115 protein-coding genes and 14 pseudogenes (1 of these 129 only partly in view) are annotated in these 112,902 nt (G+C 64.1%); 41 read left to right on the top strand and 88 right to left on the bottom strand.

Annotation, left to right across the window (positions count from 1 at the left end; all coding sequences use genetic code 11):
* The 10 genes and pseudogenes from KZO24_RS13360 to KZO24_RS13405 form a co-directional block, all read right to left on the bottom strand.
* Window positions 1-585 carry the 5' portion of an LbetaH domain-containing protein gene (locus tag KZO24_RS13360; RefSeq protein ID WP_486486370.1) on the bottom strand. Its footprint begins 18 nt before the window's first position, so the window shows 585 of its 603 coding nt (coding positions 1-585); it begins with the start codon at window positions 583-585; the stop codon falls past the left edge of the window.
* A gap of 14 nt (window positions 586-599) precedes the next feature.
* Window positions 600-2,039: a lipopolysaccharide biosynthesis protein gene (locus tag KZO24_RS13365; protein ID WP_486486371.1), complete on the bottom strand. Its 1,440-nt coding sequence runs from the start codon at window positions 2,037-2,039 to the stop codon at window positions 600-602.
* A gap of 124 nt (window positions 2,040-2,163) precedes the next feature.
* Window positions 2,164-3,267, bottom strand: coding sequence for a DUF1972 domain-containing protein (locus KZO24_RS13370; RefSeq protein ID WP_486486372.1), 1,104 nt, complete (start codon window positions 3,265-3,267; stop codon window positions 2,164-2,166).
* A 67-nt stretch (window positions 3,268-3,334) separates the two neighbouring features.
* Window positions 3,335-4,402: a dTDP-glucose 4,6-dehydratase gene (gene rfbB / locus KZO24_RS13375; protein WP_486486373.1), complete on the bottom strand. Its 1,068-nt coding sequence runs from the start codon at window positions 4,400-4,402 to the stop codon at window positions 3,335-3,337.
* Window positions 4,395-5,251: pseudogene (gene rfbD / locus KZO24_RS13380) on the bottom strand (dTDP-4-dehydrorhamnose reductase). Before rfbD ends, rfbB begins: the two are co-directional and overlap by 8 nt.
* Window positions 5,248-5,793, bottom strand: coding sequence for a dTDP-4-dehydrorhamnose 3,5-epimerase (rfbC, locus tag KZO24_RS13385; RefSeq protein ID WP_486486374.1), 546 nt, complete (start codon window positions 5,791-5,793; stop codon window positions 5,248-5,250). Before rfbC ends, rfbD begins: the two are co-directional and overlap by 4 nt.
* Window positions 5,790-6,688 (bottom strand): annotated as a pseudogene (gene rfbA, locus KZO24_RS13390) (glucose-1-phosphate thymidylyltransferase RfbA). The gene rfbC and the pseudogene rfbA overlap by 4 nt, the downstream one beginning before the upstream one ends.
* 646 nt (window positions 6,689-7,334) lie before the next feature.
* A complete protein-coding gene (locus KZO24_RS13395; RefSeq protein ID WP_486486375.1) occupies window positions 7,335-8,414 on the bottom strand; it encodes an IS630 family transposase in 1,080 nt (359 codons plus the stop codon).
* A 69-nt stretch (window positions 8,415-8,483) separates the two neighbouring features.
* Complete coding sequence (locus KZO24_RS13400; RefSeq protein ID WP_486486376.1) at window positions 8,484-8,774, bottom strand: transposase; 291 nt, start codon at window positions 8,772-8,774, stop codon at window positions 8,484-8,486.
* Window positions 8,775-8,862: 88 nt separating this feature from the next.
* Complete coding sequence (locus KZO24_RS13405; protein ID WP_486486377.1) at window positions 8,863-9,165, bottom strand: transposase; 303 nt, start codon at window positions 9,163-9,165, stop codon at window positions 8,863-8,865.
* Between the two features lie 33 nt (window positions 9,166-9,198).
* Between KZO24_RS13405 and KZO24_RS13410 the strand changes: the two genes are divergently transcribed.
* Window positions 9,199-9,357: a hypothetical protein gene (locus KZO24_RS13410; RefSeq protein WP_486486378.1), complete on the top strand. Its 159-nt coding sequence runs from the start codon at window positions 9,199-9,201 to the stop codon at window positions 9,355-9,357.
* 64 nt (window positions 9,358-9,421) lie between these two features.
* A complete protein-coding gene (locus KZO24_RS13415; RefSeq protein ID WP_486486379.1) occupies window positions 9,422-9,556 on the top strand; it encodes a hypothetical protein in 135 nt (44 codons plus the stop codon).
* Window positions 9,557-9,573: 17 nt separating this feature from the next.
* Here KZO24_RS13415 and KZO24_RS13420 read toward each other — a convergent pair whose 3' ends face one another.
* The 3 genes from KZO24_RS13420 to KZO24_RS13430 form a co-directional block, all read right to left on the bottom strand.
* Window positions 9,574-10,452 (bottom strand): acyltransferase family protein, encoded by an 879-nt coding sequence (locus KZO24_RS13420; RefSeq protein ID WP_486487175.1) that lies wholly within the window; start codon window positions 10,450-10,452, stop codon window positions 9,574-9,576.
* Window positions 10,453-10,674: 222 nt separating this feature from the next.
* A complete protein-coding gene (locus KZO24_RS13425) occupies window positions 10,675-11,436 on the bottom strand; it encodes an SGNH/GDSL hydrolase family protein (protein ID WP_486486380.1) in 762 nt (253 codons plus the stop codon).
* 20 nt (window positions 11,437-11,456) lie between these two features.
* A complete protein-coding gene (locus KZO24_RS13430) occupies window positions 11,457-11,726 on the bottom strand; it encodes a hypothetical protein (RefSeq protein ID WP_486486381.1) in 270 nt (89 codons plus the stop codon).
* Between the two features lie 207 nt (window positions 11,727-11,933).
* Here KZO24_RS13430 and KZO24_RS13435 point away from each other — a divergent pair.
* Window positions 11,934-12,695 (top strand): annotated as a pseudogene (locus KZO24_RS13435) (IS110 family RNA-guided transposase); the annotation flags it as partial.
* Window positions 12,696-12,855: 160 nt separating this feature from the next.
* Here the strand turns inward: KZO24_RS13435 and KZO24_RS13440 are convergent.
* Both KZO24_RS13440 and KZO24_RS13445 read right to left on the bottom strand, forming a co-directional pair.
* Window positions 12,856-13,002 (bottom strand): hypothetical protein, encoded by a 147-nt coding sequence (locus tag KZO24_RS13440; protein ID WP_486486382.1) that lies wholly within the window; start codon window positions 13,000-13,002, stop codon window positions 12,856-12,858.
* Window positions 12,999-13,451, bottom strand: coding sequence for an IS4/Tn5 family transposase DNA-binding protein (locus KZO24_RS13445; protein ID WP_486486383.1), 453 nt, complete (start codon window positions 13,449-13,451; stop codon window positions 12,999-13,001). The genes KZO24_RS13440 and KZO24_RS13445 overlap by 4 nt, the downstream gene beginning before the upstream one ends.
* A gap of 118 nt (window positions 13,452-13,569) precedes the next feature.
* Between KZO24_RS13445 and KZO24_RS13450 the strand changes: the two genes are divergently transcribed.
* Entirely contained in the window at window positions 13,570-13,839 is a 270-nt protein-coding gene (locus tag KZO24_RS13450) for a DUF6429 family protein (RefSeq protein WP_486486384.1), read from the top strand.
* A gap of 4 nt (window positions 13,840-13,843) precedes the next feature.
* On the opposite strand, the gene tnpC is transcribed toward KZO24_RS13450, so the two are convergent.
* The 10 genes and pseudogenes from tnpC to KZO24_RS13500 form a co-directional block, all read right to left on the bottom strand.
* Window positions 13,844-15,544, bottom strand: coding sequence for an IS66 family transposase (gene tnpC / locus KZO24_RS13455; protein WP_486486385.1), 1,701 nt, complete (start codon window positions 15,542-15,544; stop codon window positions 13,844-13,846).
* A gap of 120 nt (window positions 15,545-15,664) precedes the next feature.
* Window positions 15,665-15,931, bottom strand: a complete 267-nt coding sequence (tnpB, locus tag KZO24_RS13460) for an IS66 family insertion sequence element accessory protein TnpB (RefSeq protein ID WP_486486386.1) — start codon at window positions 15,929-15,931, stop codon at window positions 15,665-15,667.
* A gap of 152 nt (window positions 15,932-16,083) precedes the next feature.
* Window positions 16,084-17,418 (bottom strand): IS5 family transposase, encoded by a 1,335-nt coding sequence (locus tag KZO24_RS13465; protein ID WP_486486113.1) that lies wholly within the window; start codon window positions 17,416-17,418, stop codon window positions 16,084-16,086.
* Between the two features lie 210 nt (window positions 17,419-17,628).
* On the bottom strand, window positions 17,629-18,000 hold the full coding sequence (gene tnpA, locus KZO24_RS13470) for an IS66-like element accessory protein TnpA (RefSeq protein ID WP_486486387.1): 372 nt from the start codon (window positions 17,998-18,000) through the stop codon (window positions 17,629-17,631).
* 217 nt (window positions 18,001-18,217) lie between these two features.
* A pseudogene (locus KZO24_RS13475) lies at window positions 18,218-18,539 on the bottom strand (transposase); the annotation flags it as partial.
* A gap of 117 nt (window positions 18,540-18,656) precedes the next feature.
* Entirely contained in the window at window positions 18,657-19,787 is a 1,131-nt protein-coding gene (locus tag KZO24_RS13480) for a hypothetical protein (protein WP_486486388.1), read from the bottom strand.
* A 27-nt stretch (window positions 19,788-19,814) separates the two neighbouring features.
* Window positions 19,815-22,001: a GumC family protein gene (locus KZO24_RS13485; RefSeq protein ID WP_486486389.1), complete on the bottom strand. Its 2,187-nt coding sequence runs from the start codon at window positions 21,999-22,001 to the stop codon at window positions 19,815-19,817.
* Window positions 22,002-22,081: 80 nt separating this feature from the next.
* Window positions 22,082-23,020 (bottom strand): O-antigen ligase family protein, encoded by a 939-nt coding sequence (locus KZO24_RS13490; protein ID WP_486486390.1) that lies wholly within the window; start codon window positions 23,018-23,020, stop codon window positions 22,082-22,084.
* A 5-nt stretch (window positions 23,021-23,025) separates the two neighbouring features.
* Window positions 23,026-23,445: a hypothetical protein gene (locus tag KZO24_RS13495; protein WP_486486391.1), complete on the bottom strand. Its 420-nt coding sequence runs from the start codon at window positions 23,443-23,445 to the stop codon at window positions 23,026-23,028.
* 97 nt (window positions 23,446-23,542) lie between these two features.
* Complete coding sequence (locus tag KZO24_RS13500; protein WP_486486392.1) at window positions 23,543-23,803, bottom strand: hypothetical protein; 261 nt, start codon at window positions 23,801-23,803, stop codon at window positions 23,543-23,545.
* A 203-nt stretch (window positions 23,804-24,006) separates the two neighbouring features.
* On the opposite strand from KZO24_RS13500, the gene KZO24_RS13505 reads away from it, so the two are divergent.
* Window positions 24,007-24,213 (top strand): hypothetical protein, encoded by a 207-nt coding sequence (locus tag KZO24_RS13505; protein ID WP_486486393.1) that lies wholly within the window; start codon window positions 24,007-24,009, stop codon window positions 24,211-24,213.
* Between the two features lie 32 nt (window positions 24,214-24,245).
* Window positions 24,246-25,080 (top strand): IS5 family transposase gene (locus tag KZO24_RS13510; RefSeq protein WP_486486394.1). Its coding sequence is split into 2 segments (ribosomal slippage): window positions 24,246-25,001 and window positions 25,003-25,080, totalling 834 coding nucleotides; the frame shifts between segments, so codons are not numbered across the junction.
* Window positions 25,081-25,275: 195 nt separating this feature from the next.
* Here KZO24_RS13510 and KZO24_RS13515 read toward each other — a convergent pair.
* Window positions 25,276-25,452 (bottom strand): hypothetical protein, encoded by a 177-nt coding sequence (locus KZO24_RS13515; protein WP_486486395.1) that lies wholly within the window; start codon window positions 25,450-25,452, stop codon window positions 25,276-25,278.
* 347 nt (window positions 25,453-25,799) lie between these two features.
* Here KZO24_RS13515 and KZO24_RS13520 point away from each other — a divergent pair, with 347 nt between their 5' ends.
* Both KZO24_RS13520 and KZO24_RS13525 read left to right on the top strand, forming a co-directional pair.
* On the top strand, window positions 25,800-26,507 hold the full coding sequence (locus KZO24_RS13520; protein WP_486486396.1) for a polysaccharide biosynthesis/export family protein: 708 nt from the start codon (window positions 25,800-25,802) through the stop codon (window positions 26,505-26,507).
* Between the two features lie 244 nt (window positions 26,508-26,751).
* A pseudogene (locus KZO24_RS13525) lies at window positions 26,752-27,320 on the top strand (IS5 family transposase); the annotation flags it as partial.
* Between the two features lie 42 nt (window positions 27,321-27,362).
* Here the strand turns inward: KZO24_RS13525 and KZO24_RS13530 are convergent.
* The 3 genes and pseudogenes from KZO24_RS13530 to KZO24_RS13540 all read right to left on the bottom strand — a co-directional run.
* Window positions 27,363-27,488 (bottom strand): annotated as a pseudogene (locus tag KZO24_RS13530) (tyrosine-type recombinase/integrase); the annotation flags it as partial.
* Window positions 27,489-27,624: 136 nt separating this feature from the next.
* Window positions 27,625-28,215 carry a transposase family protein gene (locus KZO24_RS13535; RefSeq protein ID WP_486487209.1) on the bottom strand — a complete coding sequence of 197 codons (591 nt, stop codon included), beginning with the start codon at window positions 28,213-28,215 and terminating at the stop codon, window positions 27,625-27,627.
* 22 nt (window positions 28,216-28,237) lie between these two features.
* Window positions 28,238-28,342 (bottom strand): annotated as a pseudogene (locus KZO24_RS13540) (IS21 family transposase); the annotation flags it as partial.
* A gap of 108 nt (window positions 28,343-28,450) precedes the next feature.
* On the opposite strand from KZO24_RS13540, the pseudogene KZO24_RS13545 reads away from it, so the two are divergent.
* Window positions 28,451-28,654 (top strand): annotated as a pseudogene (locus tag KZO24_RS13545) (IS110 family transposase); the annotation flags it as partial.
* 1,207 nt (window positions 28,655-29,861) lie between these two features.
* On the opposite strand, the gene KZO24_RS13550 reads toward KZO24_RS13545, so the two are convergent.
* From KZO24_RS13550 to KZO24_RS13595, 10 genes and pseudogenes are all read right to left on the bottom strand, one after another.
* The gene (locus KZO24_RS13550; RefSeq protein WP_486486397.1) at window positions 29,862-30,695 is read right to left on the bottom strand and encodes an IS5 family transposase; all 834 of its coding nucleotides are present in this window, start codon (window positions 30,693-30,695) and stop codon (window positions 29,862-29,864) included.
* Window positions 30,696-31,070: 375 nt separating this feature from the next.
* Complete coding sequence (locus KZO24_RS13555) at window positions 31,071-31,331, bottom strand: hypothetical protein (RefSeq protein WP_008828257.1); 261 nt, start codon at window positions 31,329-31,331, stop codon at window positions 31,071-31,073.
* Window positions 31,332-32,465: 1,134 nt separating this feature from the next.
* Entirely contained in the window at window positions 32,466-33,482 is a 1,017-nt protein-coding gene (galE, locus tag KZO24_RS13560; RefSeq protein ID WP_036527480.1) for a UDP-glucose 4-epimerase GalE, read from the bottom strand.
* Window positions 33,483-33,922: 440 nt separating this feature from the next.
* A pseudogene (locus tag KZO24_RS13565) lies at window positions 33,923-35,879 on the bottom strand (DUF3363 domain-containing protein).
* Window positions 35,880-36,470: 591 nt separating this feature from the next.
* Window positions 36,471-37,079 carry a lytic transglycosylase domain-containing protein gene (locus KZO24_RS13570; RefSeq protein WP_211150578.1) on the bottom strand — a complete coding sequence of 203 codons (609 nt, stop codon included), beginning with the start codon at window positions 37,077-37,079 and terminating at the stop codon, window positions 36,471-36,473.
* The gene (locus KZO24_RS13575; RefSeq protein WP_486486398.1) at window positions 37,067-37,216 is read right to left on the bottom strand and encodes a S26 family signal peptidase; all 150 of its coding nucleotides are present in this window, start codon (window positions 37,214-37,216) and stop codon (window positions 37,067-37,069) included. Before KZO24_RS13575 ends, KZO24_RS13570 begins: the two co-directional genes overlap by 13 nt.
* A 113-nt stretch (window positions 37,217-37,329) precedes the next feature.
* Window positions 37,330-37,650, bottom strand: a pseudogene (locus KZO24_RS13580) (S26 family signal peptidase); the annotation flags it as partial.
* Window positions 37,647-37,763: a hypothetical protein gene (locus KZO24_RS13585; RefSeq protein ID WP_486487176.1), complete on the bottom strand. Its 117-nt coding sequence runs from the start codon at window positions 37,761-37,763 to the stop codon at window positions 37,647-37,649. The gene KZO24_RS13585 and the pseudogene KZO24_RS13580, both read right to left, overlap by 4 nt.
* A gap of 1,410 nt (window positions 37,764-39,173) precedes the next feature.
* Window positions 39,174-40,053 (bottom strand): annotated as a pseudogene (locus KZO24_RS13590) (ArdC family protein).
* A 512-nt stretch (window positions 40,054-40,565) separates the two neighbouring features.
* A complete protein-coding gene (locus KZO24_RS13595; protein WP_486486399.1) occupies window positions 40,566-40,748 on the bottom strand; it encodes a hypothetical protein in 183 nt (60 codons plus the stop codon).
* A gap of 431 nt (window positions 40,749-41,179) precedes the next feature.
* On the opposite strand from KZO24_RS13595, the gene KZO24_RS13600 reads away from it, so the two are divergent.
* Both KZO24_RS13600 and KZO24_RS13605 read left to right on the top strand, forming a co-directional pair.
* A complete protein-coding gene (locus KZO24_RS13600; protein WP_486486400.1) occupies window positions 41,180-41,653 on the top strand; it encodes an Arm DNA-binding domain-containing protein in 474 nt (157 codons plus the stop codon).
* A complete protein-coding gene (locus KZO24_RS13605) occupies window positions 41,590-42,441 on the top strand; it encodes a tyrosine-type recombinase/integrase (protein WP_486486401.1) in 852 nt (283 codons plus the stop codon). The genes KZO24_RS13600 and KZO24_RS13605 overlap by 64 nt, the downstream gene beginning before the upstream one ends.
* Before the next feature lie 85 nt (window positions 42,442-42,526).
* Here the strand turns inward: KZO24_RS13605 and KZO24_RS13610 are convergent, their stop codons facing one another.
* The 4 genes from KZO24_RS13610 to KZO24_RS13625 all read right to left on the bottom strand — a co-directional run bounded on the left by KZO24_RS13610 (window position 42,527) and on the right by KZO24_RS13625 (window position 48,151).
* Window positions 42,527-42,811, bottom strand: a complete 285-nt coding sequence (locus KZO24_RS13610; protein ID WP_486486402.1) for a thermonuclease family protein — start codon at window positions 42,809-42,811, stop codon at window positions 42,527-42,529.
* Window positions 42,812-43,077: 266 nt separating this feature from the next.
* On the bottom strand, window positions 43,078-46,233 hold the full coding sequence (locus tag KZO24_RS13615) for an autotransporter outer membrane beta-barrel domain-containing protein (protein ID WP_486486403.1): 3,156 nt from the start codon (window positions 46,231-46,233) through the stop codon (window positions 43,078-43,080).
* A gap of 59 nt (window positions 46,234-46,292) precedes the next feature.
* Window positions 46,293-47,099 (bottom strand): intradiol ring-cleavage dioxygenase, encoded by an 807-nt coding sequence (locus tag KZO24_RS13620; RefSeq protein ID WP_486486404.1) that lies wholly within the window; start codon window positions 47,097-47,099, stop codon window positions 46,293-46,295.
* 290 nt (window positions 47,100-47,389) lie between these two features.
* Window positions 47,390-48,151 carry a response regulator gene (locus tag KZO24_RS13625; protein ID WP_486486405.1) on the bottom strand — a complete coding sequence of 254 codons (762 nt, stop codon included), beginning with the start codon at window positions 48,149-48,151 and terminating at the stop codon, window positions 47,390-47,392.
* 711 nt (window positions 48,152-48,862) lie between these two features.
* On the opposite strand from KZO24_RS13625, the gene KZO24_RS13630 reads away from it, so the two are divergent.
* From KZO24_RS13630 to KZO24_RS13650, 5 genes are all read left to right on the top strand, one after another.
* Window positions 48,863-50,089: a hypothetical protein gene (locus KZO24_RS13630; protein WP_486486406.1), complete on the top strand. Its 1,227-nt coding sequence runs from the start codon at window positions 48,863-48,865 to the stop codon at window positions 50,087-50,089.
* Window positions 50,089-50,946 (top strand): ATP-binding protein, encoded by an 858-nt coding sequence (locus KZO24_RS13635; protein ID WP_486486407.1) that lies wholly within the window; start codon window positions 50,089-50,091, stop codon window positions 50,944-50,946. Before KZO24_RS13630 ends, KZO24_RS13635 begins: the two co-directional genes overlap by 1 nt.
* Window positions 50,947-50,961: 15 nt before the next feature.
* Window positions 50,962-51,351 (top strand): hypothetical protein, encoded by a 390-nt coding sequence (locus tag KZO24_RS13640; protein ID WP_486486408.1) that lies wholly within the window; start codon window positions 50,962-50,964, stop codon window positions 51,349-51,351.
* Complete coding sequence (locus KZO24_RS13645; RefSeq protein ID WP_486486409.1) at window positions 51,348-51,917, top strand: autotransporter domain-containing protein; 570 nt, start codon at window positions 51,348-51,350, stop codon at window positions 51,915-51,917. Before KZO24_RS13640 ends, KZO24_RS13645 begins: the two co-directional genes overlap by 4 nt.
* Window positions 51,918-52,023: 106 nt before the next feature.
* On the top strand, window positions 52,024-53,055 hold the full coding sequence (locus KZO24_RS13650; protein ID WP_211150586.1) for an NAD-dependent epimerase/dehydratase family protein: 1,032 nt from the start codon (window positions 52,024-52,026) through the stop codon (window positions 53,053-53,055).
* A 234-nt stretch (window positions 53,056-53,289) separates the two neighbouring features.
* Here KZO24_RS13650 and KZO24_RS13655 read toward each other — a convergent pair whose 3' ends face one another.
* From KZO24_RS13655 to KZO24_RS13680, 6 genes are all read right to left on the bottom strand, one after another.
* The gene (locus KZO24_RS13655; RefSeq protein WP_486486410.1) at window positions 53,290-54,210 is read right to left on the bottom strand and encodes an SDR family NAD(P)-dependent oxidoreductase; all 921 of its coding nucleotides are present in this window, start codon (window positions 54,208-54,210) and stop codon (window positions 53,290-53,292) included.
* Window positions 54,211-54,256: 46 nt separating this feature from the next.
* Window positions 54,257-55,471: a CaiB/BaiF CoA transferase family protein gene (locus KZO24_RS13660; RefSeq protein ID WP_370424605.1), complete on the bottom strand. Its 1,215-nt coding sequence runs from the start codon at window positions 55,469-55,471 to the stop codon at window positions 54,257-54,259.
* Window positions 55,468-55,641: a hypothetical protein gene (locus tag KZO24_RS13665; protein ID WP_486486411.1), complete on the bottom strand. Its 174-nt coding sequence runs from the start codon at window positions 55,639-55,641 to the stop codon at window positions 55,468-55,470. The genes KZO24_RS13660 and KZO24_RS13665 overlap by 4 nt, the downstream gene beginning before the upstream one ends.
* 20 nt (window positions 55,642-55,661) lie before the next feature.
* Window positions 55,662-56,486: an alpha/beta hydrolase gene (locus KZO24_RS13670; RefSeq protein WP_486486412.1), complete on the bottom strand. Its 825-nt coding sequence runs from the start codon at window positions 56,484-56,486 to the stop codon at window positions 55,662-55,664.
* Between the two features lie 85 nt (window positions 56,487-56,571).
* On the bottom strand, window positions 56,572-57,714 hold the full coding sequence (locus tag KZO24_RS13675; protein ID WP_036527447.1) for an FAS1-like dehydratase domain-containing protein: 1,143 nt from the start codon (window positions 57,712-57,714) through the stop codon (window positions 56,572-56,574).
* A gap of 21 nt (window positions 57,715-57,735) precedes the next feature.
* Complete coding sequence (locus tag KZO24_RS13680; RefSeq protein WP_486486413.1) at window positions 57,736-59,322, bottom strand: acetate--CoA ligase; 1,587 nt, start codon at window positions 59,320-59,322, stop codon at window positions 57,736-57,738.
* Window positions 59,323-59,512: 190 nt separating this feature from the next.
* Here KZO24_RS13680 and KZO24_RS13685 point away from each other — a divergent pair, with 190 nt between their 5' ends.
* From KZO24_RS13685 to KZO24_RS13700, 4 genes are all read left to right on the top strand, one after another.
* Window positions 59,513-60,124, top strand: coding sequence for an IclR family transcriptional regulator (locus tag KZO24_RS13685; protein ID WP_486486414.1), 612 nt, complete (start codon window positions 59,513-59,515; stop codon window positions 60,122-60,124).
* Between the two features lie 302 nt (window positions 60,125-60,426).
* Entirely contained in the window at window positions 60,427-61,104 is a 678-nt protein-coding gene (locus KZO24_RS13690) for a hypothetical protein (RefSeq protein ID WP_486486415.1), read from the top strand.
* Window positions 61,105-61,407: 303 nt separating this feature from the next.
* The gene (locus tag KZO24_RS13695) at window positions 61,408-63,057 is read left to right on the top strand and encodes a mechanosensitive ion channel family protein (RefSeq protein WP_081799093.1); all 1,650 of its coding nucleotides are present in this window, start codon (window positions 61,408-61,410) and stop codon (window positions 63,055-63,057) included.
* Window positions 63,058-63,267: 210 nt separating this feature from the next.
* Window positions 63,268-63,600, top strand: a complete 333-nt coding sequence (locus KZO24_RS13700) for a hypothetical protein (protein WP_051586966.1) — start codon at window positions 63,268-63,270, stop codon at window positions 63,598-63,600.
* A gap of 129 nt (window positions 63,601-63,729) precedes the next feature.
* On the opposite strand, the gene KZO24_RS13705 is transcribed toward KZO24_RS13700, so the two are convergent.
* The 4 genes and pseudogenes from KZO24_RS13705 to KZO24_RS13720 all read right to left on the bottom strand — a co-directional run bounded on the left by KZO24_RS13705 (window position 63,730) and on the right by KZO24_RS13720 (window position 65,919).
* The gene (locus KZO24_RS13705; RefSeq protein ID WP_486486416.1) at window positions 63,730-64,077 is read right to left on the bottom strand and encodes a FlgD immunoglobulin-like domain containing protein; all 348 of its coding nucleotides are present in this window, start codon (window positions 64,075-64,077) and stop codon (window positions 63,730-63,732) included.
* 182 nt (window positions 64,078-64,259) lie between these two features.
* Window positions 64,260-64,340 (bottom strand): annotated as a pseudogene (locus KZO24_RS13710) (flagellar hook capping FlgD N-terminal domain-containing protein); the annotation flags it as partial.
* Entirely contained in the window at window positions 64,304-64,981 is a 678-nt protein-coding gene (locus KZO24_RS13715; protein WP_486486417.1) for a flagellar hook-length control protein FliK, read from the bottom strand. The pseudogene KZO24_RS13710 and the gene KZO24_RS13715, both read right to left, overlap by 37 nt.
* Before the next feature lie 677 nt (window positions 64,982-65,658).
* A complete protein-coding gene (locus KZO24_RS13720) occupies window positions 65,659-65,919 on the bottom strand; it encodes a hypothetical protein (RefSeq protein ID WP_486486418.1) in 261 nt (86 codons plus the stop codon).
* A 151-nt stretch (window positions 65,920-66,070) separates the two neighbouring features.
* Between KZO24_RS13720 and KZO24_RS13725 the strand changes: the two genes are divergently transcribed.
* Entirely contained in the window at window positions 66,071-66,259 is a 189-nt protein-coding gene (locus KZO24_RS13725; RefSeq protein ID WP_036527439.1) for a hypothetical protein, read from the top strand.
* A 204-nt stretch (window positions 66,260-66,463) separates the two neighbouring features.
* Here KZO24_RS13725 and flhA read toward each other — a convergent pair whose 3' ends face one another.
* The 6 genes from flhA to KZO24_RS13755 all read right to left on the bottom strand — a co-directional run bounded on the left by flhA (window position 66,464) and on the right by KZO24_RS13755 (window position 73,132).
* Window positions 66,464-68,578, bottom strand: a complete 2,115-nt coding sequence (gene flhA / locus KZO24_RS13730; protein ID WP_036527435.1) for a flagellar biosynthesis protein FlhA — start codon at window positions 68,576-68,578, stop codon at window positions 66,464-66,466.
* Between the two features lie 143 nt (window positions 68,579-68,721).
* Entirely contained in the window at window positions 68,722-69,189 is a 468-nt protein-coding gene (locus KZO24_RS13735; RefSeq protein WP_486486419.1) for a helix-turn-helix domain-containing protein, read from the bottom strand.
* Window positions 69,186-69,545 (bottom strand): flagellar motor switch protein FliN, encoded by a 360-nt coding sequence (gene fliN / locus KZO24_RS13740; RefSeq protein WP_008831931.1) that lies wholly within the window; start codon window positions 69,543-69,545, stop codon window positions 69,186-69,188. Before fliN ends, KZO24_RS13735 begins: the two co-directional genes overlap by 4 nt.
* 10 nt (window positions 69,546-69,555) lie before the next feature.
* A complete protein-coding gene (fliF, locus tag KZO24_RS13745; RefSeq protein WP_036527428.1) occupies window positions 69,556-71,142 on the bottom strand; it encodes a flagellar basal-body MS-ring/collar protein FliF in 1,587 nt (528 codons plus the stop codon).
* A 235-nt stretch (window positions 71,143-71,377) separates the two neighbouring features.
* The gene (locus KZO24_RS13750) at window positions 71,378-72,094 is read right to left on the bottom strand and encodes a FliH/SctL family protein (RefSeq protein ID WP_036527426.1); all 717 of its coding nucleotides are present in this window, start codon (window positions 72,092-72,094) and stop codon (window positions 71,378-71,380) included.
* Between the two features lie 9 nt (window positions 72,095-72,103).
* The gene (locus KZO24_RS13755) at window positions 72,104-73,132 is read right to left on the bottom strand and encodes a flagellar motor switch protein FliG (RefSeq protein WP_036527424.1); all 1,029 of its coding nucleotides are present in this window, start codon (window positions 73,130-73,132) and stop codon (window positions 72,104-72,106) included.
* Between the two features lie 103 nt (window positions 73,133-73,235).
* On the opposite strand from KZO24_RS13755, the gene KZO24_RS13760 reads away from it, so the two are divergent.
* From KZO24_RS13760 to KZO24_RS13785, 6 genes are all read left to right on the top strand, one after another.
* Window positions 73,236-75,980: a hypothetical protein gene (locus KZO24_RS13760; protein ID WP_486486420.1), complete on the top strand. Its 2,745-nt coding sequence runs from the start codon at window positions 73,236-73,238 to the stop codon at window positions 75,978-75,980.
* 11 nt (window positions 75,981-75,991) lie between these two features.
* A complete protein-coding gene (locus tag KZO24_RS13765) occupies window positions 75,992-76,414 on the top strand; it encodes a flagellar basal body protein (protein WP_486486421.1) in 423 nt (140 codons plus the stop codon).
* Between the two features lie 545 nt (window positions 76,415-76,959).
* Entirely contained in the window at window positions 76,960-77,739 is a 780-nt protein-coding gene (locus KZO24_RS13770) for a helix-turn-helix domain-containing protein (RefSeq protein WP_486486422.1), read from the top strand.
* 119 nt (window positions 77,740-77,858) lie between these two features.
* Complete coding sequence (locus KZO24_RS13775; protein WP_486486423.1) at window positions 77,859-78,056, top strand: hypothetical protein; 198 nt, start codon at window positions 77,859-77,861, stop codon at window positions 78,054-78,056.
* Window positions 78,057-78,148: 92 nt separating this feature from the next.
* Complete coding sequence (locus tag KZO24_RS13780) at window positions 78,149-78,886, top strand: SatD family protein (protein WP_486486424.1); 738 nt, start codon at window positions 78,149-78,151, stop codon at window positions 78,884-78,886.
* A complete protein-coding gene (locus tag KZO24_RS13785; RefSeq protein ID WP_036527418.1) occupies window positions 78,856-79,257 on the top strand; it encodes a hypothetical protein in 402 nt (133 codons plus the stop codon). Before KZO24_RS13780 ends, KZO24_RS13785 begins: the two co-directional genes overlap by 31 nt.
* On the opposite strand, the pseudogene KZO24_RS13790 reads toward KZO24_RS13785, so the two are convergent.
* The 10 genes and pseudogenes from KZO24_RS13790 to flgC all read right to left on the bottom strand — a co-directional run bounded on the left by KZO24_RS13790 (window position 79,154) and on the right by flgC (window position 85,716).
* Window positions 79,154-80,427 (bottom strand): annotated as a pseudogene (locus KZO24_RS13790) (alpha/beta fold hydrolase). The gene KZO24_RS13785 and the pseudogene KZO24_RS13790 sit on opposite strands and share 104 nt — an antisense overlap.
* Before the next feature lie 74 nt (window positions 80,428-80,501).
* Window positions 80,502-80,942, bottom strand: coding sequence for a flagellar biosynthesis protein FlgN (locus KZO24_RS13795; protein ID WP_036527415.1), 441 nt, complete (start codon window positions 80,940-80,942; stop codon window positions 80,502-80,504).
* Complete coding sequence (locus KZO24_RS13800) at window positions 80,932-81,237, bottom strand: rod-binding protein (RefSeq protein WP_036527407.1); 306 nt, start codon at window positions 81,235-81,237, stop codon at window positions 80,932-80,934. The genes KZO24_RS13795 and KZO24_RS13800 overlap by 11 nt, the downstream gene beginning before the upstream one ends.
* A 1-nt stretch (window position 81,238) precedes the next feature.
* Window positions 81,239-82,338, bottom strand: a pseudogene (locus KZO24_RS13805) (flagellar basal body P-ring protein FlgI).
* A 181-nt stretch (window positions 82,339-82,519) separates the two neighbouring features.
* A complete protein-coding gene (locus KZO24_RS13810; protein WP_486486425.1) occupies window positions 82,520-82,996 on the bottom strand; it encodes an EscU/YscU/HrcU family type III secretion system export apparatus switch protein in 477 nt (158 codons plus the stop codon).
* On the bottom strand, window positions 82,924-83,595 hold the full coding sequence (locus tag KZO24_RS13815) for an EscU/YscU/HrcU family type III secretion system export apparatus switch protein (protein ID WP_486486426.1): 672 nt from the start codon (window positions 83,593-83,595) through the stop codon (window positions 82,924-82,926). The genes KZO24_RS13810 and KZO24_RS13815 overlap by 73 nt, the downstream gene beginning before the upstream one ends.
* Before the next feature lies 1 nt (window position 83,596).
* A complete protein-coding gene (locus KZO24_RS13820) occupies window positions 83,597-84,376 on the bottom strand; it encodes a flagellar biosynthetic protein FliR (RefSeq protein WP_486486427.1) in 780 nt (259 codons plus the stop codon).
* Between the two features lie 114 nt (window positions 84,377-84,490).
* Window positions 84,491-84,754 carry a flagellar biosynthetic protein FliQ gene (locus KZO24_RS13825; RefSeq protein WP_008832787.1) on the bottom strand — a complete coding sequence of 88 codons (264 nt, stop codon included), beginning with the start codon at window positions 84,752-84,754 and terminating at the stop codon, window positions 84,491-84,493.
* A 199-nt stretch (window positions 84,755-84,953) separates the two neighbouring features.
* A complete protein-coding gene (gene fliE, locus KZO24_RS13830; protein ID WP_036527400.1) occupies window positions 84,954-85,295 on the bottom strand; it encodes a flagellar hook-basal body complex protein FliE in 342 nt (113 codons plus the stop codon).
* A 10-nt stretch (window positions 85,296-85,305) separates the two neighbouring features.
* Window positions 85,306-85,716 (bottom strand): flagellar basal body rod protein FlgC, encoded by a 411-nt coding sequence (flgC, locus tag KZO24_RS13835; RefSeq protein ID WP_486486428.1) that lies wholly within the window; start codon window positions 85,714-85,716, stop codon window positions 85,306-85,308.
* A gap of 120 nt (window positions 85,717-85,836) precedes the next feature.
* Here flgC and KZO24_RS13840 point away from each other — a divergent pair, with 120 nt between their 5' ends.
* From KZO24_RS13840 to fliP, 3 genes are read left to right on the top strand one after another with little or no spacing between them, the layout of a single operon-like run.
* Window positions 85,837-86,070 (top strand): FliM/FliN family flagellar motor switch protein, encoded by a 234-nt coding sequence (locus tag KZO24_RS13840; RefSeq protein WP_486486429.1) that lies wholly within the window; start codon window positions 85,837-85,839, stop codon window positions 86,068-86,070.
* A gap of 3 nt (window positions 86,071-86,073) precedes the next feature.
* On the top strand, window positions 86,074-86,496 hold the full coding sequence (locus KZO24_RS13845) for a FliO/MopB family protein (protein WP_285020426.1): 423 nt from the start codon (window positions 86,074-86,076) through the stop codon (window positions 86,494-86,496).
* Window positions 86,496-87,281 carry a flagellar type III secretion system pore protein FliP gene (fliP, locus tag KZO24_RS13850; protein ID WP_051586964.1) on the top strand — a complete coding sequence of 262 codons (786 nt, stop codon included), beginning with the start codon at window positions 86,496-86,498 and terminating at the stop codon, window positions 87,279-87,281. Before KZO24_RS13845 ends, fliP begins: the two co-directional genes overlap by 1 nt.
* 267 nt (window positions 87,282-87,548) lie before the next feature.
* Here fliP and KZO24_RS13855 read toward each other — a convergent pair whose 3' ends face one another.
* Genes KZO24_RS13855 through motA form a run of 3 tightly spaced genes read right to left on the bottom strand, consistent with a single transcriptional unit; the run spans window position 87,549 to window position 89,766 of the window.
* Window positions 87,549-87,992, bottom strand: a complete 444-nt coding sequence (locus KZO24_RS13855; RefSeq protein WP_486486430.1) for a hypothetical protein — start codon at window positions 87,990-87,992, stop codon at window positions 87,549-87,551.
* 12 nt (window positions 87,993-88,004) lie between these two features.
* Window positions 88,005-88,868, bottom strand: coding sequence for a flagellar motor protein MotB (locus KZO24_RS13860; protein ID WP_036527392.1), 864 nt, complete (start codon window positions 88,866-88,868; stop codon window positions 88,005-88,007).
* 13 nt (window positions 88,869-88,881) lie between these two features.
* A complete protein-coding gene (gene motA, locus KZO24_RS13865; protein ID WP_036527390.1) occupies window positions 88,882-89,766 on the bottom strand; it encodes a flagellar motor stator protein MotA in 885 nt (294 codons plus the stop codon).
* 174 nt (window positions 89,767-89,940) lie between these two features.
* Between motA and flaF the strand changes: the two genes are divergently transcribed.
* Window positions 89,941-90,309 (top strand): flagellar biosynthesis regulator FlaF, encoded by a 369-nt coding sequence (gene flaF, locus KZO24_RS13870; RefSeq protein ID WP_036527388.1) that lies wholly within the window; start codon window positions 89,941-89,943, stop codon window positions 90,307-90,309.
* A gap of 182 nt (window positions 90,310-90,491) precedes the next feature.
* Here flaF and KZO24_RS13875 read toward each other — a convergent pair whose 3' ends face one another.
* From KZO24_RS13875 to KZO24_RS13900, 6 genes are all read right to left on the bottom strand, one after another.
* On the bottom strand, window positions 90,492-91,031 hold the full coding sequence (locus KZO24_RS13875) for a hypothetical protein (protein WP_486486431.1): 540 nt from the start codon (window positions 91,029-91,031) through the stop codon (window positions 90,492-90,494).
* Between the two features lie 25 nt (window positions 91,032-91,056).
* The gene (locus KZO24_RS13880; protein ID WP_486486432.1) at window positions 91,057-91,350 is read right to left on the bottom strand and encodes a hypothetical protein; all 294 of its coding nucleotides are present in this window, start codon (window positions 91,348-91,350) and stop codon (window positions 91,057-91,059) included.
* 308 nt (window positions 91,351-91,658) lie between these two features.
* Entirely contained in the window at window positions 91,659-92,600 is a 942-nt protein-coding gene (locus KZO24_RS13885) for a hypothetical protein (protein WP_036527385.1), read from the bottom strand.
* The gene (locus KZO24_RS13890; RefSeq protein ID WP_036527383.1) at window positions 92,597-93,016 is read right to left on the bottom strand and encodes a hypothetical protein; all 420 of its coding nucleotides are present in this window, start codon (window positions 93,014-93,016) and stop codon (window positions 92,597-92,599) included. The genes KZO24_RS13885 and KZO24_RS13890 overlap by 4 nt, the downstream gene beginning before the upstream one ends.
* On the bottom strand, window positions 93,000-94,301 hold the full coding sequence (gene fliI / locus KZO24_RS13895) for a flagellar protein export ATPase FliI (protein ID WP_051586963.1): 1,302 nt from the start codon (window positions 94,299-94,301) through the stop codon (window positions 93,000-93,002). The genes KZO24_RS13890 and fliI overlap by 17 nt, the downstream gene beginning before the upstream one ends.
* Window positions 94,302-94,451: 150 nt before the next feature.
* Window positions 94,452-94,850, bottom strand: coding sequence for a flagellar biosynthesis repressor FlbT (locus tag KZO24_RS13900; protein WP_036527376.1), 399 nt, complete (start codon window positions 94,848-94,850; stop codon window positions 94,452-94,454).
* Between the two features lie 345 nt (window positions 94,851-95,195).
* Between KZO24_RS13900 and flgE the strand changes: the two genes are divergently transcribed.
* The 4 genes from flgE to KZO24_RS13920 are packed head-to-tail and all read left to right on the top strand — an operon-like array spanning window position 95,196 to window position 99,554.
* A complete protein-coding gene (gene flgE / locus KZO24_RS13905; RefSeq protein WP_036527374.1) occupies window positions 95,196-96,512 on the top strand; it encodes a flagellar hook protein FlgE in 1,317 nt (438 codons plus the stop codon).
* 23 nt (window positions 96,513-96,535) lie between these two features.
* Entirely contained in the window at window positions 96,536-97,981 is a 1,446-nt protein-coding gene (gene flgK, locus KZO24_RS13910; RefSeq protein ID WP_486486433.1) for a flagellar hook-associated protein FlgK, read from the top strand.
* Complete coding sequence (locus tag KZO24_RS13915) at window positions 97,873-98,631, top strand: flagellar basal body rod C-terminal domain-containing protein (RefSeq protein WP_486486434.1); 759 nt, start codon at window positions 97,873-97,875, stop codon at window positions 98,629-98,631. The genes flgK and KZO24_RS13915 overlap by 109 nt, the downstream gene beginning before the upstream one ends.
* Window positions 98,632-98,645: 14 nt before the next feature.
* Window positions 98,646-99,554, top strand: a complete 909-nt coding sequence (locus KZO24_RS13920; RefSeq protein WP_486486435.1) for a flagellin — start codon at window positions 98,646-98,648, stop codon at window positions 99,552-99,554.
* Window positions 99,555-99,715: 161 nt separating this feature from the next.
* On the opposite strand, the gene KZO24_RS13925 is transcribed toward KZO24_RS13920, so the two are convergent.
* Window positions 99,716-101,608 carry a hypothetical protein gene (locus KZO24_RS13925; RefSeq protein ID WP_486486436.1) on the bottom strand — a complete coding sequence of 631 codons (1,893 nt, stop codon included), beginning with the start codon at window positions 101,606-101,608 and terminating at the stop codon, window positions 99,716-99,718.
* Window positions 101,609-101,613: 5 nt separating this feature from the next.
* Window positions 101,614-101,826, bottom strand: coding sequence for a hypothetical protein (locus KZO24_RS13930; protein WP_379525448.1), 213 nt, complete (start codon window positions 101,824-101,826; stop codon window positions 101,614-101,616).
* Window positions 101,827-101,957: 131 nt separating this feature from the next.
* Here KZO24_RS13930 and KZO24_RS13935 point away from each other — a divergent pair, with 131 nt between their 5' ends.
* Window positions 101,958-102,371 (top strand): flagellar basal body-associated FliL family protein, encoded by a 414-nt coding sequence (locus KZO24_RS13935; RefSeq protein ID WP_211150615.1) that lies wholly within the window; start codon window positions 101,958-101,960, stop codon window positions 102,369-102,371.
* 111 nt (window positions 102,372-102,482) lie between these two features.
* Here the strand turns inward: KZO24_RS13935 and KZO24_RS13940 are convergent, their stop codons facing one another.
* The 6 genes from KZO24_RS13940 to KZO24_RS13965 are packed head-to-tail and all read right to left on the bottom strand — an operon-like array spanning window position 102,483 to window position 105,016.
* The gene (locus tag KZO24_RS13940; protein WP_379525449.1) at window positions 102,483-102,710 is read right to left on the bottom strand and encodes a MotE family protein; all 228 of its coding nucleotides are present in this window, start codon (window positions 102,708-102,710) and stop codon (window positions 102,483-102,485) included.
* On the bottom strand, window positions 102,671-102,841 hold the full coding sequence (locus KZO24_RS13945) for a hypothetical protein (protein ID WP_486486437.1): 171 nt from the start codon (window positions 102,839-102,841) through the stop codon (window positions 102,671-102,673). The genes KZO24_RS13940 and KZO24_RS13945 overlap by 40 nt, the downstream gene beginning before the upstream one ends.
* A gap of 34 nt (window positions 102,842-102,875) precedes the next feature.
* Window positions 102,876-103,034, bottom strand: a complete 159-nt coding sequence (locus KZO24_RS13950; RefSeq protein ID WP_486486438.1) for a hypothetical protein — start codon at window positions 103,032-103,034, stop codon at window positions 102,876-102,878.
* A gap of 13 nt (window positions 103,035-103,047) precedes the next feature.
* Entirely contained in the window at window positions 103,048-103,539 is a 492-nt protein-coding gene (locus KZO24_RS13955; RefSeq protein WP_271182386.1) for a DUF6468 domain-containing protein, read from the bottom strand.
* Window positions 103,536-104,477 carry a flagellar motor switch protein FliM gene (fliM, locus tag KZO24_RS13960; protein WP_069708462.1) on the bottom strand — a complete coding sequence of 314 codons (942 nt, stop codon included), beginning with the start codon at window positions 104,475-104,477 and terminating at the stop codon, window positions 103,536-103,538. Before fliM ends, KZO24_RS13955 begins: the two co-directional genes overlap by 4 nt.
* The gene (locus KZO24_RS13965; protein ID WP_271182387.1) at window positions 104,474-105,016 is read right to left on the bottom strand and encodes a flagellar basal body-associated FliL family protein; all 543 of its coding nucleotides are present in this window, start codon (window positions 105,014-105,016) and stop codon (window positions 104,474-104,476) included. The genes fliM and KZO24_RS13965 overlap by 4 nt, the downstream gene beginning before the upstream one ends.
* A 130-nt stretch (window positions 105,017-105,146) precedes the next feature.
* Between KZO24_RS13965 and KZO24_RS13970 the strand changes: the two genes are divergently transcribed.
* From KZO24_RS13970 to KZO24_RS13990, 5 genes are all read left to right on the top strand, one after another.
* The gene (locus tag KZO24_RS13970; protein ID WP_271182388.1) at window positions 105,147-105,890 is read left to right on the top strand and encodes a flagellar hook-basal body protein; all 744 of its coding nucleotides are present in this window, start codon (window positions 105,147-105,149) and stop codon (window positions 105,888-105,890) included.
* A gap of 29 nt (window positions 105,891-105,919) precedes the next feature.
* On the top strand, window positions 105,920-106,705 hold the full coding sequence (gene flgG / locus KZO24_RS13975; protein ID WP_036527353.1) for a flagellar basal-body rod protein FlgG: 786 nt from the start codon (window positions 105,920-105,922) through the stop codon (window positions 106,703-106,705).
* A gap of 254 nt (window positions 106,706-106,959) precedes the next feature.
* Complete coding sequence (locus KZO24_RS13980) at window positions 106,960-107,124, top strand: flagella basal body P-ring formation protein FlgA (protein ID WP_486486439.1); 165 nt, start codon at window positions 106,960-106,962, stop codon at window positions 107,122-107,124.
* A gap of 8 nt (window positions 107,125-107,132) precedes the next feature.
* Window positions 107,133-107,909 (top strand): flagellar basal body L-ring protein FlgH, encoded by a 777-nt coding sequence (flgH, locus tag KZO24_RS13985; protein ID WP_036527348.1) that lies wholly within the window; start codon window positions 107,133-107,135, stop codon window positions 107,907-107,909.
* A 338-nt stretch (window positions 107,910-108,247) separates the two neighbouring features.
* Entirely contained in the window at window positions 108,248-109,171 is a 924-nt protein-coding gene (locus tag KZO24_RS13990) for a flagellin (protein ID WP_036527345.1), read from the top strand.
* A gap of 129 nt (window positions 109,172-109,300) precedes the next feature.
* Here KZO24_RS13990 and KZO24_RS13995 read toward each other — a convergent pair whose 3' ends face one another.
* Entirely contained in the window at window positions 109,301-110,404 is a 1,104-nt protein-coding gene (locus KZO24_RS13995; RefSeq protein WP_486486440.1) for a nucleoside hydrolase, read from the bottom strand.
* A 237-nt stretch (window positions 110,405-110,641) separates the two neighbouring features.
* Window positions 110,642-112,843 (bottom strand): TonB-dependent receptor, encoded by a 2,202-nt coding sequence (locus tag KZO24_RS14000; protein WP_486486441.1) that lies wholly within the window; start codon window positions 112,841-112,843, stop codon window positions 110,642-110,644.
* Window positions 112,844-112,902 lie beyond the last annotated feature (59 nt).

A 112,902-nucleotide genomic window follows, 5' to 3' on the forward strand; every position in this document is an offset into this window, starting at 1 on the left:
TGAGAAATGATCCTTAGGATTAAAGACCATCTCCGGGTGATCTTTCACCATTTGCCGAAGCTCATGAGCATCTTTTTCCCACCAGCGAGTTTTCTCGATTGCAGATATGGTCGCTGGATCGAAACGCATTTTCAAGACACGTGCAGGATTACCCGCAACTATTGAGTAAGGTTCGACAGGGTTCGTCACTACTGCGCCTGCAGCGACGACCGCTCCTCGTCCAATTGATTTGACCTTGGACGTGATGATGGCGTTATGTCCCAACCAAACATCATCGCCAATCTCAATAACAGCATGTTCAATCATGCTGCGGTCAACAACTCCCAAGCGTTCGTTATAAAAATACGCCGTTAAACCAATAAACTCCAAGCCATGATCTCGGAGAAAAATTTGAACAGTATCGGCAAATGAACAATATCTTCCGATTTTCACGCCCGGCGGAACTCGACGTAAATCGAAGCAGCCATAGCTATACATTCCGACTTCAACACCATTGGCTCGGAAATTCGAACGTAATTTTTGACTTGTGAGTTCATCATGCCCGCTTCGACCGATTAGACGTTTAACTATCTTTCGCCAATCCATGAATCAGTCCGCTTTCATAACGATACGATCAGCGCAGAAACTGCTGCCGTAATCATCAAAGTTGCAATCGCCGTTATATCTAGACGCTTAGCAAAATATAACGATAAAGAAATTATTATCAGAGAGGGCACTGAAGACATCGCCATGACCCACGATGTAAATCGAACACCATGCCCCGGAATGAAAAATACAGCCATCGCGATCACTGAAGTAATGGCCGCAACCTGAGAAAATATACGAGCATAAATCAAACCGATTGCAGCCAATTGTATGCCAAATGCTGCTGTAATCACGCGAATTGTCGCAAATACGCCAAATCCGGCCCAGAGCGGACCAAGTGCAGCGTAGCTATCTCCAAATATCAGGGGCGCTACGATCGGACCAATAAATGCAAATCCAAATCCAGCAATCGCCGACAACGCCGCGAACTCGAAATTGAGCCTCCTGGCATTGCGGAGAAATCGCGCCTCGTCGTCCTGCGCCACTGCGGCAACCAGGGATGGCAGATAGACGGTGGAAAGTACGACCGCGAGTGGCATGATCACCTGAACGAGCCGCGCGCCTGCCTGATAGATGCCCATGGCATGGGCGCCAAGCAGCGCACCATATAGCAGGACGTCCATCTGCGAAGAAGCATTAGTAAGGATCGCATCGACCGCATAGCTGCTCGATGCCCGCATTCTGGCCCACAATCTGGCCCCGAGCGGAGAACTGTCGCCCGTGCCGGCAAACCATGACCTCAGGGCGACCGCGCTCATCAAAAGATAGAGAAGGCGAGAACCAGCGAATGCGCATGCGGCGCTCGTCAGGTCGCGGGTCAGCGCAGCAACGCCTCCGACGATTACGAGCATCAGCACGCTTCCTGCGATGACGACCCTGGCTTCGACATCGAAACGACGCGTCGCCCGTGCCGCCACAAGCGTCAGGTCGGCGAACGAATAGGAAAGCGCGCCGACATGTACCAGCGCGTAGACGGGCAACCAGGCCGTCGGCAGGGCCACCACTGCAATCACCGCCCCCAGAACCGTCAGCGCCAACGAAATCAGCGCCTTGAGGGTCAGCGCCTCACGAAGTATATGTCCGGCTCTGGCGGGAGAGCCTGCTGCATCGCGCAAAGCCGACAGGCCAAGGCCATAGTCGCTGACAAGTGCAAGGAAGGTGGTGTAGGCAACCGCCGTAGCGATCACTCCGAAAAATTCCGGTCCAAGGAAGCGCGCCAGCAAGACGAACGTCAGCAGGCCCACGCCCATGCGCGCAAGCGTTGCGCCGAGCACGAGCACCTTGTCGCTGTTTCGCGCATCTCCCTGCGACACGGGAACAGGTGTCGGGAGATCTTCCAGAGGAGCCGAAAGCGACTGATCCGTCACGAGCCGGGCCGGCGGACAATCATCGAGCGGCAGATGGCGCTGCACGATGTTGGGATAGCTTGCATTCGTTTCCTCGTGACCGCCCATTCCGATGATGTCTTCAAACCGACAAGCGGGTCGGCTGCCCAGAACTGCTGTCGTCAGTCAAATCCACCTTGCCGAATTTCGGCGAAGCAGTCCACCTTGGCAGACGGTCGCAGACGCCAGCCGGTCAATCGACTGCATTCTGTATCAGACGTTCGTACTGATTCAGTACAGCGTCCCACGTGAACTCCTCGGACCAGCGCCGCATGGCATTGTCGCGCAAAGATGCTTTCAAGGCCGCGCTTTCAGCCAAGGTCTCCATGCGTTGTTCGCATTCGTCCTCATTCCGGAAATAGAGGCCCGCATCTCCTGCAACCCACCTGTTGAACGGGTTATCGTGAGCGATGACGGCATTCCCCGCACCAAGCGCTTCGACCAACGAGGGATTTGTGCCGCCGACCTGGTGCCCATGCACATAAGCATGACTGAACAGCCGCAATGCGTGCAAGTCGGGCTTGGCATAGACCGCGCCGGGGAACACCACCTCGTCGCTTGCAGCCGCGAGAACCGACTGCTGGTAGGCATGACCCTGACTGTACTTGCCAAGAACCACCAGTTTCATCTGACGTCGTTTGCGCGAGAAGGCGCTCACAATTTCCAGGATAGAGTTTTCCGGTTCCGGCCGTGCAATGACGGTGAGAAAGCGATCGCGCTCTACCCCGTAGCGGGACAGCAGCCGCTCATCGGCCGTCTCGATCTTCTCGCTGCCATAGGGAATCATCGTAATCTTGTATGCGGGCGTGTGCTCGGCGTGATGCGCCGCTATCTGCGGATGATCCGCGATCAGAACGTTACCAGACGCTGCCGCCAGCCTTTCATTGATCCACAAGTATATCTTCTGGGCAGTGGAATATTTGGCACGCTTCCACTCGATCCCGTCCATGTTGATCAGGTTCAGACGGCCCCTCAACCTGGCATATACGGAAAGAAAACCCGTATTGTAGCCCAGGGTCAGAAGCACGCCCTTTTCACGAACCGCCGCGATCGTGGATTTCACGTCGAACTCGATCGTGCCGATTGCACCCTTCGATGCCACGGGGATATGGAAGCGGCGGCACCCTTCCCAGGTGTCTTCGTACAGCTTTCCGGTATCGCTGCCTTGGCAATAGACGGTGACTCCCCACCCGGCCTTGACCATCCATGGCACAAGCCGTTCGGCGAAACTCTCGAAGCCGCCATGGGCGGCCGGCACGCCTCGAATTCCTAGAATGATCAGATGCTTTTCAGCCAAGGTACACCGTATTCCAAACATCGAGGAAAAAAGTGGTCGGCGGCAAGCGCTGGCCGACCACTCGTCATCAGCGCGTGATCGCTGCTCGTTCTAGTAGAGGTTTCCACCAGTCCTCACGAGAAAGGAACCAGGACAGCGTCTCGGCGAAGCCCTGCGGGAAATCCCGAGCCGGGGCGTAATCGAGTTCCGCGCGCGCCTTGGTCTCGTCGATGGCATATCGACGGTCATGGCCCATGCGATCGGTAACGAAAGTCTTGAGTTCCGAACTAGAACGCCCCTTGGCTGCCGGCGCATCCGGGAACCGAGCGGCGAGCGAAGGATCGGCGGCGAAAGCGCTGTCTACCGCCCGGCAAATCTCCTCGATCACCGTCAGGTTCGGCAGTTCCTGACCACCCCCGATATTGTAGACCTCACCGGGCTTGCCCTTGCGCAGGCAGGCCTCGATGCCACGGCAATGGTCCTCAACGTGCAGCCAGTCACGCACATTCATCCCATCGCCATAGATCGGTAAAGCCTTGCCGTTCAGGGCGTTAAGCGTGAACAGCGGGATCAGCTTTTCGGGGAACTGAAAAGGTCCGTAATTATTCGAGCAGTTGCTGGTGGTCGTCTCGAGACCGTACGTGTGATGGTATGCACGCACCAGATGGTCGCTGGCTGCCTTGGAGGCAGAGTAGGGAGAGTTCGGCGCATACGGCGTGGTCTCGCTGAATGCGGGATCGCTGGGACCTAGCGAACCATATACCTCATCGGTGGAAACATGGTGGAAGCGATGCGGCTTGCCGTCGCCATCCAGCCACGCCTTCTTGGCGGCCTTGAGCAGGCTGTGAGTGCCGATCACGTTCGTGGTCACGAATGCGTCGGGCCCGGTAATCGAGCGATCGACATGACTTTCCGCCGCGAAATGCACGATCGTGTCTATATCGTGATCAGCGATGAGCGATTCCAGCAGAGCGGTATCGCAAATGTCGCCCTCTACTAGGACAACATCTTCAAGCCCGTCGAGGTTTTGCTTGTTACCTGCATAAGTCAGCAAATCCAGGACGACGATCTTGTCCTCCGGTGCAACCTTGCTGCGGTAATGGACGAAGTTGGCGCCGATAAAGCCCGCGCCGCCGGTGACAATCAGATTAGCCATAGGTCTTGATCTCAGCAATCATCTTACGAAGGTTAACGCGCCAGTGGGGGTAGGACCGCCTAGAACCGAGTAGGTCGATGTCTTGTCGAGCACCGAATAGTGCGGCCGTTTGGCAGGCGTGGGGTAATCGGAGGCGTTGATCGGGATTACCGGCACCGACTTGTCCAGCAGGCCGGCAGCGAGAGCTTCATCCTGGATCGCCACTGCAAAATCGTACCAGCTGCAGACTCCTGCATCCGTGTAATGATGAAGGCCCGTAACGTCCTTGCGCGCCATCTCCCATAAAGCGGCAGCGAGGCCCGGCGCATATGTCGGAGTGCCGATCTGATCGGCAACGACGCGCACTTCAGAACGCTCGACCATGAGCCGCAGCATGGTGCGGACGAAATTACCACCGCTGGGCGCGTATACCCAGGCCGTGCGTACGATCAGCGCATCTTCCCCAGCGAGTTTCTCACCGGCGAGCTTCGTTCGGCCATAGCTCCCCAGCGGCGCCGTAGCGGCGTTGGGCCGATATGGCACTCCTGCCAGGCCGTCGAACACGAAATCCGTTGAAACATGAACGAAACGTGCGCCCACGCTTCGGGCCGCCGCGGAAAGGTATCCCACGGCCGTGGCATTCACCGCCAGAGCGACGTCTTCTTCGCTCTCGGCCTTGTCCACAGCAGTATATGCCGCCGCGTTGAATATTACGTCCGGCTGCACCAGTTGTGCCACCGCGAGCACGGCCTCAGGGTCGGTAATATCAAGCGTATCAATATCATGACTGACAAGCTGCGCGGTAGACGGAGCCATGGTCGCCAGACCCTTGCCGAGTTGTCCATGACCGCCCACGATCAGAGCCTTCATGCGAGGGGTTCCACTTCGCTCAACGGCTTGCCGACCTTGTCCTTTGCCGAAAGCTGAGGCTCAATACACTCCAACGGCCATTCAATAGCGACATTAGCGTCGTTCCACATCAACGAGTGCTCGTTGGCCGGATCATAGAAAGCCGTGCACTTGTAAAGGAAGTCGGTCCCGTCCTCCAAACTGACAAAACCGTGCGCAGATCCAGGCGGAACCCAGAACATACGCTTGTTCTCGGCCGATAGTTCGACGCCGGCCCATTTGCCGTAAGTCTCCGAACCCGCCCGTAAATCGACCGCGACGTCCCAAGCCCGGCCGGCAGTGACGCGGACCAACTTGCCCTGAGGATTTGGCTGCTGATAATGGAGCCCACGCAGAACCCCTCGAGCAGATCTGCTGTGGTTATCCTGTACGAAATCGAGATCCAGGCCGATGTCGGCAAAGATTTTGCGATTCCAGCTCTCCATGAAAAACCCGCGATCGTCACCGAAGACGCGGGGCTCAATGATAACCAGCCCCCTGATCTCTGTGGGAATGACGTTCATGCTGCACTCCCGTTGACGAGAGCATCGCGATTCCGAAGTAAATTGAGCAGATAGGCTCCATAGCCGCTTTTGACCAGCGGCGCGGCGATCTCCTCAAGGCGGGCATCATCAATGAAGCGCTGCCGCCAGGCGATCTCCTCTGGGCAAGCAACCTTGAGCCCCTGGCGCTCTTCGATGATGCGAACATAGTTTGCCGCGTCCAGAAGAGAAGCATGGGTCCCGGTATCGAGCCACGCGTAACCGCGCCCCATGATCTCGACCGACAACTGGCCACTTTCCAGATAAAGGCGGTTGAGGTCAGTGATTTCAAGCTCGCCGCGCGGGCTGGGTTTCAAGTCGCGGGCCAGTTCAACTGCATGACCGTCATAGAAATACAGTCCGGTCACAGCGTAGTTCGATTTGGGCCGCTCTGGCTTTTCCTCGATTGTCTCCGCCCTCCCTTCGGCATCGAACGAAACGACACCGTAAGCCTTTGGATCGCTCACGTAGTAGCCAAACACGGTCGACCCGCTATCGCGCGAATCGGCATTCTTGAGCAGATCAGGCAAACCATGACCGTAGAAGATGTTGTCTCCCAGAATCAGTGCGGAAGGATTGTCACCCACAAAGTCCGCACCGATGTGGTAGGCCTGAGCAAGGCCCGCTGGCTCTGGCTGAACAGCATACTGCAATTCCACGCCGAAATTGCTGCCATCACCGAGAACACTCTTGAACGCGGCCTGATCGTGCGGCGTCGTGACAATAAGTATTTCACGGATGCCAGCCAGCATGAGAACCGACAATGGATAATAAATCATCGGTTTGTCGTAAACCGGCATCAACTGCTTGGAGACCCCCGGGTAAGAGGATAGAGGCGGGTTCCCGAACCACCCGCAAGAATTATACCTTTTCTCACCTTAAATGCCCTCGCTTCAGCAGCAAAACCAAGACCCAGATCAACCTAGAAATCGACAACATTCGTGGGCGGCTCGCCAATATCTTGCTCGACCATGCATTCACTAAACCAGCGATCACACTATAGAAGAATTCCAGCTGAAAACGATACCTTCATCGTTCGGAAGCCTCCACAACAGCCATCTATTCGAGCCATCCCGTACAACGTTGAAAAATGGAACGGACCGTCAAACGGTGTTTGTACCCCACATCGCCCAAGATCAACCGCTTCATGCTGCAATCGCACAATGTGATGCGAAATTGCGAAATGCTGCAGCAAACCGCAATCAGCTTTGCGCGATATCGAAAGATGCGCTGCGACGCGCAGCAGCTAACTCACCTTGCGATGCGACAAGCACAGCCCGACCAATGCCCACATTTTCGGTGTAGAATCCAAAACCGACAGGAGCCATTCTCCTTTGCAGGGGCGATCCAATGCTGGCACCCATCAGATGAAACCGATGCGAACAGTTCGTTAACGAATATGATTCAAGCCGAGGACCGCACAGCTAGTTGCCTTCACAAATCATCCACTGATAAAACTAGGAAAGACAATAACGGATATCTGCCGCAGTGCAACATCTCAGTGCTCACCGATTAGCACGTGCCTAGTGAATTGATTCCAACACTTGGTGCCCGCGCCGTACAGCGGCTATAATTTCGTTCGGATCGGCCTTCCAGATGAAAGGTCGGGGGTCCTCGTTATGCTCCTTGATAAAGCGGTTGATGGCAGCCTGCAGATCTACGACCGAATGAAAGACGCCGTTTTTCAGCCGCCGCCGTGTGAGCTTGGCGAAGAAGCCCTCGACGGCATTGAGCCATGAGCACGACGTCGGGACGAAGTGGAAGGTCCAACGCGGATGTCTGGCTAACCAGGCGCGGACCTTGGGCTGCTTGCGGGTCGCATAATTGTCGAGGATGACGTGGATCGCCTTGTCAGCGGGCATCTGGGCTTCGATCGTGTTCAGGAACCGGATGAACTCCTGATGCCGGTGTCGTTGGATGTTGCGGCCGATCACGGAGCCATCCAGGACATTGAGCGCGGCGAACAGGGTCGTGGTCCCGTTGCGCTTGTAGTCGTGCGTCATGGTTGCGCCGCGACCGCGCTTCAGCGGCAAGCCCGGTTGGGTCCGGTCGAGCGCCTGGATCTGGCTCTTTTCATCGACTGACAGCACGATCGCGTGCGCAGGCGGTGAGACGTAAAGCCCGACGACATCGTGAAGCTTCTCGGCAAAAGCCTTGTCGTTCGACAGCTTGAAGCTGCGCCAACGATGGGGCGCCAGACCGTGGTCGTGCCAGATTTTCACGACCGATGACGCCGCGATACCAACGGCTTTAGCCATCGCGCGCACTGTCCAATGGGTAGCCTCGTGGCCGGGCGTCTCCAGCGTCAGCTTCACGACCTTGTCAACCAAAGCAGCGTCGAGAGGCGCAATCCCCGGTGGGCGGGTCTTGTCGCGCAGTAACCCATCCACGCCTTCGGCCATGAACCTTTCCTGCCAGCGCCATACGCACGTCTTGGATTTGCCCGTCGCCATCATGATCGCCTGAGTGCCCAGGCCGCGAGCCGTCAGGAGAATAATGCGCGCCCGCCAAACATGCTTCTGCGGCGAACCCCGCGCCGCAACAATCGCCTCAAGCCGCTTCGTGTCCGGTGCAGTGACCTCGATCTCGATACCCGTTCGCATGCCGCATCGTCGCACGGCACCGACGGTATGGGAATCCCTCAAGCGGACTCTTTCGTTCCGATCAATCCACTAGAGGCCGTTGTAAACCAGCGGAGACGGCAGCACCTTCTTCATCATGATGCGGGCGAAGGCGACGACGTGCAGTCCAGCGAGCGTCTGGGCGCATCGTTCATAGTCTTTGACGAGACGACGGAAGCAGTTTGCGCATGCGAGTGATCGCTCGACAACCCAGCGGTCAACGGCGCGCCTAGTTCGCGCTCTTCGTCGTCCGCGACAATCGTCGCAACGCCGCCCCGTCAAAATCTTCCCGCAAGCCGATCGCTGAACCCATGGTGCCACACTCCAAAGTCGCAGCCCCATTGATTCAGATTTTCACCGCCTTGGGAATCCTCCGTGAGTCAGACAATGCGCAGGTTGGTATAAGTTGGCGGTTCGGGATGCGCGGCGATTAGCCGTATTCGAGATCGGTTTTTCCCTTCATCGGTGGTCGGACGCGTCGCTTTTGCGGCGGTGGATTGAACGCGGCGCCGTTGCACACGTTTTCGGGCACGAGCGCCGCGCGCTCGCCGCTCTCGGGCGTGGAACGCAGCGTCCGGCCGTCGATGATTGCGGCGCTGGGCTCGGCGGTGCGACCTGCCGCCATACGCAGCACGGCACGCAGATCATCCACCAACGTCTCAAAGCATCCCGCCGCCAGCCAGCGCTGCGTTTGCTGATACGCCGCAGCCCAGGGCGGCAAATCGTTCGGCATCCAGCGCCATGGCGCACCCTTGAGCAGCGCAACGTGCTGCTGCTGCAGGACAAGCTGGCACGGATCGACGGCCAGGACACAGCCTTTTCTGCCCAGATCGACCAGTTGGAGGAAAGCAATGCGGAAGTTCGTGAACTCATGTCTCGTCGTCTGCCTGATGGCCTGCGCGGCCCGCTCGAACAGCAGAAGTGAGATCGCCTCTGCGCCGCCGCCCGTTTACGAGGGCATCCTGGCAGGGCTGATAGAACCCTGCGCAGTGCAGGATGTGTCGCAGGAGACGGTTGCCTCGATCATCGAGAGCCGCGACATCTACATCAAAGCGTTCAATCGCTGGGCGGCGAAGGCTGATGCGATCCGCGCGCATGATGCGGAAGCTCGCGCGAGCAATTGACCGCTGCCCGCGCGAGGTCACGCCACAGTGGGTGCGGCAGTACTGGGATCGATCTTGGGCGAACGATCTGTCTTCTGGTGAGCGAACTTGAGAATGGGCTTCTCCACGAAGAACCATGACAGGGCCGCGACGATGGGAGCCGACACAAGCACGCAGGCTATCGCGATCGGTGCGCCGGTCATACCCAGCATGACCATTACGTTGATCATCATGCCGTGATAGATGTAGATTCCGTAGGAGATGTCCGTCTCTCTGCCCAGCAGTCGCTCTGACAGGTTGGGCAAGGTGTAGGCGGCCGAGATGACCGTGAACGCCAGGAGCAGTCGCCCTACGATGTTCGCCAGCGGGTGGTGCAGCGGGTCGCCCGGAACGATCAGGTAGAAGGCTGCATAGGCGGCGATCCAGTACAATGCGCGGTTGCGAAGGAGGCGGGTCTTGTGAAGGCCCCATTCGCGAATGACCACACCCGCCATGAACATGTAGAAATGCGGAACGAATGAATATCGCACCAGCTTCTGCAGTCCTGTCTCGATCTGCCCAAGCGGCGGGAGCCAGGTTACGTAGAGTATTGCAGCAATAATGGTGAAGCCGATGAAGATGCCGGTCGCCGCCCGGCGAACGCCGAGAACCTTGGCCACCGCGTATACCCCGATCACGGCGACGTAAAACTGTAGCTCAACCGGGATCGTCCAGAGCGACGTGTTATAGGCTCCGATGCCGAACCCAAAAAGAAAAGCGGGCGTATAGATCAGGCCCGCCATTTGCGTGAGGATCCAGATAGAGCCCTGGGCCAACGGCACGTGGGTGCCGAAGGCCATGGCGATCAAAAGAGTGGCGAATATGCAGGACCATAGGCCTGGAAGGATGCGCGCACCGCGCCGAATCGCATAGTCCAGTGCGGTCGGCGATCGCTTCCAAGATCTCGAAGATGAGAAAGCCGCTGATCACGAAGAAGATCGGCACACCCTGTATGGGCGCGAGGAACTTGAGGGCGGCGGGCATAGGGACGCGCAGGTAGGCAAATGAATGATCGATCATCACCTGCGAGGCCGCTATCAGGCGCAGCAGGTCGAAGTTGTTTACACGGGAGGTGCTTCCGCCGTCAACAGACATCGTCGTTATCCTTGACTGACCGGCGCCAAGCGCTGGAGAATTGCTCGGGTCAAGAACAGGTCACCCTGTTCATTCGGGTGAATCCAATCAGGGTGGTAATTCCTACACACTGCAGGCTTGAAGTTGCACGACAGCGCGTTCTCGACAGTTATAAAAGAGTAGCCATCGAAGCGGGCATGTCGCGCGATAATCGCGTTGGCGGTCCTGCGCTTGGCATCGAATTCCTTGAAGTCGGCGCCTCGCGGCAATATGCCGAACACGAGGATGCGAGCCTTCGGCCAGGTCTCTTTAAGTTGCCGCGCCACTTGTCTGACACCATGAGCGGTAACCTCGCCTGAAACGGACCAGAAGTCGTTGGTGCCAGCGATCAGCACAACCGCTTTCGGTTGGAATCGCTTGAGGTCGTATCGAGTGAGCCGCCAAGCGATATTGTAAGTCCGGTCTGAGGGCACGCCGAGATTAAGTACGCGATACGGTGCAAGCTGACTGTCCGGTAGTGCTGCTGCAATAGAATCGCCGACCACAACGATGTCAACACCGCCACTTCCCGACACCAAGCCCGCTACTTTCTCATGCTTCGAAAGCCGGTCGGCGGGTTCAGGCACGGGTCGCCAGTCTTGAGGCCGATCAACGGAAAGCTCTGCAGAGACTGACGGATTTGCAATCGAAAGAAACGCGACAGAAAGTACAATCTTCAGTCGAGACGGAAGACAATTCACGACGCGAAAATTCCTTCTGAGGTTTGCCGCAGAAAGCTGCGGATTCACGGGAGGCCCTCAAGCTACAATCACTTCATTAATTTTTCTAGGATTTTCTCTGTGACATGCAACGCCATGGCGGGAGACGAGCTGAAGATGCTCACCCGGCGGCCCTGCGAAAGCTCCACTACAATCACCGGCTGCCCGGAAATCGGCGTGGTGGCCTTGTCCTCCAACACAACAGCTTCGACGAAACCATGGCCTTCCTGTGCAGCGGCAGCCACCAGGCACAGTTTGCGCCGCCAATTATAGATCAAGGCAGTGGAGACGTCGTGCTCCCGAGCAACCTGGGCGCGCACGCACCCGGGGCAAAAGCCTCTTCCAGAATGCGCCGCCGCTCCTCAGTACTCCAGCGACGGCGGCATTCAGGCCCGCCGAAAACCGTGATCCGCCCCACAAACACCGTAAGACCGTATGTCCGCTGCGCGAGAGGGCGGCCCTGCGCTTACACTGTGTTGGCGAGGGCAGCGCAGGTGCTGAGCCTTCGCTATCGCGGAGATGGTGTCATGGATGAGCTACGAGAGGCGTTCGTCGGCATTGACGTTGCAAAGCTACGCAACGCCGTGGCCGTTGCCGACGGCGGACGCATGGGCGAAGTAAGGTATCTGGGCGAGTTCGACGCTGACGAGGCGAGCATGCGACGCCTGGTGAAGCGGCTTGCCGCGAAGCACGAAAGCGTGATCTTTTGCTATGAGGCAGGGCCGACGGGATACGGGCTTCATCGGCTGATCCAGTCGATGGGCTTCGAGTGCACGGTCGTCGCGTCTTCGCTCATTCCAAGGCGCCCAGGCGATCAGGTGAAGACCAACCGGCGCGATGCGATCGGACTGGCTCGGCTGCTCCGCGCAGGAGAACTCACCGCAGTATGGGTGCCGGACGAAGGTCATGAGGCTATGCGCGATCTGGTTCGCGGCCGCTCGGCAGCTGTCGAGACGCAGCGCGTCCATCGCCAGCACATCACGTCGTTCATGCTCAAGCATGGCAGGATCTTCCCACGGAAGAAGACGTGGTCGATGCGATATCTGCGATGGCTGCAGGAACAGCGGTTCGACCATCCGGCGCACCAGATCGCCCTTCAGGAGATGGTCGATGCACTGCGGCTGGCCAGCGAGCGGATCAAACGCATCGAAGCGGCGATCGAAGAGTTCCTGCCAAGCTGGTCTCTCGAACCCCTCGTGCGCAGCCTACAGGCCCTGCGTGGTGTCGATCTGATCGTCGCCGTCACTTTCGCTGCGGAGGTCGGCGACGTGACGCGCTTCGAGAATCCTAGTGGGCAAGGTCTGACAGAAGAGTCCTGAAGTGGATTCCCGAAGTTTGCCGGTTGTGCGATGAGGGTGGATGCGCAGCGGTATCTCAATCAGCCTTTCCCCATGCGACCGAGACCGGCTCGATCGGATCATCAAGGACCGCAACTCGGCGCAGAAGCATTCATGGCGCGCCGAGATCGTGGTCCTGACGAGCGAGGGTGTCGGCACCAACGAGATCATGCGGCGGCACGCGGGTCTGGTTGACCTTGCGTTTGAGCGCCAGCAGCCCTTTGAATTGTGCACGGCTCCAGAAGCGGGCAGCCGTCAAGCCGAGGGAAGCCCTTCAAGCGTGATGGCCAGACTGGCATGCATCATCACGCCGCACAGCTTGTGCTGACGCCAGCGGCCTTCCTTGTCGCGCCCGCTGTTCACATGCTTGGTGTAGCCGATGCTATCTGGTGCTGATCGCTGGTAGACGAATTCTGTGGTGTCCTGCAGCACCAGCAGGGTGCCATCGCAGCTGGCTGCACGACGCGCTGTCGCTTGGAAATGGCCAGCCAGAATGTGCTCTTCGGTGACCGAGCTGTTCGACAAGAAGCGGTACGCCGCTTTGGTGTTTGCCCAGTCTTCGCACGCCAACGGCAGCGGCTGACCTGTTGCGCTGTCCAAGCAGCACATCAGTTTGCGCAGCCGATTACCAAGCCGAGCATCGCCGAACCCGGTGTTGTCTATTTCTCCGTCGATCCAGGTCTCACCTTCATCTCCGTCGTTCGCCATGGCACGCACCCCGCAGGTTCCGTGCCTGAGCAGGAATCACAGTACGCATCCGATAGCAGACGCAGTGGAGCTGAGGGTCAAGATGTGAGATTATCGGCAGCGCCGCGAGGAGCTGCCTATGGAAGAGCGGGATATAGACACCGACCGGATTGATGAGGCGGTCCTGGCTCTGATGTTTTTGACGCTGCACGACCTGGATCGGATGTCAGGGACCTGTCGAGCCTGGAAGTCCTTTGATTGGGGCGCACTGGGACGCTTGTACGAGCAAGGATTGATCCACAATCCCGTGGGCAAGGCGAAGTCGGTAGTGTTGACCTCAGCCGGCCGTGAGCGCTGCGAGCAGCTATTTCAGGGACTGTTCTGCGCAAGCCGCAAGCCCTCAGTCTAACAGTTCAGGCGGCGAGTTCCTCGGCGGCCTGCTGCTGAGCGGCCTTCCAGTTCCACGGCAGGAGTTCGTGAAGGCGGTTCTGGGGGATGTCGGCGATCCGGGCGAGGACGTCGGTGAACCAGGCCAGCGGATCGACGTCGTTGAGCCGAGCTGTGCCGAACAGGCTGAACATCATCGCCGCACGCTGGCCGCCACGGTCTGAGCCCACGAACAGCCATGCTTTCCTTCCTCGAGCAACGCTGCGCAGTTGGCGCTCCGCGGAGTTGTTTGAGAGGCAGATCCGGCCATCGGCGAGGAATGTGGTGAAGCCCGCCCAGTCGTTCTGAAGGTAGGCGATGGCCTTGGCCACGGCATCGTGACGAGAGAGCTTGCTGCGCGTTTCGTGCATCCAGGCCTCCAGTTCGGCAACGATCGGAGCGGACAGCTCCTGGCGAACGGCCAGGCGCTCGGCGGCAGGCTTGCCGTTGATGCCGCGCTCGATGGCAAAGAGCCGATCGATGATCTCCAGCGCCTCGGTTGCCAGCGGCGAGATGAGCGGCGCAGTGCCTTTTTTCTTGCGCTTGAGCTGCTGTCTGAGGTCGACGAGCTTGAAGAATTCCCGGCGTGCATGAACCCAGCAATTTGCGCGCGTCATGGGCTTATCGGCCCAGCCTTCCTCGAACAGGGCATTGAAGCCGGCATACCTGTCGACCTGAAGAATACCGGTATAGCCGGCCAGGTGGGCGCGAGGATGCTCGCCCCTGCGATCACTGGAGTAGTAGCACAGCGCCACCGGCGGCGCCGGCCCGCCGAACGGGCGATCGTCGCGCACATAGTCCCATATCCGCGCTACGCTGGTCTTCAGCTTGGCCAGCAGTGGAACGGTGGTGTCGTCTGCATGCAGGCGGTCAGCGGCAAGCCCGTGCGCCTCCAGCAGCAGGAACAGGGGTTTCACCGCCACGCAGATCGCGCCGATCTGATCCGCGAGCGTCGAGAGGCTCAAGGGGATGCCTTCGGCCTCGAGCCGATCACGCTGGCTGTTGAGGGGCTGGTGCAGGCCGTACTTCTGGAAGGCCAGGTTCGCCAGGAAGTGCGGCCCGAACATCCCGCGCGGGGTCACATGGAAGGGCGCTGGTGGCTGGCTGATCTTCTCGCACTTACGGCACGAGACCTTCTCCCGGACCGTCTGGATCACCTTGTGGCGGGCCGGTATTCTCTCGAGCGTTTCGGTGATCACCGGGGGAAGATGGCTTAGTTCGCCCGAGCCGCAGCACGGACAAAGCTCTGGCGCCGGGATGACGACCTTCTCGCGCGGCACGTCGGCCGGGAAGTCGCGGCGGGTGGACCGCTTGCGGGTGAACGCTGCGACCGCGGTGGTCTTGTCGGCCGCAATTTGGCCGAGCAGTTCGGCCTCGCTGGCATTGGCCTCGAGTTCCTCGAAGGTCAGTTCGAGCTGACCCAGCAGGCGCCGGCTGCGCTCGGAGCTCGCGCCGTATTTGTCGCGGCGCATTGTCTCGTTCATCAGCTCGAGGTGGGCGTTGCGGGCCAGCAGATCAGCGTTGATTGCCCAGACTTTGGCAACCCGTGCTTCGGCCTCGAGCAATCTGGCCTGGGCCTGTTCCTGAACGATGGCGACCTCAGCCTCGGCCTTATCGGCCCGTTCCTGAACGACCGCAAACTGAGCGCGAAGCTGGATGAGATCGTCGGACGGATCGCTTGCAGGCATGCTTTTTTATAGCACGAACCTGCCGCAAACCCCAGGATTTAAGCCAGTTTTCCCGCGTATTTTGTCTCACCAATGCGCCCGGACAGGCGGGATTTCTCGCACCTTGATTGACGCGGTGGATCAGCCGACCTGGGTCGGGCGCCAGGTCTCCTGGGGGTTACGCCAGTCTATACCCTCGAGCAGGCAGGCCATCGCCGATGCCGAGATGGCCACCGTTCCGTCCTTTGCGGCGGGCCAGACAAAACGTCCTTTTTCCAGACGTTTTGCGTATAACGACATCCCAAGGCCGTCATGCCACAAAATTTTGCAAAGCGACCCGCTGCGGCCCCGGAAGACATACAGGTCGCCGGCATGGACGTCCTTGTTCAGCGACTGCTGAACCTGCAAGGCCAGCGACCTCATTCCCCGGCGCATGTCTGTATGCCCCAGCGCGAGCCAGACCTTACCTCGTCGGCCGTGAACAATGCGATGTTCGTTTCGGCGACGGGTAGATTGCGTCCGATGTGCCGTGAGGGGTTTATCGAACTGGTACGCTGCTTTCAGGCAGCGCCCATTTCGGGCAGGACTGGGGATAGCCAGGCGGCGATGAGGGCGCGCAAAAGCGCAGTCAGCCATGCGACGAGCAACCTGAGATTGTGCCCCGCGGCGACCAGGATGGCGTTGATGGCATCGCCGGTGGCACCGGCGAGGTGATTGCGCTCGAGCAGGCCATCGGACTTGGTGTGACCGATGATCGGTTCGATGGCATTTCGTCGCCTGAGCTCGCGCTTGATCGTGGGTGAGGTGATCCCGCGGGTGTGGGCGATATAGACCCTGGCCTGCCCGCCATGCTTGTGCCCCTTGTAGCCGCGATCGACATAAGCCCGCTCAACGGTGACGCCGGTCAGGCGCTCGACTTGCTCGATCTGCCCGGACAGGGTGTGGCCATCATAGGGGTTGCCGGGCAACGCCTGCATGCCGACGATGAACTGGCCGCCGGCGGTGCGGGCGTTTGTCACCGCGATCGAGGTCTTTACCCCGAACTCGTAGCGGGTCCGCGCCTTGCCCTTGGCGATGCATTCCACCTCGGGCGCGTGCAGGGCATAAAGCTTGTCTGTGCTGCCAGCCTTCTGGGTGAGGATCTTCGCCACCCGCTCGCGGACGACGGCAAAGGCGGCCTCGAGTTCCTCATTTCCGGCGATCTTGCGGCCGATGTCGCGGTCGAGCCGGCCCAGCCAGGTGCGAAGTTTGCGCACCCAACGCATCGCCTGCTTGTGACCGCGCCCGTGGATCAGCCGGGAGACATCGCGCCGAGCCTGGCGGCCCACCCGCAGGAATGACTGGCGCAGCTTGATACCGTGCTTGCGGGCAATCCGGTTCAGCCACTCGATGCCGCGTAGCAGCAGGTGGCTGTCGGTGGGATGGGCAATCGCCTTGGTCTGTACAGTCGTGTCCACCGTCACCCGCTCGCAGGCCTGCGGCGGCATTGCCCTGGTTTCCATCGCCACGCGCAGCGTCTCGGCGAGCAGAAGTTCCAGCTTGTCGGCCCCGATCCGGTTCCGCCAGCGCGTCATCGACGAACGATCCAGTGGCAGCTTGTGGCGGAAGTACTGCTCGCCGCAAAAGAATTGGTGGTACGGGTTCTCGACCCAGTGGGCGCAGACGGCTTCGTCCGACAGGCCCTCCATGTGCTTGAGCAGGTGCAGGCCTGCCATTAGCCGCGTCGACAGCCCAGGGCGGCCTTTCTCATGGTAGAACCGTCCATAGGCCGCATCGAACCGTGACCAGTCGATCAGCCCCGCCAATTTCACCAGCGCGTGTTCCATGTCGACCATGTTGTCGAGCTGACTGCGGAACAACTCGTCACTGCGCGGCGCGGGCTTCTTCGGAGGCATCGGCAAAACCTCTTCGTGTCGTCCAACTCAGTGAATCACGACCCGACTTGCGAGGAAAGCCCCTACGTGCACAGGCGCACGTAATCGCAAGCTTTTCGCCCGATTTCCCCAAAACCTTGCAAATTCGATTACTTCATATCCACCAAAACCCACGCCTCCCTGCGGGCTTCAGCGCTTTTCACAGACGACTACCTCCGCTCGGGACCGGGATCATCGGATCAGCGCCTTCAGAACAGCCGCGGCCATGCCGGGCGGCGCCGATGCGTAGATGTTCACGCGCCGCCCACCAGGCAGATCCACCACAACAGCCGGCGGCGAAGGTGCCTGCTTGCTGCCTCCGTCATCAAGCACGACTGCTTCGACGAAGCCGACCTGCGCCGCAGTTGAAGAGCCCCCCACGCCAGACGCTTGGCACGCTTTGCGGCGCCAGGTGTAAATCAGCGCCGTCGATACATCATGCTGGCGAGCTACACGCGCCACGCAGGCGCCAGGAGAAAAGGCCTCGGATAGAATCTTCGCCCGCTCGTCCTCATGCCAGCGCCGCCGACGCTCAGGCCCGCCGAAAACCGTGATCTGACCCACAAAAACCGCTCCTGCGACCGCGCTCAAGAGCGACCTTAAGAGCGGTCTGTCACGTCCCGGGCAAGGCGACGCTCAACGGATGCGTACGAGATCACAGCCGAGTCAGGGGGTTCAAACGTAATGCGCTCACGGGAATCACGCGTGCGACCACTTGTGGGTAATTGAAAGCCTCGCCGGATGGATACCCTTCGCCTGACGCTTCACCGGTAAGGTGTGCGTGCGTTCGGTCAATCATCGCTTTGCGCTCGGCAACAGTCCTGCCTTGCCGAGCGCGCCTTCCAAAAATCATTCGCCAACGTCAGCTCGCCTATCTTGGCATGCAGCGTCTTCACGTCGACGGCGGGCTCGTCCGAGGACTTCTCCGACCCGAATACGCCGGCCGCTCCGTCGAGCAACTGCGTGCGCCACGTCGTGATCTGGTTAGGATGCAAGTCATAGTCCTGCGCCAGCTCTGCCAGCGTCTTCTCGCCCTTGATCGCGGCAAGTGCTACCTTCGCCTTGAATGCCGGGCTGTGGTTGCGCCGGGGTCGTCTGCTCATTCTCTGCTCCTGTCTCGCAGCCTTCCTGGCTGCTCTCAGGCAGAAAATCCAATTATATCAGTGTGCAGATTCTCCAAGCCACCTCTGTTTGACGGATTCAAACATATTCACTGTACCTCAATCAATCTTCAGTCCGCCGATCTCACCCGACCCTGGCCGTGCCGCGATCACCAAATTCTGACTTATACAACCGTTCTGAGGAATGGAGAACGTACTTCCGTCCATCAAAAGATCGACGCCGGACACCAAAGCGCGATGGCCATCGGCTGCCCGACACCAGACCCGCAACGCTGCCCCACCATCGACAATGTCGCCACCACGGACCAGTCGAACCACATGCGGCCCCGCGCGCAAACTGGCGACCCGCTCAGCTATATCCATGCGGATTGCCTCTGTGTTTTCGAAGCGCAATACCGTAGCGCCTTGCCGCTCAATGAATTCCGTATCGATTCCGGCATCTTCCTTGAGCACCCAGTCAAAGGGTCCAGGAAAGCTGCCCGGCTCGGAGAACGCGAAATCAGATGCCGCCGTGACCTTGCCATCGGGCGCACATACAGTCTGCCACAGCCTTTCAGCAGCGACAAGTTGCCCGGCGCCGACCATTTGCCTTGTCTTCACCGAAATGCCGCCACACTCGAACTCATCGCCGCGGGCGTGCATTGCCAGTGCGATCTGCCCAAGCGCATCCGGAGAGAGGCTCCCGCTGCCCCAATGCAGGAATGCGGTGACCCAATTCTTTTCGTGAGGTCTCAGGCCTGCTACAAATTCAGCCCGAACCTTGGGCTCCTCCAGCGCTCCGGAAAGTTGCCGGAACCACGCGCTCCTCTCGCCCAGCCGCCACAGGGCCAGGAGACGATCAGCCACGACCTTCCAATCGCCTTGATCAATTGCAGATACTATTACGATCTGTTGCGTGAATCGGTCGCGCCAGCCTCGCTCTGCAGCAGCCCGAATGGCAGGAACTGCCATTTCAACAGCATTTGTGGCAATCAAACCATGGGCATAAAGCGACAGGTGCTCCGCAGGGAGCGGTCGCTTCCCCACCAACTCGCGAGCATAACTGAGGCCTTGTTCACTGCGCCCGTCAGCATAAGCTGAATTCGAAAGCGTTTGGAGAGCATCGCTCCGAAACGCCTTTGGAACCCAAGCAACCACTGCCAGGCTTTTTCTGGCCTCACGATCAACCTCGACGCCGAACGCAGCGACGCCGAGGCCCACGAACATGACAAACCAGGCTAGAGCGCCCATCTGTCGCGCTAGCGACATCTGCCTACCTCAGCTCTCTTTCGACCCATAGCTATAATAACTGTACGCATAATATTCGTACTCGCTGTCACCTGCCTTCGGATTAAACCGATTGAGCGCGACACCAAGAAGTCTCGCCTTGACCAAAGCCAAGCGCCGCAATCCCGACTTCACCGCTCCGCGATGGAAACCGGACGCATCGATCACGAAGAGCACGCCATCAGCCTGGTTGGCAATAATCACGGCGTCGGAAAGCCCCAGCAGCGGTGGACAATCGAGTACGATGAAATCGTAAATCTTCCGCGCCTGTTCCAAAAACACGGGGAATCCGTCACCGGCCAGGATCAACGCAGGGTCAGGCGGCATCGGCAAAGCCGAAAGATAATGGAGCGTCGGAATATCGTCGGAGACCTGCACCGCTTCTTCGAAGGTCTTTTGCCCGGTCAGAACGTCCGTCAAACCCGAACCGCCCTTGCCCTTCATCAGATGATGAAGCGTCGGGCGCCGAAGGTCGGTATCCACCAGCAGCACCGACTTTCCAAGCGACGCGACGTCCTGAGCAACCGTCCGCGCACTGGTAGACTTGCCTTCGCCCTCACGCGAGCTGGTGATTGCAAGGACTTGCGGCAAGCCGGTCGCCGTCGAGTAACGCAGATTTGCAACGAGTGAACGATAGGCTTCCGCAACGCCCGAACGACGATCAGAAATCTTATCGTCCAGTTTGGCATCCTTCATCATCGGAATAAGGCCGAGCAAAGGCAAGCCGAGCTTGCGTTCGACATCTTCCGGCGTGCGGATCGTGTCGTCGAACACTTCCTGGAGCAACACGGCGGCAACTGCGACGATTACGCCCAAGATCAATGCAATGAGGACGTTGAGAACCAGCTTCGGAGAGTCTGGTGTACGCGAAACTTCGGCACGATCAACAAGCGTAACGTTGTTCGAGGCGGCGCCGGCGGTAGCGCTAATCTGATTGTAGCGCGACAGCAGCGATTCATAAAGCGTGCGATTGGTATCTGCCACACGCTTGAGAACGGAATACTGCACACCCCGATCCTGCTCGTTGAGCGCTTCACTTCGCAGTGCCTCAACGCGCGCACTCAGGGACTTCTCCCGCTCCTGCGCCGCATGGAAGTCGATCTGGGCGGACTTCTTGATGGAAGTTGCAATCGTGGCGATGCGGCGGTCCAGCTCGGCAATTTCCGCCTGCTTGGACTTGACCGTTGCATATCCCGGCAAGTGGCGAGAAGATTCCTCGGCAAGCTGGCCTTCTGCGGTGACCCTCGCGCTCAGCAATTGCTGAATCGCGGGGTTGGAATTTACCTCAGGAACGGAAAGGGCCGGCTGGTTCGAGAGCGTTTCCCAACGATCCTGCGCAGCAATTCGATCAGCAGTTGCCTTCGAGGCAGCATCAGCCAACTGGATGAGCGTGTTGTTCGTCACTGAAAGTGCCGATTCCTGCCGGCCAGTTTCACCCTGACTGGTGACGCGGATCAGTCCAGCTGCCCGCGCATACTGGTTGAGGTCACGCTCTGACTGAGTCAGCTTTGCGCGTGCATCCGACAACTGATCCTGCAAGAACTTCCTTGCATAGGCAGAACTCTGATACTTCTGGTTCAGATTGTATTCGATATACCCTTCGGCGTAGATGTTCGCCAGCTTCGCCGAAAGCTCCGGGTCACGAGTGGTGATCGCAATCGTAACGATGCGACTGTCTAACGGAAGCGTAACTGTGAGGCTGTTGGAAACGAGGTCGATGGCTTCGTCTTCCCGAAGCGCCTCGATCTTCTGACCAGGAATTTTCGTCTCCGTGGGCATCGTGCTACCCATGGCTTTGAAAAAAGCTTCACTGCGATCATAGCGACCACTCTGCACAACCTTGCGAGCGAGCGAACGGCTCTCGATGATGCCCAACTGGGTCTGCAGGAACCGATCGGTATCCCAGCCTGCGCTCATCTTCTGCAGTTCACCACCTTCGATGATCTGGTCGGCCTGATCCGCGATCAACACCTGTGCAGAAGACTTGTATTTCGGAGTTATCAGCAGCGTAACAATAACGCCCAGTAAAACAACGCCTGCGACGGTAGCTGCAATCAGCAGAATATTTCGACGAACAACCTGGAATAAGGCCTTGAAGACCGCTGCCAGGTCGGGACCTTGACCGGCACCATCACCATAGTCGCCAGCAGGTTCCTGTTCCAATACTACGTTCTGCAAGTGATTCCCCGCCATATTAGTTACACGTGGATTTCAGTGATCGCTCGAAGCCATCGTTAACTCTTCAAGCTCATTTTCTGCTAAGAGTTGCCCCGACTCCGTTTTCGCTTTTCCTCGCGCCCGGGCCGCCGGATCAGGAGCGCCAACATGAGCCCTGCGACGCATAGCAAGGTTTGACTCCGCAAGGGATAGTCTAAAATCGACTGCATAGCGATTGATACGAAAGCGGCACCCGCCGCTATGGCGGCACGGCTTGTCGCAGCGAGCCTGGCAAAGCTGATCAGCAGGGCAACGAGCCAGCCACCAAGAAGCAGGACGCCGACGACACCGGACTCCAAGGCTACCTCCAGATACTCGTCATGGGCGCGCCCCGCTCGGCCTGGCCCTATATTCTCGAGAGATTCATCGATCTGGAAGACTTCATCGAAAGTGCCGATGCCGCTTCCTACCGGCCAGTATCGACCGATCGCCCCATAGGTATCACGCCAGATCGCCGGTCTCGCGTCCTGGAGGTCATCGAAGCGGGAAAGGCTGTCCCTCACTCTGTCGCTGCCCGAAAGAATCAGAAAACCGACACCGGCGGCCAAGACTGCGGCTACAATCGCTAGAACGGTCGCACCTCTGGAAATCGAAAATCGAGCACGCATCTGGAAGATACTGAAAAGGAATTGAACCCCAGGCACAACCAGCAGAAACATCGCCGACCGCGACCGGCTCAGAAAAACTCCCACCACCAGAAGCACAGCGACCGCGATACTCGACACGAGTGGCAGCCAGCCGAAAGAACGACGAGTCATGAGGGCAATCAGCACGCACAAGACAAGATCGAGGAACAGCCCGGTTGAATTATGGTTTGCGAAAGTGCCCTGCAAATCAGGCGATGCCCGTGTCTGCTCGAAAAACATCAGATGCATGTTTCCCAAGGCCAATTGCTGCGCTCCGAGGATCACGACCAAGACACCGCAGACCACGAGAAACAGAGCCAGCTTGTGCCATGCCTCCTCATCGGCCTCCCACATCAGAATCACCATCGCAAATGGCGGCAGCAGCGAAAAAAGGCGATCAACGTGCGCTGCGGATTCACGGACAAGGGCGCCCACTGATGGTCAAGACCCAAGAGCCGCATGGAATCCACAGCAAGTTCGCGGCCGGGCAAGCTTCCCCAAAGCTGCGGCGGTAACGGGACGAGCTGCAACAGCGGCAGCAACAACGTCGCCCCCGCCAGAACAGCAGCCCATACGGGAGCGCGCTGAAAGAACCCGAGACATGCATTTTTATTCAAAGACAGGATCGCTATCCCGATTAATTGCACCGCAAGATTGAACAGCCCCGCCCCGGCCCCGCCTCCACCAAAAACAACGGAAACCAGCAACAGCCCACAGGCTTGCCAGACTTTATGCGTAGCGGTGAATGATCGGCTGAACCGACGAGCATCATACGTCATTCAGCGGGGACTCGTCGCGGTCATGAACATTACTTCGCAAAGCAAAAGCCCGCCCCCGGTTTGACCCGAAGACGGGATGGTTTCAATAGACGTCAGATTAAGCGCCGCTCAACTTATTACCATCAACAACCTGATAAAGGCCAAACCCAGCTGCGGCGAAGGCAATGAGAGCGAAAGTGAGCACTCCTCCCTCGGCTTTATGCCGAACCGGAAGATCAATTGACCACCTCTCGGAAAACCGTAAACGATTGACAACCTTGCCTGCCGAAACTGGCAAATCAGCACCGACCTGTGCAGCGACAGGCGCACCAAACAGTGCTGCAGCCACAATCGACAGCATGATGCTCTTGAAAGCCATACGGCTCCATAGCCTCCTTGAACCAGCGTTATGGAATTAAACAGCTACTGGCTTATATCGCACTGCACAATGAAACGCAAAACCAATTACGCCATTCGCCTGAGCCGCGCCTTGGTTGCGACGAATTTCGCACCTTTGGCAACAGCCGCAGAGCAGACGCTCTAGCCAATCGCTTTGCGTGAACAAATGTCAAGGATCACCAAGTGGGGTACAAGCTTAACAATGCTGCACAGGATTTGCGCACAGATCATGCAGCATCCCTAGCTTTAACGCTCGATTTCATAGAGGCTTATTCTGCCGAAGACAATCCAGCGGTCGCCCAACTCCGGAACATGAGCGAAGCTTCGCAGGTTGCGGCCGTCGCTAAGAGCCTGCCCCAAAAGTTGTTGAGCAATACCAGTATGTTGTGATTCAGTCCGTCCTGCGAGAGATGGAGTGATCAATGACATGGACTGGTATTGCCCGGCAGGAGCATAGCCGGAAAGGATTGCGCTATTCCAGCGATATGACGGACCGGGAGTGGGAATTGGCGGCACCGTTCATCCCGCCAGCCAAGCGCAGAGGTCGTCGTCGGACGACAGATATGCGCGAAGTAGTGAATGCCTTGCTTTACATAGCAGCCAGCGGCTGCGCTTGGCGGCTTCTGCCCAAATGCTTTCCGCCGGTCTCGACTGTGCAGCGCTATTTCTACGCTTGGCGCAACACCGGTTTGCTCGAAGCCATGAACACGATGCTGGTGTTGAACCTGCGCGAGATCGAAGGGCGCGAAGCCTCGCCGAGCGCCGGTGTGATCGACAGCCAGTCAGTTAAAACCACCGAAAGCGGCGGCCCTTGCGGGTATGACGCGGGCAAGAAGATCAAGGGCCGCAAGCGGCATATCCTGACCGACACCTGCGGCTTTCTCATCTTTATCCTCGTCCACACCGCCGACATCCAGGACCGCGACGGTGCCGTCGATGTCCTAAAGGCCGTGCGGAAACGCTTCCCGTGGCTGCGGCATGTTTTTGCCGATGGGGGCTATGCCGGCAACAAGCTCCGTACTGCCCTTGCCGGATCAGGGGCTTGGACGATCGAGATCATAAAGCGTTCGGACAAGGCGAAGGGCTTCCAGGTTCTCCCGCGGCGGTGGGTCGTCGAACGCACCTTCGCATGGCTTGGCCGATGCCGCCGCCTCGCCAAGGATTGGGAAACTACCATCGAGATCCTCCACGGCATGGATAACGATAGCCTCCATCCGCATGCTCACCCGCAGAACTGCAAGGTATTGCTACGCTTGAGAAACTTCTGAGTCAGGCACTAAGGCCGGCCCGACGCAAAGCGCGGGCATCAAAGCCGGCGATGACCTTCTGGCCCAACTTGAATGGTGTTTTTGGAAAATGCGTTTTTATTCAATGACATGTATGTGACGACGCGTAACCGGGGCAAATTCCCGGGCGGTAAGGCTATACAAAGTGGCAGCAGCGTGATTCACGCTATGGGTGGCACAAGGCGATGACATCAGCGCTGGAATGCCGGATTTGGATCTGCGCCGTGTTGTAGCGGCGCTGGTCGATCGCGGTGACCGACTCGAGGAAAAGGTCGAACACCTCACTGCCGAGAATGCGGCTTTGAAGGACGAGAACCAGGCGCTTAAGGACGAGATAGCTCACCTCAAGGGGCACCCGCCCCGACCAAAGTTCAACAAGGCGAAGCCGTCCGTGGGGCTGCGCCTTGAATCATGAGCAGGGTATGATGCCAGCACCGGTCTGGAATTCTGGCTCCGCCGTGGCCGGGAAGACGTATTCAGGCTGCTCCGCTCGCCGACACATTGCTCCCGAAAGGCACGCGTCGACCTGATGCGTCGTGAACTGCCCAACCTAAGTTGTCCTTCGAAATTGTGATGCGGCACGCGCATCCGCAAGTCGCCACCATCAGTCGCGGAAAGCTTGCGCAAAACGGAGCCTAGCATTACCCCTAGCCACCCAATCGATCCTCGTCGTGATGGAGACTTCCGGTAGTGCAAAAGTACAACTCGTCCATGCTGCTCGGCGCGCTGAGCGCAAGCTGGCTTCTTACCGGCTGCGGCACGACTACCCCCAATCCGGATTTGGCAGCGGGCGCCGCTTCCTACGAAGTCATTCCTGCGGCAGTTCCAATTCCGACTGTCTATCCAATCCGCCCAAAAGATATTCTGACGCTACGGGTATTCGGAGAGCCGGACATTTCGCAGGAGCTACTAAGGGTCGATGAAGGGGGTATGGTGCAGATCCCGCTGATCGGCGCGATAGCCGCCGGCGGACGAGGTACGGCAGAAGTCGGCGAAGAAATCGCCGCTCGCCTCGGCCAACGCTACCTGCGCGACCCGCAGGTCGCCGTTTCCGTGAAGGAAGCGGCACCAAGTTACGTTTCCGTCGAAGGCGAGGTAAAGAAGCCCGGCGTCTACGAGATTGATGGCCGTACCACGTTGCTTGCGGCCATGGCCCGAGCCGAAAGCCCCACGCCGACCGCAAAGCTCAACGAAGTCGTCGTTTTCCGTACCATGAACGAACAGCGGATGGCCGCGCGGTTCGATATCAAGCGCATCCGCACCGGCCTCGACCCCGATCCCATGATCCTAGATGGCGACGTCGTTATGGTGGGCTACTCATCCTCTAAGGGACTGTGGCAAGACATCCTGAAGACAGCACCTTTCTTCAACGCGTTTGCGCTCCTCAGTACGCGTTAGGTATAAATGCGTAAATACAGGAGCAACAATTAAACGCCTCATGCGAAGTCAAAATTGTAATTTTACATCCATGGACACAAACTACATTTCAACATGATTGTAACATCTCGTTCCGCTGGCTAAATTAGGACGGTCGGTTAAGAGCCTGATCAGAAAATAAGTTGAGTGGTATCAGCAGGTTAGCTTGACGCTTTGGCCTGTCATTGATTCATGGGTTTCGCCAAAAACTACCATGGATTCAACGATGTGGACCGATACCACTCGCGCCCTTCATGCGCGAAGAGGGCTAGCTTTGCCAAGCGATTTGACGGATGCCGAGTGGGCGCTGCTGGAGCCATGCTTCCACCTGCGTCTCGTGTCGGACGGCCCCGCAAATGGCCATTACGACGCATCGTCGAGGCAATTCTGTACCTACTGCGCGGAGGCCTGCCATGGCGGATGCTGCCGCCTTGCTTTCCGCCGGTGTCGAGCGTGCGGCATTGGTTCTACTTGTGGCGAGACAACGGGCTGTGGCTGACGATAAACCACACCTTGTTGATGATGGCCCGAGAAGCTGATGGGCGAGAGGCTTCTCCCAGCGCTGGCGTGATCGACAGCCAGTCGGTCAAGACGACCGAAAGCGGTGGCCTGTGCGGTTACGATGCAGGGAAGAAGATCAAAGGACGCAAACGGCACATCCTGACCGACACCGATGGAAATCTTGTCCATGCCGTTGTGCACGCCGCCGACATTCAGGACCGGGACGGGGCACCGCTGGTCCTTGGAGAAATCGTCAGGCGCTTCCCCTGGCTGCGTCACGTGTTTGCAGACGGCGCGGACATCCTCCAGTCCCAGCAGATCAGGCGAACGGCCAAAATGGCGGCTGAACCGCTTGACCGCGTGAATGTAGGATCGCTGTGTTGCAGGCGACAGGTTGCGCAGGCTCATATCGTCGATCATACGACGACGCAGCGGGCTTACCGCTGCCGTGGCGTCAGTCATGGGATGGTCTCCTGATTGAAGGTTGGTCCAGCAACCAAACCATCTCGTCGGCCGTGAACAATGCGATGTTCGTTTCGGCGACGGGTAGATTGCGTCCGATGTGCCGTGAGGGGTTTATCGAACTGGTACGCTGCTTTCAGGCAGCGCCCATTTCGGGCAGGACTGGGGATAGCCAGGCGGCGATGAGGGCGCGCAAAAGCGCAGTCAGCCATGCGACGAGCAACCTGAGATTGTGCCCCGCGGCGACCAGGATGGCATTGATGGCATCGCCGGTGGCACCGGCGAGGTGATTGCGCTCGAGCAGGCCATCGGACTTGGTGTGACCGATGATCGGTTCGATGGCATTTCGTCGCCTGAGCTCGCGCTTGATCGTGGGTGAGGTGATCCCGCGGGTGTGGGCGATATAGACCCTGGCCTGCCCGCCATGCTTGTGCCCCTTGTAGCCGCGATCGACATAAGCCCGCTCAACGGTGACGCCGGTCAGGCGCTCGACTTGCTCGATCTGCCCGGACAGGGTGTGGCCATCATAGGGGTTGCCGGGCAACGCCTGCATGCCGACGATGAACTGGCCGCCGGCGGTGCGGGCGTTTGTCACCGCGATCGAGGTCTTTACCCCGAACTCGTAGCGGGTCCGCGCCTTGCCCTTGGCGATGCATTCCACCTCGGGCGCGTGCAGGGCATAAAGCTTGTCTGTGCTGCCAGCCTTCTGGGTGAGGATCTTCGCCACCCGCTCGCGGACGACGGCAAAGGCGTACCGTGTTGCGCGACAAACGCAGATCCCGCGCGATCTCCTTGATTGGCTTCCCGTCTTTGTGCTCCCGACGGATTCTCGCAATCGTCTCCACTACCAACATCCCTATCCCCGCCGTTCGGAAACCCAAACGGCGGCGCCTCACACAATGAGATGAAGGGGGTCAATTTTAGACGCCGATCACCCCGCTAACGGGGTCAAATTTGCACGCCGCTCCACACTCTATGAAGCCGCGACCGTGATCCTGACGCGCAGCACGGCGGAAAGCGCGCTGCGTATCTGGGGCTTGAAACTCAAGGAAAAGATCGGCTTCAAACCAGCTGCCGTCGCGGTCGCACGCAAGCTCGCAGTGATCATGCATGCCATGCTCCGGACGGGTGAACTGTTCGATCGTTCGATGACATCCGCTGCCTGACGTGCGTCAAACAGCAAGGGTTGGAACTCTGCAGAACTGAAAGCTTTTCTCAGTTAGCGTTCATGGCATGGACGCGCTGCTTCGTCCCTGTCGGGACGCGGACAGGATCATTCCGCTACACAGGCCGCATTGCCATCATTTCTCGGCAAGTGCGTTTAACACATTGGAAGATCCCGGCCCACGAAGACCTATCCTGCGGCGGGCGTGTCTCGACCGCGTAAACGACCCTGTACCCGACAAACGACATACCAGCGCGACTGATGCTGGCGCTGCTGAAAACCACGATCACCAAACCGTCTGCGATCAAGCAATCGTAGACCGAGGAAGGCCGCGCCGGGTTCCCCTTGACCTCTTTGCGATTAAACGACCCTGTCCAGATTTCCGGCCACCTCTTGACGCTCGCGAATGCGCGGGAGATGTCGGCGCAGACAACCGCCTGTCGGTGTAACGACATTGCGGCGGCGATCTCCGCCATTTGTGTGTCTCGTGCACGTCCGCGCCAATCACCAACGTGAGGCCGGGCTCGATGTTGAGCGACAATCAACTCACGCGGAAGAACGTGCCACATCTTTTCGTCATCGCCGAAGCGGCAAATCTTTCGAAAACCAGAAGTGCGACGCGGCTGGTGGTGCCAATCGACGGGCCTACTGCGGAAACGGCGATAGTCTCGCTCCCCTCGCGGCATCTCCTGAGCCGACTGCCAGCGTGATCTCGCTTCCTCTTTCCCGCAGTTTATGCGGCACTTTCGAGACCACAGCGCCGCAAAGGAGGAAAACCGGCCGGCAGCCGAGCACAGGAAAAAGCTCTGCGGCCGTGATGTGATCACATTGGCGGTAATTGGGCCGCGATGATCGCCGACATGGCCGGTCCCGGCGATAACGACCGCGGCTCGCGAAGCAAGACATCATGTGCGAATAGCATGGCTAACCCTCGCGGCCTTGCGTGCGTGGCGCACCCCGATTGGCCAAATCGAACCTGCCCGACAGGGCAGACCAGCCGGCAACAGCCGGATGACCGGATTGGTCCGGCCCAAAAGAGGGACACTGTCTCGAACGGGGCATCGTGTGATGCTGGCCGCCGTTCATAGCCGTGACCAAGTTGTGCTCGGGGCCCTTCCACCTCACCGATAAGCGGGCAGGGCGTCGACCGATGTTGCGACCGCTGGTCGAAATCGGCACGCCTGCTCAGTGCCTGGCTCGGAAGTTTTTCAACCGTAGCAATACCTTGCAGTTCTACGAGTAAGCATGCGGATAGAGGCTATCGTCGCCCATGCCGTGGAGGATACGATGGTGGTTTCCCAGTCCTTGGCAAGGCGGCGGCATCGGCCAAGCCATGCGAAGGTGCGTTCTACGACCCACCGCCGAGGGAGAACCTGAAATCCCTTCGCCTTGTCCGAACGTTTGATGATTTCGATCGTCCAGGCACCCGAGCCGGTCAGGGCGGCACGAAGCTTGTCGCCAGCATAGCCTCCATCTGCAAAGACATGGCACAGCCAAGGGAAGCGTTTGCGTACGGACTTAAGGACATCGACGGCACCGTCGCGGTCCTGAATGTCGGCGGTGTGGACGAGGATGAAGATGAGAAAGCCGCAGGTGTCCGTCAGGATGTGGCGCTTGCGGCCTTTGATCTTCTTTCCCGCATCATAGCCGCAAGGGCCGCCGCTTTCCGTTGTTTTCACCGACTGGCTATCGATCACACCGGCGCTTGGCGAGGCTTCGCGCCCCTCGATCTCCCGCAGGTTCAAGACCAGCACCGCGTTTATGACCTCGAGCAGACCGGTGTTGCGCCAAACGTAGAAGTAGCGCTGGACTGTAGTGACCGGTGGAAAGCGCTTGGGCAGAAGCCTCCAGGCGCAGCCGCTTGCCGCAATGTACAGCAGCGCATTCATCACTTCGCGCATGTTCGTTGTGCGACGTCGACCTCCGCGCCTAGCTGGCGCGATAAACGGCGGCGCCAATTCCCACTCCCTGTCCGTCAAATCGCTGGAATAGCGCAACTTTTTCCGGCTATGCTCCTGCCGGGCAATACCAGTCCATGCCATTGTTCACTCCATCTCTCGCAGGACGGCGTGAATCACAACATGATGGTATTGCTCAACAACTTTCGGGGCGGGCTCTCAGACCCGCGCAATCACCTCTTGCGTATCCATCGGTTGGAATGACCCTTGCGCACGATCGGGCCGTCGCAGCCCCGGCAGAGCCGCACATACATGCTGCCATTCCATCGATCCTTCCCTTTGGCAGGGATGTGGCGATTCATCAGGCACTTGAAAAATTGAAACACGAGATTGATCCTGGGGGGATAGTCAATGCATTGCCGATACCGGCGCTTTGAAATGCTGGGCCAAAAATCAGACGGCCGCAGCAGGAGGTCCCTGCCGCGGCCGTCGTCATTCGCTGCTGCGCAAGCGAGCGGATCAGGATCCGTTCGACTTGTTGTCGTCAACCGCCTTGTACACGCCGAAACCGGCGGCGCCGGCTGCGAGCAGGCCAAGGACGACGACGCCGCCGTCAGCCTTGTTCTTCGCCTTCACGGCGGCCGAGCGACGCTCGCCAACACCGCTCAGGCTGCTGATCTTGCCAACCGAGGCTGCAGCCGTGGTACCGGCCTGAGCCGCGACCGGGGCAGCCAGCACTGCGGCGGCGCCGAGTGCGAGCATGGTCTGCTTCAGCTTCATGTGACCTCCTTCATCATAGCCATCTGGGGGCGCTTACCATCTCAGCCCCCAGACCGCTGAAAGTATTTGATCCGAGATGGTTCCATTGTGCAATCCAACGCTTCGGCATGCACGTCAAGCGCGCCGGTCTGCCGCCCGAGCAGCGGCCGTTCTCTGCAGGGACGACTTTCGCTACGTGAAACCACGCAATACCCGCACTATCCGTCCGCTTGGTGAGGTGCATCGAGGAGGGCGAGACGAATGCGCCCGCGGGTGCCGCCACCACTAAGGTCGCGATTATCGCGACGCTGTGACGTTTCCGTCACAATACTTGTCCGCGCAGAGGCCACGTCCCGTCATTTTGAACGCAACGCCTCTTGCGCCCGCAGCCGATTCGCCTAGGCTAATTTGTCACCGGCCCATGTTCGATCTGGCAGTTAGAACACCGCTTTTTGAAGGTGCACCCCTCGGTTCTGGAGTTACAGAACCACGGTGTCTGCAGAACGAACTGCAGTCGCTTCAACCATTGGCGGATCACAGCCAATCCTTTCCATAAAATACGGGAGGGATTTAACACAATGCTGCAAGTGCGTTCAATCGCCGCTCTGCGAGGGGCATGACAAAGCCCGTGACTTGCGGCGTTTCGGCACCACGCACGCTCGCTGATCTGCGGCCCCCGCCTTCCCCCGAAAGGTTTCCGTGTCCGGCGCCGTCACAAACGATCCCCGCCCCTCTCTCTGTGCCGATCTGGCTCGCAAAGTCTGAGCGCCAGGGGACGAGCGTGAAGTCATGGATTTTCTCGACCAGGGCATAATTGCCCCCTCCACTTCGATCCTGTGCGCGTTACCCCGCGCGCCCCGGGCACCTCCGATGAGGTCTCGACGTGAGCATTGAAGGTCGCCCGATATCTTCGACGCCAATCTCGAAGTCTGATCGGTGCGACTATCGCAAACTTCTAAAACGTCTGCGAGGGGTGGATCACGCCAGACGCAAGCCCGCAGACCTCCGGGCCTTAGATTCGACAGGAATTGGCACGGCATGGCGCGGGCACGTCCCCCTCGCAACCGCTATCTCTGTCGACCCTGTGAAGGCAGAAACAACGGAAGGGGTTTGGGATACACAGAAAGTAGGCAGATAGCGAAGCGCATGTCTCCCTTACACCGGGCGGATTTCGCTCAGTTTGCGTTCCCACGCCAACGCATGTTCCACGATCATACCCAGATCGTCGTACTGGGGCGTCCACGGAAGCGTCGACTTGATGCGCTCGTTGTTGGAGATGAGCGCATCGGGATCGCCCGCGCGGCGCCCCTCGAAGCGGCGGTCGATGGTGAGGTTGGTCACGCGGTCTACTGCATCCAGCACTTCAAGCACCGAGAAGCCGCGACCATACCCGCAGTTCATGGTCAGCGACTGCAACGGCTGGGCAATGATCGCCTCGAGCGCCAGAACGTGCGCACTGGCGAGATCCGAGACGTGGATGTAGTCGCGTACACCGGTGCCATCGGGTGTGTCGAAATCGGTGCCGAATACGCCGACATGACTGCGTTTTCCCAGCGCCGCTTCCACCGCCACCTTGATCAAATGCGTGGCACCTGCGGTCGACTGACCGGTGCGGCCCTGCGGGTCGGCTCCGGCCACATTGAAATAGCGTAGCACGCAATAGTTGAACGGGTGAGCGCGGCTGACGTCACCCAGCATCGCTTCGGTCATCAACTTGGACATGCCGTAGGGGTTGATCGGCTCCTTCGGCGCATCCTCGGTCACGGGCGACACCTTGGGGATACCATAAGTCGCTGCTGTCGAGCTGAAGATGAAGTGCGGTACGCCCGCCGTTATTGCCGCTTCGATCAGGGCCCGGCTCTTGGCTGTGTTGTTGTGATAGTATTTGAGGGGATTCTCGACCGATTCGGGCACCACCACCGAACCGGCGAAGTGCATGATCGCACCTTTGCCGTCACCCATACCCTGGTCAGCAAAGATGCGGGCGAGCAGGTCTGCGTCGTCAATATCGCCTTCATAGAAGGTGACGCCTTCGGGAATGGCGAAGCGGAAACCGGTGACCAGATTGTCGATCACCGCCACGGACCACCCTGCGTCCTTTAACGCCAGCACTGCATGGCTGCCGATATAACCGGCGCCGCCGGTAACGAGGACGGGATGCTTGGTGATCATGAATGTCCTTGATAAAGCGGGGTCGTTGAGAGTGTGGCGGAAGACCCAGAGCTAACGCACTAGATGCGCAATGTCTCGATCCTGTTACGAAATTTATCGAACTGAACAGATTGCGGGTGAGCGCGTGACCGGCCTGGCGATGTCCACTCCATCCACACGGATCTCCCTTCAGAGTTGCCTGTACCGCATCACGGTCGTCGGCAGATAGCATACATGCCCACTCGGCATATTGTAGACATGTAAGGTTGCAATGATTTTCCACCACAACCTAATGAGCAAGAAAGAGAGATTGTCACGGGTGCGATGGACCCATGTACGATGACCCTATGGTGCGGTGCACCCACGCAGCTGATGAGCCGTGCGGGTTCACGGTTTTCGCAGCAGTGCCTGCCGCCTCGTGGCAAAGCCATTAAACCTGGGCATCGGGGAGTACGAAGACGCTAGCCGATTTCCGGCCCCTGCCGACCCCGCTGCAGGGTCCAGTGTGGCATGGTGTCATCTCGAACAATCCCCGCGCCCTCTTTGCCGACCTGCCTCGCGAAATCACGGCTCCAGGGGACGAGCGTAAAGTCACGCGCGTTCTCGATCACCGCATAACCGCCGGCCTCCGCTTCGATCCTGCGCGCGATGCGCCCTTCTATGCGCACCTCGGATGCGGCCTCAACATAAGGCTTGCCAAGGTCGCGGGATACTTCCTCAGCCAGACGCAACAGCTCACGGCGCTGCAACTGTGCGAGCGCACCGCAGCGCAGCCTGAATCCGTGCGCATCTTCGTGCGCAGATCCTGCTCCACCAGCCATTGCCGCCGGACGGCAAGAGCACCGCGCAGCTCGCGTCCGAAACCCTGGTCACGCGCGCCGGATACATGGGGGTCGGAAAGCTCGTGATCGAGCCATGTCACGCCGTCGAAGGTCGCCAGCTGCGCCAGCGGTCGCTTCGCCAGGACCTCAATCTCCACCGGGTAGTCACGCAATTGTCGTTCCTCGAGCGCGCCGACCCGCTCCAGAAAATCTCCCGGGATCGTCCACGTGCCCGCCGCATCTCGTTGCTTGATCAAACCTGCACGGCAGAAGGCCTCCAGACGCTGTTCGTAAATCAGGGTCTGCGCCGTGCTCGCGTGCGGATCGTGACGGAGATGGAGGCGCTGGGAATACTCCCCGAATTGGCCGCTGCAACCGTCCCGATCGTGCGATCAATGGCTACGGTCCCGCTTTCCTGTGCCGCCGCCGCCCGGATAGCAGCCTGCTCTGCGATCTCGCTGCCGGATCCCATCACTCCAAGATCAAGATAGTGCATGTGGCCATCGACACCGTCCACCAGCAGGAATTGACGCTGGCGGTGCTGGTCACGAACGCCGTACATCTGCACTTTGCCAATGAGCGGGCCGGCGGCAGGCGTGTGGATGCGAATCTCGCGCTCCAACCCCGAACGGGTCAATTCGCGCTGCATCACGCGGATGATATCGGCGCGCTCACCCATTTGCGTTAGCGTGCTTTCGATAGCGACGTCGAGACGCCAGCGCTGCGGGCCTGCGCTGCGGGCAAGCTCCATGGCTTCCAGCCGGTGCAGTCGCCTGATCTCGTAAGCGCGCCAGATCGGATCCGCCGCTTCAGGCATGACGCAGCGCTCGCTGTCCAGACGCGAGAGAAGTCGCCGATCGATTGCGGTCAGGCGCTCCTGGTCCGCATCCCGGCTGAGGCGGGCCTCGATGTCCTGATCGGATGCCAGGCCAAGCTCACGAGTCGCCAGTTCCGCAGCGCGCTCGCGCAGGCCGTGCGCGAGGTACTCGCGGGCGATCACAAGATCCCTGCCCTTGTCATCCACCCCGCGCACCACGACGTGAGTGTGAGGGTGCCCGGTATCGTGGTGGTCGACCGCGGCCCAGTCGAGTCCGGTTCCAAGGTCCTTTTCCACCTGATCCATGAGACGGCGCATATAAGGTTTGAGGTCCTCGTAGCGCTCGCCGTCTTCCAGCGAGATGATGGCCCGAAACTGGTGCCTGTCCCCGGCGCATCGGGCGAGAAATTCGCGGCCATCGACCGGCTCGCCCCCGCGGCCGTAAAGTTCGCCAGCTTCGCCGCCGCGCGTAACGCCGTCGCGCTGGATGTAATTGAGGTGCGCGCGCGCTGCATGAAGCCCCCGGCCTTTGAGGTGCACGAGGCTCGTCTTGACGACGGCGCGGCGCGACCTCGAAAGGCCTTGCGAATTTCGCGTAGAAAGCAGTCTTCCAATCGCGGCGGCGCGACCGATGCGACTGCCATCGAAGCGCGTGCCCGAGCGCTTCGCCCTGACGCCGTGAACCCGGGCGCCGGCGTCCACTCGTGCTGCGTACTTGCGCGTCGCTTTGCCGGTATTGCCCTGCCGCCCGAGGCGCGGCTCGAATTCGTCATCGCTCATTGCATCGCCCGCCCGTTCCGGGCGTCTCGCGGCTGCCCCCGCCTGTTTCGCGTGTCTCGTGCAATAAGCATTTCAGGATAAGGGGTTGCATGTCGTTTGGAGACACAGCTTCTATCTTGTTAATCGCCTCGATCGGCTCCTCGCGCCCCGCTTGGCCGATCTGCCGCGGCAATGCCAAGAATGCTATCCGGTCGCTGGCATCACCGGCCCCTAAAGCCGGCATGTCAGGTAACCGCGAAGGCGCGCTGCTGTCTCCCGGGCTGGCACAGTGTCCGGCACCCTCCATGCCCGCAGCGCGCCGGGGTCCTGCGATGCCGCAGGGATAGTGGAATTGCACCTGCGCAAGGCACATGATGAATATGGCCGAGCCGGCACGTCGCGGCGGATGCTTCCCACGCGCGGGCCAGCTGCAAACCAGGAAAATTGTGCAACTGATCGCGCCGCGCATGGCCCGCCGATTTCGTATTGAGCGTGGTGCCACCGCGCCGTCACGGGCCTGCAAGCCGCCTGGATCTTCAGGCCAGCGCGCCCGACACGCCGCTGCGATCCACGGTGCTACGAGCACCGGAATACCGCGCAGTGCCACGCGCATCATCGCCTGCGGATCGCGAACAGGGGATCGATCGCAGCGTCATCGCCGGGTCCATCCTTCGAAGCGCTTTCGCCTCCGCCGGGGACCACGAAGATCGAGCGCGATGCAAGGGACGGCGCATCACGGGCAGGGCCGGTCACGCGCGCAAGATAGTCTCTCGTTTCGCGGGGCAAGGGCCGCCCGGAGAGATGCTCTTCGTAGCGCGCGGGACCGGCATTGTATGCAGCGAAAAGACCTGGATAGCCGAAACGCGCGTGCAGCATGCTGAGGTAGCATGTCCCTGCCAGAATGTTGTCGCGAGGATCGTCCGGATCATCCCCAAGATGCAAGCGGTCACGCATCTCGGCCCAGGTCCCGGGCATCAGCTGCATGAGCCCGATCGCGCCCTTGCCACTGCGAATTGGGCGTCCGTCCTGAAGCGTACGGCCGGCGCTTTCCGCCTGGATGACACGCTCGATCCAGCTTCGCGGTACCGCGAACCGGGCGGCGGCCTCACCAATCAGCGCGCTCCACCGGTCCACGCTCCTGGTCGCGGCCACTGCCGGCGTGCCCGTAACGGCCGGCATCAATAGCAGCGCCATCATCCAGGCCGGCCTCACCGCGCCCATAGGAGCGTCGCCCGGCCAATGACGTACTGCTGGCTCGTAATCCCGAAATAGCGTCCGTCAAATGAGGCTGGGTTACCGGCCATAAGCAGAAGAAATTGCCCCGATCGCAGGCGCAGGCAGCCTCTCCACCACGGCATTGTGCGCCCGGCACGATCCCGCCCGAGACGGCCGGCCAGAAAGACGCCGTTGCGAAAATCTTGCCGCCCCGTGCACAGACCCGGTCGCCAGGCCCGGCGGCGACGCGTTTCACCAATGGCACATGGGCAGCGAGATATCGCCGCTCGGCCGCAAAGTCTTCCCAGGCAGGTGTGAGCCGGGCGACAACCATTTCGCCGGTGCGAATATTGGCGCCGGGCGAGACCGTATAGAGCCCGCGCGGGGCACTCGAACTCGCATTCCACACCAGGCGCGGTGTGGGAGGAAACGCGCTCGTCAGGGCAAGACCTGCCGCGAGTATTCCCGCTGCGATAGTGCGGCGTCTTGGCCGGCATTGGGGCGGCGCAGACATGCGCCGCGGTTGTGGCCCGGCACCGATCGCGGCGCTGTGCGCACGCAGGTCGGGCGCACTCATCGCTTCAGCTCACGTTCGGCGTTGGCCTCGCTCCAAGCCTCGAGATCGTCGATGTGGTAATGCACCAGCTGGCTGTGGCGCCGATATGTCGGTCCGTCACCGCGCCGGCGCAGTCGCTTGAGGAGACGCGGCGAAACCTTGAGATAAGCCGCTGCCTGATCGGTGTTGAGGAAGGGGAGCCGCGCCGGGCACGCTGCGCCCTTTCGACGTCATCGGGGATGTTCATCGGTAAGGTCCTCTTCGCCCCGGGGCGGCCCGCCGCCGCCCTGTTGAGGACCCTCGATCTGAAACAAACGCCAGTCCGCCGGCAGGGTCGAAAACGTCCGGGGGTAAATTCGACCACGCCGGGCCGTTCAATGCCGGCGGGCGCAGGGCGCATCAGATAATCGGTATCTGGGTGTGAAAATTGGGCGCAGCGACGCCGTCCGCGCCGTGCATCGCCCGAAGAGGTGGTGCGGCCAAAATCCGGTGACACGGACGGGTCCGCAGCAATGCCCATCGCGAAGGAGCCATACCGCCACCGGCAAAGCGCCGGCGTAGTCCAGAGCGACCAGCGCGGTGGTCGGTGCGCTCCCCAAACATTCGTCGGTTTCGCTTTGTCGCCTGGGCAGAGGCTGGAACCGCTATTATCGATGCCTGCCACTTGCTGGCCTGTACGGGATTTCGCCGATGGGCCTTTCGGAACCTGGCAATGGGCCCGGCGCTTGTCCGACAGCATGGCCGCATCATTTTGAGTGTTCATTGGCCCGGGTATGATCACCTACGCGCCTGAAAGTCGTGTCGAGCGGAGGGTCGCAGCGACCAGACCTTGGCACGATATCTGCACGCACGTGCAGGCCATCATCGCGCGCATCTCGGCGCCCGGTCAGCGGGCTTGCAGCCCCGCTCGGGAACATCGATTTGGTCCGCGCCATTGATTAAGTCACCCTCCCAAATTCGCGTGATTCCTGGCAGGGAACTTTGCCATTTCTGCCGAAACCCGCAGCGTTCGATCCGCTGCCGAGGCAAGCCGGCCGGAGGCCCTGGCTTCGCTTCTTCTGGCGCCGGGTCAGGTCGCTGCAAAGTCGCTGCACTGGCGCTTTCAGCACCGCGCCGAGTTCCTCAATGCAGCGAAAAGTCGGCAATTCGCCGCGCCAAAGGCCCTTGATGACGTGGCACGGCAAGGGCCGGTGGCAAGCGTCCTGATGCTCCCTGGAAACTGCAGGCGCACCTCATGGGAGCGCGCTGAACAGCCGTCCTCTTCGAGCATGTCGTGACCCACTTCACTGCCTGTCCGCCTGTCCTTCTTCGTCATCGTCATGCTCATAGTCACCGTGTCCTGCCCACAACAAAGACGCTGATCGCCATGCCAGCGTCGGACATTGCCACGCCCTGGATAAGGGCATGGCGAGACCTGCTGCACACCCATCGCGGGGCGTTCGATGACGCAATGGGGAGCGCCGGCAGACGTCCGCAATCCGCGGCCGGTCCCGCCGCGTGCGGCGCAGCGGGACCGGCTTTGCGAGCCGAAATGGGCAGGAAAGCTAGTCCTGCCGCTGCCCGCATGCGAGCAGCCAGTCCGCAGCCTTGCTTGCTGCGCTCGCGGCGCGGAAAATCGCCTTTTCGTCAGCGCGAGATCAGGTGAAGCCACGTCGCAATGTAATCGGAATGCCGGACGCTGGGCTCGATACCCAGCGCTGCGCAAGTGAACGCTGATGTGAGTTCGGCCGTCAATTCTTCCCGGGCGTAAGCCTCAGATCCGAAGTGACCGGTCTGATCGCGCTCCAGGCGTCCCTTGCCGCCGACCCAGTGGCCCAGTTCGTGCAGTGCCGTCCGGTACCAGTCGGCGGGCTCGGGAAAGGCTGCCTGAGGAGGCACCTGCACATAATCAGATCCCGGCGCATAGAAAGCGTCTACGCCGCCCACCCGGAAATCCGCGCCCGTGTCGGCAATGAGCCGGTCCGCCTGCCAGATCGCCAGAACCGGATCGGGCAGTTCAACCGGCGCCGTCAGATCATCGCAAAGACCCTCGCACTGGTCCAGATTGAAAACCACAAACCTTTTCAGAAACGCAATCGTCTTCGCCTGTGCGCCCTCGCTCTGGGCCCGTGCTGCCTCGTCCCTGGGGACGAACCTGTCAGCGTAGCACACAGTGGTGCCCTTCTCGCCGCGCCGGACATTGCCACCAGCCGCCTCGGCCTGCCGGTATGTAAGCCATCGCTGCGAGGAGAACCCTTTACCCGCTCCCGCTGCCCATAAAATGAGCACATTTATCCCGGAATAGTAGCGGCCCGACGCCGCATTTCTCGGCATCATGCAGGGACAACGCGAAGGATCCCACGGCTTCACCCAAGGCAGGCGCCCGTCTTCCAGCTCGGCGATGATCCGCGCGGTGACCTCACCATAGAGGCTGTGATGGCTCATCTTCTCTGCTCCTTTCTCAACCGCCATTGACCGGCGCCAGGGTGGCGGGGGCGGCAGGAGCATGCTCGACAGCCCCGCCGGCCTAAGGCGGGGCGCACCTGCAAAGGCCGAAATGAAATGGAGGAGCCGGGCGCGAAGCGGACGGGTTGCGGCCCGGCGAGGCGGGGCTACAGGGCAGCGACGCCCCCGCCACTTTGGAGCCGACAAGGCCCAGCGCCGCCGCGCGCCCGCGCGGCGCCCGCATCCGGGATGCCCAGGGCATCCCGAGCGAACCGCGATGCGGGACGAGACTTTCGCGCCAGGGATCGTTGCGGCCTTGCCGGCGAGACGCCGCCAGGCGGCTCGACTGGAGCGTCAGCGAAAGCAGAGCCTGGCCCGGCCGTGGGGCCGGGGGCGCCCCTGCTAAGCTTCAGCGCCGCGGATGGGAGAAGGAAAGCGCCTTCGTCGGCATTTTTGCCTGATGACGCGGTGTAGTGCCTGCCCCGAAGCAGGCGGGCTCACACGGACGGGACTTACTGCCGGGTCAACGGGAGTTCGATCGGCTCCTGCGCCAAAGCGTCTGCCATAGTCAATTTTCTAAGCTGTAAGAAGAACTCCAGCAGCTCGAATTCATCCTGCGGCCAGCCGCTGAAGAATGCATTGTCTAGCGCACGATTGACCTGCGCGATTCCCACGCAATCGCTGTCATTGTCCATTTGCAAACCGCCTCCGGATACCATCGGCCTTCAGCGTAGGGGCGAATGCATATCTATCTGAAGTTACAATTGCGAAAGCCACTGTGCTTCCATGGGCGGGGCCGCCACGCCTGATTTACGGAACCGCTACTATGGCCGGCCCCTTGCCTGTCGCAGGAACGCGTGAGGGATGGCCCCTCCTGTCACCAGACAGGATCTCGCTGAATTCTGCGCACTGCGCGACAATACCCCGGCTTCTACTGGGAGAACCGTGATGGGCCGGCAAGTTCGCGAGGATTTGCACCATTCGGCTCCGGCAAGCGGCTGCTTGCTCTGTTCATCACCAGGCGAAGTGCAGTGTCCGAGGCCCTCCCGGCGGCGGCTTTTCCGGCTGCAGCCCGCAGTCTTCAGCAAGGGCTGCTTTGTGAGGGAACAAGGAAGGGAACATCGAGATGGGAAAATTGACGGTTTTTCATGTCCGCGCCGCCAAGAACGGGCGTCACTGCGATGGCGACGGCCTCTACCTTATGGTCAATGGAAATCGCGCACGCTCGTGGGTGCTGCGCATTCAGCATCAGGGACGGCGGCGCGATATCGGCCTGGGGTCAGTCGACCTTGGTCGCCGCCGCCAGGATGATCCGGTCCATGCGGTAGAAATCTTGCGCAGGAAAGTGCTCACCCTTGCCGAGGCTCGCGACAAAGCCGCAATCCTGCGCCGGCTGACGCTCGCTGGACTCGATCCGGTGGCCGAGCGCGACCGCGAGGTGCGGCGTATTCCCACTTTCGCACAAGCCGTCGATCTGGCGCACGCGGAGCTCTCAAGGGGTGGACCGCCAAGCATGCGGCCGATTTCAAATCGACCATGCTCAGCTATGCTATACCCACACTTGGTAGCCACAGCGTCGACATTATCGACCACGCCATGATCCGGGCCACTCTGGCTCCGGTGTGGACAGACAAACCGTCTACCGCAAAGAAGGTATTCACCCGCATCAATCAGGTGCTGGCCTACTGCCATGCGACCGGCTTGCGCACGCAGGACGTCCCGCAAAAACAGGTCGTTCGCCGCGGCCTCGCGCGCCAATCACAAAGTCAGCACCATCCGGCTGTCCCATTCCGACAGGTGCCCGTGTTCATGCATGACCTGCTTGGCGGGACAGAAAGCTCCGGACGGCTCGCACTTGCCTTTGCAGCGCTGACCGCTTCACGCAGCGGGGAAGTGCGTCAGGCAACCTGGGACCAGATCGACCTCGACACAAAAATTTGGTCTAAGCCTGCGCACATCATGAAATCGCGTAGAGCGAGCAGCGTACCGCTAAGTGAAGCAGCGCTCGTCATCTTGCGCCGGGCCGCAGTGCTGAGAGGCAAATCGCACGTGGTATTCCCAGGGCGCAGCGGTGCTTTGCTCAATAACGGAGCCCTTCGCAACTCAATGCTCGCACAAGGATGGGGCCATGCGACGGTCCACGGACTTCGTTCAAGTTTTCGGGATTGGGCCGCAGAAGAGATGCCCGCCATACCCGCAATGGTCGCCGAATTGATACTCTCGCACAGCGTGCTTTCGCAAACCGAGAGAGCCTATCTGCGAAGCGACCTCACCGCCATGCGGCGAACGCTGATGGAAGCCTGGGCCGCATTCATCATGCCCCAACCCGAGAAGCTCGCCAGCGGCGCTAGCGTCCCGTGTTCGGACCCTCTCACGATCGATCGGTGAACTGCCAGCAGGCCGCCATCTTGCTGGCACGGTGTAGCCGGTGAAGGTCAAACGTTCAGCCGGCCGACCCACGGGACGGTCCAGGCTACTTGACCCACTGCCGGGCAAGTCCCCATGTGATCAGATAATTTCCCGCATCACGCTCATTGACATAGATGTGGGCGAGCGTGCGGCCATAGGCATCCTTGCCGAGGCGTTCGATCGTCACATGCCCCTGACCGATCAGGTTCTTCAGGGCATCGCGGCTCTCGTTCCCAAGCTGGAAGTCGCACCATGGCGGGTTTTTGGAAGCCGCCAGCTTCTTGCGCTGCGCCTTCTCGCAGCGCGCAGAGCCATCAAGTTCTGGGGCATCGATATCCGCCAGGCGCACCCGCTCCCCGCTGCAGAGACGGATGGTATTGCCATCATGGATCGACGAGACGCAAATGCCGGAAGCGGAGGCAGACGCTGCGGCGATCGCCAGTAGGAGGGACATCGCAGCGATGTAACTGGCGCTACGATGCCTGTCGCATGAAAATAGATCCAGTCCGGATGAAAAGGCTGTCCGCCCGCGTGGCGAGGCGGCAACGCTTGGCGCGTGAAGTGTCCCCGCGCCAAGCGTGCATGTCGGGAGGGGTCATCATGCGGCGGCAGATTTCAGAACGCCACGCTCAGCCCCGCGCGCGCCGAAAAGTCCGTGCCGGTGCTGGTCTGCTCGGTTCGTGCCGAGATTTTCCAGGTGAAATCATAGCCGCCTGCCAGCATGCTCACTTCGCCGATCCATGCGCCTTTGAGGCTGTCGCCGGCGATCGTGAAGGCATCGCCTGCATCGTAGCTGTCACCGCCGTTGAAGTAGGCCGTCGTGCTGCCGAGCTTTCCGGTCAGGACCTCGCGCCGCCCGGCTTCGAGCTGGAAGGTCAGCGGACGCCAGTCCGGCGAGATCGTGCCCAGCGAGTAGGAGGCCGTGACCGTCGGAGTGGCGGTCAGCATCTTGCTGGTGCGGCTCGCGACGGTGAGCGCAATCGCGTCGCTGTCGGCGGTTTCGGCGTAACCGTCTTCCCTCAGCCACATCTGCTCCAGCTCCAGCTTGGGCTTGAGGCTGAAGCGGCGCGACATGTCGAACCGATACGAGGCGCCGGCCAGGCCCGAGAACAGCCAGCCCTTCCAGTTGCCGTCGGCCGAGTACGAGAAGTCGGTATCGTCGATCGTGCCGGTGTAGGTCCGGGTCGAATCGATCGAAATGCGCGAGGCGCCGATGCGTGCCCACGCGAGCAGCGGACCGTTCTGGGTGCGCCAGAACAGGCCGAGGTCATGCTGGCCGATATCGAGCTTGCCGGTACCACCGTTGTTCTTCACCTTGCCTTGCATCCAGGCGTAGGAGACGCCGAAGTTGCCAAGATCGGTATGCCGCTCGACACCGCCCGAGAGGCCCCAGCCATTGGCCTTGTAACCAGCCGAGCCGGCGGCGTCCTTGCTCGCGCGCCAGTAGATCGGCTCGAACCAGCCGCCGATGTCGGAGATATCGAACAGGGTCGTATCATCGCTGATGTGACGGGCGGCGAGACGATCGGCTGTGGTTACGGCCTTGAACACGCCGCCGGCATGATCGGGCAGCAGCCCGCCGACCTGGTCGCGCAGCGTTGCCGAATCCTCGACCTGCAGCAGGCTGTCGGTGATGTCGTCATCGTTCTGCGCGGTCGCGTAGACCGCGTCCCAGGCCGAAGCCTGCGACTTGGTAAGGCCGAGTTCGCCGGTCGTCTTGCGCGAAAGGGTCAGGTAGACGTTGTCCTCATCGCTTGTAACCGCACCGTTGTAGATGAACGGCGTGTCGACCGACGCGTTGAGCGAACCCTCGATTGCGAGATTGTCCGAGGTGAGCACGGTATAGGTGCCCTCGGCGGTCGCGAGGCTGTTGACCGTCGCCGTTACGCTGGTGCCATCGGCCAATGTCGCGCTCTTGACCACGATCGTCGAGCTCTCGTCCCCGTCGACGTAGACGCCGATCGTCCCGCTCGATCCGACCGTAAGAGTGCCGAAGCTGACTGTCGTCGCCTCATCGGGAATGAGCGTGCCGCCGTTGACGGTCACCGCGACGTTGTCCGCATTGGCGAACTGGCCCGAGTACGTGGCGGTGTCGTTGATGGTGACGGTGCCGGTCTCCCCGGCGAAGTCCATCGTGCCCGAATAGCTAGCTTCGCCCGAGAGCGTCGCGGTCGCCGTGCCGCTGCCGAAATAGATGTCACCCGAGTACAGAGCATCCTCGGACAAGGCCAGAGTATCGTCACCCGCCCCGAAATACGTGTCGCCGATGATCTGACCGGTCGAAGCAGAAAGGCTGTCGTTGCCCGACCCCAGCAGGATGTTGCCGCTGATCTGGGCATAGATGGAGGGATCTTCCTCGTCATTGTCCTCGACGTACTCGGCGCTCGTCTCGGCATCATCGTCGTTGAGGTACTGGGTGATGGTGACCCCGGTGGTGTTCGCCGACAGGTCGATCGCGGTGCGCGTGTCGGTGCTCGAGCCACCGGCGATGATGAAGCCGGTGTTCTCGATCGAGGTCAGCGTGCCGGACAGGTCGCGGATCGCGGTCGTCGAGCCTTCACCGCTGGAGGTGAGCGAAGCCGAGATCGTCCCGCTGTTGTAAAGGTTCGTGACCGTGCTGCCTTCGTTGATGAGCAGCGCCGTCGCCGATTGATCGTAGGAGATCGCGCTGAGCGTGCCCGAGACGCCGATGCCGTCAGTCAGGGTGACGTTGCCGCCCTCGCCGCCGATCACCAGGCCGTAGGCATCGGTATTGCTGTAGTAGGAGTTGGCCGTCACCGACCCGTCGATGACGATCGAGTAGGTGCCCATGTTGCCGGTGACCGAACCGACGGTGATGTCGCTGGTTCCACCGACTTGGATCGCGGGCCCATTGCCATATGTGGTGATGACGCCGGTGGCTTCGTCGCTGTCGTCGACGCCGTCTCCATCCTCGTCGTCATTGTCATCATCGCGGTCGATCGGCGCGGCCGCCACATAGATGCCGCCATCGACGTTGCCAGTGATCGAAACTGCCGCGGTCCCCGTACGCAGCGCCGCGCGCGAGAGCACTTCGGTCGTGCCATCATCGTCGGTGTAGGAGTAGCCCTTGGTCACCATGCCCTGGATCGTCACCGTTCCGCTGACGTCGCCGGCCACGTTGATCGCGCTCGATCCCGAGCCGACGACCGAGACGGTGCCCTCAACGGTCAGATCGCCATCGATCCCTTGCGCCGAGATGCCCACCGCGTTGTCACCGATTACCTTGATCGTGCCGATATTGGTGATCGAGCCGGTCCAGTCACCGTCGAGCACGATGCCGCCCGAGTTCTGGCCCTCTACCGTAATCGAACCTTCATTGAGGATCGTGCCTGCCGCATCGCCGGTCACATGGACGCCATAGCGGTTGCTGGCCGAGGCGATGTTGTCGGTGACGATGCCGTCCGAATCCTCATCATCGACGACGTAGTCCTCCAGCACGGTGATCACGCCGTCTTCGCCGATGTCGAGGCTCGAGGTCGTCCCGGAATTGACGGTGATGCCCGAGGTGTTGCTGGCGCCGCCCATTTCCAGGGTGCCGCCCATGGTCACGGTCGAATCGCTGTCGATGGTGATGCCGCTGCCGCTGGCCAGCGCGATCGTGCCGTTCTCGCCCACCGTCACGTTGCCGGCACTCGAGGTGGAGAGCGCGCTCGTAGTATCCTTGGTCACCGAGGTATCGGCAAGCGAGGGCGTGGAGACGAGCGCGAGCGCGAGCGCTCCGAGGCTGGCGGTATTCTTGAACGAACGCATGGCGAGGATGTCCCGAAAAGGATGAATTTCAATTGGTCTTGGTGGAAGGCCGGGCGGCCTCAGGTCGCGATGCCGATGAGAGCCGTACCGGTGTATCCGCCGCTCACGCTGCCACTGAGGCTTGGCGTCTGCTGGGCGATCTGGGCAGACGTGTTGTCGCCGAACACGTTGTCGGACGAAAGCGAGATCGCGTTGTAGTTGGCGATGCTGGCGGTGTAGCGGGTGTCGCCGGTGAACACGGCCGTGTTGTTGGCGGCCGGCATGGCGAGCTGCGAGATCAGCGTCGCCGTGCGCCCGGTGCTGGCCGAAGTCAGGCCGCCCGTGAACACCTCGAAATGGATGTGCGGCCAGCGGCCCGAATAGCAGGCCGGGTAGATCGTGGTGAAGGTGACCTTGCCGTCACTGTCGGTCACCTGCACCCCGCGCAGATAGCTCTCGGTCGTGACCCCGCTGGAGTAAAGCGAATAGAGGCCCGCCGCATCGCAGTGCCACACGTAGATCGCAGCGCCCTCGATCGGCGTGCAGCCATTGCTGACGTCGACGAGCTGCAGTTCGATCGTGAGTTGCACGCCATCGGCGGTATTGGTCGAGCCGATGAAGCTGGAACGGATATCGGAGCGTACCACGCCGCTCTGGGTGAGCACGTTCGAGGTGGAACCGCTGGCCGTGTTGGTGCCGTCGGCCGGGTAAGGACCATTGGTCTCGGTGGGATCGGCGATGCAGCTTGCATCCGAGGTGCCCCCGAAGTGGACGATGAGGAGGTGCTCGACGTCGAGGAGGACGAACTGGACGTGGATGACGACGAGGTCGAAGAGGAACTGGTGGCGCCCGAGCTCGACGAACTGGAGGAATCGTCCCCGCCGCACGCGGCCAGCGCCGCTGCCGTGCCCGCGCTGGCCATGAAAGCCAGTGCCCGGCGCCGGGCGAACATCTCGCGTCCTATCGCCTGAAGGTCTTCGGCCAGCCCATGGCCGTGCGGCTCCCCGCCAGAGGCGCCCCGCTCCCGAGTTCCCATCACCGTCCTCCTTCGCGTCCGGCGTGATCGCTGGACCTGAGCGGCGAGGACTGTGCTGCGGGCTTTGCCCGGGGATTTCAGGCGAATTGCACGAGAATTGCGATCAGTTTGCTATCGCGCCAACGAAGTACAGGCAGCGCGCTAACCGGCCGGGCGATCGTCCGCTACCGCCGGGACGAACAGGTAACCCTCGTTACGAACGGTGCGGATGATATCGCTGCCGCCCTCGCCGTCGGAGAGCTTGCGCCTCAGACGCGAAAGCTGGACGTCGATGGCCCGGTCGTAATGATCCAGATCTTCACCGCGCGACCAGTCGAGCAGCTGGTCGCGCGTCAGCACGCGGCGCGGATGCTCGGCGAAGGCCCGCAGCAGGCGGAATTCGCCATCCGACAGCGATATAAGCGCATTGGTCGGATCGAACAGCAGGCGCAGGCCCAGATCCATGCGCCATCCCGCGAAATGCAGACAGTCACCCGAATCGGCCTCGATCGTGCGGGGCGTGGCCACCTCGGCCAATGCTCCGGCGGGCGCGGCCCCGGCCCTGCGGCGCAGAACGGTGCGGATGCGGGCCAGAAGCTCGCGCGGATTGCACGGCTTGGCGAGATAGTCGTCGGCGCCCATCTCCAGCCCGACGATCCGGTCTACGTCGCTGCCGACCGCAGAAAGCATGATCACCGGCGGCGCATCGGACCCCAGTTGGCGCAGGGCGGTGAGTCCATCCTCGCGCGGCATCATGACGTCGAGCACGATCAGGTCGAAACTCTCGCTCGCCAGCAGCTTGCGCATCTCAAGCGGATCGGCCGCCGTAGTGGCGTCGTAGCCGTGCTTGGCGAGGAAATCGCCGATCAGCGAGCGAATGCCCTCGTCGTCGTCCACGATGAGAATGCGGGTGTGCAGGTCCATTGCATGCGGTTCTAGGATCATTGTGCGCTGATGGATAGTGCGTGTTCCGGGCGGATTTCAGCCGTCGTTACACCCTGCGACACCCCTGAAATGTCGCTGCAAAGCAGTGAAATCCACAGGCAACCTCGCCCCCGAAAAGCTGGGTCATGGACAGTCGAGCTTGCCGCGATACGTATCGGCCAGCCGTGTTCGCGGATCTTAGTGCGCCCCCGCGCCCTTTCCCGCGACATGCGGTTCCGCTGCGTTCAAGGCCACCGTCCGGGATCCCTCCGCCAAGGGGTCTCGCGGTGCCGGGGCCATCGACCGAGCGGGTTCTGTAGTCGCACCCGTCCCGTTCGCCGGTGGCCCCGGAACAGATCGAAAAGAAATTACCCAAAAGGCTCTCCACGCGTCGGATAATTTCTTGATTGATAGTCTGCAAAACGACACAAGTGCGTGGTACTTGCCGCGCCAGCAGCTGATTGGGCGCCTTAAACGCGCTTACAGCCAGAAAGTTTCCAGCCGGACCCGCCTCTTTTGGCGATTCATGTCCGGCCCGGTCCGTGGTGACCGTTCCCGCCACCCGCTTCGGTGGGCGACGGGAACGCGGAGCGGGGACAGGAGGGACGTGTCCCTCTCTCCTGTCCCCGCTTCGCATATCACCCGCAGGCGGCTTGCCTGCGACAATCCTCCGTCTCGAATTTGCCAACCGCCCATGGCAAAGCACAAGCCATGACCCTTCCCGAGATTCCACGCCGACTCGGCATGCCGCTGGCCATGCAGATGGTCGCGATCCTCGTGTGCGCCCTGCTGGCAGCGCAGGCGGTGACGCTCGCACTGACCGTCATCCTGCCGCCGCGCCCGGCCGAACGATGGAACATGGACGAAGTCGCCGGCGCGCTCGGCGGCGGCCCCGCCCCCAAGCGCCTCGAACGCAAAGCCATGCGCGGCCCGCCCGATGTCAGCGGACAAGGCTGGCTGGTCTCGGAATCCTCGCGCGATGCGCTGGCCCGGCGCATCGGCCAGCCCGCGAACGAGGTGGTCCTCGCCTTCTACACCCAGCTTCCCGTCGGCGGCGTCGCAGTGCCGAGCAGCGGGCGATCGCCGCTCGCCGTGAAATCCTCTGGTTCGGGCAGCCTATCCTCGCTGCTGATCGACGAGGCCCAGGCCCAGGCCATTCCCGGCGGACCGCCTGCGAGCGGATCCGCCGGTCCCACCGGCATGCCGGGCGGCGGATTTCCCGGCGGCCGCATGCCGGGCGGAAACTTTCCCGGCGGCGGCTTTCCGGGCAGCGGAGGCCCGCGCGTACCTGCACAGCCCGGTTCGTCCATGCCCCGTCCCAACCTGCCAGGCGGTCAAATCGGCGGCGGGACGAGAGGCGCTACCCCCGGCCAGGCCGGGGGCGGACGCCCTGGCGCAGGCAGCGCAAGCAGCCCCGGAAATGCCGCTGGCAATACCGCGGGGATCGGAGCCGGTGAAGGCGGGCGACCGATCGGCAGCCCTGGCGCCACCCGCGGCCCCGGCGCTTTCGCCCAGCCCGGGCTGACGCCCGGGATCGGCTTGGCTCCGCCCAGTCCCGTCATCGCCATCGCACCGCCGATCGCCCAGCCGAGCGCGGCGGCCGAGCCGATCGCCGAGACCCAGCGAGCACCCGCTCGTCCGGCCGCCCGGTCCACCACGACAGCCGCCATCCCGACTGCGGCCATTCAACCGCAGCCCGTCGCCTCTGCCCACCCGGTTGCAGCAGCCGCGGCCATACGCGCACCGGATGTGCGCCCGCAGACGGCTTCCTCTCCGCAGCCCATCCCGTTCCGCCGTGTGACGAGTTCGCTGTTCGATGTCACCTCGCCCCCGTTCATCGAAGGGGATTTCGTTGCCGCCGCGCGGCAGGCGGATGGCAGCTGGCTCGCGGTGGCCCCCGCGCCGAGCCTTTTCCCAATGCCTGGCAGACCAGGGTAATGCTGTGGTTCGCGCTGTCTCTGGCGATCGTCAGCCCGCTGGCCTGGCTGTTCGTACGCCGTATCGTCGTGCCCTTGCGCGATTTTGCCAGGGCCGCCGAGCAACTCGGCCGCGATCCCTCGGCGACCATCCTTCCGCTCTCCGGCCCGGCGGAGATCGGCCGCGCGGCGAACGCCTTCAACCAGATGCGCCACCGCCTTCGTGCTTTCGTCGACGATCGCACCGCCATGGTCGGGGCAATCAGCCACGACTTGCGCACGCCGCTGACGCGGCTGCGCTTCCGCATCGAGGACGTGCCCGATGACCAGCGCGAGGGTCTGCTGAAGGAAGTGACCGAGATGGAAGCGATGATCAGCCAGGTCATCGCCTTCATCCGCGACGCCTCGACACCCGGTCCGCGCCAGCGGCTCGACTTCGCAGAACTCATCGCCGGCAGTGTCGCCGACTGGCAGCTTGTCGGGGCCAATGTCGAGATCGAGCGCAATGCCCACATCCCGGTCGAGGTCGATCCGGTCGGCATCCGCCGCCTGCTCGGCAACCTGCTGGAAAACGCGGTCAAGTATGGCGGCAGCGCCCGCGTGCGTGTCTCCCTCAGCGGCAACGAGGCCGTCGCGGAGATCGTCGATGCTGGCCCGGGTATCCCCGAGGACGAGTTCGATCGTGCCTTCGAGCCGTTCTACCGCAGTGAAGCCGCGCGCAAGTCGGGCCGCAACGGCAGCGGGCTCGGCCTCGCCGTCTGCCGCTCGATCGCGCGGGCGCACGGCGGCGACGTCTCGTTCGCACACGGTCAGGATGGCTTCGTGGCGCGCGTGACAGTGCCTGCCGCGTTCGTCCCGACCCTGCGCAAAGCCGCCTGAGCGAACGGCAGAGCCATGCTCAGACATTTGCACGCCCTTGGTGCGTCACTGGCGCTCTCGCTATCCCTTCAGCCTGCTGCCGCGCAAGAGACCGAGGGCGCCGCCGAAACCACGACGGCCGCGACTTCATCCCGCGAGGCCGAGACTGGCACGATCGGTGACACGAGCGCCGCGCAAGTCGCTCCCCTGCGATGGACGGCGGCGGCATCCGGCGGCATCAGCGCACGCGACGATGGTCCGGACGGCAGTTGGCAGTCGCTCAGCCTGACGCGCACCGTTGGCCGCGGCTACTTGCGCGCCAGCGCGATGCGCTACCACGGTACGCTGCAACAGTCGGACGTCGCGCTGCCCTCGGACTATTACGTCGGGACACTCGGAGCGGGGGAAATTTCGACAACTGGGTGATCGACGGCTGGGTCAGCTTCGGCAGGCAGGATTACGGCCGGATCAGCACCTCGCTGGGCAGCCGCGCCAGTACCGGCGCCAAGGGCAGCGACTATTACGCCGTCGGTGGCGATTTCGGCCGTGTACTGCCACTGGGCTCGCGCTTCTTTCTCACTCCGACGGTGGCCGCATCGTTTGCCGATGGAAAGCTGCTGCGCCCGGCGCCCGAAGTCACAGGCCTGCGCGATCAGGAAACCGACGAGCCGACCTGGTCGGCCAATGCTACGATGCGCATCGATTATGCATTCGGCAGTGCTCGGGAGCACTATGCCGGACTGTCCTTATCGCGGAACTGGACCAGCAACGGCCTTTCCGCATTGCAGATTCGGCCCAATCGGAACCCCGACGCACAATTGCCATTCCGGCTCGACAGCAAGCACTATGCGGACAGCTGGTTCGAAATAGGCGCTACGACCAATATGAAGCTGGGACGCAGCCTGTACCTCGATTTGTTCACCACGCGCAGTTTCGGCGTGAAAGCTGGGAATGTAACGTCCGCAGGAGCCACCTTGCGGCGCTCTTTCTGACCTGCCCACTCAAAAAGCGGCGGCAGGTTATCTTCTGCTCCACCATTTTGCCTTAGCATCCGCGTTCGCAATCGAATTGAAACGGACAGGCGGCAGAGCGCGCGAAATGATGACAGGAAAAGTTTCGAAGGTGGCGGAAGCAAGTGTCCTCGTGACCGGTGCAGCCGGATTCATCGGTGCCGCCGTTGCCGAGGCCCTGATGGCCCGCGGTCAGTCGGTGATCGGAATCGATAACCTCAACGACTATTATGCAGTCTCGCTCAAGCGCGCGCGCCTCGATGGGCTCGCTACGCGTCATGGCAACCTGTTTCAGTTTCGGGAACTCGACTTCGCCGACATGTCTGCGCTCACCGCAGCGTTGGGGTCTTTCACGTTCGAAACCATCGTCCACCTCGGGGCGCAGGCCGGCGTACGGTACTCTCTGGAGAATCCGCAGGCCTATGTCGCCTCCAACCTTGCCGGGCACGTCAACATGTTGGAAGTCGCCCGCGCCCGGCAGGTGGCCCACATGGTCTACGCCAGTTCAAGTTCAGTCTACGGCGGAAATGCGAAGCTCCCCTTCGCGGTGGAAGACCGCGCGGATCATCCCGTCTCGCTGTACGCGGCGACGAAGAAAGCCGATGAACTGATGAGCGAGACTTACGCTCATCTCTTCCGCCTGCCTCTCACCGGGCTGAGATTCTTCACCGTCTACGGCCCTTGGGGCAGACCCGACATGGCGATGTGGAAGTTCGCCGAACGGATTCTCAGTGACCGACCGATCGATGTCTACAATCAAGGCGAGATGAGCCGCGACTTCACTTACATCGACGACATCGTCAGCGGCGTCCTCGCCTGCCTCGACTGCCCGCCGGCCGACGACGGCGCGCAAAAGGCAGGCGGCAGCGTCAAGCCGCACGCGCTTTACAACATCGGCAACAACAAGTCCGAGCACCTGCTGCGCCTCATCGAAGTGCTGGAGGATGCCTGCGGCCGCAAGGCGAGGCGCAACCTCCTGCCGATGCAGCCCGGGGACGTCGCTGCGACTTACGCCGACATCACCGCGCTGACCCGCGATACCGGCTATATGCCGAGTACGCCGATCGAAACGGGCGTGCCGCGTTTCGTTGATTGGTTCCGGAATTACACCGGCGTGTGACAGCGTATCCTGGCGAAAGCTGGAAACTCACCAGATCAACGCTGCAACAATGGCAATCATCACCCAAAGCATCGCGTTGAATTTCACTATCGTGCCGAGATCAAAGGGCGGCACCTCGATATAAGTATTGTAGGTGTTGATCATCATAGACCTGTTGTTCAGCGTCGCATGTGGCAACCTCTCAGGATTGAAACAGCGCCCTGCCCGCGAAGTTCCTGAAATTTAATTGCCCGTTTAGGTTCCCGCTCTCTCGCGGATCATCGCGAAGCCATGCAGCAGGTGGTCGAGCTGGCCGTCCGGCACCGGCGCAAATGCCAGCTCCTCGCCGCCCTGCCGGATCGCCCCGATCTGCCCGGCCACCTCCTCAAGGCTCCATTGCGGCCGAAATACTCCCGCATTTTCCGCAACCCAGGCACGCGCCAGACGGCCCCCCATGGCAACGTACATCTCGCCGCTCACCGCGCATTGCTCGTGACAAAGGTAGGCGACCATCGGCGCCACCATCTCGGGTTCCATCGGCGGGAACCCGCTCGTGTCGATCCCTTGGGACATGCGCGTGACTGCCGCCGGCACGATGAGATTGGAGCGCACATTGCTATGCTGCCCCTCGATCGCGGCCGTGTTCGACAGGCCCATGAAAGCCGCCTTGCACAACGAATACGTGACATTGTCGGCCTTGCCGTAAAGTCCATTTATCGAACTGGTGAGGACGATCCGGCCGTAGCCTTGCGCCATCATACGGGGAAACGCCTCGCGCATGACGTGGTAAGCGCCCTTCAAGTGCACATCGAGCACCGCGCTGAAGTCCTCGTAGCCAAGGTTCGAGAGCGAGCCGCGCCGCACGTTGCCTGCCGAATGGATCAGAATGTCGACCCGCCCGAAGGCATCCAGCGCGGTATCGATGATCGCCTTGCCCCCTTCGGGCGTCGCGACACTGTCGAGACTGGCGACCGCTTGACCGCCGGCAGCGCGTATCTCGGCGACAAGAGCCTCGGCGGGTCCTTCCCCGGTCGCATCACCTGCCATCGAGACACCCGGATCGTTGACGACGACCTTGCATCCCCGCCTCGCCAGCAGCAGCGCATGTGCGCGGCCGAGGCCCCGGCCGCCGCCGGTAATCACTGCGACGCGATCGTCGAAACGCAATTCGGCCATGACCTGTCCTCTCCTCGATCGCGCCAAGCTTACCGGCGCGCTGCCGTCAGGCAACGATCCCGGCGCTGCGCAGCATCGCGATCCGCTCGGGCGATAGATCGAGCACTTCGGCCAGAATCGCATCGGTATGCTGGCCCAGCACCGGCGGCGCCTCGGGCACCGGCTGCTCCGCGTCGGTGAAACGGATCGACCGATTGACGATGGGGATGGTGCCCAGGACGGCGTGCTCGGTCTCGACGACCATGCCGCGCGCCTGCGCCTGGGGTTGGGCCAGAGCCTCGCTCACACCCAGGATCGGCGCATGCGGCACCTCGTGGGCAGTGAAGATTGCGGCCAGTTCATCGACGCAGTGGCGCGCGGTGAAATCCGCGATGATCGCGTTGACCTCCTCGCGGGCGTCGCGGCGCTTTTCCAGAGTGTCGTAGCGCGGGTCCTCAGCGAGTTCCTCGCGTCCGATCGAGCGGCAGATGCGTGCCCAGAAGCCGGGTGTCAGGCAGGCGATGACGATGGATCCCTCGCGCGCCGGGAAAATTCCGTAAGGCACGAGGTTGGGATGCTGCGAGCCGACCCGCTGCGGGTCCGAACCGGTGAAGAAGGCCAGCTGCGCAATGTAGCCGAGCATGCCCATCAGGCCATCCATCAGGCTGATGTCGATATGACGCCCCTCTCCGGTACGTTCCCGCTCGTAGAGCGCCGACAGCACGCCGATCGGCCCGTTGATGCCGCCGACGAGATCACCGAGCGGGATGCCCAGCTTGGTCGGCAGCCCACCCGCCTCGCCGTTCATCGACAGCGCGCCGGACATCGCCTGGAGCACGATGTCGAAGCTCGGCCGGTCCCTGAGCGGACCGGTCTGGCCGTAGCCGGAGATCGAACAGTAGATCAGTCGGGGATTGGCCGCGTGCAGTTCCTCCCAGCCGAGCCCCAGCCGCTCCATCACGCCCGGACGGTAGTTCTCGACCAGCACATCGCACTGCGCGGCAAGGTCCTTGACGAGTGCCAGCCCCTCGGGGGTCTTGAGATCGACGACGATCGACTTCTTGCCCCGGTTGACCGCGAGGTAATAGTGGCTCTCGCCATCCCGGATGGGAGGAAAGCTGCGGGTTTCGTCCCCGGTGCCGGGCGGCTCGATCTTGAACACCTCGGCGCCGAGGTCGGCCAGCGCCAGGCTCGCGGCGGGGCCGGCCAGGACGCGCGTGAAGTCGATCACGCGAACGCCCGCCAGGGGACCGGACCAGCCGGCCGTCCCTCGCACGGTCACGCCAGTGCCTCCCGGAAGAAGCGCAAGATCTCCTCGATCGCATCACGCCCTTCGGGCAACGCGACCTGGTAGTGGTAGCAATGCCCCATGCCTTCCGCGACAATCAGGCTGGAGCGGATGCTCGCCTTGAGCAGCTGCGAATGCGTGAAGATGGCCGGACTGAGGTCCATTGCCCGGGTCCCGGTCACGATCAGCGCCGGAGGGAAGGCTGCCAGAATCTCCGGATGCCAGCCGGGCCAGGCGCTCGGATCGCGAAGATCGCAACCTGCGAAGTATCCGCGCGTGATATCGACAGGGGCGCTTCCATCGGCAGGGGGCGGGGAAACGAGGCATCGATGTAACCCGTGACGTAAGCCGATTCGCCCGTGCCGAAGGGCACTGCCCCTGCTCCGAACACGCCGATGGCACCCGCCTGGGGCAGGTCATGGCTCGCCAGCCAGGCAGCCGCCTGCGCCGTGAGGGCACCGCCTGCAGAGCCGCCATAAATTCCGATGCGTCCCGGCGCATAGTCGGCAAGGAGTGCGCGATAGACTGCAGCGACGTCCTCCACGCCCGCCGGATGGCGATGCTCGGGCGCCATACGGTAATTGACGCTGACGACGCGGATGCGGCCGAGCGCGGCGATCGGGATGGCTTCGACGAGGGCGACCCCATCCCAGCCGACGCAGAACGCACCGCCGTGCAGATTGATGAGGACGCGCTGCGGGTCGTGCCCACCTTCGACCGGCGTGACATCGAGCACCTCGACGCCGCCGATCTCGCCTCGCGTGACAATGACCGGGAACGTCGCCCGCAGCCGCTCGATCTGCGGCGCCATGTAAGCGTTGATCTGTGCGCGGCGGACGGCGATGTCATCCTCTTGGCCCGACGCATCGAACACCGGCATCGCCGCGCGCAGCCGCTGCAAGGCCGCCGCTTCCTCGCTGACCAGGCCGGAGACCGGCAGGGTAAAGGCGGGCACCTGAACGCTACCGTCGGGAAGAAACGCCGGCATCGCGCGGGTCATCGTGTCCATGGCCTTTCCCCATCCGCCGGCGTCGCGCCTTCGCGGGTATTCGTCGCCGAGCCTAGGCCCGGCGACGGTCAAGATCACCCCCGCTTCACGCCTTGCTCGGCAATTCCGCCACGGCGGTACCGAAGGCCGACAGTTCGCCGCGGTGCGTGGTCGCCTTCTGCGCCACTTCGACGTACTTCTTGCCGTTCTCCTCGAACTTGCGGGTCACCTCGCCGGTAATGACGATGGCGTCGCCGTCCGGGTTGTGACGGCGGATCTGGCAGCTCGACTTGTGCAGGAAGCCGTCGTCGCCGATCCAGTCGGTCATGTGGTGGGTCAGCCAGGAGCAGCGCTCCGGGCCGTAGTCGTAGGCGCCCGGCGCGCCGACCTCGAGCGCGAAGGCTTCGTCCCAGTGCACGCGCTCGGGGCAGTCGGGCACGTTGAAGCGGTTGCGGATACCGAGGCCCGGGTGCGCCTTCTGCATCTTGTAGGCGAGCTTGTTGGCGCGGATGTAAAGGCCGCCCCAGCCCTGCGCATAGCAGATGAAGCCGGTAACGGTCATCGGGCCCTTCATCATCGGCGGCAGCTTGTCGCCGACGTTCACGTCCTCGAAGTAGCGGGGCACCGCTCCGCGCTGCTCTTCCTGGTCGTAGATCTCGTAGAACTCATCGAGCTGTTCCTGGGTGAAGGGCTCCACGCGGCCCCGCGCCTCGGTGTACTTGGTACCGCGTTCGCGCGCCTCGTCACGGTCGGTGCGGAACACCCAGCTGTCCGCGCCCGCGACGTGGTCACCGTGCTGGTTGTAGAAGTCGACGTGATAGATCTGCTGGAACGAGCGGCCCGCGAACTTGGTCTGGTGCTCGACCAGATCCTTCAGGTAGGCCTCGACCCTGATGGTGTCGTTGCGCAGCACCGGCTTGTGCCAGGTCCAGTCGGCGCCCGCCCACATCGCGTGGACGCCCGAGAGACCACCGCAATAGCCCGAGATGATACGGCTGGTGGTGAAGAGGAACGAAGGCAGCGCGACGAGCGAGCCGTACTTGGTCTTCGCGGCGTATTCCGGGTCGCACCACAACGGATTGTCGTCGCCGATGCCGTGGGCATAGTGGCGGATGGCGTCGCGGGTGGCCTCGTAGTTCCATGGCTCTACGGTGTTCTCGATTTTCACGCCGATGCGCTGGCGCAAGTCGTCGAGCCCCTCCTCGGTGATCTTGGGGAACTTGTTCTTCGGTTCTGCTGTGGTGGCCATTTCTCTGCTCTCCTGGATGTCTCAGCCGACCGCTTCGGCGGCTTTCGCGGCTTCACGGTCGCGCAGCATCTTGCGGTGGACCTTGCCTGCGGGGTTCTTGGGTAGCTCGTCGACGAATTCGACGAGACGCGGAAATTCATGCTGGGCGAGGCGTTCGCGGGTGAAGTCCTGAAGCTCGCGCACGAAGGCGTCGTCGGCGGCGCGGTTCGAGACGACGAAGGCCTTCACCACCTGCCCGCGCTGCTCGTCGGGCACGCCGATCACGCCGCATTCGAGGACATTGTCATGGCGCAGCATGGTGTTCTCGATCTCGACCGCGCTCATCGTCCAGCCGGCCGAGATGATGACGTCGTCGGCGCGGCCGCAATGGTAGAAATAGCCGTCCGCGTCGGTCTTGGCGCGGTCCTTGGTGGTCATCCAGCCGCCGCCGCGGAACAGCATCAGCTCGCCGATCTCACCGGGATCGCAGACCGAGCCGTCCGGGCGCTGGACTTCCAGCCGCTGCCCCGGCACCGCCTTGCCGAGCGCGCCGGGCTTGACCGGGAAGTCGTCCGCACCGGGGTAGTTCACCAGCACCACGCCGATCTCGGTGGTGCCGTACATCGAACAGGCCGGCACCTTGAACCACTGGTCGATCCACTCCAGAGTCGTCGGATCGATCGGCTCTCCCGTGAACGACAGCTTGTCGCAGCGGAACGTGAAGTCCGCCGCCCGGCCGCTGTTCTTCATCATGCGGTAGTGCGTCGCGGCCGCCGACATGTTGGTGATGCCAAAGTCGTCTAGTGCCTGCATCAGCCGCACCGGGTCGAAGCGGCCGGCGAACGTCCCCGTCGTTACCCCCAGCGCCAGCGGGGCGAGCGTTCCGTGCCACAGGCCATGCCCCCAGGCCGGGCTCGAGGGACAGAAGAATGCGTCCCCGGGCCGGATGCCGGTGCCGTAGAGCGCGGCGAACATCAGCGTCACCAGCGTGCGGTGCGAGTGCTTCACCGCCTCTGGCAATTCGCGCGTCGTACCGCTGGTGTACTGGAACACGGCCATGTCATTGGCGCGTGTTCTGGGCTCGTAGCGGGTTGGAAGATCGTCAAGCGAGGTGAGAAAAGCCTCGTCCGCCACGATCACCTTTGGCTTGCCGTCTACCGCGACCGAGCGTGCAAGCTCCGCCTTTTCGGCATTCGTGACCAGAATCTCGGGCTCGCAGTCGCCGATGCGCAAACGCAGCGCGTCGGGCCCGAACAGGGTGAACAGCGGAACCGAGATCGCCCCGGTCTGCATCGCCCCGAACAGGCACACGTAGAAGGGGAGCGAGGGCTCGAGCATGAAGGCGATCCGCTCACCGGGCCGCACGCCTCGCGCATCGAGCCAGTGCGCGAACTGCGCCGCGCCCTTCGCGATCGTGTCGAAGCTCAGGACTTCGTCCGCGCCATCGGCATGGGCGATCCGCACCGCGTCGCGCTCCGAACCGTCGGCATGGCGGGTCACGCATTCATGCGCGATGTTGAAGTACTCTCGGTCGCCGTCGAACAACTCCCACAGCGCCGCCGACGAAGCATGGGCCTGTGCATCAGCATAGCGCGTGTAGTCGGTCAGCCCTGAAATCATTTTGGCCATCAACCGTCCTGTCCCCTGGCTCATTTCCGCCGGGTCGAATCGCCGCGACGAAGGTTGTCCTTGTGTTCAGCACTGCTGCCACAACGGCCTTGTTTTTGTAAATATTGAATGTTATTCTATATATTGAATGAAAAGTGGTGTTGATACAGCTAAGGCCAGTAAGGCCCCAGCCATCGCCCGGGCGGCAGCGGTGCTGCGCCTGCTGGGCAAGCATGGTGCGCCTCTCGGCGTTCAGGCGATCGCCCGTGAACTCGGCCTCGTACCCAGCACGTGTCTGTATGTGCTGCGCGCCCTGGTGGCAGAGGATCTGGTGGCCTTCGATGCCGACACCAAACGCTATTCGCTCGACGCCGGCGTGCTGACACTGGCTCGTGCCTGGTTGCGCAAGGATCAGTTCAACGACCTTGCCCAGCCGGCTCTGGACCGAATTGCCCGCGAGTTCGGAACGACAGCCATGGGGGTCCAGGTCTTCGGCCTGGACCACATCATCGTCACCGCGATGTCGCAATCAGGCCAGAACTTCCAGCTCTCGACGCAAGTCGGCAGCCGTTTCCCGGCGTTGGTGTCAGCAACCGGACGATGCATCGCCGCTTTCGGAGGGTACCCGCAAAGCGAAATGAAACCGCGATTTGATCAACTGCGCTGGGACGAGCCACCAAGCTGGGAAGACTGGCTTGCTCAGGTAGACGACGCGCGCGTTTCAGGTGTCGCGGTGGATGCAGGGCACTACCTGTCAGGGGTCACGGTGGTAGCCGCGCCTGTATGGAAGGGGGCAGGCCGAGCCATGCGCTTGTGGCGATAGGGATCGGCGCAGCCTTACGCAACGAACTGCCGCGGCTGAAGGGGGCCCTCAAGGCTGCGGCCAGCGCGCTCAGCGGGCAGATCGCAGCCTAGTCAGCAATTGAGCGAGCCGGCCCGCGTGTTGTCACCGCTGACGTCGCGGATCGGCGGGGATCGGTGGTGACCTTGGCCCTCGACAGATATCAGCTGCCTCCGACTTGCGAAAAGGCACAGGGCGCGCTCGATCACAAAGGGTTCATGTAAGACATCACGAAGGGACATCTGCACCTTGACGCTTGGAGCGACAGATGTTCGAACCTGCTCGTGACTGACGATTCCCCCAATTCCGCCGCCAAGTCCCCTCCGTCAATAACCAGGGAAGAGGCCCGCGCGGATGAAGCGGCGGCGATCCGCCGCCGCTGGATTACGCTGGGCGAAGTCCTTACGGTGATCGCGGTCACTATCTCCGGCTTGACCTTGTGGAATAGCTGGAGCCAGCGCAGCGAGACTGAAGCCGGAAAGAACGCCGATGCCCGGCGTGCTTCCACCAAGGCGGCGATGCTCATTCTTGTGGCAGCCCGGACGGATGATGACGAACTGGTCCTGAAGCCCGCATCGCCCGAGCAATCGGTTCAGAGCCAGAGTATCGCCTTTCCCAGCGCACTCGCTCTTGCTGCCGCGGAAACCACGGGAGAACCTAGGATTGAGGCGCGATGGTTTGAGAACGCGCTCAAGAAGGCCCGCAGCCGAGCCAGACTGCCTGACAGCAGCCGCGGTGACGAGAAGCTGCCAATCCTCGTCACTACCCGTTTCCTGGCTGACGGCAAACTCCATGAGGAGTTGGCGATCTACGACATCGGTTACAGCATCGCGGGTCGCTGGCTGGGCGGCCACAGCATCACGCTTCGCGGCGTCTCACTGGTGGCCCGCACCCGCAAGTCTGCAGGAAAGAGCCTGCTCGATGCGCGCTGGAAAGCGGTCCTGGCACAAGCAGGAACTTGAAACACAAGGATTTTTTCCGATCTTGCACTCGTTGCCAGCGCAGGAGGTGCCTGCGGCGCTGCGCTGCGGCGCTATATCCGTTTCTGATGCATGCCTGGCGGCTCGCGTAATGAGGCTGCCAATCATCGCGCGTTGGCAGTCCAATCCTCCCGTCTTGCGACTGTCGCATTCCACCGGCATTGCGAGGACACAAGCACGGGTTGCCGCGCGTGAGGCTCTCGTCTGCGCATATTCGCTGGAAATGCGCGGAGCTTTCGCGTCTGGAGCGCCCGCTCACACCGAGCTTCAGGAGACCGTTTCCCAATGTTGCGCAAACTGGCCCGGCTTTGGGCGTTATTCCTTCTCGTCCTGATCGCCTCGCAGGCCCAGGCGCAGCTGCTGCCGACGCCCAAGGCCGAGGAATCCAAGACGACCGAGACGGACGCGGCCACAGCCACTCCGGCACCCGCCGCCGCGCCCCCGACCGATCCGTTAGGGCGCGAGACGCCGCGCGATGCCGTGTCAGGGCTGCTCGCGGCGTTGGCAGAGCGGGACTATCCTTTGGCCGCCAACTATTTCGAGGCCCGCTCCAACGGGGAGCAACTCGCGAAGGAGATGCAGGCGGTACTCGACGCGGGCGGATCGCTGTTGCCGTTCGGGGCGCTGTCGAACGATCCGGCGGGCGTGCTCGACGACGGGCTCAAGCCCGCGCAGGAGCGCGTGGGCGACCTCGGCGACGCCGGCAAGACCCCGATCCTGCTGACGCACGGCACCAACCGCGCGGGCACCCGGATTTGGCGCATCGCCCGCCAAACGAGTGCCGCCGCGCATACCCTGCAGCCTAGGACGAAGCAGGCCGAGGACGAAGGCCCAGAGATCGCCGGCGCGTCGCTGGAGGACTGGGTGCGCCTGCTGGGCATAGCCGCACTGGTGTTCTTGGGCTTCCAGCTGATCAACGCCGGGTTGCTCTTCACGATGGGGCGGATCATCGCCGACAAGGAGAATAGCCGCGTCTACCGGCTGACCCAGGCGGCGATGCCGCCGCTCAGCCTGTTCTTCGCTACCGTAGTTTTCATGTTCTGGGCGGGATCGATGCCGGTCTCGATCGTCGCGCGGCAGCTGTTGCTGCGCTACATCGGGATATTCGCGTGGGTGGCGCTGGCCTGGTTCCTGTTCCGCATGGTCGATTCCGTTTCGGCCCTGCTGATCAGCCGCATGGCCGGGCAAGAGCGGCGGCAGGCGGTCTCGGTCGTCACGCTGATCAGACGCGCGGCCAAGATCCTGCTGCTGTTCATCGCCATGGTCGCGGTCCTCGATACCTTCGGCATCGACGTGACAACGGGCGTGGCAGCGCTCGGCATCGGCGGTATCGCCTTGGCGCTGGGCGCGCAGAAGACGGTCGAGAACCTTGTCGGCTCCGTCACCCTGATCGCCGACAAGCCGGTACAGGTGGGCGATTTCTGCAAGGTCGGTGAGGTGACCGGGACGGTGGAAGACATCGGCATCCGCTCCACCCGCATCCGCACACTTGAACGCACCGTCGTCACCATCCCCAACGGCGATTTCTCGTCGCGCCAGATCGAGAATTACGCGCAGCGTGACCGCTTCCTGTTCAATCCCACAATCGGGGTGGAATACGGCATCGGCTCGGCCAAGCTGCTGGAGGCAGTGGAGCTGATCGAGAGCGTGCTGGACGCGCACGACCGGATCATCAAGCCCGGCGCCCGGGCGCGGTTCAAGAACTTCGGCGCCAGTTCGCTCGACATCGAGGTGTTCTCATACATCGAGGCGGCGGATCTCGACCAGAGCCTGGTGATCCGGCAGGACCTGCTGCTGCTAATCTTCGCTGCGCTGGAGCAGGCTGAAGTCGGCATCGCCTTCCCGACCAGCACCGTCCACCTCACGCCGCACAAGGCGCCAACGACGCGGCCCGCGTCGCTCGACATCGATCCCGCGCCGCAGCGGGGAGCGTGAATCTCCGCCATGCGGAGCAAGCCGGACGGAGGATTTATCAACGCCTTATTGCCGCGGCGCGGCTTTTAAGATCGATTGCATAGTATAGTGTCGGAAATTGCGGGTCACTGGTGAATATTGCGTTTACCATCGGCAAGCGGGGGTCGACCTTATTTCTCGGGTCAGGGGCAGCGCACCGATGCAATTCGGTGCGGTACTTTGAGAGCGCGGATGGCGGATAATTCAAGTTGGGGCCTGGGTGACGGCAGCACCCGGACTTCAGGGGCGCAGCAGGAATACTGGTTCTCGCTCAGGCTCCGGGTCGATGCACCCGCGCAGCTATGGCAGGCGGCCGCTTTGCGCTGCCTCAGCCAGTCCGACCTGACGCAAGACGAAGTCGAGGACCTAATCGGCCCGATCGAGGATCCCTCGATCACTGACTGCCTGATGATGCTCGCCCTGCCCGAGCGGATTCCCGGCTGCACCCGGCTCGATACGACCCTGCAGCAAAGCGCGGCGGGAGCGCCTGCAGCCGCACGCGAACGCAGCGACGCGATGGAATGAGATAGTCCTCCCTGTCGCGCAGCGATTGGGAGGGGGCCGCCGAGACAGTCGGTGGTGAAGAGGGGGATAACCCCTCCGTCTGCCCTGCCGACTGCGACCTCCCCTCCCTGCGGAACAGCGAGGATGCGCTCACTCCTTCGTCGAGGTCGTCGGTGTAGTCAGCGCCACCAGCCCGGTCGCGGACAGGCGGATGCCGTTGACGCCAAGCATGATGCTGGTCCCGTCGGTGACCACGTCGTCCACCACGCCTACCGAGTTGATCGTCGTGTTGAGGTTCGATCCGTCCGACGCCTGCGCGTTGATCGAGAGGGTATAGGCGCCTGCGGCGGCTTTGGTGCCGTCGGTCTGGAGGCCGTCCCATTTATAGGTGCCTTGGGTCTCGCTGGGGTCGAGGCTGACGGTCGCCACGGTGCCGCCCAGCGCGTCCTTGATCGTCGCGGTGACGGTGGAGGGGTGCCATCGACATAGTAAGTCCACTTGGCGGGATTGTCGCCCAGCCCCGCCACGGCGCTGTCGAAGCGCGCTTCACGGCCGATGTAGCTCGATGCCTGCGCCATCTGCTGCGACAGGAGCTGGCCGAGGATGTCGTCGAGCTTGCCGGTCTGCTGGATCGACTGCTCCACCTGCGAATACTGCACCAGCTGCTGGGTGTATTCCGAGGTGTCCATCGGGTCGAGCGGGTCCTGGTTGGTCATCTGCGTGGTCAGCAGCTTGAGAAACAGGTTGTAGTCGGCCAGCAGGCTGGTCGTGGATGCCGCCGTGGTGCTGGAGGTGCTGGACGTCGAGGCAGTGTCGGTAACGGTTGCCATGCTGGTGCTGCCTTATGCCATGAGGTCGAGATTGCCGCTGCCGCGCAGCGAGCGGAGAAGGGGGCGGCCTCTTCCGGGGCGCCGGTGAATTCGCTGCTTGCGCCCTGCGACCGCGCGGACGGACGGTGCTGACCCGCGCTGCCGTTGCCGCTGCCAAGGCTGCCGCCGGAACTGTCGAACCGCAGCGACTGGGCATCGGCGCGCACGCCCGCATCGCTGAGCGCGCGGTCGAGATGCATGCTTTCGCGCCGCAGCAGGTCGAGCGCGGCGGGCTGGTCGGCCGAGACCACGGCGCGCAGGGTGCCGTCGTCGTCGAAGCCCATGCGCACGTCGATCCGGCCCATGTGGCGCGGGTCGAGGCGGATCAGCAAGGCATCGCGCAGACCCTCCGGCCCGCCGTCCAACGCCCGCGCGATGGCGATGCCGACGTCCGCGCCGAAGTGCCCCTCGCGCATGGATACGCTCGCCTCGGCGGGGGCGAGGGCGGGAGCATTGCGCGCGATTTCATAGGGAAGTGCTGGGGGTCGCGTGGTCGCCGCTTCCAGCGTCTGGGTGAACAGCGGGGCGGACACGCGAGCCTCGGGCTCCGGGGGCGGTGTCCTCGGCGGCCTGCGGCGCGGCGTGGGCGACGGGCGCGGCGGTGCGGGCGGCCGCAGGTTCAGGCGTCTCGGCTGCGGCGGATGGCGGGGAAGCGGAAGGAGCGGCCGCCACAATCGGCACGCCAGTGGCCTCGGAGGTGGCCAGAGCGGCGGCGGCGGGCTCTGAAGGAGCGGGGGTTTTCGCGGCCTTGCGCTTTACCGGACGGGCGGCCTCGGACGTTTCTGCCTTCGGTTCGACGGCGGGGGTCTCGGATGGCAGCGCGTCTTCGACCAGCCCGGCCGCTGCGAGCGTAACCGGCGGAACGTCGATGGATACCTCCGCTCCGACGAGTCGCTCCTGCTGCGCCGGCGCGGCGGTCGGCAGGTTCCCGACCTCCTCCCCTTCCTCGGGAGTGGCGGCGTGTCTTCCCCGGGCACCACGGTCTCGAGGGCTTCCGGGCGTGCCCGGACCGGTTCGACAGGTGGAGCCATAACCTCTGCGGACGTGGCCGCGAGTGCCGGAACCTCGGGGACATCCACGGTTGCCCCGGCGGTCGGGTTTGCCGCTGGCGATGCAGCCGCAAGGGTCGGAGCAGACGCGGCTGCGGGGATTTCCGGCACCTTGGGTTCGGGGAGAGACGGAACCGACACAGCGGTCGCATCCGTCAACGTCAGAGACAAAGCTGCAGTCGCCCCGACCGGCTCGGCCGGGCCTGCGGCGCCGTGACGCTCGCCGCCGCCACTTGCGGCGCGATCCGGCTGGAGAGCGGAAGAGCCTGAGCTGCGACAGGCGGCGCTTCGCCCGCCTGCGCGGCCTCATCGACTTTGGCGCCGACGCTCGCCAGCGCGGCAAGGAAAGCGCCGGGTTCCGCATCCCCGACGCTCGGCGTGGGAGTGCCCGAGCCAGTAACGGTCGGGAAGAGGGTCGTCACGGGAACGGGCATCGGTTCATCATAGGATGCTCGTGCACCGGGCGGTCGCGGCTGCGATCTTATGCGCAGGGCTGATCGATGGGCTTGCCTTCCCTAAATCACGATCGCGCCCTATGGTGATCGATAGAAAGGTATCTTATCGCTGATCCGCATGATGGCCGAAGGGTCGGACGGCTTCGCGGGGGGCTTGAGCGCGCACAACTATCGCACGATCACCGACGCCGCCACCGCGACGCGCGATCTGGCCGAGCTTGTCGAACTGGGCGCGCTGGAGCGGGTGGGGGAGCGGCGCTATGCGCGCTATCATCCGCGGATTGCGAGCAGCGACGGCGGGGTGTGATAGCAGATGGCCCCGTCATCCCAGCGATAGCTGGGACAGCTGGCCGTGAACAGCCCACCTCGCGGCGCGCGGCGCAAGGGCTTGGACAAGCTCAGCCTGAGCGGAATTGTGAGGTTTACGCCACTCCCGCTCACCCTGAGCTTGTCGAAGGGTCCCAGCCTTCGCTGGGATGACGGGGTTTATTTGCCCCATCCGTGTCAGCCCCTACCCGATCGCGCCCAGACTGCGCAGGCGCGCCCTCGGATGGATCTCGTTCTGCGAGAGCACCACCGTCGCGGGCCTCACCCGCTCGATGATCGAGCGCACGAAAGGCCGCAGGCTCGGGCTCGTCAGCAGGCACGGGATTTCTCCCTGCCCGGCGAGGCGGTCGTACGTCTCGCGCACCGAGGCGATGAAAGCCTGCAACTGCGAGGGCGCCATGGCGAGGTGGCGGTCGTCGCCCTGCCCGATGATCGCCTCGGAGAACGCCTCGTCCCACACCGCACCGAGCGCGACGATGGGGATGGTCCCGTCCAGCGTGTGCTGCGCCGAGATCTGCCGCGCAAGCCGCGCACGAACGTGCTCGGTGACTTGCGTGAGGTTGGAGGTCAGCGGGCTCGCCTCGGCTACGCCTTCCATGATCGTCGGTAGGTCGCGGATCGAGACGCCCTCGGCCAGCAGGTTCTGCAGCACCCGTTGCACGCCCGAGACGGAGATGCGCGAGGGCACGATGTCGGCGATCAGCTTGGCCGAATCCTTGTGGACCTCGTCAAGCAGCTTCTGCGTCTCGGCATAGGAAAGAAGATCGGCGATGTTGTCCTTGACGATCTCTGTCAGGTGGGTGGTAACGACAGTGCCGCAGTCCACTACTGTCAGGCCGCGGAAGCCCGCTTCCTGGCGCAGTTCGCGGTCGATCCACTGGGCCGGAAGCTTGAACACGGGCTCCTGCGTGGCCTCGCCCGAGAGGCCGGTCTCGCCCCCGCCGGCGTTGATCACCAGCAGCTTGCCGATGCGCAGTTCACCCCGCGCGGTCTCGGTTTCCTTGACGTAGACGACGTACTCGTTCGCTTGCAGCGCCATGTTGTCGATGATGCGCACCGAAGGCAGGACGAAGCCGTAGTCGGTCGCCATCTGGCGGCGCAGCGCGCGGACCTGATCGTCGAGGCGCGGCTCCGCGCTAGCGTCGTTGATCAGCGGGAGCAGGCCATAGCCCAACTCGATGCGCAGCGCGTCGATCGCAAGGGTGCGGGCGATCGGCTCCTCGGCCTGCGCTGCCTTCTGGCGGGCCTGAGCGGCGGCCTCCTCGACGCGGGCGGCGGCCACCGCCCCTTCCGCCTTCTTCGTCATCGTCCACGCGAGCCATCCGCAGAGCCCGCCGAGGATCGCGAAGGGCAAGAACGGCAGGCCCGGCATCAGCGCCAGCATGCCCATCAGCGCGCCCGCGATGCCGAACGCCTTGGGATAACGGCCCAGCTGATCGCCCAGCGCCGCGCCGGTCTTGCCGACGACGCCGCCCTTGGACACCAGCAGGCCCGCCGCCGTCGAGACGATCAGCGCCGGGATCTGGCTGACGAGGCCGTCGCCCACGGTGAGGATGGTATAAGTCGTGAACGCCTGTCCGAACGGCACGCCGTGGATCGCGACGCCGACGATCAGCCCGACGATGATGTTGATCGCGGTGATCAGCAGCGCGGCGACGGCATCGCCCTTCACGAACTTCGAGGCGCCGTCCATGGCGCCGTAGAAGCCGCTCTCCTGCTCGATCTCGGAACGGCGTTCGCGGGCGACGTCCTCGGTGATGGTCCCGGCGTTGAGGTCGGCGTCGATCGCCATCTGCTTGCCCGGCATCGCGTCGAGGCTGAAGCGCGCCGCCACTTCGGCGATGCGGCCCGCGCCCTTGGTGATTACCACGAAGTTGATGACGATCAGGATCGCGAAAATGGTGAGGCCGATGACGGTCTCGCCGCCCATCAGGAACTCGCCGAAGGCGGCGATCACGCCGCCCGCCGCCTGATGCCCCTCATGCCCGTGGCCGAGGATCAGGCGGGTGGAGGCAAGGTTCAGGCCAAGGCGCAGCATCGTGGTGATGAGCAGGATCGTCGGAAAGCTGGAAAGCTGCAGCGGCTTCTCGATGAACAGCGCCGTCATCAGGATGAGGACGGAAGCAGTGATCGAGAGCGCGAGGCCCATGTCGAGCATCCACGCCGGCATCGGCAGGATGAGCATCGCGATGATCGCGCCCACACCCAGCGCCAACGCCAGGTCACGCCCCGGTCCGAGGCGGACGAGGAACTGCGTGACCTGCGGCGGGAGCGCGGACTTGGTGGGCGCGGTGGCCATCGGGTCAGGCTGCCGTTTGCGGCAGGGTTGCGAAAGGCTGCGCCTGACCCTTCGACACGCTCAGCGTGAGCGGGGAAAAGTAGACTTTCCAATCCCGCTCAGGCTGAGCGTGTCGAAGCCCCCGAGGCTGGGCGCACCGTTCATCACACCCCGGCTGCCATCTCGGCCCGCACCACGCCCGCAAGAGCCGGGGGCACCGCCATCCCGTCCGCCTGGAACGAGCGCAACTTGTTGCGCATGGTCCGCACCGAAATGCCCAGCATTGCTGCCGCCGCGCTGCGGTTGCCGCCGCAGTGGCGCAGGGTCTGGAGAATCAGTTCGCGCTCGACATCGGCGATGTTCTGTCCGACGAGGCCGGAGACCGATGCCGTGACGGACCCCTCCGAACGCCCGCCGCGCAGCCGCGCGAGCACGTCCTTGAGGTTCACCGCAAGGTCCACCACCACCATGTCGGCTTCGGATCCGGTCCAGCCTTCAAAGGCCGCAGGTGCGGATTCCACGCCGATACGGGTGGCCGAGCCGCGCACCATCTCGTTGGCAAGGCCCACCGCGTCGCCCAGTTCGCCGACCAGCATCAGCCGGGTGGCATCATGATCACGCGAACCCATCATGCTTCCTTGCGGACGATTTCGGTCAGCGTGACGCCCAGCGTGGCGTCGATCAGCACGACTTCGCCGCGCGCGATGATGCGGTTGTTGACGAAGATGTCGACCGGCTCGCCGACGCGGCGGTCCAGCTCCACGACCATGCCGGGCTTGAGCCGCAGCAGGTCGCCGATGTCCATCTTCGATCGGCCGAGCACTGCCTGCACTTTCACCGGCACGTCGAACACGGCGTGCAGGTCGTCGGGCGTCGGCGGCGTGGAGGGACGCGGCGGCAGCGCGGTTTCGCCGCTCAGGACCGGGGCCGGTTCCTCAGGCAGATGCGCCGGGGTCAGCTGGTGCCGGGTGTCGAGCTCGTCGCTCATCGGATACCTTTCACGTGTTCATCCACTGGCGGATGACGGAGGCGGATTCCGCCGGGTTGGAAGCGATGGTGTCGCCGATACGCTTGATCGCGGAGAGCTTCACCCGCCCATCGACATGGGCAAGCGCCACTTCCTGATCGAGCAGCGGGGTATCGTCCGCAGCCCCGCCCATCGGTTCAAGCTGCGCCATTGAGAGGCTGCCCGCAGGCTGGCGGCGGTCCTCGCCCTCGGGAAGATCACCGGAGGGCGGCGGCAGCAGCGCGGGCGCGTTCTGGCGGCGCAGCATGCGGATGGCGAAGAGGACGATACCGCCCACCAGCACGATCTTCAGCACGTCGAGGATGCGATCGACGGTCAGGCCGAACGGCAGGCCGCCATCGATGCCGTCCACGTCTTGCGCGGCGAAGGGCATGTTCTCCACCACCACGCTGTCGCCGCGATCGCTGTCGAAGCCGACGGCGTTCTCCACGAGGCGCTGCAGGCGATCGAGCTGCGGCTGCGGCAGGCCCTTCTCGCCGCCGTCCACCATGACCGCCACGGTCAGGCGCTTGACCTGCCCCGGCGTGCGCACGGCGACCTTCTGGACGCGGCTGTTCTGGTACGTGGTGTCCTCGGACGTCTCGTTCTGCGCTGCGTTGCGGCTGTCGCCGTTCGCGCCGTTCTGCGCGGCGGCCGCGTTCTCGGGCAACTGGGTGGCGACGGTCGCGCCTTGCGCGCCGGGGGTCTTCTCGGTGCTCTGGTTGCTGGATTCGACGCTGACCTGATGCTGGATAACCTGCTTGTCGGGGTCGAAGGTCTCGGATTCCTCACGCACCTGATCGCGTTCGAGCACGGCAGACACTTCGGCGCGGACTTTGCCGTGGCCGACGATCGGCTCCACCATGGTCTCGATCTGGTCGCGCAGGCGGGCTTCGACGGCGGCCTGGCGTTCCTCGATGTCGCCGGAACTGCCTTGCCCTTCGCCCGCCCGCGCCAGCAGCGCACCGGTCTGGTCCACCACCGACACCGCCTCGGGCGAGAGGTCGGGCACCGCCGAGGACACCAGGTAGCGGATCGCCTGAACCGCCTCGGCCGGAAGCCGCCCGGTGGTCTTGACCGTGACCGAGGCGCTGGCCTTGCGCGGCTCGGTTTCGAACATGGCGCGCTCGGGCATGACGACGTGGACGCGGGCGCGGCTGACACGGTCCAGGCTTTCGATCGAACGGGTCAGTTCACCCTCGATCGCGCGCGTCTCGTTCAGCTTCGCGCGCGAGGAGGAGATGCCGAAGGGCTCCTCCTGGTCGAGCACTTCGTAGCCGATCTTGCCGCCCAGCTGCTCGGAGGCCATCGCCATGCGCAGTTCGGGCAGCTTGTCGGCAGGCGCGAGGATAGCGGTTCCGTCGGCCGACAGCTGGAAGGGCACGCCCTGCCCCTTGAGCTTCTCGGTGATGGTCGATGCGGCCGAGGGATCGAGGTCGGTATAGAGATAGCCCATCGCGCTGTCAGGCGTACGCGTGGCCATCCAGCCGAGGCCGAGCAGCAGCGCCAGCGCGACGCCGCCCATCATCGCGGCGCGGCGCACTCCAATCTGCCCGATGAAATTGCGCAACGCTTCCAAGTCCGGCCTTCCGAGATCCCGGCGCCGCCCCTGTCGCGCGCCCAGAGGGCATTATAGGATGAGACTAGGCAAGACTTGCCGGGATGCGCAAAAATGTGTGGTCTCTTTATCATCCCTGTTCCGCAGGAATGGGGAGGTGGCAGCCCGCAGGGCTGACGGCGGGGTTTCTCCCCTGCACCACCTGTTGTGTCGGCGGTCCCCCTCCCCATCGCTACGCGTCGGGGAGGATTTGGCGTCAGAGTAAAACCCCCGCGAGTTCCGCCATCACCGCGGCGCGGCGCGCCTCGGCATCGACGTTGAGGCCGCCCGAAGTCCATTCGATGCGCGCGTCGCCCTGCGGCACGGCCTCGTCGTCGATCACGGTGATCGCCAGCGGGCGGCCGCATTTCGCCTCGCGCGCCTCGACGAGGACGTCCACTTCGTCGCGCATTTCCGGGTTCACGCGGACCACCAGCGCGGTGCCTTGCGCCACTTGCTCCAGCGCGCGGGCCAGTGCCTCGTCCACGGCGCGCGCGGGAGAGGTTTCGATGGCGTGGCCGGCCAGCATTTCTGCCGCGTGGAGGGCGACCGCGCCCGCCTCGCCGATCATGCGGCGGGCGACGGCTTCGACTTGCCCCTCGATCCCGTCGAGCGCGGCGTGAAGCGCGTCCGTCGCCGCCAGCAGCGCCTCGCCGCGTTCCGAACGGGCCTGCGCGGCGCCCGCCTCGAAGCCGTCGGCGCGGGCGCGGGCGAGTTCGGCGCGGTGCTCGGCCTGCATGCGCTCGATGCGGGATTCAAGGTCCTCGATCCGGTCACGCAAGGATTCGGGCAGGGTTTCCGCGGCGGACGCAGGCTCGGGCTCGCCGGGCACGGGGACAAACGGCGTATCAACGGGGTGGAAGAACACCCGGTCGAAGCCGAAAGGTTGTATCGTTCCCGCGCCGTCGGCGGGTGCCTTCGGGTTAGTTGCCATCAGTCGTCATCAATAGATCATCGCATCGTCGCTCTTGGGGTCGGCGAGGACGATTTCGCCGCGCTCGCCCAGATCCTTGGCAAGCGTGACGAGGTTGCCCTGCGCGGCCTCGCATTCGCGGGCGCGCACCGGCCCCATCGCGGCCATGTCGTCGCGCAGCAGCTTGGCGGCGCGCTCAGTCATGGCGCCGAAGAACAGGCGGCGCATCTCTTCCGGCGCGCCCTTGAGCGCCAGCGCCAGTTCGCGCTTGTTGCAGTTGCGCACTATGACCTGGATCGCGCTCGGCAGCAGGTTCGACAGATCCTCGAAGGTGAACATGAGCGCACGGATGCGCTCGGCTTCCTCCGGCGCCTTCTCGTCGAGCGCGCCGAGCATCGCCTCCTCGGTCGAGCGGTCGAGCGCGTTGAACAGTTCGGCCATCGTCTCGTGCGGATCGCGGCGCTGCGCGCGCGAGAGGTTGGTCATGAACTCCGTCTTGAGCGTCTGCTCGACCTGCACGATCACGTCCTTTTGGACGGTCTCGGTCTTGAGCATGCGCATGACGACCTCGGTGCCGAAATCGCGCGGCAGCGCCGCCAGCACGCGCGCCGCGTGGTCGGGCTTGAGCTTCTGGAGGATCACCGCGACGGTCTGCGGGTGCTCGCTCTTGAGGTAGCCCGCCAGCACGCCTTCGCTGACGTTCGAAAGCTTGTCCCACATCGTCCGGCCGGAGGGACCACGAATGTCCTCCATAATGTCTTTGACGCGCTCGGGCGCGAGCACGCCTTCGAGCAGCCGTTCGGTCGTCTCGTAGGAGCCGTGCAGCGTCGTAATCGAGGACACCTCGCCCGAAAACTGGCCGAGCAGGTATTCGACGACGACGGCAGGCACGCGGCCGAGCGACGCGATCGAGGAAGACAGCTCCTTGATCTCGTCGTCGTTCAGCTGCTGCCAGATGGGGATTCCGTGCTCCTGACCGAGCGCCAGCAGCAGCGCAGCCGCCCGCTGGGTGCCCGAATATTTCTTGAGCTCCGGCGGCTCGCCCACCGCGGTCATCATGTTCACTGCGAGATTCCTTGAAAAATGCGCAATTTCATCCGATCGCAAGGTCTTCCTTCTATTTATAGGAGGGACACCCACGCAACCGGCTCACGAGGCACAATTGACGATAAGTCTGAATAATGGGTTGATCGGCCTGTCGGTTCTGGGAGGAACCTCGGCCTATTCATCCTATCAAAGCAGCCTCGCCTCGTCCGACAGCGTGGCGGTAACGGCGGCCAAGAAGGCGTTCACGACGCCCACCACGACGGCGCCGTGGCTCGATGCTCTGGGCACCGATACCGCGACCAGCGCGCAAGTCGCGGCGGTCAAGCGGCTCGCCTCGATCATCGATGCCAATGGCGACAGTTCGCTGGAGGACCTGCCCGACGTCCAGACCGCCTTTACCACTTACAAGGCGCTGAAAAACCTGCGTATTCTGGCGCAGGCAGGCACCTCCAAGACGATTTCCGCGACCGAGCGGGCGGCCTTGCAGAAGAGTTTCGCGCAAGGTCTGGCGGACCTTCAGGGCTACCTTTCGAGCGCCGATACCGACCTTCTCGAACTTGGTTTCGGATCGGTGACGAGCAGCACCCGTACCCTGGGCGTCGAGGCTCGCTACGCCACCGGCGCGGTTGCCGGCACCGGCGTTTCGACCACCCGCGCGGCCCCGGTCGAGGGTCTGACGGGCAGTGAAATTTTTCAGGTGACCCTGACCCGCGGCACCACCAGCGAGGTCGTCAGCGTCGATCTTTCGCAGACGAGCACCCAGCCCCCGACGCTTGATTCGGTCGCCGCCGCGCTCAATGCCGCGATCGGCGCGAAGATCGCCACGAACGCCAGCGGCACTCCGATCCTCGATGCCGAGGGCAATACGACCTCGCAGTGGAAGTCGTACTTCACCGTCGAGAAGACCGACGGCAAGTGGGGCCTCACCTTCAACCCCTCGGGCATCGAGAAAGTCTCGATCGATCAAGTCGCGGCGGGCGATGCGCTGATGGTGGCGAGCGGCGAGACGGCGACGATCTCCGGCACCAAATCGCCCACTTCGGCCAATGTCTACCGCATCGAGGACCTTGCCGGATCGCTGACCTGGGAGCGGCTGAGCAAGATCAACGCCGTGGATACCGACGCCACCGCCCGCGCCGCCGCAAGCGCGGCCGCCACCGCCAAATCCACCAAGACCGAACTGGCCGAGAACGCCGACTACACCGTCGTTTCGGCGACCGCCGCCAATGCCATCGCCACCGACGCGGACGGCTATAGTTACATCGTCGGCACCACCGCAGGCGACATGGGCACGCAGACCGGCGACGGCACCGACGACTTGTTCCTCACCAAAGTCGACAGCGAGGGCACGGTGGTCTGGCAGCGCAATCTCGGCGCGGCAGGCACCGCCTCGGGCGCGGCGGTGACGATCGCGCCCAACGGAGAGATCGTCGTCGCGGGCACCGTCTCGGGCGCGTTCAACGGCAGCGACGATACCCAGACCGACCTCCTCGTCAGCCGCTTCAACGCCAAGGGCGAGGAGCTTTCGAGCACCGCGATCCGCCAGGTCGGCAACGAGACCGCAAGCGCGGTTACAGTCGGCAACGATGGTTCGATCTACGTCGCCGGGCGCGCCGCTACCGGGGGCGGGGACGCCGTGATCGTCCGGCTCGACGTGTCGGGCAAAATGCAGGAGCGGCGCACCATCGACAGCGGCGGGTCGGACTCGATCTCGGCCCTCGCCATCGATGGGGACGGCAACCTGCTGGCGCTGACCAACGAGAAGGGCGTCGCCACCTTGCGCAAGATCGCCGCCGGATCGCTGAGCACGGACCTCGGCTCGGTGGCGCTGGGCAATGCCTCAGCCAAGGCGATCGCGGTGTCGGACAGCGGCCAGATCGCCGTCGTCGGCGCCACCAGCACGGCGCTGAACGGCGCGCAGGTCAATGGTCTCTCCGGCGGGACCGACGCTTTCGTCACCCTGATCGAGCCGGATTTCTCCGCCACCCTCACCAGCTACATCGGCACCGACAGCGCCGATCAGGCGGACAGCGGCGCCTATCTGAACGGCGCACTCTACGTCGGCGGTCGCACGGCGGGGACGCTGGGCGATGCGAAAAAGGGCAGCGTGGACGGCTTCGTCGCGCGGATCGATCCCGCCGATGGCTCGGTGCAGACGGTCTCGCAATGGGGCCAGCGCAGCAGCGCCGTGGAGCCGGTGCGCATTACCGCCGTCGCGGGCGGGGCGACCAGCGGCCTCGGCGCGCTTGGCCTGCACCGCGGCGTGCTCAACCAGCAGAGCACCGGCGACCTCGTGGCCGAGACCTCGCTGCGGTTGGGCGACAGCTTCAAGATCAGCGTCGACGGCGAGACCGCGCGCACCGTCACCATCGAGAAGGGCGAGACGATGACCAGCCTCGCCGCCAAGATCCGCAAGATCGCCGGCACCGACGCGACCATCACCACGCCCTTCACCGACGGCGCCTCCAGCCTCAAGATCGACGTCAAGTCCGGGCACACGCTGGAACTGATCGCGGGCGCGGACGGCAAGGACGCCCTGGGCAAGCTGGGCCTCGATCCTATCCGCCTCGTGCCCTCCAAGGTGCTCGATCCGAAAGCCGCCAAGGTGACGCCGGGAGGGCGCTTCAACCTGAACTTGTCCAGCGCGCTGACGCTGACCGACGCCACCACGGCAGGCACTGCGCTTTCCCGGGTCAAGAGCGCGCTGTCGATGATCCAGTCAGCCTATCGCTCGCTCTACTGGGATTCGGGCAAGGCGGCGATCGTCGACGGCACCATTTCCGGCAGCGGCGGCAGCGCCTACCAGCAGGCCAAGCTCGCCAGCTATCAGGCCGCGCTTTCGCGCCTCACCGGTTCCTAAGGAGGCACCCGATGTCCACCCTCCCCCTGTTCGACGGCATGGGCCGCGCCATGAAGTCCATGGCCGAGCGCCAGCGCGTCATCGCCGAGAACGTCGCCAACTCCGAGACACCGGGTTACAAGGCCCGGACGGTCGAGGCTCCGGACTTCTCCGCACTGGTGGACGGCCAGCTGGGCTCGAGCGGCACGCCGCACGTGGCTCGCCCGCACGTCGAACTCTCGAGCAGCATGACCGCGCTGGGCGCCAGGGCCCCGCAGGCAGGCGGGCGCATCGTCCTCGACGGCAATACCAGCGAGACCAAGCCCGACGGCAACAACGTGACGCTGGAAGACCAGCTCCTGTCGCTGGGCCAGGTGCAGCAGGACTATGCAGCGATGACCAACCTCTATCGCAAGCAGATGGCGCTGATGAAGACGGCGGTGGGCAAGGGGTGACCCGCATCCTCCCCGTTGCGCAGCAATGGGGAGGGGGACCGCCGACGCAGTCGGTGGTGGAGGGATAGCGCGCTCAAAGCCCCCTCCGTCAGTCGCTGCGCGACTGCCACCTCCCCATCGCTACGCGACAGGGAGGATTGAGCCGACACTTAAAGGATGAGCCTTGGCGAGCAGAAAATTCGCCCCCTCATCCCCAATTTCGCATCCATTTCGGACCTTGCAGCGTTATCCTGCAAACCCACAGATTCCGCCGTTTTGCGCATCCACACTCCGGTTTTGCGGAGGGCAACTGGCCGGATTGCGTAAGAAATGCGAAATTTTAAGGATATCGCAAGGCAGTAAGCGCCAATTCCCAAGTTCCGCCAATCAAGCGGCGGTCGCGAAAAAGACCCGATTCGGCAGAACACTCCGAATGGGCGCATTGACCGGGAAGGTCGGACATGAAAAGTCCCGGCCATCCCCAGAATGGAACAAGATCTGCGATGAACGACAAGTCGCCCGGATTAAGCGGTCGGGCCGGTCCACGGCAAGTAATGGAGGCGGCGATGACGACAATCGATTACCATCGCATGCTCGTATTCCCGAACCGCATTCGTAAGTTCCGCAAGCAACTCAATATCGGCAGCCTGCTAGAATTGTCGGAGCGGCTTTCGGGAATAACCTATATCCGCCTCTCCAAGATCGAGCGGGGAGAGATTTTCGCCCGGCCCGACGAACTGCGTGATCTCGGCCGCGCGCTCGGCGTGGACCCCGTGGAACTGCTGATCGACGTCGATGCCCCAGGTTTCGACATCGCCGCATGGGCGGAACCTCTCCACGGCCCCGCCCCTGCCGACCCTGAGGGCGAACTGCGCGCGGTGCTGCTCGCCGCCGCCCTGCGCGCGCGGCGCGGCGGCGATCCGGCGCTGACGATCGCGGTGCTCGAAAGCGAATACGGCATTGCCCCGGTGGTACTGTCGCGGATCGAGAATGCGCTCAAGCCGCTGGAACGCTGGAACGAGGACGTGCGGGCCGCCCTGCGCCGCCTGTTCGGCGCGCCCGACGACAAGGCGCTGATGGCCGAGGTCGAGGCGCTCCACGCCGCCGGGGACCTCGACGCGGTGCTGCCGATGGTCGCCAACCCCGAGATCCGCCTCACCAAGTCGCGCACGCGCATCGCAGCGCTGAAGGACGAACTGAGCGGCGGCGCGCCTGAGGTTGCTGCTCCTGTAGCAGCACGGGCAACGATTCCAGCTCCGGCGCCGAAGACCGAGCCTATGGCTCCCGACAACGCCGCTACCCTGCGCCTGCTTCCCGTCCTCGGCACCCCCTGCCCGGCGGCCTGATCGCGCCAACCCCGACCGGCGCCGAGGTCGAGGCGCCGCGCAGCGCGGGCCCGCGCGCCTATGGCCTGCGCCTCGGCCGCCCGACGCTGGGCGCGGGACTGCCCGGCCGCGCTACCTTGGTGGTGGACCCCGACCGCTACCCCGCCACCGGCGGTCTCGCCGTCGTGCGCGAGGGTGAGGCGCTGCGCGTCCTTTCCGTCGCCGCCGACCGGCACGGCCGCATGCTCGGCTATTCGCAAAGCCCTGATCTGGAAGTGATGCTCGACACCCTCGCCCCGGCCGACGTCGCGGCGGTGCTCTCCGCGGTGTTCGAGTAAGGGCGACGCCACTCGCGGCGCTCGCCCCCGGGAGTTGTAACCCGTTTTTGGGATAATTCTTCGATTACACCGAATTTGGGTTAAAAATTGAAGTGACCCTTTTTTGGGTTGATGCCGTCACCGCGTTCATGGCTTCCTCTCCCTCCTTCCATGCCGTCCTCATGGGCGATCTCGTGGGGAGCGAGCGGCATGCGGATCCCCGGGACCTGCACGCCCGGTTCAATGCCGCGATCGACCGCCAGAACAAGGCCCTTGCCGCCGACATGGCCTCGCCATTGACGATAACGCTCGGTGACGAATTCCAGGGCCTGTTCACCTCGCTGGTGGCTGCCGCGCAAGCCGCGCGCGAGATCTGCTTCGAGTTGCTCGGCAAGGACATCGACTGCCGTTTCGTGATCGGCAGCATCGATCTTAGAACACCGGTCAACTCCCGGCGCGCCTGGAACATGATGGGGCCGGGCTTCGCCGACGCGCGGGAACGTCTGGGGGAAAAGCGCTCTGCGAGCCGTTACCGCTTCTCCTTCCCGCAGTACGAGCTTCTCGAAACCCTGCTGGAAGCAAGCGGCGCAAGCCTGACCGCCATCGAGCGCGGGTGGTCGCAGGCCCAGCGCGGCGATATCGTCAAGCTGCTGGCCGGGGCCTCGGTCGCCGAAGTGGCGAACGCCCGCAATGTCAGCGTACACAACGTCTACAAAGTGCAAAGCGCAGGCGACTTCGAGCTGTATGTCATCCAGTGGGCCGCCATTCACAAGGCGCTCGCCGAGCTCGACCATCGATACCGATTGCCGGGGGCCGACAAATGGGGTGCGCATTCCTTTACACCGCAGTAGCCCTGATACTGCTGACCTGGGAGGGCAACCTGATCTGCCGGGGGATCTTCCACCTCAGCGGCCTGAAGGATTCCATCGCGCATCTTCCTACTGCGGCGCACAACGCGGGCCGCTGGATCGGCGTATTCGAACGGCTGATCCTGGCCACGGGGATCATCGTCCATAGCTGGGAGATCCTTGCCGCTGTGATCGCGCTCAAGACCGTCGCGCGCTTCAAGGACATGGACGAGCGCAATTTCGCCGAATACTTCCTGGTCGGATCGCTGTTCAGCATCTTGTGGACGATGCTGGCGACGAGCGCGTGGATCGCATATGACCACAACGCGGGGATCGACTTGCGCAAACACACCGAGCAATGGCTCGGAATTTAGGCCGGGAAGGGCTGACCGGGAATCGTCTTTCAGAACGTGCCGCAGTTGCCCGGTGCCTTGCGGCCGGCGAAGCGGGCGTCGATCCAGTCCAGCATCGCCGCCGCCTCGCTGCGCGCGACGGTCTCGTGCCGGCCCCCTGTATCGACATGAAGCGCACGGTCCTGCCCCGCCTGCAGGCGAGGCGGGCGAAGTCGCGCACCACGGCCGGGGCGACGATCGTGTCCGCCGTTCCGGTCGCGATCAGGGCGGGGACCGGGATCGCCGCCGCCGAGGGATTGTTTGCGCGCATCATGCGGCCCCAGGGCTGCTGCCGGGATAAATCGAGCCTGGCGATCGCCCGCTGGGCAATGGCGATGCCGGCGATGGTGCCCAGCTTGGGCCGGGCGTCGAAGCGCACGCAGTTGTTGTCGGCGAGCCGCATCATCACGCGCTGGACCGAGGGCGACCCGAACGTCGCCATGGGCGCGCCGTAGAGCCGCGACCAGCTGGTCGCCGTATAGGCGATCAACAGGGCGCGCACACGCGGGTCGCTGCCTTCCGTCAAGTTGCGGGGAAGGTCGGTCGGCGGCACCACCGCGACGATCCCCGACAGCTGCAGCTCGGGCGCGTAGCGTGCCTGGATCTGGCCGGACCACAAGGCTGCGTGGCCGCCTTGCGATTCCCCCAGAGCGCGAAGCGGGTGCCGCTCGCCGCCGCCGGGATGCGACGCGCGGCGCGCACCGCATCGAGGGTGGAACGGCCCTCGCTCACGCCGATCAGCACCGGATGCACGCCTTCCGACCCCAGCCCCGGATAGTCGGGCGCGACCACGGTATAACCGCGGGCGAGGGCATCCTTCAGGCCGGGGATCACGGTGAAGTTGTCGTCCCCCAGCGACGGCGCGCAGCGGCGCGCGATGCCGACCAGCCCGTGCGTCCAGGCGATGACCGGCCGGGCGGGAGCAGCGGGAGCGGGGGCAGCGGGGGCGACGACCATGCCGGTCACCGCGAGGGGCCGGTCTTTCTCGTCACGGGTCCAGTAGCGGATGCGCCAGGCCTTCATGCCGGCAGGCGCGGTGGCGACCGGATCGGCCGCGATCAGCGTGCCCGCAGACTGCGCCCGCGCCGTCGAAGCGGTGAATGCCATGGCCGCCGCCAGCAGCAGAACCGGTTTCCCGCAGATACCGCCCATCAGGCCGCTCCTTCCCGAAACAGACTGCGGCCTTAGCACGCCGGAGGGCGGCGGGGCTCCCGAAAATTACCCGCTCAGAACTCCCCGTTGAGCGAAATCGGCGTCGTCAGGTCCGCGCGGGCAAGGGTGCCGCGCGCCCCGTAGGCGTAGGCGCGGTTGCCGGTCAGGCGCTTGGCCTCGGACGCAATCGCGCCCATCAGGTCGGCGGACAGCTCGATGTGCCGTTCCAGCAGCGCGGCGTTGACCATCGAGGCGGCGCGCAGCTCGCCCAGCGCTTCGGTGAAGCTCTCGCGCAAGGGGGCGTCCAGCTGCGCGGTCCAGCCCGGCTCCTGCCGCGTCACGCGGGCGAGGTGTTCCTCCAGCGTGCCCACGAGCCGCGCCTTGGCCGAGGCCAGTTCGGCCAGGTCGAGCGCGCGGATGCCGCTCTCCAGCGCGCGCGTCTCCTCGCGCATGACCGAGGAGAGCGAGGTCATGACCCCGACGATGGCGGCGGCGGTCTCGTTGTCATTCGGCATTGGTCGCGCCCTGCAGGCGGATGATCTGCGCCTCGACCGCCGAGGCAATGCCGAGGCCCTTGCCGGACGCGATGGAGTTGCCGATCTGCTCGGCCAGGATGCCGCGGAACATCTCCTCGCCGTGGCCGCCGGAGAACTGCTCGTCCTGCTCCACGGTTTCCATCATGATCTTGGTGATCTGGCCTGCGAAGACGCCTTCGAACTGGCGCGCCACCGCCGCCGGGCTGCGATCCTGCGAGATCGTCGGCGCCTGAACCGGCGGCCGCGTGGGATAGGTATTGATCGGATCGCTCATCCTACTGCACCGCTATTTCGGCCTGCAGCGCGCCCGCCGTCTTGAGCGCCTGCAGGATGGTGATGAGATCGCGCGGGCTGACGCCCAGCGCATTGAGGCCGCCCACCAGCGTCTGCAGCGAAGTGCCGCTGGTCAGCATCGCCAGCGCCGCGCCGTTTCCGTCGTTGGCCTGGATGGTGGTGCGCGGCAATACCGCCGTCTGCCCGCCCGAGAACGGCGCGGGCTGCGAGGCCACCGGGGTCTCGGTGACGCTGATCGTCAGCCCCCTTGCGCGATGGCCACCGGACTGACGCGCACGTCCGCGCCCATGACCACGGTGCCCGCCGCCTCGTTGATGACGATCCGCGCGGGCTGGTCGACCGCGACGGTCAGGTTCTCGACCTGGGTGACGAGGTCGATCAACGAACCGCTGCCATAGGGGCGCAGCTCCACCGTGCCGGGATCGAGCACTTCGGCCGAGCCGGGCGCCTGCCGGTTGATGGTCTGGGCGATCTGGCGCGCGGTGGTGAAATCGGGGTTCTTCAGCGCCAGTTTCAGCGAGTGGGCATTGCGCAGGTCATAAGGCACCTCGCGCTCGATGATGGCGCCGCCGGCGATGCGCGCAGTGGTCATCACGCCCCGGCTGAGCTTCGCGCCCGCCCCTTGCGCCTTGAAGCCGGAGACGGCGACGGGCCCTTGCGCCACCGCGTAGATCTCGCCGTCCAGCGCCCGCAGCGAGGAGACGAGGAGAATGCCGCCCTGCAGGCTGCTGGCGTCGCCGAGCGCCGAAACCTGCACGTCCACCGTCGATCCGGCGCGCGCGAAGGGCGGCATCGTCGCGGTGACGGTTACGGCGGCGACGTTCTGGGTGAGCATCTGGGTGCCCCGGATGTTGACGCCCATGCGCTCCAGCATCGCCTGCAAGGTCTCCTCGGTGAAGGGGACGTTGCGGATGCGGTCGCCGGTGCCTTGGAGACCGACCACCAGGCCGTAGCCGACCAGCTGGTTGGTGCGCACGTTCTCGACGTCGACGATGTCCTTGATGCGCGGCTGCGGGCCTGCCTGTGCCACCGAGGGCGACAACAGGGCGAGAAGCGCGAGGAGGAACGGCAGCCGGGGCATCGTGTGCTTTATAGGATGGAGTTGGGAGGGTCGGGTGTGACCGACGCAATTCCTCCCCGAGCTTGTCTCGGGGAAGGGGGACCGCCCGCGAAGCGGGTGGTGGAGGAGAAGGCGTGCAGATTCTTCCTCCGTCGCCGACTTCGTCGGCGCCACCTCCCCAAGACAAGCTCGGTGAGGAACATCAGCGCCCCGCCTTCTTCGCCAGCTTCAGCACGTAGCCGATGATCTCCGCCACTGCCTGATAGTGCTCGATCGGGATGGGGTGGTCGATCTCCACCGCCGCGAAGAGCGCGCGGGCCAGCGGCGGGTTCTCCAGGATCGGCACCCCGGCCTCCGCTGCGACCTCGCGGATGCGCAGGGCCACCGCGTCCACGCCTTTCGCTACCACCGTCGGCGCGGCGGTCACGCCATGCTCGTATTTGAGCGCGACGGCGTAGTGCGTTGGGTTGGTCACGATCACGCTGGCGGTCGGCACTGCCGACATCATCCGCTTTCGCGAGCGCTGCATCTGGATCTGGCGGATCTTGGCCTTGATCGCGGGATCGCCGTCGTTCTGCTTGTGCTCGTCCTTCACTTCCTGAAGGGTCATGCGCATGCGCTGCAGGAAGCTGCGGCGCTGCCACAGGAAGTCGAACAGCGCGAGACCCGCGACCAGCATCGCCACCGCGCGCAGGGCCTCGAACGCGAGCCCCCCGCCGCCGCACCGATCGCGCCGGGAGAGCGGCCGACCAGCCCGTCCACGCCCTGCAGGCGCGGCGCCAGCACCATCCACACCACGAGGCCGATTGCGCTCATCTTGGCCAGCGTCTTGGCGAATTCCACCAGCGCGCGGGTGCCGAACAGGCGCGAGAACCCGCTCGCGGGCGAGAGCTTGGACCATTTCGGCGAAAGACGCGACCAGCTCATCACCGCGCGGCCCTGCAGGAATATCGTGCTCACCGCCGCGGCCATCAGCACCGCGAAGACCGGCAGCAGCGACACCAGCGTGTGCCACGCGACCCCGGTGGCAAGGCCCTGCGCGCCGTCCGGATCGAGGCTGAAATCCTCCGCATGGCCCCAGAGCCGCTTGAGCATGGTGCCCAGGCTTTCCATCGCCGAGAGCCCCAGCCACCCCGTCACCGCCAGAGCGCCCGCCATCATCGTGGCGTGGCGAACTTCCGGCGCGATGGCGACTTCGCCGCGCTTGCGGGCGTCGTCGAGCTTCTTCTGCGTAGGCTCGTGTGTGCGCTGTTCCTTGTCGGGGGCGTCATCGGCCATGTCAGAGGTTCCACCCGCTCTGCATGAACGTGGCCATGGCGTTCGCGAAAGCAGTGAGCATCGTCCCCATCGTCATCGCCAGGACCGAGAGACCGAGCAGCAGGTTCGCGGGCTGCATGATGAAGAACACCTGGATCGAGGGCGCCACCCGCGCCGCCAGCCCCTGCCCCAGATTGAACAGCATGCCGTAGAGGATCAGCGGCGCGCACAGGCTCAGCCCCAGCGCCGTCGCCTGCCCCATGACCGCGACGGCGAGATGCGCAAAGTCAGCGGCAGGCGGCATCCCGCCGACCGGAAAGCTGGCGTAGGACTTGAAGATCGAGGCGATCCACAAGTGATGCACGCCCGTCGAAAGGCACACCACGATCGCCGAGACGCCGACGAACCGCGCGAGCAGCGGCACCTGCCCGCCCATCGCCGCATCGACCACCAGCGCGGAGGACAGGCCCACCTGCTGCGAGGCCAGCGCCCCGGCAATGGCGGCGGCACTGAACAGGATGCGCACGATCATGCCGAGCGCGAGGCCGACCATGACCTCGCCAATCACCAGCAGCGGCATCGACAGGCCGGACTGCAACGCAGGCGTGACGTGCGGCTCCAGCATGCCATACATGCCGAAGGTGAAGGCCAGCGCCATGACGAGGCGGATCTGCATCGGCAATCCGTCGTCGGAGAAGGCGGGCAGCAGCATGATGACGCTGCCGACGCGGCAGAACAGCAGCAGGAACGCCGCCGTGTCGATCGGCAGACGCAGCAGGGTCGCGAGGTCGATGGCGTTCATGCGGGTGCGCCCGCGCGGTAAATCGACGCGCACGCGCAATCGCGGGGATGACGGATCGGGTTTTGATACCCCAGCTCTCGCCTATGCGAGCTTCGATCAAGCACGATCGGCGGCCTAATGCGCGACGATGGCGTCGGCCACGCGGTCCATGAAATTGCTCAGGGCATGGCCGATCATCGGCAGGCTGAGCAGCATCACCACGCCCAGCACCAGCAGCTTGGGCACGAAAGTCAGCGTCATTTCCTGCACTTGCGTCAAGGCTTGCAACAGGCCGATGAGCACGCCGACGATCAGCGCGGCGATCAGCATCGGCCCGCAGATGGTCAGCATCAGCACCAGCGCGGCGCGGGCGAGTTCGATGGCGGCGTCCGGGGTCACGGGATGGCGCGATGCCGCCCCTTTGCTTCGTCACCCTGAACTTGTTTCAGGGTCCATCGCGCCTCAAGCCCGGTGCTTTGCCGCAGCAAACCGCAAGCGCCGATGGTGACATAAGCCATCGGGTACGACCGCCCGATAGATCCTGAATCAAGTTCAGGATGACGGGGATTTGGTCCCCGTTCAGCGCACCCGCTCATCCCTAGATCTGCATCTTCATGATGTCGGAGTAGGCCGAGACCACCCGGTCGCGCACCGCCACTACCGTATCGAGCGCGGTTTCCGCCGCGCCGATGGCGGTGACGACGTCGATCAGGTCGCCCTTGCCGCCGATCTGCTTGATGCTCTGCGCCTCGGCCCCGCGCAAGGCGTCGCCGGTCTGCGAGACCATGCTCTCGACCATCGAGCCGAACCCGCCACCGCTCGGAGCAAGACCACCGGAGGGCGCAAGGCCGCCACTCCTCTGGCCGGTATCCGAGAGCGGATTGGTGGCCCGGGCCGCCCGGGCGTAAGCGGAAAGCCCATCGAGGGAGCCGATCGACATTGCCTCGTCCTTACTTCAGCAGATCGACGGTGCGCATGGTCATGCCGCGCGCCGCCTCGATGGCGTTGAGGTTGGCTTCGTAGGAGCGCTGCGCCGCCTTCATATCGGCGGCCTCGATCAGCGGATTGACGTTGGGCTGCTCGACATACCCTTGCGCGTCGGCGACGGGATTGCCGGGCTGGTAGATCCGACCGAAGGCACTCTTGTCCGCTTCGATGGACTTCACGGTAACTTGCGTGGCGCCGGTATTCCGATCGACCTCGCTTGCGAAACTGGCGACGCGGCGGCGATAGGGATCGCCCTCGGCCGTGGTGGCGATGGAGTCCGAGTTGGCGAGATTCTCGGCGATGACGCGCATCCGCAGCGCCTGCGCGCGCAGGCCCGATGCCGAGACGTCGATCGAATTGCCCAGTTCCGCCACGCTTGGTCCCCAGATGCCCCTGTACGCCCTTACCTCGACCTTATAGGCAACTTTTTCCTAGTGACGCACTACTCCTATAAATTTTTCCCCTATAAAGCTGCGAGTGAAAGGAGACGCGCGGTGTCCGTCCTCGAAGGCATTCCCATCGACCTGCAGATCGTGCTGGGCTCCACCAGCATCCCGGTCCGCCAGGTGCTCAAGATGAGCCGCGGCGCGATGATCCAGCTCGACTGCGGGCAGGACGATCCGACGCGCCTCTACGTCAATGACCGCCTCGTCGCCGAGGGCCGCATCCTCGTCAACGGCGACGCCATGTCGCTGGAGATCACCCGCGTGGTCCAGGCCGAGCGCTGAAAGGTGGACCTGTTCTCGCTTGTGCGCATGCTGGGTGCCCTTATGGTCGTGTTGGGTGCCCTTGTGTGCCTGTTGTGGGCCGTCAAGCGCTACGACCTGACCATGCCGCGCAAGTGGCTGGAAAAGCTGGGTAATACCGGGAATGACAAGCGCTTGCAGGTAGTCGAGCGGCTTGCCGTGGACCAACGCCGCTCGCTGGTGCTGCTGCGCCGTGACGATACCGAATTCAGCGTCCTGATCGGCCCGGAAGGCGTGACGGTGCTGGACAGCACGGCGGCCCCGAAGGCGGTCGAGATCGTCAAACAAAATTATGAAAATCAGATATTTGATAAGGAACCGGAAGCACACAAAGCCTCCTTCGCGGACCGCATTCCAGTGCTCCCGGACGTCTGGTTCACGCAGGACGTGAAGACGGAACTGCACTGATGAGCGCCCCTGCCACCCCTGCCGGTTTCCCCGGGGAAACCGTGCTTCGGCGCATTCTGGCCGTTCTCGCGGTTCTGGTGGTCCTCGTCCTGCCCGTCGCGGCGATGGCCCAGAGTGCTGGCGCCGCAGGCGCAGCGAGCGCCCTGACCGGCGGCGGCACGATGTCGGGCCGGGTGCTGCAGCTGGTGATGGTGCTCACGGTGCTCAGCTTGGCGCCGGGCATCCTGATGACGATCACCTCGTTCACCCGCATCGTCGTGGCGCTCTCGCTGCTGCGCTCGGGAATGGGCGTACAGGGCGTGCCGCCCAACCCGATCGTCATTTCGCTGGCGCTGTTCCTCAGCTTCTTCGTCATGGCACCGACGTTCGACGCGGCGTGGAAGCAGGGCATGGAGCCCTACAACGCCGGGCAGATCAACGAGACCGAGGCGCTGTCCCGCGCCAGCAAGCCGTTCCACGCCTTCATGCTGAAACAAGTGCGCGACGATGACGTGAAGCTGTTCGTCAGCCTCTCGGGCAAAGTGCCGAAGAGCCGGGCGGAACTGCCGATGACGACGCTGATGCCCGCCTTCATGATCTCCGAACTGCGCCGCGCGTTCGAGATCGGCTTCCTGCTGCTGCTGCCGTTCCTGGTGATCGATCTTGCGGTGGCGGCGGTGCTGATGGCGATGGGCATGATGATGCTGCCGCCCGCGACCGTGTCGCTGCCGATGAAGATCATTTTCTTCGTGCTGGTCGATGGCTGGGCGCTGGTGGCGGGGTCGCTGGTGAAGAGTTTCGGGTAGCGCCTTGCCGCAGGGGGCTTCGACAAGCTCAGCCTGAGCGGGTTGAGGGCGTTTGTCTCCCTGCGTGCGCCCGTCATCCTAGCGAAAGCTGGACCGCTGGCCGCATGAAGCCCAACCCTCGGCAGGGCATTCGAACGAAAGCCCGCAGTAACAGGCCAGCGGTCCCAGCGTTCGCTGGGATGACGGGCTTTTTCTTTGAAAGCTGCGCTCGCCCCCAACACTTCGCTCATCCTGAGCTTGTCGAAGGATCGGGTTCCAGCGCAGCCCCTACCCCGGCGACGCCTTCGTCACCGCCACGGAGCGTACCGCGTCCTTGCCGTAGACCTCCAGCGCGGCGTCCATCACCACCTTGCGGAAGGCATCGAGCCCTGGCAGCATTCCGTCCGGCCCGCTGGCCATCGGCGTGCGATACGTCCGCAGGTTCACCGCGTTCATCAATAGCGGCAGCTTCGCGCCCACTTCCTCGATCGTCCCCTGCGGCACCTCGAGCTGGATCTCGAACCTCTCGTAGCCCGAAAGCCGCCCGTCGGCGAAGACCAGCGGCGCCAGCACTTCCACCGGCGGCACGAACTCGGTCGGGCCTTTGGTCGGCTTCTTCGCATGCCCCGTCACCAGCTGCGGCGCGAAGTGGAGCACGCCCCAGGCCCCCGCCCCGCCGACGCCGAGCCCCGCCACGGTGGCGAGCAGGCCCATCACGATGCGCTTGATCATGGTGCCCTCCGCTCAGAACTTGAAGCTGGCGTCATGCGGCAGCGCGCCTGCCTCGGCCATGACGACGATGGTGATGCGGCGGTTTTCGGGGCGATCGGGCTGGTCGGGATAGACCGGCTCGGTGCCCGCCTTGCCGACGACCTCGGCGAAGCGGTCCGCCGGCAGCCCTGCCGCCACAAGCGCCGCCCGCGCGGCAAGGGCGCGATCGGCCGAAAGCTGCCAGTTGGCATCGCTGTTCCCGCCCGCGCCGTCGGTATGGCCCTCGATGGCGATGCGCGCGTCGATCCCGGCAAGCTGCTTCGCCGCCCGCGTCAGCAGCGCCCGCGCGAAGTCGTTGAGCTGTGCGGTGCTACCCTTGAACATCGAGCGCTGCGCATTGTCGACGAGGTGGATGCGCATCCCCTCGCGGCTCGGCCGCACGTCGACATTGGCGCGTCCCTGGCTGTCCATCGGCGGCTGCAGCGCCACCTCCATCTCCTGCGCCATGACGCGCAGCGAAGCCGCGGGCACTTCCGCCGTACCCCCGCGCGCGGTGCCCACGGTCCCGGCCTCCGAGGCGGGCTGGCCTTCGGGCTCTTCCTTGTCGCCCTGATTATTGCGCCCGTGGCCGCCCGATCCCGGCTGCATGCCGGGGTCCTTGGTCAGCGTGGTCGCCGGGTTGGCCTTCTCGGAATCGGCGGAGAAGTACTCGGCAAGGCCCTTGAGCTGCACTTCGTCCGGATTGGCAAGCAGCCACAGCAGCATGAAGAAGGCCATCATCGCGGTCACGAAGTCGGCATAGGCGACCTTCCACGCGCCGCCATGGTGGCCGCCGCCGACCACCTTCTTGACCTTGCGGATGACGATGGGGCGCTTTTCGTTGCCCTTGGTGGCCATGGGTCAGCGCGCCTCAGGCCGGAGCGGCATTGAGCTGTTCCTTCACCGCCTCCAGCGCCGTCTCCATCTCCTGGAAGCTGGGGGCGTAGTTCGACGGCGTCATGCGGCGCGCCAGCTCGATGGCGATCTCGGTGGGCTGCTCCTGCGCGTGGCCGACGATGGCGGTCTTGACCAGCGTGTAGGGCTTGAAATCGGCGTCGATGATCTGCTGCAGCTTCTGCGCGATCGGGCCGACGAGGCAGTAAGCCAGCAAAACGCCGAGGAACGTGCCGACCAGCGCGCCGCCGATCATCGCGCCGAGGATCTCGGTGGGCTGGTCAATCGAACTCATGGTCTTGATCACGCCCAGAACCGCCGCGACGATGCCGATCGCGGGCAGGCCGTCGGCCATCATCTGGATCGCGTGCTGGGGGCCGAGTTCCTCGTGGTGGTGGCGTTCCATATCGCCCTCCATCGCCTCGGCCAGCTGGTGCGGGTCCTCGAAGTTGACGGTCATCATGCGCAGGTAGTCGCAGATGAACTCGATCAGCTCGTGGTCCGCCAGCAGGCGCGGATAGCGGGCGAACAGAGCGCTTTCCTCGGGCCGGTCGAGGTGTGGCTCGATGGCGTTGGCGCCGCCCTTGCGGAAGGTGGCGAGCAGCGCGAACAGCAGCGCGAGGAGGTCACGGTAATCCGCCTCCTTCCAGCGCTCGCCCTTGAACACGCGGGCGATGCCCTTGCCCGCCTTCTTCAGGGTCGTCATTGAATTGCCCAGCGCGAACGCACCCAAAGCGGCACCACCGATCGCCATCATCTCGTGCGGCAGGGCGTGGAAAATGACGCCCATGCTGCCGCCCGACATCAGGAAGCTGCCGAAGACGCACACCAGAATGACGACGAGGCCGACGATATTGAGCATGGAAATTTCCGAGAAAGCTTTGCCCGCGAGAGACGGGACCTTTGCTGAATTATAGGACGGCGTGCTGCATCGCGGTGGCGGCTCGCGCATTTTTCGCGGGCGCGACCGGGCGGGGGCGTGACGCTCTATATGAGACAGGCGACGCTATTTGCCCCACCCCGTCCGGGAGCCCCGATGTCCGTTAACGCCTACGTCCGCGCCCGCAAGGTCGCCGAGACGCCCCGTAGCACCGAATTCCGGCTGATGACCGAGATCACCGCCCAAATGATCGCCGCGCGCGATGCCGGGTTTTCGGGCGTACAGCTGGCCCCCGCACTTCACCGCAACCGCGAGGTCTGGGGCGCCTTCCGCACGCTGTGCATCGATTCCGCCAACGCCCTGCCTGACGAACTGCGCGCCGGGATCGTCTCGCTCAGCCTGTGGGTGGACAAGTACACCTCGCAGGTGATCACCGGGCGCGAAAGCGTGGACGAACTGATCACCGTCAACCGCACCGTGATGGCCGGGCTGGCGAACGAGAACGGCGCGGTGCCGGTGGGGTGAGGACGTAGCGTGTGAGCACGATGCGCCCGATTGAAATACATCCCCCATCCCTGCGAAGTCATCCCCGCGAAGGCGGGGACCCAACTGACGCCGGTGCAACAGGCACCCTCAGGAGATGGGTTCGCGCATTAGCGCTTCGCGCTGCCCTCCGGGTCGCGGAAAATGACGACACAGAATATCACTCAGTGCGCCGCCACCATCGCCTGGCGGTACTCGGCCATGAGCGCGAAGCGCGGATCGGCGACGGCAAGATCGCCCATGGTCTTGGCGGCGCGCTTGGCGATCTGGCGCATGCGTTCGCGGACGGTCTCGTCCTCGGCCCCATCGAGCGCCGAAGTCTCGAACAGGCGGCCCTCGACGACCTGGCGGTTGTGCTGGAGGCGCTGTTCCAGCTCTCCGACTTCCCCGGTGTCGAGCACCGGACGGCGCTGCGCCACCGCCCCGGCAGCGCGCTCGGCGCGGGTCAGCTTGCGGGGCTGGGCGCGGCGGCGGATGCGGTCGAGGCCGGAATTGCGCATGTGCTCGACGTAGCTGTCGGTCAGCGCGCTCATCGCCGAATGGGCGAGGTAGTCGCTGGCCCCGGCCTCGGTGCGGCCGAGCGCATCCTCGTCGGCGATGGCCGCCAGGATCGACAGCCCCTCCCCGTCCTCGCCGCCGGTGATGGCGTCGAGCGAGACGGTGGTGGCTTCCACCTTGCGGGCGGAGGGGCGCTGGTCGGTCATGACGCGGAAGCGCAGGCTCTGCAGTTCACCGCGAGATCTGCCAGTTCACGAACGTCGTGAACTGCGCCTTCTCCGGCTCGTAAGCCAGGATCGCGCGGTGGACGCCGATGGCGCAGCACTGCTCCGCATCGTCCCAGTGGCCGACGAGGCCATACTGCCGGATGAAATGGCGGATGCGCGGCGCGATCAACTTGAGGATGCGGGCGAAAGCGCGGTCAACCTCGGCCCGCTGCCGCCGGGTCTGCTCGGTGCCTTCCGGCGGCATATTGGCGCTGACCGCAGCAACCGCAGCCTCGAGCGCGACAGTGATCTTCGACATGGCGAACCCCGATGGCACGCGAAGCCCCTTGCGACGCGTCCATGGGCTCGGAATCTATTCCTATAAATTGGGAACCAGCAATCCTATACGAGAGTTATCCACTGATGCGGCAAAATTTGCCGTAGCGGTGGAGTGATTTTCCTACCTATTCGCACTTTGCGCCACGCCTCACGGGCTTCGACAAGCTCAGCCTGAGCGGGATTGGGGCGTAATTTAACGAAATCTGACCAAATTTCACTTTCATCCCATCCCTCCGCTCATCCTGAGCTTGTCGAAGGATGGCACACACTGCCCCCGCCAATATAGGATCAGGCAAATCTTTCCGGCCGGACGTGCTTGCCGACATAGTCCATCAGCCACGACCGGTGCGCCGCAACCGCGCCTCCGGCCTGTGCGATCCGCCGTTCCGCCGCCGCCGAACCGACTTGCGCGCCCAGCAGCTTGCGCGCGCGGTCGGGTGAGAGGCCGCCCGCAAGAAACCGCTTGGCATCGCCGACGCCGAGGTGATGGCCAAGGTACGCCGCCTGCGCGACCTCGGTGGTGCCCGCGCCGATTGTCGCGCCCGAGCGGCGCAGCGCCGCGACATTGGCCCTGGCATAGTCCGCCACCGCCTCGATCGAGGCGCGCGGATCGTAGCGCAGCGCCAGCAGGGCGCCCCGGCTCTCCGCCTTGACCTGCCCGCGTGCGTCGAGCCAGCCGTTGGCCTCTGCCGTGCTGTTGAGCCAGGTGCCGGAGCGCACCGCCTCGCCTTCCCACGTTCCGTTGAGGAACTGGCCGAGCCCCGCCGCGCTGGAACGCGGGTTGCGCGAATAGGGCTGCCACGTCCCGCCCGAGCCCTTCGCCGCCTCGGCATCGACGATTGCGGCCAGCGCCGAGGCCGGGAGGCCGGTCCGCTCCGCCGCCGCGCCGAGCATCCCGGCATAGCGCGCATTCGCGCCGTCGCCCATGGCGGACACGGCATCGCCGCTCGTCTTGGCCGGAACCTCGACCTGCGGCACAGCCGTGTCCAGCGCCGCCTTCGAGGCCGGATCGAGGATCGCCAGAAGCCGGTCGAGCCCGATCGGATCGCTCTGGTGCAGGCCCGTCACCGAGGGCTTACTCTCGCCTTTCGCCTCATCGGCCGAACCCAGCGCCGCGCGCCACAGGCGACCGGACATCTCCGAACGCGCCGTATCGTAGATCAACCGCGCCTTCTGCGACGCCGACAGATTCGCTGCCGTCAGGTCCGAAGAGGCGGTCTTGTCGATCATCGCGCGCGCAGGGTCCGCAGGAAGGCGGCGGCACTGATGTCGTCGGTGGCGGACTGCTCGGCGGCGGCTTCGTCGCGCAGGGCTTCGGCGCGGTAGTCGTCAGCGGCGTTCTCGATCCCGCGCAGCACGCCGTAGGCGTCCACTGCGACTTCGCGCAGGGCGTCGAGCCGCGCCTGCAGCTGCGTCTCACGGGCCGAAAGCGCCTGCCGCTCGCCGCGCATGCGCCGCTGCCAGCCCGGCGAGACGAGAGTGAGGTCGGTGGCGGCAAGGTCCGCCTCGTGCACCAGCGCGGCGGCGACGCGCATCCGCTCCTGCTCGACCGCGCCCAAGGCGCCCGCCTCGGTGCGGATGGCGCTGCTCACTTCGTCCAGTTCGCGCTGCCGCACGCGCAACGCGGCGTCATAGGGCGTTTTCATGAATTTCCTCCAGAATACCCGAGAGCGCCGCGAAGTCTTCGGCGGCGAAGCTGCGGACGCGCTTGTCCTGACTGAGCAGCGCCTCGATGCGCGGGGCGAGTGCGACGGCGCGGTCGACTTCCGCATTGGCCCCGGCGCGATAGGCGCCAAGGCGCACCATCTCCTCCATGTCCTTCCACGTCGCCAGTTCGGCGCGCGCGGCAAGGCGGGTTGCGTTGTCCTGCGGTTCGAGACACTGCGGCAAAGTACGCGAGACCGAACGCAGGACGTCGATGGCGGGATAGCGCCCGCGCTCGGCGATCTTGCGGGTGATGACGACGTGCCCGTCGAGAATGCCGCGCACTGCGTCCGCCACCGGCTCGTTATGGTCGTCGCCGTCTACGAGGACAGTGAACAGGCCGGTTATCGCCCCCTGCCCCGCAGTTCCCGGCCCGGCACGCTCCAGCAGGCGCGGCAGTTCGGCGAAGACGGTGGGGGTATAGCCCTTGGTCGCAGGCGGCTCTCCGGCGGCGAGGCCGATCTCGCGCTGGGCCATGGCGAAACGGGTGACCGAGTCCATCAGGCACAGCACGTCCAGCCCCTCGTCGCGAAAATGTTCGGCGACGGCCAGCGTGGTCCAGGCGGCCTGGCGGCGCAGCAGCGCGGGCTCGTCCGAGGTGGCGACGACGACGACACTGCGCGCGAGGCCCTCCTCACCGAGATCGTCCTGGATGAATTCCTGCACTTCGCGGCCACGCTCGCCGATGAGGCCGATGACGGCGACGTCGCACTCGGTCCAGCGCGCCAGCATCGACAGGAGCGTGGACTTGCCCACGCCCGATCCCGCGAAAAGGCCGAGGCGTTGGCCCCGGCACAACGGCGCGAAAAGGTCCAGCGCGCGCACCCCGGTCTCGATCCGCGCACCGACGCGGGCGCGGGCGGAGGCGGGCGGAGGCGCGGACTTGATGCGGCGCTGCTCGCGTCCTTGCGGCAGCGGACCCTTGCCGTCGACCGGACGGCCGAGCCCATCCACTACCCGGCCCAGCCAGCCCGAGGAGACGCGCAGGCCCAGTTGCCCGGCCGACAGATCCGCGCGCGAACCGGAGGCGATGCCTTCCGGCTCGTTGAAGGGCATGCAGTGGGCGATGCCGTGATCGAGGCCGACCACTTCCGCCTCGATCGCCCCTACAGGCGAGCGCAAGGTGATCCGCGAGCCGATCCGCGCCGCCCCGGCAAGCCCGTCCACCTCGATAAGCGCACCGCGCACCGCGACGACGCGGCCGTAGCGCTGGTCGGGCGCGAGCATGCGCAGGCCGGATGCGGCGGCAGCTAGGGGCACGGGGCTGCCCCATCCCTCGTCATTGCGAGCGCAGCGTTGCAATCCAGGGCAGCGCAAACCGTCCTGGATTGCTTCGCTGCGCTCGCAATGTCGAACGGGGAAGGTAGCATCGACGCGCTACTCCGGAACCACGCGGGCCAGCGCCTCGGCTTCGTAGGCGATCAGCCAGCGGCAGTCGGCCAAGGCCTGGTAGAACTGGCCGACAGAAACCTTGTTGGCGAAAGCGACGCAGACCGCCTTGGCCTCGGGCGCCTCGAGCGCGCCGAGCAGGATTTCCAGCTTCTCCAGCAGGGTCTGCTGGTGGCGTTCGAGATCGGCCGGGTCGATGTAGGCCATCATGCACGCGAAGTAGAGCTGCTTGGCGGGCGAGGTCGCGTCCTGCGGCTTCATGACGTCGCGCCCGCGCAGGATCGTAGCGTCGTTTTCCAGCACCAGATCGGTGCGACCGACCGCGCGCAGAACCGCGCCGTTCACGATGACCGGCTCGCCGTTGCGAAGCGAAATACGAAGCGTCATGTCCCAGAATGTCCCTTTGAGACTGACATTATAGGATGGCAGTGCTGCGATCCGGTTAAGGCAGGCAATTTTTGCCGGGGTGTGGTCAAGCAGGCCGACTTATCCTCCCTGTTCTGCAGGAATGGGGAGGTGGCGCCGACGATGTCGGTGACGGAGGGTTTTTCCTGCGCCTCCCCCTCCACCAACGCCTGCGGCGTCGCCCTCCCCGTTCCTGCGGAACAGGGAGCATTTTTCCGACCGGACAACCAACCCTCCCCAATTCATCCTACAATGCCTGTGTCCGGTGCGTGGGTGCGCCGCCCCGCGACGCCAATATTGCCGCATGGACGGCACAGGAGACATGCAATGAGCCTCTATTCCGCTCTCTATGCCGGCGTTTCGGGCCTCAGTGCGCAGTCGAGCGCCATGGCGACCGTCGCGGACAACATCACCAACGTGAACACCGTGGGCTACAAGGGCACCTCGGCGCAGTTCGAATCACTGGTAAACGGGGGCAGCGTCTCCTCGACCTATTCGGCGGGCGGCGTGACCGCGACGGCAAAGTCGCTGATCTCCAAGCAGGGCCTGTTGCAGGCATCGTCCAGCCTGACCGACATCGCCATCGACGGCGCTGGCTTCTTCGTCGTGCGCTCAAGCGCCGACGCCAGCGGCGCGACCGCCTTTACCCGCGCGGGATCTTTCACCACCGACAGCTCGGGCTACCTTCGCAACACCTCGGGCTATTACCTGATGGGCTGGCCGCTCGACACGCAGGGCAACTATGCGAACAACGGCGCGATCTCCTCGCTTGAACCGATCCGCCCGACCGCACTGACCGGGGCAGCAGCGCCCACGACCTCGATCGAACTGCGCGCCAACCTCGATTCCACCTCTGAGGCGGTGGCGGACTACGACGCCGGCGACATGTCGAGCGGCGACGTCGATCCGCAGTTCTCGCGCTCTGTCGAAATCTACGATTCGCAGGGCACCGCGCATACGCTGACGTTCAACTTCGTGAAGACCGGCGCGAACCAGTGGGCAGCCGAGATCACCGGCGACCCCACCGACATCTCCAGCGTCAACGGCGACCCCGTGGGTGCGAACGGCATGATTGCCAGCACCACCGTCAGCTTCAACGCCGACGGCAGCCTCGACCTCGGCACCCCCGCGACGGCGCTGTTCGGCAGCCTGCAGCTTGAATACAACAATGGCGCCGCCGCGATGCCGATCAGCCTCGACCTCGGCAGCAACGCCGGGCTCGACGGGCTGACCCAGTTCGGCAGCACCTCGGCGCTGCTCTCCTCGACCGTCGATGGCGGCATGCTGGGCACGGTAGCTTCGGTGAAGATCTCCGACACCGGCGTCGTCAGCGCGGTGTTCGACGACGGCACCTCACGCGCGATTTACCAGCTGCCGATCGCCACCTTCCAGAACCCGGACGGCCTGACCCGCATCGGCGGCAACGCCTACATCGTCTCGGAAGATTCGGGCAACTTCGCGCTGAACGAGCCCGGCACAGTGGGCGGCGGCAAGATCTCGGCGAGCATGCTGGAAGCCTCCAACGTCGATCTGGCGTCGGAATTCTCCAACATGATCCTGTTCCAGCGCGCCTACAGCGCCTCGTCCAAGATCATCACGACGGTCGACGACATGCTGCAGGAAGTGAGCAACCTGAAGCGCTGATCACGCAGCTGCCCGGCTAGCCCGTGTCCATCAACTCGATCCTCAGTTCCGCGATCTCGGGGCTTTCCGCCTCGCAGGCGGGGATGCAGGTCGTCTCGACCAACATCGCCAATGTCGGCACCGTCGGCTATGCCCGCCAGACGGTGTCGCAGAGCGCGTCGGTGGCGGGCGGCACGGTCAACGGCGTGGTCGTGGGCGAGCCTTCGCGCGTGGCCGACAAGTTCCTCGAGAACGCGGTCTACAAGCGTGCGGGCACTGCCGGACGGGCCGAGGCGACCGCGAACTACCTCGACCGCCTGCAGTCGCTGCTGGGATCGCCGAGTTCGGACAGCGGCCTGACTGCACGGCTTTCGGCGATCTCCAGTTCGGTGTCGCAGGTCACCGGCCTGCAAGGCTCGGCGGAGTCCGTCGCGCTGTTCACCGGCAACGTGGACGACACGATCGACACCCTGCAGGGCCTGCAGTCCGACGTCACCAACTTGCGCGCCGACGTGGAAAGCGAAGTCTCCGACACCGTCGACCGGGTGAACGGGCTCCTGCAAAAGATTCACGGACTCAACTCCGATGTCTCGCGCCTGCAGGGCCTTGGCCTCAGCACCTCCGGCCCGGCGGACGAGCGGATGAGCGCGCTGGAGGAACTGAGCGGCCTCGTCGAAGTCAGCGTGCGCGAACAGCCCGACGGGCGCGTCACCATCGACACCGCCTCGGGCCAGGTACTGCTCGACAAGCGCCTGCGCCAGCTGAGCTATGCCGACCAGGGCGCTGGCGCGGCGCAGACCAGCTATTCCGCCATCGACATCCGCTTCGCCAGCGACGACGGCACTATGCAGGCTTCGACCGGGGAGACGATTTCCTCCACCGCCGTCGGCGGCAAGCTCGGCGGCCTGCTCGACATGCGCGACCGCGTGCTGCCGGGCTTTTCCGAGCAGCTGGGCCAGCTGTTCACCGGCCTTGCCCAGACTCTGAACGCGGTGTCGAACGGGGGCACCACCCTCCCCGCGCCGCAAACCCTGACCGGGCAGGCCAACGGCCTCATCGGCAGCGACCGCCTCGGCTTCACCGGCAAGGCCACGTTCGCGGTCGTGTCGAGCGACGGGACCATGGTGGCCAAGACCACCGTGGACTTCGACGCGCTCCCCGCAAATGTCACCGTGGACGACGCGGTTGCGGCGATCAACGCCGGGCTTTCCCCGTCGCCACCGCCAGCTTTACGGACGGCGTGCTGTCGATCAGCGCCGCATCGAGCGCCAACGGCATCGCCATCGCGCAGGACGCAGACGCACCCAGCGACCGCGCGGGCGCGGGGTTCTCGCAGTTCTTCGGGCTCAACAATCTGGTGCGCTCGGGCACCAGCGGGCTCGTGCCTTCGGGCTTCACCGCGAGCGACCCGACCGGGTTCACCGCAGGCGAAACGACCAAGCTGGTCCTGCGTGATTCCTCGGGCAAGATCCTCACCAGCCAGACCCTGACCGCTGCCGACGGCGACACCTGGGGCGACGTCATAACGCAGCTGAACGGCGGAGAGCTGGCGAAATACGGCAGCTTCGCGCTCGACGATACCGGCCGCGTCGCCTTCACGCCCAAGGTCGGCAACTCCGGCGCGACGATCGAAGTGCCGGTGGACAGCACCAACCGCTACGGCACCGGGCTGACTTTCTCCGCTCTCTCGGGCCTCACCGGCGCGGCAAGCGGGCTTGCGACCGCGCAAGTCTCCGCCGACATGCTCAACGACACCTCGCGCGTGCCGCTCGCCCAGTTGCAGGCAAGCGCAGCGGTGGGCGAGAAGGCGATCGGCGCAGGCGATATCCGCAACGCCACCGCGTTCGTCGATGCGCTCTCGGGGACGGCCGACTTCGGCAGGGACGGCAAGGCCACCATCAGCGCCTTCGCCAACCGCCTGCTCGGCAATATCGGCGCGCAGGCCTCGCTGGCGCAGACGACGTACGAGGATGCCTCCGCTCGCCTGACCGACGCGGCGAGGCGGCGCGATTCCTACTCCGGCGTCAACATCGACGAGGAACTGGCGCAGATGGTCGTGCTGCAGAACAGCTACTCCGCCGCCGCGCGGGTGATGACCACCGCCTCGCAGATGTACGACACCCTGCTGAACATGCTCTGAGGACCGGCCCCGAGATGACCCGTGTAGCCACAATCCCGCTCCAGCAGACCCTCTCCAGCGCCATCCAGCGCTCGCAGCAGAGCCTCGCCACCAGCCAGCTGCAACTGGCGACCGAGAAGAAGGTCAACGACTACGCCGGGCTCGGCCTCGACGCGGTGCGCACGCTGTCGGCCAAGTCGATGCTTGCGACGCAGGAGAGCTACAAGACCAACATCAGCCGCGTCTCCACCACGCTCTCGCTCTATCAGGCGAACATCGAGGCGGTGGATAGTTCCATGGGCAGCCTGCGCGACGAACTGTTCAGCGCCGTCGGCACCGGCAACTCGCCGGGCCTGCAGTCTATCATCGAGGACGCCTTCGGCGATCTGCGCAACGCGCTCAATGCCAAGGTGGCGGGCGTGCCGCTGTTCGCCGGATCGCAGACCTCCAGCACGCCGTTCGCCCCGGCTTCGCTCGACGATCTTGCCAACTACGATTCCACCACGGCCTTCACCAACGATTCCGTGCGCCTTTCCACCCGCGCGGGCGACGGGCTCGACGTGGACTACGGCATCGGCGCCAGCGACATCGGCAGTTCGCTCATCCCCGCGTTCCAGGCCCTCGCCGCTGCCGGTCCCTTCGGCGATACGCTGACCGAGGAACAGACGCAGGCGATCAACGACGCCCTCAGCCTGCTCGACAAGGGGATCACGCAAGTCCAGTCGGCCAACGCCCGCAACGGCCGGATGCAGGCCAAAGTCGAAACCCTGAGCACCCGCGCCGACGACCGCGTGACGCTGCTGACGAACGTCATCGGTTCGGTGGAGGACGCGGACCTGGGGCAGGTCGCCATCGACATCTCGCAGCGGCAGACGATCTTGCAGGCGAGCTATTCGGTGTTCTCGCAGTTGAACTCGATGTCGCTGGTGAACTTCCTCGATTAAGGTTCGCAGGGGCTTACCACCCGTGCACCCGGTATACCGTCGAGGGCACGCGCGCAGCTTCGTCAGGCGCACTTGGCGAGGTAGCTGCGTATTATCTCTTACTTTTCGTCATCCCCGCGAAGGCGGGAACCCATCTCCTGACGGTGCCTATTGCCAGGTCATCAGAGGGGCCCCTGCCTTCGCGGGAATGACGATGAAAGCCTGCCGCGCAATGCGGGATTGAACCTGCTGCGCGGGAAACGACGACAGTATGGGGGCTGGGGCGCCAAAGCTCTTTGGCGCCCCAGGACTTCACTTCTTCCCCGCTTCCAGCAAATCCGCAAAATCCCCTGCCGGACTGGCCGAGGGAATAGCCGCCATGGCCTGCGCCAGCTTCCCGGATCGACCGCCCCGGCAGTCCCGGTCAGCATCTCGAAGACCGGCGCCGACGACAGACCCTTGAACGCCCCCGCATAGCGCGCGTGAAGCCCGGAGAGCGCGTCTTCCCGCCCCAGCATCGCCTGAGAGATCGCGTGGCGCAGCACTTGCGCCTGGGCCACCGGATCGAGGACACGCCCCTTCGGTAGAGCGCCCGCCGAGAGCGTCGCATAGCGCGCCCACTCGCGCCGCTGCCACAGGATTTCCGCCTGCAGCGCCGAGGTTCCGGGCAAATCCTGCAGCACCGCCATGGCCTCCTCGGCGCGGCCGACTTGCGTGAGTGCGGCCGCCTCGACGCGCTTGCGTTCGGCGATCATCGCGTCGGGGAGGCCGGGATCGTCGGTTTCACGCAAGGTGCGCAAGGCCCGCTCGGGCCTGCCGGCGAGGATGTAGAGCCCCGCCACCCGCGCCGAAAGCGGTCCGCGCGCGAGGTCGCCGGCACGCTGCGTCAGCTGATAGGAGAGGAGGTCCGCCGCGCGCTCATAGAGGCCCGCCTGCTGCAGCCGCGCGGCAAGCTGGCTCGCCATGAGGTCGCCCTCGGCGCCGTTCGGGGCGAGGTCGCGATAGTCCCAGTAGAGCCCGGCCGCCTTGTCCAGCGCCAGCTTGCGCGCCGGGTCGAGCGCCGCAGTCAGCTTCGCGCGCAGGCCGGGCAGGAACTCCGGCCCGAGGTCGGCGACATCGTGGAAGCGCACCAGAGCCGCTCCGGCGGACAGCGTCCCGGACAAGTCCCCGCGCGCGTCGGCAAGGCGGTAGGACAAGCGCAGCGCGCGTTCCTCGATACCGTCACCGCGCCACGAATAGCGGATGGCGTCGAGTTCCTTCAGCGCCGCCTCGGGCCGGATCGCACCTCGGGCAACGTCGCCCTCCAGCTTGCTGAGCCGGGCGTCCATGCGCTCGACCGGGTCTCCGGACTGCACCACGCGGGCATAGCGCAGGCGGGCCTCGTCGGGATGGCCCAAGGCCTGCCCAGCGCGGGCACGCAGCAGGTTGGCGGCGGGGTCGCGGTCGGGCAGCCATGACAACCAGTGCAGCGCCTTGTCCGGCGCACCGCCCTCCACTCCGGCGCGCGCAGCGGCGAGGACGAACGGCGCGCCGCGCGGGCTGGCGAGTGCGGGTCCGGCGCATTCCAGCTGCGCCAGCGCCTGTTCGGCCAGACCTTCCTGCGCCAGCGCGCGCAGGCGCCAGAGGCATGCCTCGGGATTGGCGCGCAGGCCCGGCATGTCGAGTTCGCCCATGGCATCCTCTGACCGGCCGAGTTGCGTCAGCGCGGCGCCGTGAGCCAGCCTCCACGCATCGACCATGCCGAGGTCGGGGTCGTCCTGCCGCATGACTTCGAGCACACCGAGCGCTTCCGGCCCGCGCTCGGCGGCGATCAGGCTGCGGGCATAGTCCCAGCGCACCGCCTGTCGCTGCGGGTTGGGCGCGGTGGAGAGACGGCGCCATGCCTCGGCCTCGGCCAGCGGCGTCCAGGCACCGACACCGGTAAGCGGCGGGCGCTGCGCCAGTTCGGCCGCGAAGCCCGGCAACCGCGCGCCCACGCCGGGGTCGAGCGTGCCGTAGGGCAGCGGCGGCGCGACGGTCGTACCGCACAACAGCGAGGCGCCCAGCGCCAGCGCCGCGCCCGGGAGCAGCCGCATGCGCCTCACAGCGATTCCGCCGATGCGATGCCCGAGATCACCAGCAAGGCCCCGCCGATAGCACAGCCGACGAGGAACAGCACCAGCGCGCCGAACACCCACAAGAGGCTCCCGCCCTGCCGGGTCGGAGCCGCGAGCACAGCGGCAGCCACCGCCTCGGCGTCCTCATCCGGCCGATCGCCGCGACGGCGCCCCGGGTTAACGCCGGGATTTTCCATTGCGGACGCACCCTCGCCCTGGCTCGCAGATACTACGCGGACCTTGGCTGGGCGCCGATCGCTGCTCATCTCAACGGGACTCCTCGAATTTCATCCTATTATAGAGGCGTCGCCCGCCCACCGGAGTTCGCATGCCCCGCTTCCGTTTCTTTGTCCCGGCACTGCTACTCTGCGCGGCACCGGCGTTTGCCGCGAACACCGAACCGCGCAAGGCGGTGGAACTGCCGCCGCCCGATCCCACGTTCCTGCCGATGGAGCAGATCGACGCGCCGATCGTCGATGGCGGACGGGTGGACGGGGTGCTCCACGTTGCGATCACGCTGCAGGCGAAGACCGCCGACGATGCCGCCGCGCTCGGCAAGCGGATGCCGGAACTGCGCGCCGCCGCGCTCCCCGCGGCGATCGAGTTCGCCCGCCTGCGCGCCTCGCGCTTCTCCCCGGTGGATGTGGAACGTCTGGCGGGGATGATCGCGCCGTCAGTGAAGCGGGTGGCCCCGGCCATCGACAAGGTCCTGATCGTGAAGGTTTCCGCGACGGAGCGGTGAGGTCGGGAACCGCTACTGCCCCATTCGTCATTGCGAGCGCAGCGAAGCAATCCAGGGCCGCGCAAACCGGGGTGGATTGCTTCGCTGCGCTCGCAATGACGAGGGGTGGGGTTACTTCCCCGCCTTCGCCACCGCAGGCACCACCTTGCGTCCGGCCAGCGCCATCGACAGCGCCACGGCGCCCTGTGGCGACATGTTCGCCATGATCTGCGCCGTCGCCCGCTCGCGCATGCGGGTGGCGACTTCGCGCTGGACCTCGATGTCGAGCTTCTCGAAGATCGGCCCGGCGCGGTTCGGCTTCATCGTCTGGTAGATCCGCGCGAGGTTGTCGTAAGGCACCGAGGGCGCCCCTGCCCCACCCCCGCACCGCCTTGGGCCCCGGCCTTCGCGGCGGCGGCCTGCTGTTCCTGCTGCTGGCGCACCTGCCCGGCAAGCCGCGCCTCGCTGGCCTTCACCGCCTGCTCGCGCATTTCCAGCCTGCGCTTCTCGGCGGCCGAAGTGCTGTCACGCCGCGCCGCCGAATCCCGCAGCGAGGCCCCGAGGCGGCTCGTCGGCGCCCCCGGCAATGTCTGCCGAAGCGGCAAAGGCGATGGCGTTGGCCACCGCCGCCGCCGCCGCGACGCCCAGCATCAACCGGGTAGGCTTGGTCAGCGCTCTTATCATGCCACGCGCCCAGTCATGCTACCCGATTACCGCGCTTCGAGGTCAGGTCGAACACGATGCGGCTGAGTTCGCGCGCCTCATCCGCTACCGGAGCAGGCGCGGCAGGCCGCGCCTCCGCCTCGGCGCGCAGCACCGCATCGGCCTCGTCGCGCCAACGGGCGGAGCGGCGGCGCACGCCCGCCTCGGCCGCGCGGGCCTTGTCGGCGGCATCGACGATACGCTCGGCCACCGAATTGCCGACGCCAACCATCACCGACAGCTCGTCCCGCAATTCACGCGCGGCATACAGGATCTCGCCCTGCGCCGCCGCGTCGGTAGAAAGCACCCGCTTCAGCTCCGCCAGCACCAGACGCGCCTGATGCGTGGCGTTGTCGAGCTTCTCCACCGCCTGGTCGAGATGACCGTCACGCAGCGCCCGGATGCGGCGGTCCATGCGGATCGCCTGCACCATGACGACAAGGCACATCAGCACGAGGGCGAGGTTGATCCCGGTAGCAAGCGTCATTTCGGATACCCCTTGGCGATGTCGGTGGCCATGCGGATGGCGATGTTGCTGGAACGCTGGCCGATATGCGCGCGGCCCAGCGGCACCCCGCCGCAATGGACCTGCAGCGCGTCGTCCGGGCTGTTGCTGAGCGAGATGGTATCGCCCACCTTTAGCCCGCGCACGTCGCGCAAGGGCATCATCTTCTCGCCCAGCACCACATCGACGACGACTTGCGTATTGTAGAGTTCGCTCGCCATGTGGTCGGCCCAGATGCGGTCGCGGCCCGCCTTCTCGCCCATGAAGCGCTGCAGCAGCTTTTCGCGCACCGGCTCCAGCGTGGCATAGGGCAGCAGGACCGAGAACACCCCGCCGCGCCCTTCCATGTTGACCGAATAGGTCGCGACGGCGGCGACGTTGCTCGGCTCGGCGATGGCGGCGAAGCGCGGGCTCAATTCCATGCGCTCCAGGCCCATGGCGACCGGCGCGATCTCCTCGAAGGCGCTGGCGAAGTCGTCCAGCGCCATCTGCACCACGCGTGAGACGAGGCTGGATTCGATGGTCGTGAAGGTTCGCCCCTCCGGCGGCAGCGAGCGCGTGCCGCCTCGCCCGCCGAGCAGCGCATCGACGATGCCGTAGATCAGCCCGGCGTCCACCGTGACGACGCCGTAGCTTTCCCAGGGCTTGACCTGGAACACGCCGAACATCGCGGGCAGCGCGATGTTGTCCATGAAGTCGCCGAAGCGAACCGAGGTGATCCGCTCCAGGTTCACCTCGATCGCGTCGGAGGTGAGATTGCGCATCGAGGTCGCGAAAATCCGCACCATGCGCTCGCATACCACCTCGAGCATCGGCAGGCGCTCGTGGTTGATGACGTTGGATTCGAGGACGGCCTTCAGGCCCTTGCGCGGCACCGCCTCGCCATCGACGGCGGCGAGACGGATCGGGTCGTCGCTCACTGCTGGATCAGGTCCTGGATGAGGATGTCGCGCACCATGCCCTTACCGAGCGCCTCGGTGGAACGGCGGATCATCTCCTCCTTGATGCGGAACACGGCGGCCGAACCGTTGAGGTCGTCGGGGCGCAGTTCGCGCAGGAAGGGCTGCAGCGCGTCGAGGATCACCGGCAGGCGCGCCTTGACCGCATCGGTCTTGCCCTCGGCCGCGACGACGACGAAGCGCAGCTTGACGAACTTGGCCTGCGCCCCTCCGCCGCGCAGGTTCACCATCATCGGCGCGACTTCGATGTAAGAGGCGGACGGGTCGGCGTCGGCGGCTCCATGGCCCTCCCCGCCTTCGCTGCCTTCTTCCGGCGCCGCCTCAGCCTGCTTTTCCTCGGCGTGCTCCGAGCCGCCCTTCTGCATGTACCAGTACACGCCGCCCGCGCCCGCGAGCATGCCGACCGCAACGACGGCGATCGCGATCAGGCGGACCTTGCCGCCCTTCTTCTTCGCTCCGGCCTCATCGACCGGCGTATCGTCGGTCTTATCGTCGCTCACGTTCCGCGTACCCCGTTCGAAAATTCCCGCGAGCGCGTCCATGTGCGTCCGCGCGCGCGGTTTCAATCCTATATAGGGGATTAAGAGCCCTTTCCGGGTTCGCCCAAGATTTTTGCGAAAAGGTCCGCCGATGGACGTTTCTTCCTTCGTCCTCCTCAGCCACGAGCAGGCCCTGCGCCGCCAGCTGGACGTGGCCGCAAACAACATGGCGAACGTCTCGACCGCGGGCTACAAGCGCGAGCAGGCGGTGTTCCACGAGTACGTCGAGAACGCGCAGGAAGCCCCGGTGCAGGACGCGCGGAAAACCTCCTACGTGCTCGATTACGGGCAGGTTCACGACATCGCGCAAGGCGCGTTCCAGTCCACCGGCAACCCGCTCGACGTGATGATCGAGGGGCCGGGCTATCTCAACGTCGAGATGCCCGACGGCTCCACCGGCTACACCCGCGCGGGCTTCGTGAAAGTGCTGGAAAGCGGCGAGCTGGCGACCTCCGGCGGCCAGCGCCTGCTCGACGAGAACGGCCGCCCGATCGCCATCCCCGCCGACCAGCTGGCGCAAGTCTCGATCACCGCCGACGGCACCGTCATGGCGGGGCAGGACCCGGTCGGCCGCCTCGCGGTGACCGGATTCGCCGACGAGAACATGCTGGAGGCGCGCGGCGACGGCGTCCTCACCGGCAGCGGCGGCACCGTGATGACCGCCGCCCAGACCCGCCTGCGCAGCGGCGGCGTCGAGGCCTCCAACGTCGAGCCGATTTCCGAGACCACCCGCATGGTCGAGGTGCTGCGCTCCTATCAGGTCAGCCAGCGCCTTTCGGCCGACCTTTCCGACATGCGCCGCAAGGCGATCGACCGCCTCAGCAAGATCGGCTGAAACCCCTAAAAGCCACTAGGAAACCGCCCATGCGTTCGCTCTCCATCGCCTCGACCGGCATGCTAGCCCAGCAGACCAACGTCGATGTCATCTCGAACAACATCGCCAACATGAACACCACCGGCTTCAAGCGGCAGCGGGCGGAGTTCCAGGACCTGCTCTACCAGCAGGAAGCCCGCCCCGGCGCCGCGACCAGTTCGGACGGGACCAAGGTGCCCACCGGCATCCAGATCGGCGCGGGCGTGAAGACCGGCGGCGTCTACCGCATCACCGAACAGGGCGCGCTGACCAACACCGGCAACCAGTACGACATGGCCATCGACGGCGAGGGCTATTTCCAGGTCATGCTTCCCTCGGGCGACCTCGCCTATACCCGCGCGGGCTCGTTCCAGCTCTCCGATCAGGGCGAGCTGGTGACCACCGACGGCTACCGCGTGCAGCCCGACATCACGATCCCGCAAGGGGCGGTCAGCGTTTCGGTGTCGAAGACCGGCGAAGTGCAGGTAAAGCTGGACGGACAGGTCGAAATGCAGACCGTGGGGCAGCTGGAACTCGCCACGTTCATCAACCAGGCGGGCCTCGAAGCCATCGGCGACAACCTGTTCAAGGAAACCGGCTCCTCGGGCCAGCCCATCGTCTCGACCCCCGGCCAGCCCGGCTACGGCACGCTGAGCCAGGGCTTCATCGAGGCCTCGAACGTCAACCCGGTCTCGGAGATCACCGCGCTGATCACCGCCCAGCGCGCCTACGAGATGAACAGCCGCGTGCTCAAGACCGCCGACGAGATGCTCCAGACCTCGACGCAGACCGTCTGATGCTGGCAGCCGTTCTCCTCGCCGTCGCCGCCGCGCCTGCGGGGAACCCGCCGCCGTGCTCGCCCGCACGGTGGAGCGCGGCGAGGTGCTGGCGCGCGCCGATTTCGAGACGCAGCGCCTCCCCGCCGCCGTCGCGCGCGGCGCCCTCTCCCGGCCGATGCCGCGGGGCAGGAAGCGACCCGCCGCATCATGGCAGGCTCCGCCGTGCGCGCCGGAGACGTCGCCGCGCCGCGCCTCGTGCGGCGGGGGAGAACGTGACGATCGCGCTCGTTTCCGGGGCCTTGCGCATCACCTCGCCCGGCCGTGCGCTCGCCGATGCGGCGCGCGGCGAGCCGGTGCGCGTGCTCAACCTTGCCACCAACCGCACGCTCGAAGGCACTGCTGCCGCGACGGGCGAAGTGCGCATCGCGCTTCCGTAGGAACCCTCATGAACAAGCGTTTTGCTGCCCTCACCTGCGCCCTTCTCTCGGCCAGCCTGCTAGCGGGCTGTGGCTCGGTCGGCCGCCTCAAGAACGTCGGAAAAGCGCCGAAGATGAGCGATCCCGGCGCCCCGGTGGCCCCGCGCATCGAACCCTCGCTGGGCAACCACGCCAGCGCCGATCGCGCGCCGGACGGCAGCGACCCCAAGGTCGCCGAGGCCGATCGCGGCGCCTCCCTCTTCCGCACCGGCGGCGGCGCGTTCTTCCGCGACCAGCGCGCCTCGCGCGTGGGCGACATCGTCACGATCCGCATCAACATCGCCGATAATGCACAGGTCGCCAACAGCACCACGCGCACCCGCAACGGCAGCGAAGGCGGCGGAATCGCGGCACTTCTGGGCCTCGAAAGCCAGATCGGCAAAGTCCTCCCCGGCAACCCGGACCCGGGCAACCTGGTCAGCACCAATTCGAAGTCGAGTGCGGTCGGCGTGGGGAATACCGCCCGGTCGGAGCAGATCAACATGACGGTGGCGGCCACCGTCACCAGCGTCCTGCCCAACGGCAACCTCGCCATTCGGGGCAAGCAGGAAGTGCGGGTGAACTTCGAACTGCGCGAACTGGTGGTTTCCGGCGTGATCCGGCCCGAGGACATCGCCCGCGACAACTCCATCCGCCACAGCCAGATCGCCGAGGCGCGCATCAGTTACGGCGGCCGTGGCCAGTTGACCGACGCGCAGCAGGCCCGCTGGGGCCAGCAGATCTACGACGCGCTGTTCCCGTTCTGAGCGGTACATATAGCGGCACTCAACGGCACTCAGGGGTGCCACAAGGGGGTGCTAACATGCCAACACCGTCATCCCAGCGAAGGCTGGGACCGCTATCGGTGTTTAGGCGAGAGTCCGCCGACAGCCATCCTGACGCGAAGTGCGCTGTTCACAGCGAGCGGTCCCAGCCTTCGCTGGAATGACGGGCTTTTGTCAGAGAGCCCGGGAAGCATTCCTATAGTTTTTCCACAGGCCGCAACCGTCCTTTAACAACTCCTCCTAGAATAAAGACGCACCCGTATCTTTCGGGATTGCGAGAGGCCGCAGAACCGGCCGGTAACCTAGAAGGGAAACAAGAAATGGCGTTTTCGGTCAACACCAACAGCGGCGCGATGGCAGCTCTCCAGAGCCTCAACGCGACCAACAAGTCGATGGAAACCACCCAGAGCCGTATCACCACGGGTCTGAATGTTGCCTCGACCAAGGACGACTCGGCGAAGTACACGGTCGCCCAGACGCTCCGCGGCGACCTTGGCAAGCTGGGCGCGGTCACCACCTCGCTCAACAACGCCAAGTCGGTCACGGACGTCGCCGTCGCCGGTGCCGAACAGATCTCCGACCTCGTCAACCAGATGAAGTCGAAGGCTCTCGAAGCATCGGATGCCGGTCTCGACGACGAAAGCCGCAAGGCGATCTCCAACGACCTGCTGACCCTCAAGAAGCAGATCAATACGGTGATCGAAGGTTCGAGCTTCAACGGCACGAACCTGCTCAAGGGCACGGCTGCCGTTGCTGAAACGACACCTGGCGCCGGTGATGGCGTGGACGCTACCGGTGGTAAGGTTAGCGCCCTGCAATCGATCGATGGCGATACGCTTTCGGTCAATAACCAGGGCCTGAGCGCAGCCGCCGAGACCGCGTTCGGCGATGCCGACACGGATGACGACATCACCAACATCGGCCTTGCCAATGATCCTGATGATGTCGCCGGCACCGGTTCGGGTGCGGCGGATGCGCTCTTGACCAAGCTCGACACCATGTTCGACACGGTCAAGACCAGCCTGTCCGACCTCGGCGCCGGTTCGCGTCAGATCGAAGGTCAGCTCAGCTTCAACAGCAATCTGAGCGACGTGATCACGACCGGCATCGGCAGCCTCGTCGATGCAGACCTCGCCAAGGAGTCGGCGAACCTTCAGGCCCTTCAGGTCCAGCAGCAGCTGGGCGTGCAGGCTCTGTCGATCGCCAACCAGTCGCCGCAGACGCTCCTGTCGCTGTTCCGCTAAGGACGGCGCCAGGCTCCTTCCGATTTCGGGAGGGGACCATTTCGAAAGGCCGGGACGGTTCGCCGCCCCGGCCTTTCTTTTGGGGAATCGTCAGCAAATTCCTCCCCGAGCAAGCTCGGGGAGAAATACTCACTTCGCCGCGACGGACTTCACGATTATCTCGTCCAGCTTGCGCGGATCGATCGACATGACCACCCGGGCCTTCTGCTCGCCGAGGCCGGGCTGGTAGTGCTCGCGCCAGCTGAGCGTATCGCCGTAAGTCGCGCCGAACGCCGCGTCGTAATCGACGTAGAGGTCTTCGGCCCCGGTCACGATCGAGGGATCGAGCAGCACGGCGGCGACGATCTCGTCCCACAGCGGGAAGCCCGGCTCGAAGCCGGCGATCGCCTTGCCCAGTTCCGGCTTCGCGCCCTTCGCGGCGCGGTCGAGCAGCTTGCGGCTCAGCTGCGTCGCGGTCGAGGGATCGACCGGGATCACGGTGATCTGCTTCCACGGCGCGCGGCTGACGATGCTGGCGGCCTCGGGGTCGAGGCGGATGTTGAATTCGCGGCGCGGCGAATTGGCGAACTCGCGCGCGAACTCCACGGCGGAGCGGTCATCGAGCACGCGGTGCGGGTTGAAGCTGCCGCCCATGTAGATCAAGCCTTTGGCAAGGCTGGCAAACTCGGGGTCGAGGCGCTGCGCCAGCGCGAGGTTGGTCATCGGTCCGCCCTCGACGATGGTGATCTGCCCAGGGTACTTGTGGACCATCTCGATCATGAACACCGCCGCCATCTTCGAGGCGACCTTGGTGCTGGGCGCGCCCCAGGGCAGGTTCGAGAGGTCGTAGGGCGTGTAATAGGGCGGCGTCGACTGCTGCGTGGGCTCGACCCACTGCTTCATCCACGCGCCTTTCCACGTCAGCTTGCCGTAGAGCGCTTCCCAGCGCTCGGTCGCCTTCTCGGTATTCATCAGCGGATTGATCGCGCCCTGTGCCACCGGAACGTCGGTGCGGCCCATGATCTCGAGGCCGCGCAGCTGCATCGCCGCCCCGCGCGGCGCCCACCAGTTGCCGGTCACGCTGGTCACGCCCACCACGTCGATCTGCGGCGAATTAAGCAGCATCATGTGCATGAGCGAGAAGCCCTCGTCATCGATGAGGACTTTCTGCGGGGCGGGCTTGTCCTCAGCCTGAGCAGGCAGGGCAAGGAAGACCGCCGCCGCCGTCAGCAGCGAGGAGACGAGACGGGTCACGGCATTCAGGGGGTCATCTGTTGTCCTTGTTGGAACACAACACACTTCGTCATTGCGAGGAGGCCCACGTGCGCTTTGGGCCGACGAAGCAATCCAGGGCAGTGCGCAACCGCCCTGGGTTGCTTCGCTACGCTCGCGGGTGACGAACGAAGGGAGCGGCCCCCTGCCCTCTCGCGGATGAACAAGCATGGGGGCCAAATAAAAGGGCGCCGGTTTGACCCGGCGCCCTTCGCTTCATCAGAAGTTGAAGCGGAACTCGCCGCCGATGATGCGCGGTTCGTTGAGCATCGCCGTCAGGTTGTTGAAGTCGATCGCGCCGACGACGCGGATCTGGTTGGTGATGTTGCGGGCGAATGCCGCAACTTCGTAGCCGCGCTTGTTGTCGCGGTAGCCGACGCGCGCGCCGCCCTCGAGGTAGGCCTTACCCGTGAACTCGATCGAGTCGTACAGGAACAGGTTGATCTTCGAGCGGTACGACCAATCGGTGTAGGCGAAGATCTCATTGTCGTTGCCCAGCGGCACGGCGTAGCGCAGCGTCGCGTTGCCGATCCAGCGCGGAGCCTGCGGCAGGCTGTTGCCATCGATCGAGGCCAGGGTGGTGCCGTTCACGGTCACCAGCGGGTCGGTCACGGTGCAGCCGCCGCCGCAAGGTGCGACGTAGAGGTCCTTGTCCTTCAGCTCGGTGTAGTTGTAGCTGCCGCCCAGCGTCAGCACGAGGTTCTCGATCGGGGTCGCCGACAATTCGGCCTCGACGCCGTAGCCGATCGCCTTCTTCGCGTTCATCAGCTGCGTGACGTTGGAGTTGCCGCCCACCGCCGTCAGCTGGATGTTCTTCGTGTCGAAGTAGTAGCCGTCGACCGAGAAGTTGAACAGGCCGGGCTGCTCGGTCTTGAAGCCGACTTCGTACGAGGTGGTCGTCTGCGGGCGGGCCATCGTCGCGACACCGGCGGTGGTGTCGTTCTTCAGCGCCGCGCCAAGGTAGCCCGAGGCCACGCGGGCGTAGATGCTGCTCGACGAGGAGAGCTTGAACGTTGCGCTGCCGTCCCACGACCACTTGGAGCCGTTGGTGCTGCCGGTCGAACGGCCGGTGGTGGCGTCGATGTCGTCGCCGTTCACGAGGATGGCATAGCGCTTGTCATGCGACCAGCGCAGGCCGCCGCGCAGGATCAGCGCGTCCACCGGGGTGTACTCGACCGAGCCGAAGAACGCGTACGTCTCGTTGTCGAGGTGCGAGATGCTGGTCGGCGAGTAGACGTTGGTGTTGGACCACGAACCGCTCTCGCTCTCGAGGTTCTGGTTGAAGTAGTAGGCGCCCGCCTGGAAGCTGACGTCGCCGAACTTCTTGGAGGCGAAGCGCAGTTCCTGGCTGAATTCCTTCGGCGTGGTGTCGCCGCCGGTCTGGACCTGGAACGGGGTGTTCGCGGGTGTACCGCCGTCGATATCGCCGCGCGAGAAGACGCTGGCGCGCTCCCAGGCGGTGATCGAGTAGAGCGAACCGGCGCCGTCGAACTCGTAGCTGGCCTGGACGTTGGCGCCCCAGCTCTCCAGCTCCTGCGGGTTCGAGCCGTTCTGGTTGGCATGCTCGATGTCGTAGCCATCGACGAGATCGTTGGTGCCCTTCTGGATCGCATTGGCGCGGAACAGGCGCGCGGTACCCTTCAGCGAGCGGGCATGAGCGTTGACGAGGATGTCGAGGGGACCGTCCGCGTACTCCAGCTGAAAGCGACCGGCGTAGTCTTGGTAGCCCTCGAACTTCTTCTCGTTGATGGTCGCGGCGTTGTCGTTCTTGACCCAATCGTCACGGCGCTGGACGAGTCCCGCGACGCGGAAGCGCAGCTTGTCGGTCAGCGGCGCGCCGACGGCGGCTTCCAGGTTGACGGTGTTGTAGGTTGCCCACGAAGCGCTGACGTGACCGTCCACTTCCTCGGTCGGACGCTTGGAGGTCAGCTTGACCACGCCTGCCGGGGTGTTGCGGCCGAACAGCGTGCCCTGCGGTCCCTTGAGGACTTCGACGTTCTCGAGGTCGAAGGCCGGGAAAGCCTTGAGCATCGGGCTTTCGAGCGCAACGTTGTCGTACACCACCGAAACCGGCTGCGCGGCGTCAGCGCTGAAGTCGGTGTTGCCCAGGCCGCGAATGTAGAAGCGCGGGAAGGTACGACCGAACGAGGATTCGATCTGAAGGCTGGGCACGCGCGCAGCAAGGAAACGGATGTCCTGGCCGCTGGAGTTCAGCACGTCGAGCTTCTCGCCCGAAAGCGTCGAAACCGCGACGGGCACGTCCAGCGCACGCTCTTCGCGGCGCAGCGCGGTCACGACGATTGCGTTGTCCCCTTCTTCGGCCACCGGAGCGCCGCTCTGCGCAAGGGCAGGCGCGGCGAACGAAGCCGAAATCGCGAGGACCGAAGCCGCCGTAAAACGGCGCAAACGAGCAGAATTCAAAATTACCCCCTGAGGTAGCCATGTTTTGGGATGGGGGGCCGATAAGCTGACCAGCGCTG

It is taken from the genome of Novosphingobium sp. NFX11 (genome assembly GCF_057376415.1).

Coding starts and splice junctions, on each gene's coding strand:
- KZO24_RS13365 (WP_486486371.1), bottom strand. CDS start 2,039: ATGGGCGGTCACGAGGAAACGAATGCAAGCTATCCCAACATCGTGCAG.
- rfbB (WP_486486373.1), bottom strand. CDS start 4,402: ATGGCTAATCTGATTGTCACCGGCGGCGCGGGCTTTATCGGCGCCAAC.
- rfbC (WP_486486374.1), bottom strand. CDS start 5,793: ATGAACGTCATTCCCACAGAGATCAGGGGGCTGGTTATCATTGAGCCC.
- KZO24_RS13395 (WP_486486375.1), bottom strand. CDS start 8,414: ATGCGAACGGGTATCGAGATCGAGGTCACTGCACCGGACACGAAGCGG.
- KZO24_RS13400 (WP_486486376.1), bottom strand. CDS start 8,774: ATGGGGCTGCGACTTTGGAGTGTGGCACCATGGGTTCAGCGATCGGCT.
- KZO24_RS13405 (WP_486486377.1), bottom strand. CDS start 9,165: ATGCCGAACGATTTGCCGCCCTGGGCTGCGGCGTATCAGCAAACGCAG.
- KZO24_RS13445 (WP_486486383.1), bottom strand. CDS start 13,451: ATGGCGAACGACGGAGATGAAGGTGAGACCTGGATCGACGGAGAAATA.
- KZO24_RS13450 (WP_486486384.1), top strand. CDS start 13,570: ATGGAAGAGCGGGATATAGACACCGACCGGATTGATGAGGCGGTCCTG.
- tnpC (WP_486486385.1), bottom strand. CDS start 15,544: ATGCCTGCAAGCGATCCGTCCGACGATCTCATCCAGCTTCGCGCTCAG.
- KZO24_RS13465 (WP_486486113.1), bottom strand. CDS start 17,418: ATGCCTCCGAAGAAGCCCGCGCCGCGCAGTGACGAGTTGTTCCGCAGT.
- KZO24_RS13480 (WP_486486388.1), bottom strand. CDS start 19,787: ATGGGCGCTCTAGCCTGGTTTGTCATGTTCGTGGGCCTCGGCGTCGCT.
- KZO24_RS13490 (WP_486486390.1), bottom strand. CDS start 23,020: ATGTGGGAGGCCGATGAGGAGGCATGGCACAAGCTGGCTCTGTTTCTC.
- KZO24_RS13495 (WP_486486391.1), bottom strand. CDS start 23,445: ATGACGTATGATGCTCGTCGGTTCAGCCGATCATTCACCGCTACGCAT.
- KZO24_RS13500 (WP_486486392.1), bottom strand. CDS start 23,803: ATGGCTTTCAAGAGCATCATGCTGTCGATTGTGGCTGCAGCACTGTTT.
- KZO24_RS13550 (WP_486486397.1), bottom strand. CDS start 30,695: ATGGCATGGACTGGTATTGCCCGGCAGGAGCATAGCCGGAAAAAGTTG.
- KZO24_RS13555 (WP_008828257.1), bottom strand. CDS start 31,331: ATGAAGCTGAAGCAGACCATGCTCGCACTCGGCGCCGCCGCAGTGCTG.
- galE (WP_036527480.1), bottom strand. CDS start 33,482: ATGATCACCAAGCATCCCGTCCTCGTTACCGGCGGCGCCGGTTATATC.
- KZO24_RS13570 (WP_211150578.1), bottom strand. CDS start 37,079: ATGGGCGCGGTGAGGCCGGCCTGGATGATGGCGCTGCTATTGATGCCG.
- KZO24_RS13575 (WP_486486398.1), bottom strand. CDS start 37,216: ATGCCGTGGTGGAGAGGCTGCCTGCGCCTGCGATCGGGGCAATTTCTT.
- KZO24_RS13595 (WP_486486399.1), bottom strand. CDS start 40,748: ATGGACAATGACAGCGATTGCGTGGGAATCGCGCAGGTCAATCGTGCG.
- KZO24_RS13600 (WP_486486400.1), top strand. CDS start 41,180: ATGGGAAAATTGACGGTTTTTCATGTCCGCGCCGCCAAGAACGGGCGT.
- KZO24_RS13605 (WP_486486401.1), top strand. CDS start 41,590: ATGCTCAGCTATGCTATACCCACACTTGGTAGCCACAGCGTCGACATT.
- KZO24_RS13615 (WP_486486403.1), bottom strand. CDS start 46,233: ATGCGTTCGTTCAAGAATACCGCCAGCCTCGGAGCGCTCGCGCTCGCG.
- KZO24_RS13625 (WP_486486405.1), bottom strand. CDS start 48,151: ATGGACCTGCACACCCGCATTCTCATCGTGGACGACGACGAGGGCATT.
- KZO24_RS13630 (WP_486486406.1), top strand. CDS start 48,863: ATGACCCTTCCCGAGATTCCACGCCGACTCGGCATGCCGCTGGCCATG.
- KZO24_RS13635 (WP_486486407.1), top strand. CDS start 50,089: ATGCTGTGGTTCGCGCTGTCTCTGGCGATCGTCAGCCCGCTGGCCTGG.
- KZO24_RS13640 (WP_486486408.1), top strand. CDS start 50,962: ATGCTCAGACATTTGCACGCCCTTGGTGCGTCACTGGCGCTCTCGCTA.
- KZO24_RS13650 (WP_211150586.1), top strand. CDS start 52,024: ATGATGACAGGAAAAGTTTCGAAGGTGGCGGAAGCAAGTGTCCTCGTG.
- KZO24_RS13655 (WP_486486410.1), bottom strand. CDS start 54,210: ATGGCCGAATTGCGTTTCGACGATCGCGTCGCAGTGATTACCGGCGGC.
- KZO24_RS13665 (WP_486486411.1), bottom strand. CDS start 55,641: ATGGACCTCAGTCCGGCCATCTTCACGCATTCGCAGCTGCTCAAGGCG.
- KZO24_RS13670 (WP_486486412.1), bottom strand. CDS start 56,486: ATGGACACGATGACCCGCGCGATGCCGGCGTTTCTTCCCGACGGTAGC.
- KZO24_RS13675 (WP_036527447.1), bottom strand. CDS start 57,714: ATGGCCACCACAGCAGAACCGAAGAACAAGTTCCCCAAGATCACCGAG.
- KZO24_RS13680 (WP_486486413.1), bottom strand. CDS start 59,322: ATGGCCAAAATGATTTCAGGGCTGACCGACTACACGCGCTATGCTGAT.
- KZO24_RS13695 (WP_081799093.1), top strand. CDS start 61,408: ATGTTGCGCAAACTGGCCCGGCTTTGGGCGTTATTCCTTCTCGTCCTG.
- KZO24_RS13700 (WP_051586966.1), top strand. CDS start 63,268: ATGGCGGATAATTCAAGTTGGGGCCTGGGTGACGGCAGCACCCGGACT.
- KZO24_RS13725 (WP_036527439.1), top strand. CDS start 66,071: ATGATGGCCGAAGGGTCGGACGGCTTCGCGGGGGGCTTGAGCGCGCAC.
- flhA (WP_036527435.1), bottom strand. CDS start 68,578: ATGGCCACCGCGCCCACCAAGTCCGCGCTCCCGCCGCAGGTCACGCAG.
- KZO24_RS13735 (WP_486486419.1), bottom strand. CDS start 69,189: ATGATGGGTTCGCGTGATCATGATGCCACCCGGCTGATGCTGGTCGGC.
- fliN (WP_008831931.1), bottom strand. CDS start 69,545: ATGAGCGACGAGCTCGACACCCGGCACCAGCTGACCCCGGCGCATCTG.
- KZO24_RS13750 (WP_036527426.1), bottom strand. CDS start 72,094: ATGGCAACTAACCCGAAGGCACCCGCCGACGGCGCGGGAACGATACAA.
- KZO24_RS13755 (WP_036527424.1), bottom strand. CDS start 73,132: ATGATGACCGCGGTGGGCGAGCCGCCGGAGCTCAAGAAATATTCGGGC.
- KZO24_RS13765 (WP_486486421.1), top strand. CDS start 75,992: ATGTCCACCCTCCCCCTGTTCGACGGCATGGGCCGCGCCATGAAGTCC.
- KZO24_RS13770 (WP_486486422.1), top strand. CDS start 76,960: ATGACGACAATCGATTACCATCGCATGCTCGTATTCCCGAACCGCATT.
- KZO24_RS13785 (WP_036527418.1), top strand. CDS start 78,856: ATGGGGTGCGCATTCCTTTACACCGCAGTAGCCCTGATACTGCTGACC.
- KZO24_RS13795 (WP_036527415.1), bottom strand. CDS start 80,942: ATGCCGAATGACAACGAGACCGCCGCCGCCATCGTCGGGGTCATGACC.
- KZO24_RS13800 (WP_036527407.1), bottom strand. CDS start 81,237: ATGAGCGATCCGATCAATACCTATCCCACGCGGCCGCCGGTTCAGGCG.
- KZO24_RS13810 (WP_486486425.1), bottom strand. CDS start 82,996: ATGCTGGTCGCGGGTCTCGCGCTGTTCGACTTCCTGTGGCAGCGCCGC.
- KZO24_RS13815 (WP_486486426.1), bottom strand. CDS start 83,595: ATGGCCGATGACGCCCCCGACAAGGAACAGCGCACACACGAGCCTACG.
- KZO24_RS13820 (WP_486486427.1), bottom strand. CDS start 84,376: ATGAACGCCATCGACCTCGCGACCCTGCTGCGTCTGCCGATCGACACG.
- fliE (WP_036527400.1), bottom strand. CDS start 85,295: ATGTCGATCGGCTCCCTCGATGGGCTTTCCGCTTACGCCCGGGCGGCC.
- fliP (WP_051586964.1), top strand. CDS start 86,496: ATGAGCGCCCCTGCCACCCCTGCCGGTTTCCCCGGGGAAACCGTGCTT.
- KZO24_RS13855 (WP_486486430.1), bottom strand. CDS start 87,992: ATGATCAAGCGCATCGTGATGGGCCTGCTCGCCACCGTGGCGGGGCTC.
- KZO24_RS13860 (WP_036527392.1), bottom strand. CDS start 88,868: ATGGCCACCAAGGGCAACGAAAAGCGCCCCATCGTCATCCGCAAGGTC.
- motA (WP_036527390.1), bottom strand. CDS start 89,766: ATGCTCAATATCGTCGGCCTCGTCGTCATTCTGGTGTGCGTCTTCGGC.
- flaF (WP_036527388.1), top strand. CDS start 89,941: ATGTCCGTTAACGCCTACGTCCGCGCCCGCAAGGTCGCCGAGACGCCC.
- KZO24_RS13875 (WP_486486431.1), bottom strand. CDS start 91,031: ATGACCGACCAGCGCCCCTCCGCCCGCAAGGTGGAAGCCACCACCGTC.
- KZO24_RS13880 (WP_486486432.1), bottom strand. CDS start 91,350: ATGTCGAAGATCACTGTCGCGCTCGAGGCTGCGGTTGCTGCGGTCAGC.
- KZO24_RS13885 (WP_036527385.1), bottom strand. CDS start 92,600: ATGATCGACAAGACCGCCTCTTCGGACCTGACGGCAGCGAATCTGTCG.
- KZO24_RS13890 (WP_036527383.1), bottom strand. CDS start 93,016: ATGAAAACGCCCTATGACGCCGCGTTGCGCGTGCGGCAGCGCGAACTG.
- fliI (WP_051586963.1), bottom strand. CDS start 94,301: ATGCTCGCGCCCGACCAGCGCTACGGCCGCGTCGTCGCGGTGCGCGGT.
- KZO24_RS13900 (WP_036527376.1), bottom strand. CDS start 94,850: ATGACGCTTCGTATTTCGCTTCGCAACGGCGAGCCGGTCATCGTGAAC.
- flgE (WP_036527374.1), top strand. CDS start 95,196: ATGAGCCTCTATTCCGCTCTCTATGCCGGCGTTTCGGGCCTCAGTGCG.
- KZO24_RS13920 (WP_486486435.1), top strand. CDS start 98,646: ATGACCCGTGTAGCCACAATCCCGCTCCAGCAGACCCTCTCCAGCGCC.
- KZO24_RS13925 (WP_486486436.1), bottom strand. CDS start 101,608: ATGCGGCTGCTCCCGGGCGCGGCGCTGGCGCTGGGCGCCTCGCTGTTG.
- KZO24_RS13930 (WP_379525448.1), bottom strand. CDS start 101,826: ATGGAAAATCCCGGCGTTAACCCGGGGCGCCGTCGCGGCGATCGGCCG.
- KZO24_RS13935 (WP_211150615.1), top strand. CDS start 101,958: ATGCCCCGCTTCCGTTTCTTTGTCCCGGCACTGCTACTCTGCGCGGCA.
- KZO24_RS13945 (WP_486486437.1), bottom strand. CDS start 102,841: ATGCGCGAGCAGGCGGTGAAGGCCAGCGAGGCGCGGCTTGCCGGGCAG.
- KZO24_RS13950 (WP_486486438.1), bottom strand. CDS start 103,034: ATGATAAGAGCGCTGACCAAGCCTACCCGGTTGATGCTGGGCGTCGCG.
- KZO24_RS13955 (WP_271182386.1), bottom strand. CDS start 103,539: ATGACGCTTGCTACCGGGATCAACCTCGCCCTCGTGCTGATGTGCCTT.
- KZO24_RS13970 (WP_271182388.1), top strand. CDS start 105,147: ATGGACGTTTCTTCCTTCGTCCTCCTCAGCCACGAGCAGGCCCTGCGC.
- flgG (WP_036527353.1), top strand. CDS start 105,920: ATGCGTTCGCTCTCCATCGCCTCGACCGGCATGCTAGCCCAGCAGACC.
- flgH (WP_036527348.1), top strand. CDS start 107,133: ATGAACAAGCGTTTTGCTGCCCTCACCTGCGCCCTTCTCTCGGCCAGC.
- KZO24_RS13990 (WP_036527345.1), top strand. CDS start 108,248: ATGGCGTTTTCGGTCAACACCAACAGCGGCGCGATGGCAGCTCTCCAG.